The organism is Rhodococcus cerastii (assembly GCF_033042195.1).
Taxonomy (GTDB): Bacteria; Actinomycetota; Actinomycetes; order Mycobacteriales; family Mycobacteriaceae; genus Rhodococcoides.
Genome location: NZ_JAWLKF010000011.1, coordinates 1 through 115,343, shown reverse-complemented (window position 1 = coordinate 115,343; position 115,343 = coordinate 1). Strand labels below are relative to the sequence as shown.

General features: G+C 62.0%; 101 protein-coding genes and 1 pseudogene (1 of these 102 running past the window's edge). 45 read left to right on the top strand and 57 right to left on the bottom strand.

What is annotated here, in order from left to right:
• Positions 1–670 carry the 3' portion of a CaiB/BaiF CoA transferase family protein gene (locus R3P93_RS18470; RefSeq protein ID WP_317533726.1) on the top strand. It extends 521 nt beyond the left edge of the window, so the window shows 670 of its 1,191 coding nt (coding positions 522–1,191); its start codon lies beyond the left edge, outside the window; its stop codon occupies positions 668–670.
• A 312-nt stretch (positions 671–982) separates the two neighbouring features.
• Here the strand turns inward: R3P93_RS18470 and R3P93_RS18465 are convergent, their stop codons facing one another.
• Both R3P93_RS18465 and R3P93_RS18460 read right to left on the bottom strand, forming a co-directional pair.
• Complete coding sequence (locus R3P93_RS18465; RefSeq protein WP_317533725.1) at positions 983–1,909, bottom strand: ABC transporter substrate-binding protein; 927 nt, start codon at positions 1,907–1,909, stop codon at positions 983–985.
• A 74-nt stretch (positions 1,910–1,983) separates the two neighbouring features.
• Complete coding sequence (locus tag R3P93_RS18460; RefSeq protein ID WP_317533724.1) at positions 1,984–4,281, bottom strand: excinuclease ABC subunit UvrA; 2,298 nt, start codon at positions 4,279–4,281, stop codon at positions 1,984–1,986.
• Between the two features lie 173 nt (positions 4,282–4,454).
• On the opposite strand from R3P93_RS18460, the gene R3P93_RS18455 reads away from it, so the two are divergent.
• Positions 4,455–4,916, top strand: a complete 462-nt coding sequence (locus tag R3P93_RS18455) for a hypothetical protein (protein ID WP_317533723.1) — start codon at positions 4,455–4,457, stop codon at positions 4,914–4,916.
• 1 nt (position 4,917) lies between these two features.
• Here the strand turns inward: R3P93_RS18455 and R3P93_RS18450 are convergent, their stop codons facing one another.
• Positions 4,918–5,457: a DUF2231 domain-containing protein gene (locus tag R3P93_RS18450; RefSeq protein ID WP_068047068.1), complete on the bottom strand. Its 540-nt coding sequence runs from the start codon at positions 5,455–5,457 to the stop codon at positions 4,918–4,920.
• Between the two features lie 89 nt (positions 5,458–5,546).
• On the opposite strand from R3P93_RS18450, the gene R3P93_RS18445 reads away from it, so the two are divergent.
• Entirely contained in the window at positions 5,547–7,043 is a 1,497-nt protein-coding gene (locus R3P93_RS18445; protein WP_317533722.1) for an acyl-CoA synthetase, read from the top strand.
• Between the two features lie 7 nt (positions 7,044–7,050).
• On the opposite strand, the gene R3P93_RS18440 is transcribed toward R3P93_RS18445, so the two are convergent.
• From R3P93_RS18440 to R3P93_RS18430, 3 genes and pseudogenes are all read right to left on the bottom strand, one after another.
• Positions 7,051–8,889, bottom strand: a complete 1,839-nt coding sequence (locus tag R3P93_RS18440; RefSeq protein ID WP_317533721.1) for a DUF222 domain-containing protein — start codon at positions 8,887–8,889, stop codon at positions 7,051–7,053.
• 45 nt (positions 8,890–8,934) lie between these two features.
• On the bottom strand, positions 8,935–9,186 hold the full coding sequence (locus R3P93_RS18435; protein ID WP_255183390.1) for a DUF3253 domain-containing protein: 252 nt from the start codon (positions 9,184–9,186) through the stop codon (positions 8,935–8,937).
• Between the two features lie 15 nt (positions 9,187–9,201).
• Positions 9,202–9,330: pseudogene (locus R3P93_RS18430) on the bottom strand (DUF2256 domain-containing protein); the annotation flags it as partial.
• A gap of 22 nt (positions 9,331–9,352) precedes the next feature.
• Here R3P93_RS18430 and R3P93_RS18425 point away from each other — a divergent pair.
• Complete coding sequence (locus R3P93_RS18425) at positions 9,353–9,919, top strand: peptide deformylase (RefSeq protein WP_317533720.1); 567 nt, start codon at positions 9,353–9,355, stop codon at positions 9,917–9,919.
• On the opposite strand, the gene R3P93_RS18420 is transcribed toward R3P93_RS18425, so the two are convergent.
• On the bottom strand, positions 9,920–10,399 hold the full coding sequence (locus R3P93_RS18420; RefSeq protein ID WP_317533719.1) for a hypothetical protein: 480 nt from the start codon (positions 10,397–10,399) through the stop codon (positions 9,920–9,922).
• Positions 10,360–10,692 (bottom strand): hypothetical protein, encoded by a 333-nt coding sequence (locus tag R3P93_RS18415; protein WP_317533718.1) that lies wholly within the window; start codon positions 10,690–10,692, stop codon positions 10,360–10,362. The genes R3P93_RS18420 and R3P93_RS18415 overlap by 40 nt, the downstream gene beginning before the upstream one ends.
• A gap of 107 nt (positions 10,693–10,799) precedes the next feature.
• On the opposite strand from R3P93_RS18415, the gene R3P93_RS18410 reads away from it, so the two are divergent.
• Together R3P93_RS18410 and R3P93_RS18405 are read left to right on the top strand one after the other, a co-directional pair.
• A complete protein-coding gene (locus R3P93_RS18410; RefSeq protein ID WP_317533717.1) occupies positions 10,800–11,213 on the top strand; it encodes a DUF6992 family protein in 414 nt (137 codons plus the stop codon).
• Positions 11,214–11,355: 142 nt separating this feature from the next.
• Positions 11,356–12,624: a DUF4185 domain-containing protein gene (locus R3P93_RS18405; RefSeq protein WP_317533716.1), complete on the top strand. Its 1,269-nt coding sequence runs from the start codon at positions 11,356–11,358 to the stop codon at positions 12,622–12,624.
• Here the strand turns inward: R3P93_RS18405 and R3P93_RS18400 are convergent.
• Positions 12,557–13,219 carry a hypothetical protein gene (locus tag R3P93_RS18400; RefSeq protein ID WP_317533715.1) on the bottom strand — a complete coding sequence of 221 codons (663 nt, stop codon included), beginning with the start codon at positions 13,217–13,219 and terminating at the stop codon, positions 12,557–12,559. The two genes, R3P93_RS18405 and R3P93_RS18400, sit on opposite strands and share 68 nt — an antisense overlap.
• Entirely contained in the window at positions 13,216–14,172 is a 957-nt protein-coding gene (locus R3P93_RS18395) for a hypothetical protein (RefSeq protein ID WP_255183381.1), read from the bottom strand. The genes R3P93_RS18400 and R3P93_RS18395 overlap by 4 nt, the downstream gene beginning before the upstream one ends.
• A gap of 297 nt (positions 14,173–14,469) precedes the next feature.
• On the opposite strand from R3P93_RS18395, the gene R3P93_RS18390 reads away from it, so the two are divergent.
• The 6 genes from R3P93_RS18390 (at position 14,470) to R3P93_RS18365 (ending at position 22,109) form a co-directional block, all read left to right on the top strand.
• On the top strand, positions 14,470–15,450 hold the full coding sequence (locus R3P93_RS18390; protein WP_094640041.1) for an ABC transporter permease: 981 nt from the start codon (positions 14,470–14,472) through the stop codon (positions 15,448–15,450).
• 31 nt (positions 15,451–15,481) lie between these two features.
• A complete protein-coding gene (locus R3P93_RS18385; RefSeq protein ID WP_094639878.1) occupies positions 15,482–16,402 on the top strand; it encodes an ABC transporter permease in 921 nt (306 codons plus the stop codon).
• A complete protein-coding gene (locus R3P93_RS18380) occupies positions 16,359–18,296 on the top strand; it encodes an ABC transporter ATP-binding protein (protein ID WP_449619216.1) in 1,938 nt (645 codons plus the stop codon). Before R3P93_RS18385 ends, R3P93_RS18380 begins: the two co-directional genes overlap by 44 nt.
• A 37-nt stretch (positions 18,297–18,333) precedes the next feature.
• Positions 18,334–20,022, top strand: a complete 1,689-nt coding sequence (locus R3P93_RS18375) for an ABC transporter family substrate-binding protein (RefSeq protein ID WP_317533713.1) — start codon at positions 18,334–18,336, stop codon at positions 20,020–20,022.
• Positions 20,023–20,114: 92 nt separating this feature from the next.
• On the top strand, positions 20,115–20,666 hold the full coding sequence (locus R3P93_RS18370; RefSeq protein WP_317533712.1) for a hypothetical protein: 552 nt from the start codon (positions 20,115–20,117) through the stop codon (positions 20,664–20,666).
• Positions 20,667–20,747: 81 nt separating this feature from the next.
• Complete coding sequence (locus R3P93_RS18365; RefSeq protein ID WP_094639882.1) at positions 20,748–22,109, top strand: acetamidase/formamidase family protein; 1,362 nt, start codon at positions 20,748–20,750, stop codon at positions 22,107–22,109.
• Positions 22,110–22,182: 73 nt separating this feature from the next.
• Here the strand turns inward: R3P93_RS18365 and R3P93_RS18360 are convergent, their stop codons facing one another.
• Positions 22,183–22,797 (bottom strand): TetR/AcrR family transcriptional regulator, encoded by a 615-nt coding sequence (locus tag R3P93_RS18360; RefSeq protein WP_317533711.1) that lies wholly within the window; start codon positions 22,795–22,797, stop codon positions 22,183–22,185.
• Positions 22,798–22,882: 85 nt separating this feature from the next.
• Between R3P93_RS18360 and R3P93_RS18355 the strand changes: the two genes are divergently transcribed.
• A complete protein-coding gene (locus R3P93_RS18355; protein ID WP_269594920.1) occupies positions 22,883–24,235 on the top strand; it encodes a cytochrome P450 in 1,353 nt (450 codons plus the stop codon).
• A gap of 2 nt (positions 24,236–24,237) precedes the next feature.
• Here the strand turns inward: R3P93_RS18355 and R3P93_RS18350 are convergent, their stop codons facing one another.
• The 3 genes from R3P93_RS18350 to R3P93_RS18340 form a co-directional block, all read right to left on the bottom strand.
• On the bottom strand, positions 24,238–25,101 hold the full coding sequence (locus R3P93_RS18350; protein ID WP_317533710.1) for an alpha/beta hydrolase: 864 nt from the start codon (positions 25,099–25,101) through the stop codon (positions 24,238–24,240).
• A 47-nt stretch (positions 25,102–25,148) separates the two neighbouring features.
• Positions 25,149–25,445, bottom strand: a complete 297-nt coding sequence (locus R3P93_RS18345) for an antibiotic biosynthesis monooxygenase family protein (protein WP_317533709.1) — start codon at positions 25,443–25,445, stop codon at positions 25,149–25,151.
• Between the two features lie 68 nt (positions 25,446–25,513).
• Positions 25,514–26,890 carry an NAD-dependent succinate-semialdehyde dehydrogenase gene (locus tag R3P93_RS18340; RefSeq protein ID WP_317533708.1) on the bottom strand — a complete coding sequence of 459 codons (1,377 nt, stop codon included), beginning with the start codon at positions 26,888–26,890 and terminating at the stop codon, positions 25,514–25,516.
• A 240-nt stretch (positions 26,891–27,130) separates the two neighbouring features.
• Here R3P93_RS18340 and R3P93_RS18335 point away from each other — a divergent pair, with 240 nt between their 5' ends.
• Positions 27,131–29,368, top strand: coding sequence for an NADP-dependent isocitrate dehydrogenase (locus R3P93_RS18335; RefSeq protein WP_300515060.1), 2,238 nt, complete (start codon positions 27,131–27,133; stop codon positions 29,366–29,368).
• A gap of 161 nt (positions 29,369–29,529) precedes the next feature.
• Here R3P93_RS18335 and R3P93_RS18330 read toward each other — a convergent pair whose 3' ends face one another.
• Entirely contained in the window at positions 29,530–30,423 is an 894-nt protein-coding gene (locus R3P93_RS18330) for a LysR family transcriptional regulator (protein ID WP_317533707.1), read from the bottom strand.
• 82 nt (positions 30,424–30,505) lie between these two features.
• On the opposite strand from R3P93_RS18330, the gene R3P93_RS18325 reads away from it, so the two are divergent.
• The 3 genes from R3P93_RS18325 to R3P93_RS18315 are packed head-to-tail and all read left to right on the top strand — an operon-like array spanning position 30,506 to position 33,599.
• Positions 30,506–31,939: a CitMHS family transporter gene (locus R3P93_RS18325; RefSeq protein ID WP_317533706.1), complete on the top strand. Its 1,434-nt coding sequence runs from the start codon at positions 30,506–30,508 to the stop codon at positions 31,937–31,939.
• A complete protein-coding gene (locus tag R3P93_RS18320; protein ID WP_317533705.1) occupies positions 31,936–33,288 on the top strand; it encodes an acyclic terpene utilization AtuA family protein in 1,353 nt (450 codons plus the stop codon). The genes R3P93_RS18325 and R3P93_RS18320 overlap by 4 nt, the downstream gene beginning before the upstream one ends.
• Complete coding sequence (locus tag R3P93_RS18315) at positions 33,285–33,599, top strand: AtuA-related protein (protein ID WP_149407855.1); 315 nt, start codon at positions 33,285–33,287, stop codon at positions 33,597–33,599. Before R3P93_RS18320 ends, R3P93_RS18315 begins: the two co-directional genes overlap by 4 nt.
• Here the strand turns inward: R3P93_RS18315 and R3P93_RS18310 are convergent.
• Positions 33,596–34,429 (bottom strand): adenylate/guanylate cyclase domain-containing protein, encoded by an 834-nt coding sequence (locus R3P93_RS18310; protein ID WP_317533704.1) that lies wholly within the window; start codon positions 34,427–34,429, stop codon positions 33,596–33,598. The two genes, R3P93_RS18315 and R3P93_RS18310, sit on opposite strands and share 4 nt — an antisense overlap.
• Positions 34,426–35,406 carry a GlxA family transcriptional regulator gene (locus tag R3P93_RS18305; protein WP_317533703.1) on the bottom strand — a complete coding sequence of 327 codons (981 nt, stop codon included), beginning with the start codon at positions 35,404–35,406 and terminating at the stop codon, positions 34,426–34,428. Before R3P93_RS18305 ends, R3P93_RS18310 begins: the two co-directional genes overlap by 4 nt.
• Before the next feature lie 124 nt (positions 35,407–35,530).
• Here R3P93_RS18305 and R3P93_RS18300 point away from each other — a divergent pair, with 124 nt between their 5' ends.
• Entirely contained in the window at positions 35,531–36,163 is a 633-nt protein-coding gene (locus R3P93_RS18300) for an isochorismatase family protein (RefSeq protein ID WP_317533702.1), read from the top strand.
• A gap of 119 nt (positions 36,164–36,282) precedes the next feature.
• Here the strand turns inward: R3P93_RS18300 and R3P93_RS18295 are convergent, their stop codons facing one another.
• From R3P93_RS18295 to R3P93_RS18220, 16 genes are all read right to left on the bottom strand, one after another.
• Positions 36,283–37,536 carry an MFS transporter gene (locus tag R3P93_RS18295; RefSeq protein WP_317533701.1) on the bottom strand — a complete coding sequence of 418 codons (1,254 nt, stop codon included), beginning with the start codon at positions 37,534–37,536 and terminating at the stop codon, positions 36,283–36,285.
• Positions 37,537–37,577: 41 nt separating this feature from the next.
• Entirely contained in the window at positions 37,578–37,991 is a 414-nt protein-coding gene (locus tag R3P93_RS18290; protein WP_317533700.1) for a RidA family protein, read from the bottom strand.
• Positions 37,988–38,320, bottom strand: a complete 333-nt coding sequence (locus R3P93_RS18285) for a hypothetical protein (protein ID WP_317533699.1) — start codon at positions 38,318–38,320, stop codon at positions 37,988–37,990. The genes R3P93_RS18290 and R3P93_RS18285 overlap by 4 nt, the downstream gene beginning before the upstream one ends.
• Complete coding sequence (locus R3P93_RS18280; RefSeq protein ID WP_317533698.1) at positions 38,317–39,399, bottom strand: Rieske 2Fe-2S domain-containing protein; 1,083 nt, start codon at positions 39,397–39,399, stop codon at positions 38,317–38,319. Before R3P93_RS18280 ends, R3P93_RS18285 begins: the two co-directional genes overlap by 4 nt.
• A gap of 1 nt (position 39,400) precedes the next feature.
• Positions 39,401–39,634: a recombinase-like helix-turn-helix domain-containing protein gene (locus R3P93_RS18275; protein ID WP_317533697.1), complete on the bottom strand. Its 234-nt coding sequence runs from the start codon at positions 39,632–39,634 to the stop codon at positions 39,401–39,403.
• Positions 39,631–40,092: an alpha/beta fold hydrolase gene (locus tag R3P93_RS18270; RefSeq protein WP_317533696.1), complete on the bottom strand. Its 462-nt coding sequence runs from the start codon at positions 40,090–40,092 to the stop codon at positions 39,631–39,633. Before R3P93_RS18270 ends, R3P93_RS18275 begins: the two co-directional genes overlap by 4 nt.
• Positions 40,089–41,756 (bottom strand): thiamine pyrophosphate-binding protein, encoded by a 1,668-nt coding sequence (locus R3P93_RS18265; RefSeq protein WP_317533695.1) that lies wholly within the window; start codon positions 41,754–41,756, stop codon positions 40,089–40,091. The genes R3P93_RS18270 and R3P93_RS18265 overlap by 4 nt, the downstream gene beginning before the upstream one ends.
• Before the next feature lie 27 nt (positions 41,757–41,783).
• Positions 41,784–42,566 carry an SDR family oxidoreductase gene (locus R3P93_RS18260; protein WP_317533694.1) on the bottom strand — a complete coding sequence of 261 codons (783 nt, stop codon included), beginning with the start codon at positions 42,564–42,566 and terminating at the stop codon, positions 41,784–41,786.
• An 11-nt stretch (positions 42,567–42,577) separates the two neighbouring features.
• Positions 42,578–43,312, bottom strand: coding sequence for an SDR family oxidoreductase (locus R3P93_RS18255; RefSeq protein WP_317533693.1), 735 nt, complete (start codon positions 43,310–43,312; stop codon positions 42,578–42,580).
• Positions 43,309–44,118 carry an alpha/beta fold hydrolase gene (locus R3P93_RS18250; RefSeq protein WP_317533692.1) on the bottom strand — a complete coding sequence of 270 codons (810 nt, stop codon included), beginning with the start codon at positions 44,116–44,118 and terminating at the stop codon, positions 43,309–43,311. Before R3P93_RS18250 ends, R3P93_RS18255 begins: the two co-directional genes overlap by 4 nt.
• A complete protein-coding gene (locus R3P93_RS18245; RefSeq protein WP_317533691.1) occupies positions 44,115–45,119 on the bottom strand; it encodes a VOC family protein in 1,005 nt (334 codons plus the stop codon). The genes R3P93_RS18250 and R3P93_RS18245 overlap by 4 nt, the downstream gene beginning before the upstream one ends.
• Positions 45,120–45,127: 8 nt before the next feature.
• Complete coding sequence (locus R3P93_RS18240; protein WP_317533690.1) at positions 45,128–46,078, bottom strand: PDR/VanB family oxidoreductase; 951 nt, start codon at positions 46,076–46,078, stop codon at positions 45,128–45,130.
• A gap of 30 nt (positions 46,079–46,108) precedes the next feature.
• On the bottom strand, positions 46,109–46,627 hold the full coding sequence (locus R3P93_RS18235) for a cupin domain-containing protein (RefSeq protein ID WP_094741477.1): 519 nt from the start codon (positions 46,625–46,627) through the stop codon (positions 46,109–46,111).
• 32 nt (positions 46,628–46,659) lie between these two features.
• Complete coding sequence (locus R3P93_RS18230) at positions 46,660–47,022, bottom strand: RidA family protein (RefSeq protein ID WP_317533689.1); 363 nt, start codon at positions 47,020–47,022, stop codon at positions 46,660–46,662.
• Between the two features lie 16 nt (positions 47,023–47,038).
• Positions 47,039–48,553, bottom strand: a complete 1,515-nt coding sequence (locus R3P93_RS18225; protein ID WP_317533688.1) for an aldehyde dehydrogenase — start codon at positions 48,551–48,553, stop codon at positions 47,039–47,041.
• A gap of 196 nt (positions 48,554–48,749) precedes the next feature.
• Positions 48,750–49,283, bottom strand: coding sequence for a MarR family winged helix-turn-helix transcriptional regulator (locus R3P93_RS18220; protein WP_317533687.1), 534 nt, complete (start codon positions 49,281–49,283; stop codon positions 48,750–48,752).
• Between the two features lie 93 nt (positions 49,284–49,376).
• Between R3P93_RS18220 and R3P93_RS18215 the strand changes: the two genes are divergently transcribed.
• Positions 49,377–49,793, top strand: coding sequence for a hypothetical protein (locus tag R3P93_RS18215; RefSeq protein ID WP_317533686.1), 417 nt, complete (start codon positions 49,377–49,379; stop codon positions 49,791–49,793).
• A 24-nt stretch (positions 49,794–49,817) separates the two neighbouring features.
• Positions 49,818–50,474: a nitroreductase family protein gene (locus R3P93_RS18210; protein WP_317533685.1), complete on the top strand. Its 657-nt coding sequence runs from the start codon at positions 49,818–49,820 to the stop codon at positions 50,472–50,474.
• A 43-nt stretch (positions 50,475–50,517) separates the two neighbouring features.
• On the opposite strand, the gene R3P93_RS18205 is transcribed toward R3P93_RS18210, so the two are convergent.
• Positions 50,518–51,585, bottom strand: a complete 1,068-nt coding sequence (locus tag R3P93_RS18205; RefSeq protein WP_317533684.1) for a ParB/Srx family N-terminal domain-containing protein — start codon at positions 51,583–51,585, stop codon at positions 50,518–50,520.
• 107 nt (positions 51,586–51,692) lie between these two features.
• Positions 51,693–52,223 carry a GNAT family N-acetyltransferase gene (locus R3P93_RS18200; RefSeq protein WP_317533683.1) on the bottom strand — a complete coding sequence of 177 codons (531 nt, stop codon included), beginning with the start codon at positions 52,221–52,223 and terminating at the stop codon, positions 51,693–51,695.
• 115 nt (positions 52,224–52,338) lie between these two features.
• On the opposite strand from R3P93_RS18200, the gene R3P93_RS18195 reads away from it, so the two are divergent.
• The 5 genes from R3P93_RS18195 to R3P93_RS18175 all read left to right on the top strand — a co-directional run bounded on the left by R3P93_RS18195 (position 52,339) and on the right by R3P93_RS18175 (position 57,308).
• Positions 52,339–53,199, top strand: coding sequence for an ABC transporter permease (locus R3P93_RS18195; protein ID WP_149407850.1), 861 nt, complete (start codon positions 52,339–52,341; stop codon positions 53,197–53,199).
• 3 nt (positions 53,200–53,202) lie between these two features.
• Entirely contained in the window at positions 53,203–53,922 is a 720-nt protein-coding gene (locus tag R3P93_RS18190) for an ABC transporter ATP-binding protein (protein ID WP_317533682.1), read from the top strand.
• A 36-nt stretch (positions 53,923–53,958) separates the two neighbouring features.
• The gene (locus R3P93_RS18185; RefSeq protein ID WP_317533681.1) at positions 53,959–55,005 is read left to right on the top strand and encodes an ABC transporter substrate-binding protein; all 1,047 of its coding nucleotides are present in this window, start codon (positions 53,959–53,961) and stop codon (positions 55,003–55,005) included.
• 29 nt (positions 55,006–55,034) lie between these two features.
• Entirely contained in the window at positions 55,035–56,138 is a 1,104-nt protein-coding gene (locus R3P93_RS18180) for an LLM class flavin-dependent oxidoreductase (protein WP_300515014.1), read from the top strand.
• A 138-nt stretch (positions 56,139–56,276) separates the two neighbouring features.
• Complete coding sequence (locus R3P93_RS18175) at positions 56,277–57,308, top strand: zinc-binding dehydrogenase (protein WP_300515012.1); 1,032 nt, start codon at positions 56,277–56,279, stop codon at positions 57,306–57,308.
• A 67-nt stretch (positions 57,309–57,375) separates the two neighbouring features.
• Here R3P93_RS18175 and R3P93_RS18170 read toward each other — a convergent pair whose 3' ends face one another.
• The 4 genes from R3P93_RS18170 to R3P93_RS18155 are packed head-to-tail and all read right to left on the bottom strand — an operon-like array spanning position 57,376 to position 61,373.
• Entirely contained in the window at positions 57,376–58,509 is a 1,134-nt protein-coding gene (locus R3P93_RS18170; RefSeq protein WP_317533680.1) for a serine hydrolase domain-containing protein, read from the bottom strand.
• Positions 58,499–59,125, bottom strand: a complete 627-nt coding sequence (locus R3P93_RS18165) for a TetR/AcrR family transcriptional regulator (protein WP_317533679.1) — start codon at positions 59,123–59,125, stop codon at positions 58,499–58,501. The genes R3P93_RS18170 and R3P93_RS18165 overlap by 11 nt, the downstream gene beginning before the upstream one ends.
• The gene (locus R3P93_RS18160; RefSeq protein ID WP_317533678.1) at positions 59,122–60,684 is read right to left on the bottom strand and encodes a class I adenylate-forming enzyme family protein; all 1,563 of its coding nucleotides are present in this window, start codon (positions 60,682–60,684) and stop codon (positions 59,122–59,124) included. The genes R3P93_RS18165 and R3P93_RS18160 overlap by 4 nt, the downstream gene beginning before the upstream one ends.
• Before the next feature lie 26 nt (positions 60,685–60,710).
• The gene (locus R3P93_RS18155; protein WP_032383742.1) at positions 60,711–61,373 is read right to left on the bottom strand and encodes a nitroreductase family protein; all 663 of its coding nucleotides are present in this window, start codon (positions 61,371–61,373) and stop codon (positions 60,711–60,713) included.
• 183 nt (positions 61,374–61,556) lie between these two features.
• Here R3P93_RS18155 and R3P93_RS18150 point away from each other — a divergent pair, with 183 nt between their 5' ends.
• Positions 61,557–63,482 (top strand): flavin-containing monooxygenase, encoded by a 1,926-nt coding sequence (locus R3P93_RS18150; protein ID WP_317533677.1) that lies wholly within the window; start codon positions 61,557–61,559, stop codon positions 63,480–63,482.
• 124 nt (positions 63,483–63,606) lie between these two features.
• Entirely contained in the window at positions 63,607–64,002 is a 396-nt protein-coding gene (locus tag R3P93_RS18145; protein WP_317533676.1) for a RidA family protein, read from the top strand.
• 71 nt (positions 64,003–64,073) lie between these two features.
• Here R3P93_RS18145 and R3P93_RS18140 read toward each other — a convergent pair whose 3' ends face one another.
• The gene (locus R3P93_RS18140) at positions 64,074–64,721 is read right to left on the bottom strand and encodes a hypothetical protein (protein WP_317533675.1); all 648 of its coding nucleotides are present in this window, start codon (positions 64,719–64,721) and stop codon (positions 64,074–64,076) included.
• A complete protein-coding gene (locus tag R3P93_RS18135) occupies positions 64,721–65,386 on the bottom strand; it encodes a hypothetical protein (protein ID WP_317533674.1) in 666 nt (221 codons plus the stop codon). The genes R3P93_RS18140 and R3P93_RS18135 overlap by 1 nt, the downstream gene beginning before the upstream one ends.
• A gap of 261 nt (positions 65,387–65,647) precedes the next feature.
• On the opposite strand from R3P93_RS18135, the gene R3P93_RS18130 reads away from it, so the two are divergent.
• Positions 65,648–66,172, top strand: a complete 525-nt coding sequence (locus tag R3P93_RS18130; RefSeq protein ID WP_317533673.1) for a hypothetical protein — start codon at positions 65,648–65,650, stop codon at positions 66,170–66,172.
• 26 nt (positions 66,173–66,198) lie between these two features.
• Positions 66,199–66,723: a hypothetical protein gene (locus tag R3P93_RS18125; protein WP_317533672.1), complete on the top strand. Its 525-nt coding sequence runs from the start codon at positions 66,199–66,201 to the stop codon at positions 66,721–66,723.
• Positions 66,724–66,744: 21 nt separating this feature from the next.
• On the opposite strand, the gene R3P93_RS18120 is transcribed toward R3P93_RS18125, so the two are convergent.
• The 4 genes from R3P93_RS18120 to R3P93_RS18105 all read right to left on the bottom strand — a co-directional run bounded on the left by R3P93_RS18120 (position 66,745) and on the right by R3P93_RS18105 (position 70,006).
• Positions 66,745–67,218: an ArsR/SmtB family transcription factor gene (locus tag R3P93_RS18120; protein WP_317533671.1), complete on the bottom strand. Its 474-nt coding sequence runs from the start codon at positions 67,216–67,218 to the stop codon at positions 66,745–66,747.
• The gene (locus R3P93_RS18115) at positions 67,215–68,312 is read right to left on the bottom strand and encodes a serine hydrolase (RefSeq protein ID WP_317533670.1); all 1,098 of its coding nucleotides are present in this window, start codon (positions 68,310–68,312) and stop codon (positions 67,215–67,217) included. The genes R3P93_RS18120 and R3P93_RS18115 overlap by 4 nt, the downstream gene beginning before the upstream one ends.
• A gap of 391 nt (positions 68,313–68,703) precedes the next feature.
• On the bottom strand, positions 68,704–69,150 hold the full coding sequence (locus tag R3P93_RS18110) for a hypothetical protein (RefSeq protein WP_317533669.1): 447 nt from the start codon (positions 69,148–69,150) through the stop codon (positions 68,704–68,706).
• Between the two features lie 82 nt (positions 69,151–69,232).
• Entirely contained in the window at positions 69,233–70,006 is a 774-nt protein-coding gene (locus R3P93_RS18105; protein WP_317533668.1) for an 8-oxoguanine DNA glycosylase OGG fold protein, read from the bottom strand.
• 121 nt (positions 70,007–70,127) lie between these two features.
• Between R3P93_RS18105 and R3P93_RS18100 the strand changes: the two genes are divergently transcribed.
• Genes R3P93_RS18100 through R3P93_RS18085 form a run of 4 tightly spaced genes read left to right on the top strand, consistent with a single transcriptional unit; the run spans position 70,128 to position 74,462 of the window.
• Complete coding sequence (locus R3P93_RS18100) at positions 70,128–72,578, top strand: AAA family ATPase (RefSeq protein ID WP_317533667.1); 2,451 nt, start codon at positions 70,128–70,130, stop codon at positions 72,576–72,578.
• A complete protein-coding gene (locus R3P93_RS18095) occupies positions 72,575–72,931 on the top strand; it encodes a hypothetical protein (RefSeq protein WP_317533666.1) in 357 nt (118 codons plus the stop codon). Before R3P93_RS18100 ends, R3P93_RS18095 begins: the two co-directional genes overlap by 4 nt.
• Positions 72,932–72,951: 20 nt before the next feature.
• The gene (locus R3P93_RS18090) at positions 72,952–73,896 is read left to right on the top strand and encodes a hypothetical protein (RefSeq protein ID WP_317533665.1); all 945 of its coding nucleotides are present in this window, start codon (positions 72,952–72,954) and stop codon (positions 73,894–73,896) included.
• On the top strand, positions 73,893–74,462 hold the full coding sequence (locus tag R3P93_RS18085) for a hypothetical protein (protein WP_317533664.1): 570 nt from the start codon (positions 73,893–73,895) through the stop codon (positions 74,460–74,462). Before R3P93_RS18090 ends, R3P93_RS18085 begins: the two co-directional genes overlap by 4 nt.
• Before the next feature lie 79 nt (positions 74,463–74,541).
• Here R3P93_RS18085 and R3P93_RS18080 read toward each other — a convergent pair whose 3' ends face one another.
• Both R3P93_RS18080 and R3P93_RS18075 read right to left on the bottom strand, forming a co-directional pair.
• Positions 74,542–76,128 (bottom strand): hypothetical protein, encoded by a 1,587-nt coding sequence (locus tag R3P93_RS18080; RefSeq protein WP_317533663.1) that lies wholly within the window; start codon positions 76,126–76,128, stop codon positions 74,542–74,544.
• 61 nt (positions 76,129–76,189) lie between these two features.
• Positions 76,190–77,035 (bottom strand): hypothetical protein, encoded by an 846-nt coding sequence (locus R3P93_RS18075; RefSeq protein ID WP_317533662.1) that lies wholly within the window; start codon positions 77,033–77,035, stop codon positions 76,190–76,192.
• A 686-nt stretch (positions 77,036–77,721) separates the two neighbouring features.
• On the opposite strand from R3P93_RS18075, the gene R3P93_RS18070 reads away from it, so the two are divergent.
• The 7 genes from R3P93_RS18070 (at position 77,722) to R3P93_RS18040 (ending at position 93,217) form a co-directional block, all read left to right on the top strand.
• Positions 77,722–78,828, top strand: coding sequence for a sigma factor-like helix-turn-helix DNA-binding protein (locus R3P93_RS18070; protein WP_317533661.1), 1,107 nt, complete (start codon positions 77,722–77,724; stop codon positions 78,826–78,828).
• A gap of 391 nt (positions 78,829–79,219) precedes the next feature.
• Positions 79,220–83,956 carry an AAA domain-containing protein gene (locus tag R3P93_RS18065; RefSeq protein ID WP_317533660.1) on the top strand — a complete coding sequence of 1,579 codons (4,737 nt, stop codon included), beginning with the start codon at positions 79,220–79,222 and terminating at the stop codon, positions 83,954–83,956.
• Positions 83,957–84,112: 156 nt separating this feature from the next.
• A complete protein-coding gene (locus R3P93_RS18060) occupies positions 84,113–85,801 on the top strand; it encodes a DEAD/DEAH box helicase (protein ID WP_317533659.1) in 1,689 nt (562 codons plus the stop codon).
• Positions 85,802–85,953: 152 nt separating this feature from the next.
• Positions 85,954–88,179, top strand: a complete 2,226-nt coding sequence (locus R3P93_RS18055) for a hypothetical protein (protein ID WP_394855332.1) — start codon at positions 85,954–85,956, stop codon at positions 88,177–88,179.
• Positions 88,180–88,625: 446 nt separating this feature from the next.
• Positions 88,626–90,488: a DEAD/DEAH box helicase family protein gene (locus R3P93_RS18050; RefSeq protein ID WP_366236055.1), complete on the top strand. Its 1,863-nt coding sequence runs from the start codon at positions 88,626–88,628 to the stop codon at positions 90,486–90,488.
• A 189-nt stretch (positions 90,489–90,677) separates the two neighbouring features.
• Positions 90,678–92,744 carry an AAA family ATPase gene (locus R3P93_RS18045; RefSeq protein ID WP_317533657.1) on the top strand — a complete coding sequence of 689 codons (2,067 nt, stop codon included), beginning with the start codon at positions 90,678–90,680 and terminating at the stop codon, positions 92,742–92,744.
• Complete coding sequence (locus R3P93_RS18040; protein WP_317533656.1) at positions 92,741–93,217, top strand: hypothetical protein; 477 nt, start codon at positions 92,741–92,743, stop codon at positions 93,215–93,217. Before R3P93_RS18045 ends, R3P93_RS18040 begins: the two co-directional genes overlap by 4 nt.
• Positions 93,218–93,247: 30 nt before the next feature.
• On the opposite strand, the gene R3P93_RS18035 is transcribed toward R3P93_RS18040, so the two are convergent.
• From R3P93_RS18035 to dndB, 5 genes are read right to left on the bottom strand one after another with little or no spacing between them, the layout of a single operon-like run.
• Positions 93,248–94,696, bottom strand: coding sequence for a DNA phosphorothioation-associated putative methyltransferase (locus tag R3P93_RS18035; protein WP_317533655.1), 1,449 nt, complete (start codon positions 94,694–94,696; stop codon positions 93,248–93,250).
• Between the two features lie 9 nt (positions 94,697–94,705).
• Entirely contained in the window at positions 94,706–95,086 is a 381-nt protein-coding gene (gene dndE, locus R3P93_RS18030; protein ID WP_317533654.1) for a DNA sulfur modification protein DndE, read from the bottom strand.
• Positions 95,087–95,091: 5 nt separating this feature from the next.
• Entirely contained in the window at positions 95,092–97,065 is a 1,974-nt protein-coding gene (dndD, locus tag R3P93_RS18025) for a DNA sulfur modification protein DndD (RefSeq protein ID WP_317533653.1), read from the bottom strand.
• The gene (gene dndC / locus R3P93_RS18020; RefSeq protein ID WP_394855333.1) at positions 97,062–98,585 is read right to left on the bottom strand and encodes a DNA phosphorothioation system sulfurtransferase DndC; all 1,524 of its coding nucleotides are present in this window, start codon (positions 98,583–98,585) and stop codon (positions 97,062–97,064) included. Before dndC ends, dndD begins: the two co-directional genes overlap by 4 nt.
• 2 nt (positions 98,586–98,587) lie before the next feature.
• On the bottom strand, positions 98,588–99,712 hold the full coding sequence (gene dndB / locus R3P93_RS18015; protein ID WP_317533651.1) for a DNA sulfur modification protein DndB: 1,125 nt from the start codon (positions 99,710–99,712) through the stop codon (positions 98,588–98,590).
• Positions 99,713–99,812: 100 nt separating this feature from the next.
• Here dndB and dndA point away from each other — a divergent pair, with 100 nt between their 5' ends.
• From dndA to R3P93_RS18000, 4 genes are all read left to right on the top strand, one after another.
• The gene (gene dndA / locus R3P93_RS18010; RefSeq protein ID WP_317533650.1) at positions 99,813–101,003 is read left to right on the top strand and encodes a cysteine desulfurase DndA; all 1,191 of its coding nucleotides are present in this window, start codon (positions 99,813–99,815) and stop codon (positions 101,001–101,003) included.
• A gap of 193 nt (positions 101,004–101,196) precedes the next feature.
• A complete protein-coding gene (locus R3P93_RS18005; protein WP_317533649.1) occupies positions 101,197–102,900 on the top strand; it encodes a ParB N-terminal domain-containing protein in 1,704 nt (567 codons plus the stop codon).
• Between the two features lie 83 nt (positions 102,901–102,983).
• Positions 102,984–103,925 carry an HNH endonuclease gene (locus R3P93_RS24650; protein ID WP_394855331.1) on the top strand — a complete coding sequence of 314 codons (942 nt, stop codon included), beginning with the start codon at positions 102,984–102,986 and terminating at the stop codon, positions 103,923–103,925.
• 142 nt (positions 103,926–104,067) lie between these two features.
• Positions 104,068–104,538, top strand: coding sequence for a 5' nucleotidase, NT5C type (locus R3P93_RS18000; protein WP_317533752.1), 471 nt, complete (start codon positions 104,068–104,070; stop codon positions 104,536–104,538).
• A gap of 21 nt (positions 104,539–104,559) precedes the next feature.
• Here R3P93_RS18000 and R3P93_RS17995 read toward each other — a convergent pair whose 3' ends face one another.
• Positions 104,560–106,605 (bottom strand): SIR2 family protein, encoded by a 2,046-nt coding sequence (locus R3P93_RS17995; protein ID WP_317533648.1) that lies wholly within the window; start codon positions 106,603–106,605, stop codon positions 104,560–104,562.
• A 280-nt stretch (positions 106,606–106,885) separates the two neighbouring features.
• Here R3P93_RS17995 and R3P93_RS17990 point away from each other — a divergent pair, with 280 nt between their 5' ends.
• Complete coding sequence (locus R3P93_RS17990; protein WP_317533647.1) at positions 106,886–107,599, top strand: hypothetical protein; 714 nt, start codon at positions 106,886–106,888, stop codon at positions 107,597–107,599.
• 131 nt (positions 107,600–107,730) lie between these two features.
• Here the strand turns inward: R3P93_RS17990 and R3P93_RS17985 are convergent, their stop codons facing one another.
• The 4 genes from R3P93_RS17985 to R3P93_RS17970 form a co-directional block, all read right to left on the bottom strand.
• Positions 107,731–109,326 carry a GTPase domain-containing protein gene (locus R3P93_RS17985; RefSeq protein WP_317533646.1) on the bottom strand — a complete coding sequence of 532 codons (1,596 nt, stop codon included), beginning with the start codon at positions 109,324–109,326 and terminating at the stop codon, positions 107,731–107,733.
• Positions 109,319–113,101, bottom strand: a complete 3,783-nt coding sequence (locus R3P93_RS17980) for a GTPase (protein WP_317533645.1) — start codon at positions 113,099–113,101, stop codon at positions 109,319–109,321. The genes R3P93_RS17985 and R3P93_RS17980 overlap by 8 nt, the downstream gene beginning before the upstream one ends.
• Positions 113,102–113,746: 645 nt before the next feature.
• The gene (locus tag R3P93_RS17975) at positions 113,747–114,490 is read right to left on the bottom strand and encodes an HD domain-containing protein (protein WP_317533644.1); all 744 of its coding nucleotides are present in this window, start codon (positions 114,488–114,490) and stop codon (positions 113,747–113,749) included.
• 46 nt (positions 114,491–114,536) lie between these two features.
• A complete protein-coding gene (locus R3P93_RS17970) occupies positions 114,537–115,172 on the bottom strand; it encodes a hypothetical protein (protein WP_317533643.1) in 636 nt (211 codons plus the stop codon).
• Between the last annotated feature and the right edge of the window lie 171 nt (positions 115,173–115,343).

Below are 115,343 nucleotides of genomic sequence, written 5' to 3'. Positions count from 1 at the left end.
CGGTTCGTCGGCGGTGTCGATGGCTCTGCTGCACCGAACCAACAACGGCGGCATCGGCCAGCAGATCGATCTGGATCTGTTGAGCCCGATCATGGCCGCGGTCGGACCGGGCGTCATCTACGCAGACCAGCTGGGGATCGATCAGGAGCGAACCGGGAACCGGTCCAGCAACAATGCGCCCCGCAACCTGTACAAGACCGCAGACGGGCATTGGTTGGCCATCTCCACGAGCGCCAATTCGATAGCCGAACGCGTGCTCGTGCTGGTGGGTCACCCCGAAGTGCTCGACGAACCGTGGTTCGCCACCGGGCGTCAGCGCGCCGCCCACGCGGACCTGTTGGACGAGTACGTCGGCGGCTGGATCGGCGAACGGACGAAGGACGTGGTGATCGACGAGTTCGAGAAGGCAGGGGCCGCAGTCGCTCCCGTCTACAAGCCGAGCGATCTGTTGTCCGATCCACAGGTCAACGCCATCGAGATGGTGACGACCGTCGAGGACGACGACCTCGGTCCCGTCCGGATGCAGAACGTCATGTGGCGGATGGGTGGCAGCCCCGGCCGCATCAGGTACACCGGCCGCAAGCACGGGGCCGACACCGACGAGGTGCTCACCGAAATAGGCTGTAGCGCCGACGAAATCGAGACAATGCGGCGCGACAGCGTCGTGTAGAGCACGGCCAGTGCCCGGCAACGGCCCCCTTCGGCAGCACTGCCGAGGGGCACCGTTGCCGATGGACCCGCCATCGGGCCGGTCCTCGGTTCATACTGAAATCTGTTGCACGACGACGGAAGGCCGCCGTGGCCGGCTGACGCGTTACCCCATCGTCGCTGGGTGCACGCCGGAATCTGTCTCACCACATCGGAAGGCGGCTGTGGCCGGCTGGCGCGTTACCCCATCGTCGCTGGGTGCACGCCGGAATCTGTCTCACCACATCGGACGGCGGCCTTGGCCGACTAGCGCGTTACCCCATCGTTGCTGGGTTCACGCCGGAATCTGCTGCACCACTGCGGCGACGGCCTCGACCTGGTCCGCGATGCGGGGGCCCCACCGACTGGACAGATCCTCGTCCATCGGGAAGATCCTGCCGTCTCGGACGGCGGTCATCGATCCCCACCCCGGTCGAGCCGCAACCGATTCGGCTGTGACGCCGCAGCATTGGGCGTCGGCCAGGAACACGACATCGGGATCCGCGGTGATCACCGATTCGGCGGACAGCTGGGGGTAGTCGCCTGCGCCGGAGCCGTCGGCGATGCTCGTCAGGCCGAACAGACCGTAGATCTGGCCGACGAAGCTCGCGCTCGACACCGTGTACAGCGTGTCGTCGAGTTCGTGGAAATACGTCAGGGGCTCGTCGCGCGCGGGGACACTGGCCACGGCGGCATCGATTCGGTCGCGCATCTGTGTGACCACCGCGTCGCCCTCGGCGTCGTGCCCGGTCGCGTCCGCGACGAGCTCGATCTGCGAGTACGCGTCGTCCAGGCTCGTCGCCGCCGGGACGAGCAGCGTCGGGATACCGGCCTCGGCCAGAGTGGACGTGACCAGGCCGAGGTCGGTGGAGGTGATCACCAGATCGGGGTCGTACGCGACGATCGCCTCGAGGCTCGGCGTGAACGCCGACAGCCCGGTCTTCGGTGCGTCGGCGGGATAGTCCGACTGATCGTCGACGGCCGCCACCTGCTCGCCGGCCCCGACGGCGTACAGGGTCTCCGTCGCCGTCGGGCTCAGCGAGACGATCGAACGTGGCATCGCGTCGATGGTGACGGTCCCGCCGTCCGAGCCCGACGCGATCGTCCTCGGGAACTTCCCGCTCGACGCCGCGACCGAGGTGGTTGCCGGCGGGGAGTCGGTCGTCGTGCTGCCGCAGCCGGTCGCGACCAGTGCTACAACCGCGAACCCTGCTGAGATCATTCGTGCCGATCGACGCTGCACTGCCACTCCTGTGTGTCCGATGCCCCTGGAGCGCCAACACTATCGGGTGGTGGTCACCGGACCAGGCTCCGTACCAGGTAGGTGCCGGTGTGGGTGTCGGAGACCACCAACTCGTCGACGGTTCCGGTGAAGGTGATCAGACCGCCGTTGTGCCCGCCATCGGGGCCGAGGTCGATGACCCAGTCGGCGGCGGCGATGACGTCGAGGTTGTGTTCGATGACGATCACCGACCTGCCCTCGTCGACCATCCCGGAGAGCAACGCGATCAGGTTCGACACGTCCGACGGATGCAGACCGGTGGTCGGCTCGTCGAGGACCAGCACCGGCGACGACCCGACCAGTTCGGTGGCGAGCTTGAGCCGCTGCCGCTCGCCGCCGGAGAGCGACGACAGGTTCTGGCCGAGCGAGAGGTAGCCGAGTCCGACGTCCCGGCACCGGCGGAGGATGTCGCGGATCTTTTTGACCTCGAAGAAGTCCTGGGCGTCCTCGACGGACATCTCGAAGATGTCGGCGATGCTGATGCCGTCGACGGTGTGCCGGATCGCGCCCGACCGAAATCGCCTGCCCTGGCACGTCTCGCAGGTGCTCGTCACCGGGTCGGTGAACCCGAGATCGGTGAAGATGACACCGCTGCCCTGGCAGTCGGGGCACGCGCCGTCGGAGTTGGGCGAGAACAGCGACGGCGGCTGGCCGGTCTTCTTGGCGAAGTACGCACGGATCGGATCGAGCAGACCGGTGTACGTCGCGGGGGAGGAGCGCCGCGATCCGCGGATGGGTGCCTGGTCGATAATGACGGCGTCCGGTGCGGCCTCACGGAGGTGCCCGTGGATGAGACTCGACTTCCCGGAACCGGCGACGCCGGTGACGGCCGTCAGGACTCCCAGCGGAATGTCGACGCTGACGTCGCGCAGATTGTGGGTGCTGGCTCCCGTGATGCTCAGCCAGCCCGAAGGGGTTCGGGGAGTATGCAATACGACATCCTCGCGCCGCAACGCGGCACCGGTCCTGGTGTCCGCGTCGCGCAGCTCGTCGTAGGTTCCCTCGAACACGATTGTGCCGCCCGCCTTTCCCGCGCCGGGGCCGATCTCGACGATGCGGTCGGCGATGGACATGACCTCGGGGTCGTGCTCGACGACGAGGACGGTGTTGCCCTTGTCGCGCAGCGCGAGCAACATGTCGTCGAGGCGGTGGACGTCGCGGGGGTGCAGGCCTGTGGTCGGTTCGTCGAAGACGTAGAGCATGTCGTTCAGGGTCGCTCCCAGGTGGCGGACCATCTTGATGCGCTGGGATTCACCGCCCGACAGCGACGACGTTGCGCGGTCCAGGCTGAGGTAGCCGAGACCGAGATCGACGAGTCTTCGCAGCTGCGTGACGATTTCGGCGGTGACGGTACCCAGGCCGTCGATTTTCCACCCGTCGATGCGGTCGGCGAGCTCGGACACCTGCATCGCGAACGCGTCGGGCAGAGACAGGCCCTCGAGGGTCGCGCCGCGGATGGTCTCGTTGTATCGGGAGCCGCCGCAGGATTCGCAGACCCCGCGCGTGACGATGCGCTCGAACGCGAGCTTGGCCTTGCCCTTCAGGGCGTCGGCGTCTTTGGCCAGGTAGCTGCGCTTGAACCGGGACACGATCCCCTCGTAGCTCTTCATGACGGCATCGGGGTTCAGTACCTCGAACTCGCCGGGTTTCGCGTCGAAGAACATGTGGCGCTCGCGGGCGGAGTATTGCTCGATCGGGACGTCGAGATCGAACAGGCCCGAGTCGGCGAACACCCGATACGGCCATTTGCCGACCTCGAAGTCCGGATGCTTGAACGGCCCCTCGCGCAAGGACTTCGACTCGTCCACCAGTTCGCCGAGGTCCACGACCTTCGCCTCGCCGAGCCCCTCGCACTCGAGGCACATGCCGGCCGGGTCGTTGAAGGAGAACGCGTTCGCGAACCCGATCGTCGGGGTGACGCCGCGGGACCACAGCATGCGCAGCCAGTCGCCGATGTCGGTGATGGTGCCGACGGTCGAGCGCGGGCCGCCGAACAGACGCTTCTGGTCGACGATCACGACGGCCGACAGGTTCGCGATGAGATCGGCGTCGGGACGGCCGTAGGACGGAAGGAATGTCTGCGCGAACGCGGTGAACGTCGAGTTGATCTGCCGTTGAGCTTCGGCAGCGATGGTGTCGAAGACGAGTGATGACTTCCCCGACCCGGAGACGCCCGCGAACACGACGAGCGAGCGTTTGGGCAGGTCGAGGTTCACGTCGCGGAGATTGTTCTCGCGTGCCCCGCGAACGAGGATGGTGGACAGTTCGTCGATGGATGGCTGAGTTGGTGTCGTCGGCTGGGCCTGGGTCATGTGCGCTTCGGTCGCCTTTCGCCGCCCCCGACGCTGGTTCGCCCGGGGCCGACGCAGCTTACCGTACGGTGTACGGAAACGCCACCGATGGACGGGAAGTAACAGACTTACCGGTCTGACGATCTCCCATGGGTACCGGTTGCGCCAGGCCATCGGTCGGTCGAAGGGTTTTCATGACGAGCAGTAGTCGTTCCCGCGTGCACTCGGTCCTCGCGCTTGCCCTTCCTGCGCTCGTCCTCGCGGGCTGCGGATCCACGGACTCCGCCGAGCCCGAAGTCCGGACCGAAGTGCGGACCGTGACCGTGGAGGCGACCACGACTCCAGCCACGACCGCGCCGACGTCGATCGAGAGGATTGTCCTTCCGGACACCACCGCGCCCGAACCGCCCGCCGCAGAGCCGGTCCTCGTGGCAATGCCTCCGGTCGTGTGTATGAATCTGCAGACTGCCCAGAATGCGATTCAGGCTGCAGGTGTCTTCTACTCCCGGAGCGTCGATGCGTCCGGTGCGAGCCGGATGCAGGTCAACGACTCGAACTGGATCGTTGTGGCGCAGGATCCGCAAGCAGGGGTGCTCGTCGGTGAGGGTGATGCTCTGCTGTCCGCGGTGAAGATCGGGGAGCCGAACAACTGCTGATCTATCGGCGAATGCTGTGCTTGCCTGCCGGAGCCGGTTCCTGCTCGGTCGAGCTGTAGGCGAGGTGGCCTCCGATGAGGCCGCCGACGCTGGCTGTCGCCAGACCGGCCGCAGCCAGCGCCTTGGCGATGCCATCGGTCTGGTTCCGGCGACGTATGTACGAGCCGAGGAAGAGGAAGACGCCGGTCGCGTTGGAGGCCGCGTGGATCATCCCGACGCGTCGTTGGCGGGTGTTCATCGTCGACCAGTCCGCCCAGCCGGTGGCGATGGCTGCCGGCGCGGACACCAGCCCGAGGGAGATGACGAGCTTGCTCGCCCTGGACTGGTGGTTCAGCAGATCGAGGACTACGGCGCTCGTCCAGCTTCCGATGGTGACGTTGACGAGAGCCGGGTGGATGGGATGACCGATCCACCGGCCGCGTAGACCTGCGCCGACGGCGGTGTCGTCCAGTGCGGGTTTCAGGACACTGTTGATCGCGTTGCTCGCTCCGTCGAGGAACGAGGCAGATTCGAGGCTGTCGAGGGCTTGTTTCGTTGTCATGCGTTCTCGCATGCCCCAATGGCATCGATCGAACCCTGAGGGCAGCCAAACACGGCACGAGATGCTTGGACGTCCTATAACGTCGGGTGATGAGCAGCGGAACACGAGTGAACACCGTCGACGGCGTCCTGCGACGGTCGGCCGCGAAATTCCCCGACCGCCTCGCCGTGACATTCGAGGGACGCAGTCACACCTACGCAGAACTCGATACCGCGGTCACCCGCGCCGCTCGACGGCTGATCGCGTTGGGATTGAACAAGGGCGACCGCGTGGCGGCGTACGGCGTCAACTCCGACGCGTACGTCGTCGCGTTCCTCGCCTGTGCGCGAGCCGGATTGGTGCACGTCCCGATCAACTACGCGCTCGTGGGCGACGAATTGCAATACCTGTTGCAGCAATCGGGTTCTCGGGCAGTATTGGTCGACCCGGAGTTGGCGGGCACGCTCGATTCGGTTCGCGGCGAGCTCAGCATCGAGCACGTGGTCTCCCTTCCCGACGTGCTGGGCACGGACGGCGACGGCTCCGAACTCGACCCCGTCGCCGATGCGACCGACCTCGCTCAGTTGCTCTACACCTCCGGGACGACGTCGAAACCCAAGGGCGCGATGATGTCTCACGGCGCACTGGTCGCGGAGTACGTCTCGTGCGTCATCGCGCTCGGGTTCACCCAGGACGACGACCCGCTTCTGGTGATGCCGATGTACCACTCGGCGGGGATGCACGTGTTCATGCTGCCGTACCTGTCGGTGGGTGCCACGGTCCGCTTGATGCGCAGGCCCGACGTTCCGGAGATCCTGCGCCGCATCGAAGCGGAGAAGATCAAGTCTCTGTTCCTGGCGCCGACGGTGTGGGTTCCGCTCGCCAATCACCCCGATCTGGCGACGCGCGATCTCTCGTCGTTGAAGAAGGCGCAGTACGGGTCTTCGATCATGCCCGTCACCGTTCTCACTCGGCTGCGTGAGCGGTACCCGGACATCGAGTTCTACAACTGCTTCGGGCAGTCCGAGATCGGGCCATTGGCAACGGTATTGCAGCCCGAGGAGCACGAGGCGCGGCCGGCGTCGTGTGGACGTGCGGTGTTCTTCGTCGAGACCCGCGTCGTCGATGCCGACGGCAACGATGTGCCGGACGGCGAAGCCGGTGAGATTCTCTATCGTTCTCCTCAGCTGTGCGACGGCTACTGGGACAAGCCGGAGGCGACGGCAGATGCGTTCTCGGATGGGTGGTTTCATTCCGGTGACTTGGTGACACGCGACGCCGAGGGGTTCATCACTGTGGTCGACCGGATCAAGGATGTCATCAACACCGGCGGCATCCTCGTCGCGTCCCGCGAGGTGGAGGATGCGATCTACACCCATCCGGCGGTCGCCGAGGTCGCGGTGATCGGGATGCCCGACGACAAGTGGATCGAGGCGGTGACGGCCGTCGTCGTGCTCAAGGACGGAAGTGAGATGTCGTCGCAGGTGTTGATCGACCACGTGAAGGGTCGGATAGCGCCGTTCAAGGTGCCCAAGACCGTCACCTTCGTCGACGAATTGCCGCGCAATCAGAGCGGAAAATTGCTCAAGCGTGAGCTGCGCAGCTGACTAGTTGTCACGCTGCGCGCCGTTTTCGGCGGTGGTAGCTGGGGATGGGTTGTCGTGTGGGGTCGGTGGATTCGGGTGGGATGGCGTAGGGGTGTCCGTCGTCGCCCATGAGCAGTTGCCAGTCGCCGTGGTGGACGAGGCGGTGGCATTCTCCGCAGACCAGCGCGAGGTTGTTCAGGTCGGTGCGGCCGCCGTGTTCCCAGAACTTCACGTGGTGGGCCTGGCACCACTGTGCGGGGCGGCCACACATCACGCAGCACCGATCGCGGATGGTCAGGGCGATGCGTTGGTCGTCGCTGGCGAGTCGGGTGGTGCGGCCGAGGGCGAGCGGGACGCCGTGGTGGTCGACGATGACCGGGGTGAGGTCGGCGTCGCAGGTGAGAAGTTCGGCGAAAGTGCGGCTCATCGGCCCGGTCCAGTCGAAGTGGAACGGCCAGTCGGCATCACCGGGCTCGGGTGCAGACTTCTGTCCGCGATGGTCACCGGCACCAGTGCTGGGACCGACGCGATCGGCGCGGGGATCACCGGTCGGTGAACCGTCGCCGGCACCGCTCCCGACGTCGTGACCGCCATCAGCATCGTCGGGACCCGTGTCGGCATCACCGGTCCGTGAACTGTCGCCGGCACCAGCACTGCTTTCGCTGACGTGGGGACCGCCGCCAGCATCACCGGTCCGTGAACTGTCACCGATGCCAGCAAGGTTCCCGCTGACGCGACGACCGTTGCCACGATCGGGACCGCCCTCGGTATCACCGGTCCGTGAACTGGCATCGGCATCAGCGCCGCTCCCGCTGACGCGACGACCGTTGCCACGATCGGGACCGCCCTCGGTATCGCTTGTTTGTGAGTGGCCGCCGGTACCGGATGCCTTCGAACCCGTTGTTGGCCTGTTCGATTGCGTGTGTCCGCGGTCGGCGAGCAGGTCCCGCAGCGGGACGATCAGGTGCACCGATGCCCGCGACCCGCCCGCCGATCCGCGGCCACCACCGCTCAGGTGCCGGTCGAGGATCCGATCGAGGGCATCGGCCCGCCGCTTCGACGGACCACGTAGGTCGCGTTCACCGCCGGGGCCGGGCTGCGGCGCGGTCAACGCCGACAGTGCGGTGAGCAGCTTCTCGGCGAGGAGTCGGTCGACGTTGCCGCCCATCTGGAAGCGGCCACTGGCAAGCGGGTGAACATCGAAACGGTTCAACTCCGGGTTCTCCGACACTGGTATCGGCGGCGGTCCAGCTGGAACAGGTTCGGGCCGAGCAGGTTCGGGCTCGCCCGAGCCGGCTGCGTCACCCGCGTCAGCTCGGCTCGCACGGTCCCGCTCTTGCTCCCGCTCCTGTTCCCGCTCCTGTTCTTGTCGTTGCTTCTCGGCCTGCTCGTGGCGGGCTCTGGCGTCCTCGGCCGCGGAATGCGCCAGTGCCTGGGCGCGGGAGGCGACCTGCCCGGCGGTGCTGCGCATGGCGGTTTCGAGCAGTTCGGCGACGACCGCGTCGCGGCGTTGTTCGTCGAGGGTGGGGTCGGCGACCACCACGGTGGCGTAGCCGTCGGCGATCGCCGAGGCGTGCGCGGCGTGGATGTCACCACCTGCGAGGGCACCCAGCACGCTGGGCCGGTCGGTGAGCCACTGCCCCAGCTCCATCTGACGGGCCGCGGACCCGTCGGTGATGCGCACCGATCGCGCGTACCACCGGGTCACCGACGAGTAGCCGAGTTTCATGGCCAGACCGCGGCGGTCCATTTCCGCCAGCAGCGTCAATCGCGTTGCAGCGAGCTCGTTTTCGAGGGAGGACACGCCGGCGAGCTCGGAGACCAATTCCTGGTCGCCGAGCCCGAACACATCCCCCCATGTCTTCACACCACGAAAGCTATACCCACCCACCGACAACTTCTGTGTCGCAGGTCAGCGCGTCCATCGGATGCGGATGGGCCCCTTCGCGGTCGACGGATCGACGACTGATCCTTTCTGGGTGATCTCGACTTCTCCCGCGTCGACCATCCGGCGGGCGGCGCGGCGAACCGGTTCCATCAACTCCCGCCAATTGTCGTCGGACAGTGCACGTGCGACGTCGGAAGGGCAGATGGTGGAGTCGCGGGACCGGGCGTCGAGCAGGGAACGGATCTTGTCTTCGAGTTCCTTGTCGGTGGTGCTCACCTTGTGCCGCCGGCATGCGTCGCTGCAGTACTTGATGTCATCCCAGTTCTTCTCCCACTTCTTGCGCCATTCGATTCGCCGTCCGCACGACGCGCAGACCTTGTCCGCGGGGTGAGCCGTGGGGGAGCGACGGGAATGAGCCATGCTTCGACAGTAACCTTCTCGCATGGCTATTCGACCTATCCTCGTTGCCGGCGACCCTCGTTTGACGACCTGTGCCGCTCCCGTCACCGAGTTCGACGCGGAGTTGGCCGCGTTCGTGGAGGACCTGTTCGAGACCAACACAGCGGCGCACGGTGCCGGTCTTGCCGCCAACCAGGTCGGTGATCCGCGTGCGGTGTTCGTCTACGACCTGCAGGACGGCGGAGTCCGGCATCGCGGGCACGTGGTCAATCCAGTGCTCGAGACATCGGCGATCCCGGAGACGATGCCGGACCCCGAGGACGGTGAGGGGTGTCTGTCGGTCCCGGGGGAGCGGTACCCGACCGGCCGTGCGGACTGGGCCCGCGTGACCGGTGTCGATGTGGAGGGCAGTCCCGTGACGGTCGAGGGCCACGGCTACCTGGCGCGGTGTCTGCAGCACGAGTCCGACCATCTGGCCGGTCACCTGTACCTCGACCGTCTGATCGGCCGCAATCAGCGCGCAGCGAAGAAGATGATCAAGGCCCGGGGGTGGATCGGACCCGGCAACAGTTGGCTGCCCGGATCCGACTCGGACCCGTTCGGATGGTGACTAACAGACCCCGGTGACAGCGCATGCCGTCGATCGTTCGAGTTTCCAACGGCCCTCGGAGACAACGAAGCCGATGGAGGACACTCGCCCGACGGACGTTCCGCTCGCCTCGACCCGGCCGGGTGCGACGACGTCGATGCGGTCGAACGACGCCTCCGACATGATCCCACCGCTGTCGAAGACCGCAGCGTTTTCCTCGGCAGATCCCTCGAGCGCGTCGGCGCGGTCGGACCGCTCGGCGGTCCAGTCGAAGACGGTGCGGAAGATGGCGGTCGCCTCGTCCGGGGTCGGGATGGCGGAGGGTGCGACGGAGGGAGGAGGTGCCGGGAACGACGACGGCGCAACGTTCACCGCCGCGTCGATGGTCGGCTCGGGTTGCGTTGCAGCGCAACCGGTGAGGGCGATGAGAGCCAGTCCGCACAGGACGCGGCCGGCGATCATCAGAACGGGTTGTAGACGTAGAGCGTCCGGTAGTCCCATTCCGACGATCCGGCCGGGACTCGGATCTCCGTCAGGACCCGGCCGTTCTGGGAGCACGAACCGCGGGCGTGAAACGACCAGCAGTCGATCTGCCGGCTCGTGCCGAACGGGCTGACGATCAACGATGTGGCGCTCCCTGCACCGTATGCCGCAGGGTCGAAGGCGCTCACGAAGTTCGCGGTCGAGTCCTTGGGTCCGAACGGGTTGTCGTCGGGTGCTGCGGACGCTGTCGGCGCGAGAAGCACTGCGCCGCCGATCGCCAGCGCGACCCCGGCGAGGACCTTCTTCAGCATGGTGGCTCCGTTCGTTTCGAGCGCGAACGCTCAGTGGTCATGGAATCGGCTGCAACCGACCGCGCGTTACGAACCGGCATCTCCCCAGAGGCGGCACACTGGAGTGCATGACAGCACTCGAAGCGCCCATCGTTGCCCAGCAGCTCGGCCGTCGCCTCGCGGTGTGGGGCGGTGGGAGTGTGCTCGCCGGAACGATGTTGGCGTTGCGCGGGTCCTCGCCTGCCCGACGGGCGTTCGGGTTGCAGACGGCGGGGTGGGGCGCGATCGATCTGGCGATCGCGGGTGCAGGCGCGCTGAGCTCGAAGCCCCCGACGGCCGCGAGTTTGAGCCGGCTGCTGTGGATCAATGCCGGTCTCGACGTTCTCTACATCGCGACCGGTGCGCACATCGCCGTGAGGAAGCTTCGGTTCGGCGGCCGGATCACTGCTGACCAGGCCGTGGGTCACGGCACTGCCGTCGTCGTGCAGGGCGCTGCGCTGCTCGCGCTGGACACGGCTCACGCCCGCATGATTGCCGGCTAATCACACGAGTGTCATTCTCTCCGTAGGTGTTTTGTCAAGTACCGACACGACCGATTTGTTGCGCGATCAGTAGATTTGCGTAACACTCGTCCCATCAGTCACATCAGTATCGTGGGTCACACGGGAAACGGTGGGTTCGTCTATGCGTGTACGTAGTCGGCAGATCGCTGTCGGGGCTGTCCTGGCGCTGGCAGTGAGCGGACTCAGCGCTTTGACTGCGCCCACCGTGTCGGCCGAACCGTGTGGTGGGCTCGGCGGGCCGGGTTCGTCTCCGCTGTTCGGGTCGTCGGGCAGCGCGGGCATGTCGGGTAAGAACCCGCAGGGTCCGCAGGGGCCGCTTCCTCGGATCACCGGCAACACGCAGAGCATCGCTTGGGTCACCGGTCCGCAAAGTGTGAACAACACCTACAACGACCTCGCGATGTCCGGCACCGACCTCGGCATCAGCTGGGACAACGGTGCCGGCCAGATCCTGATGGCGTTCGGTGACACGTTCGGCGACTGCTCCTCCGGCAACGCGCAGTGGCGCAGCAACGCACTCTTCCGTTCGGACAAGGCGTCGACGAACTTGGCGCAGGGTATCGAGATCGGTCCAGCCGATCCCGCGGACAACACCTCCGGTGCCGTCGTGCGTGCAGACAACCCACGCTATGCGGCCGAGATCATCTCGAGCGCAAAGCTACCCAGCGTCGAGGACACGACCATCCCCACGGCGGCCATCGCGATCGGCAACACCCAGTACATCAACTACATGTCGGTGCAGAGCTGGGGCACACCCGGGCGCTGGGTCACGAATTACTCCGCGACTGCGAAATCCACTGACAACGGCCAGAATTGGTCGACGGATCCCAGGACCATCCGCGTCAACAAGGGTGTCACCATCCCCGGCTTCACCAACGTCCACGAAAGCCAGGGCAAGTTCCAGCAGAGTGCGTACGTCCTGGGCCGCGACGGCGAGTACCTGTACCAGTTCGGTACTCCGAACGGACGATTCGGCGACGCCTTCGTCTCGCGGGTCGCGCCTTCGGACATCGAGAATCTCGACGCGTACGAGTACTCGACGCAGGATCCGGATCCGACGAAGCAGTGGTCGAAGAACATCGGCGATACGGTCGCCATCGTCAAGGGCCCGGTCAGTGAGATGTCGGTTGCGTGGAACGACTACCTCGGCCGCTACGTGATGATGTACGGGGACGAGAACTCTCGCACTCTGGTCGCTCGCACTGCGGACAATCCCGAGGGTCCGTGGAGTGCGCCGAGGACCATCCTCGACGCCAATCAGACGGCCGGCGGAATCTACGCACCGTTCATTCACCCGATGTCGAGCGGTAAAGACCTGTATTTCACCGCTTCTCGGTGGTCGGACTACAACGTGCTGCTGTTGAAGACGAACCTCGACGCGCTGAAGTGATCTCCGCGGATCGTCGAATGGCTGCCTCCAGGTAGGCGTCGACGTCCAGATCGAGTTCTGCGCCGAGCAGTCCGCGGCGAATGGTCGAGAGATACCTGCTCGACGGTTCGCCGGGCTCGCGCACGGTCGAACTGGTCAGCGTGAAGGCGGACCTTCTGTCGATGTCCGGAAGCCGTAGCAGTGCATCGTATTTTCCGCGGAAGCTCTCGCCCTCGCGGTCCACTGTCAGCTGCGACCACTGTCCGATGGCGAGCGTCTCCGTCGCCCCGATATCGACGGCTGCGACGACGTTCTCGACCGCGGCCAGATGAGCGAACTGGGCTCGCTCGATCAGATATCCGCGCCCTACAGAGCGATTCGCCGGATCGACCGTCGTAGAGACGAATGCGGATGCTCCGGTCCAGCGCCGGGAGACTCCCGCGAAATACAGCGCATGATCGATCCACAGCCATCGTTCTTCGGCGGGTGGTGACGCAGTGGGTGCCGGTGGGTGCGCACCGAATTCGGAGCGCTCGTCGGACCCGGTCAGGTAGGTATGGAACCTCTCGCGCAGCAGGTTGGACCCGTACGAGACGTACCACAGCCGATCGGTCACTCGGTCTCGAACAGCTGCCGGTATGCCTCGGCGAGCAGGTCGGACGCGAGGTCGTGGTTGTGTGATGCTGCGCCCGTTGAGTTTCCGGATCGCATCAAACGGGCGTTGAGACCGTAAGCGAGGTCGTCGAACGTGTCGTCGTCGATGCCGAGGTCGACGTCCACGTCTTCTTCCAGCAGTGCGCCGAGGTCGATCGACCACGACCACACGCGTTCGTCCCGGTGCGGACCGCGTCCTGCGCTGACCGTCTCGTTGGAGACCTCGAGCTGCTCGTCGGTGCGGTCGCGCGGAACGTTGGTGTTGATGCGCAGGTCGAGTTCTATGGTGTCGTCGTCGTGCACGATCTCGTCGACGCGGAGCGTCTCGAAGCCGCCGCACGTCAGCGTCACCAAGCGTCGCGGACCGGTCTCGGCGATATCGTCGGACAGGGCAGCGATCTGCCACAGATACTTCTCGGTGTTCGCCGGGTCGGGGATCGAGGAATTGATGTAGTCGGCCACGATGCTGCGGATGGCGGGGTACGCGATGTGGTCGGACAGTTCCCAGAACTGCTTGCGTGCCTTGCCGACTGCCGTGTCGAGCAACGTCGCCCGCTTGGCTCTTTCTTTCGGCAGTGCGGATTTCGCGCTCGGTGCTTCGCCGATCGCGCCAGGATCGGAAGGGCGTTCGCGGAGGCGGGTCAGGCGCGACACGAGCTCCTGCAGGTGCTCCAGCTGATCTGCAGTTCCGGCCGCGAAATCGAGTGCCTCGATGTCGGTCCACACGTCGAGGTCCGCGGCGAACCGCGCGGCGACCGAATCTGCGTAGCCCGAGTAGGCCGAGCCGTCGGTGAAGTGCAGAACGTAGAGCCCGGCTCGGTGTTCCTTGGCCGCGAAGACCGTGGCGATGGATCCGGCGTCGGTGACGTCGAATCGTTCGAAGGCGAATCCGTCGGGGGTGGCAGCTGCGGTCATGAACGTGAATCTACCGATGCGAGTGGAGAGCACCTATTCCGCGCCTTGTCCATATTGTCGGAATTGGTCCGCCTGTACCGGTGGCTGTCTCCAAATATGTTCCGACACCGCAAATTCCGGTTTGTCCGTTCCGTAGAAGTATTTTCTCTTCCATGAACGAACGGCAAATTTCTGGTGCTATGTTGTGGAATGTCTGTTTCTACCGCTAACGAAACAAGCAGGAAACACGCGGTGTGAACAATGCCGAGAGCAGTGCCAGTGGGCACCGCCGTGGTGCTCGATGGAAGGTGGTTGCGCGTGGGCGGTTATCTTGCGCGGAGGTTGCTGAACTACGTCGTACTGCTGCTCATCGCGACGTTTCTGACCTACCTTCTGGCGTCGCTCACGTTCGATCCGCTGTCCAATCTGCTCAGCCGTAACCCGCCGCCCTCCGAGGCGGTGCTGGCCGCCAAGCGCGCGGCTCTGCACCTCGACGACAATCCGGTGCTGCGTTACCTGAAGTGGCTGTGGGCGGTGCTGCACGGTGATTTCGGGCAGACGATCGCTGCCGGTTCGGTCAACGACGAGTTGTGGCGTCGCATCCTCGTCTCGCTGCGGCTGGTAGTGCTCGGCACTGTCCTCGGTGCGGTGCTCGGCACCTTGATCGGTGCGTACGGTGCCGTCCGGCAGTACAAAATCTTCGATCACGTCGCGACTGTCGTGACGTTCGTTTTGATCAGTACGCCGATTCTGGTGCTTGCTCCGGTGCTCAAATACCTTGCAGTTCAGGTCAATCAGAGCACGGGGAGTCAGTTCTTCCAGTACACCGGCGAGACGTCGACAACGCTCGCGCCAGGCCTGATGAACGAAATCGTCGACCGTGCACAGCATCTGCTGCTACCCACCGTCGTGCTGATGCTGTTCACCATCGGTGGCTACAGCCGCTACATGCGCAGTTCCATGCTCGACGAGCTGAACATGGACTACATCCGCACCGCCCGCGGCAAGGGGCTCACCCGCGGCCGGGCGATCTTCAAGCACGGCTTTCGCACCGCGCTGATCCCGATGGCCACTCTGTTCGCGTTCGGTATGGGCGCGGTGATCACCGGAGCCACCTTCACCGAGCGCGTGTTCGGTTGGTACGGCATGGGGGACTGGCTGATCTACGGCATCACCAGCCAGGACATCAACATCACGCTCGCGGTCTCGCTCTTCACCGCGCTCTCGGTCCTCGTCTCCGGAATGCTGACCGACATCCTCACTGCCGCACTGGATCCGCGCGTTCGCTACGCGGACTGACCCACCACTTCGATCGAGGAAAGGATCGGCGATGGCAACACCTGTGGTTCCCGAGATCGCTGCGGTGGACGGCCAGGGCGGGACGACGGCCCCGATCACCCGCCGTCGACTGGTGCTGCGTCGGTTCCTGCGCAACAGGCCGGCCCTGGTAGGCATTCTGGTGTTGGTGGTGATGTTCGTCGGCGCGTTCGTGCTTCCACACTTCATCCCCTTCACCTACGAGGAACTCGACGCGTACGCGTTGAACTCTCCGCCGACCACGCGGCATTGGTTCGGCACCAACCAGATCGGGCAGGACGTCCTCGCTCAGACGCTGCGAGGATTGCAGAAGTCGCTGATCATCGGCATGCTCGTCGCGTTGATCTCCACCGTGCTCGCCGGCGTCGTCGGCGCGGTGGCGGGATACTTCGGCGGCTGGACGGACCGCGCCCTGATGTGGGTTGCCGATGTCCTGCTCGTCGTCCCGAGCTTCCTGGTCATCGCCATCTGCTCACCGCTGTTCCGCGACAAGAGCTTCTTCATTCTGGTGCTGCTACTTGCGGCCTTCGCGTGGATGATCACCTCGCGCATCATCCGAGCGATGACGAGGTCATTGCGTGAGCGCGAATTCATCCGCGCCGCAAAGTACATGGGCGCAACGCCGGCGAGTGTCATCGGCAAGCACGTGCTGCCGTCGATGGCCTCGATACTCATCGTCGACGTCACGCTCAACGTGGGTATCGCCATCATCGGTGAGGCGTCCCTGAGCTACTTCGGCTTCGGTGTCCAGCGACCCGACGTCTCGCTCGGCACGCTGATCGCCGACGGCACGTCGTCCGCGTTGACGTATCCGTGGTTGTTCGCGTTCTGCTGTGGCGCACTGGTGTTGATCGTGCTGGCCACCAACTTCGTCGGCGACGGCCTGCGCGATGCATTCGATCCGAACTCGACGAGGGGACAGGCACGTGGCTGAGATTGTGCCGGTGTTGAAGGTCAGCGGGCTCGAGGTCAGTTTCCCCAGTGAGGAGGGGCGCGTCACTGCAGTCCGGGGCTTGGACTACCAGGTCGACAAGGGTGAGGTGTTGGCCATCGTCGGCGAGTCCGGCTCAGGAAAGTCGGTGTCGTCCCTCGCCGTCATGGGACTTCTCCCGCAGACCGCCCGGGTCACCGGATCCATAGAACTGAACGGCCGTCAGCTGCTTGGCCTGTCCGACCGCGAGATGTCCCGCGAGCGCGGACGTTCGGTGGCCATGATCTCGCAGGACCCGCTGACTGCACTGACGCCCATCTACCGCATCGGTGACCAGATCTCCGAAGCGATCTCGGTACACAATCCATCGCTGAGCAAAGCGAAGGTGCACGAGCGTGCGCTCGAGTTGTTGGATCTGGTCGGTATCGCCGATCCGAAGACACGGGCCAGGTCGTACCCGCACGAGTTCTCCGGTGGCATGCGCCAACGCGTCGTCATCGCGATGGCCATCGCCAACGACCCCGACCTCATCATCGCCGACGAGCCCACCACGGCCCTCGACGTCACAATCCAGGCCCAGATTCTGGATCTGCTCCGTACCGCGCGGGACGTCACCGGGGCCGGGGTCGTGTTCATCACCCATGACCTGGGAGTCGTTGCCGGCGTGGCCGATCGGGCCATGGTGATGTACGCCGGTCGCGCAGTCGAGACCGCGCCCGTGGACGAGCTCTATGCGCATCCGTCGATGCCGTACACCGTCGGGCTGCTCGGATCGGTTCCTCGCCCCGACCGGCCGGCCCAGGAGCGGCTCGTGCCGATCGAGGGCACCCCGCCGGCTCTGGTCAACCTGCCGACGGGATGCCCCTTCGGTCCGCGGTGCCCGTTGCACACCGACGCGTGCGACGCAGGCGAACCCCAGTTGATCGAGGTCTCACCGAGCCATGATGCTGCGTGCATTCGGATCGATGCCGCCACGGCAGAATCTGTGGAGACGGAGTTCGAGGGTGCCCCACGGTCGGAGGCCCCAGCGGAGTTGGTGGTGACGGTTTCGAAGGACGCTCCGGTGCTGTCGGTGACCGATCTGCACAAGAGCTACCCGGTGTTCAAGGGCTCGGTACTGCGGCGTCGGGCCGGGGAAGTGCCTGCGGTGCAGGGCATCAGCTTCGATGTGCATGCCGGGTCGACGCTGGCGATCGTCGGTGAATCGGGCTGCGGCAAGTCCACGACCCTGCTCGAGATCATGGAATTCGTGAAGCCGCAGCAAGGTTCGATCCGGATCAACGGCGTCGAGCCGTACAGCCTGAGCCGCGTCGAGCAACGACGGCTCCGCGCGCACATCCAAATCGTGTTCCAGGACCCGATGGGCTCACTCGACCCGCGGATGCCGGTGGGGGAGATCATCGCCGAGCCGTTGAAGATCAACGGTGTCCCGATCGACGAGCGCACCCGCCGGGTTCGGGAACTGATGGACACCGTCGGGATGCGTCCGGAGCTAGCAGATCGGTATCCCACGCAATTCTCCGGCGGGCAGCGTCAACGAGTCGGTATTGCACGGGCTTTGGCGCTGAAGCCGTCGATCCTGGTGCTCGACGAGCCTGTGTCCGCACTGGACGTGTCGATTCAGGCCGGCGTGCTGAACCTGCTGCAGGATCTGCAAGCGGAGCTCGGTCTGGCATATCTTTTCGTCTCGCACGATCTGTCGGTGGTGCGTCATCTCGCCGACGAAGTGGCTGTGATGCGCAACGGGGTGTTCGTGGAGAAGGGCCCGACGGCGCAGATCTTCGACGCACCCGAGGACCCGTACACACGGGCTCTCCTGAAAGCCATCCCCATCCCCGATCCCGTGCTCCAACGAGCCCGAATCGCCGAGGCCGCAGCACTGGCCGACGCCATCTGATCCTGCAGGTTACGTGCACACTGAGAAAGGTGAATTGATGAGAGCCAAGCTATTTCGGGCACTGGTCCCGATCGCGGTGGCCGTGACCACTGTGGGACTGGTGGCGGGGTGCAGCTCGGGGGATACCGGGCCCAACGCCGACGCGCCTGCGTCCTTCGAGAGCGGAGCGCAGATCAATCCACACCCGATCAGCGATCTACAGCAGGGCGGAAACATGAACTTCCCGCTCTCGCAGGTGCCGACCAACTACAACTACTACCAAATCGACGGCACCACGGTCGACGCTGCGCGGTACTACGCCGCGTTGATGCCTACGGCGTTCAAGGCTGCTGCGGACGCAAGCCTCACGACGGCGACCGATTTCTTCACCGACATCACCGAGTCCGAGGTCGACGGTAAACAGGTGATCACCTACAACATCAATCCCAAGGCCAAGTGGAGCAGCGGGAGGCCGCTGGACTACACCGACCTCGTGGCCACATGGACTGCGAACAGCGGCAAGGACCCGGCTTACGAGGCGTCCAGCACCGCGGGCTGGGACAAGGTGGAATCCGTTGTGCGCGGTGAGAACGACCAGCAGGTGACCCTGACGTTCGCCGAGAAGTTCGCAGACTGGCGCTCCCTGTTTTCGCCGCTGATGCCTGCGGAGTCCGTGAACACTGTCGAGGCGTTCAACACCGGTTCGGTCGAGACTATGCCTGCAACCGCCGGCCCGTTCCGCATCCGCACGATCGAGCCCGGCGGCAAGCGCATCGTTGCCGAGCGCAACCCGGACTGGTGGGGTGAGAACCCAGCGGTGCTGGACACCATCACGTACCTGCCGTTGGATACGACGGCATCTATCGGTGCGTTGCAGAGTGGCGAGATCGACTACTTCGAATTGGGCAGCAGCGCCGATGCTTTCAAGGTTGCCCGCGGTATCCCGAATGTCGACCTGCGGCAGAGCCTGGGCCCGCAGTACCGGCACTTCGACTTCAACGGAGCCCCGGGACGCATCACCTCGGACAAGGCAGTGCGCGTGGCGTTGATGAAGGCGATCGATCGTGACTACCTGGCGACGTCACAGCTCGGGCAGATCACCTCGAGCCCGACTGTCCTGAACAACCACATCTACGTGGACGGGCAGAAGGGCTACCAGGCCAACAACAGCGATATCACCTTCGACCCCGAAAAGGCGAAGGCCGAACTCGACGCGGCCGGTTGGACGATGAACGGGGAGTTCCGATCCAAGGACGGCAAGCAGCTGGATCTGCAGGACATCATTCCGGCCGATACCCCCAATGCGACGCAGGAAGCGCAGATCATCCAGCAGAACCTCAAGGCCGTCGGCGCCAATCTCATCATCCAATCGGTGCCGTCGGATGACTTCTTCGAGAAGTACATTCTGGTCGGCGCATTCGATGTCACCCACTTCACCTGGGAGGGAACGCCGTACTCCTCGAGCAGTGACGGCATCTTCCGGTTGACACCCGGGAGTACGTTGCAGAACTACGGCCAGGTCGGATCCGAGGAGATCAACGGTTTGCTCGACGACGCCGCTGCAGAACTGGACGACGACGCACGAATCGCCGACTACAACAAGGCAGACGAAGCAATCTGGGCCGAGGGCCACAGCCTGCCAATGTTCCAGCGGCCATCGACCTATGCCACGAAGTCCAATCTCGCGAACTTCGGAGCTCCGGGATTCGGCGATCTCGACTACTCGAAGGTCGGGTTCCTGAAATAGCTCACGGTCTCGGGTATCCGGTCGGTGCCGCGGCAATCACTCTGGTTGTCGCGGCATCGACCGCTGTCGTCATTGCGCCACTGAGCGTGTTCGTGGCCCTGATCGTCCTCGTCTGGACGGGCTGGTCGACAGCGTGCGCAGTGCTGGCCGGGAGGTCGATGAACACCTCGACCACCGTGCGGCGAGTGCGGTTTCAACACCGTATGCGTTCTCGCGGGTACCTGGAAGTACACGAGAACGGTGGGCGGTCCTGGTACCCCGTCTACTTCCACACCGGGCTGCTGGCGATCGTCCCGGACGCCGACGCGCGCACGAGTAGGTCGATTCTCGGGCGGCGCGCCTTCGTCATCGAACCTGGAATTGTGGCGCTGCCGTCGGGGCGGCGTTGTAGTTCGTTGCCTCCCGGCACACCCCTTGATGCGCCGCGGTTGAACGAGTCCGACCTTCGTACGCGCAGTGATCGCTTCGGCTCGCTGCGGCGTCGGATCATGCTCGACGCCCCCGCCGCGGTGGCAGGTCCGATCATCGGATTGCTGTGGCTCGTCGTCGACGGAGGCGGATTCGCCGAGTTCGTGGCAGTGAGTCTGTTGGCTGCTATCACCGCCATCTGGTGGTCAGCAATCGGCGGCAGCGACCCCAGCTGAGCAATTGGGGCGACGCGTGATCGTAACTGCCGAGAAACACCTCCGGTCTACGTTCGGGTTTCGGACAATTCAGGAGGCATCATGGCGCGGTCGATGGCGGAGCAGGCAGCGGAGACGATCACCAAGGGGATCGGACGTCGCGGATTCATTCAGGCGGTGGCCGCGCTGGGCGCGGGCGTCGGAATCGCCGGAACGGCAGCCTGTTCGACGTCGTCGTCGACGAGCACCGCCGCCGCGAGTTCGTCGGCCCCGGCACCGGTCGGGATTCTTCAGCCCGGCGCAGGCGACATCTCCGGCGATCACTACCTGAGTTCCGAAGTCGACAAGGTTCTCTGGGGATACGTCCCGACGGTCGAGTCCGAATCGGTGCTGCAGATGAAGTCCGGTGAGACGGTGACCATCGATGCGCTCAGCCACGAGGGAATTCTCGAAGACCAGGGCCGCGATCCCGTCGAGTTCTTCGGCGGCAAGGGTGTATCCGAATCCGATGTGCTGCAGGACGCCATCGACATCGCCGGCGGGTACGACCGGACGGTCCGCAACTTCGACGTCGACGGACCGCACGTGGTGACGGGCCCGGTGTTCGTCGAAGGGGCGCAGCGCGGCGACGTGCTCAAGATCGAGACGCTCGAGGCGATTCCCCGCGTGCCGTACGGCGTGGTGTCGAGTCGGCACGGCAAGGGTTCCCTGGCGGTGACCGCGTCCGGTGAGGCACCCGCAGGTATCAGCCTGGACGAGGTGATGCCGCCGATCGGCAGCGATGGCAGGCCGTCGGGTGATCCGACGCAGTACGGCAACGTCTCCACGTTCACCGCCGTCGAGGACGGGCAAGGTGTGATGCGTTACGGCGATGCCGCCGTGCGCTTTCCGCTGCGCCCGTTCATGGGCATGATGGGCGTGGCGTTCGCCAGCGACCCGGGTCTGACGTCACCCAACGCGAACTCGATTCCGCCGACGCTCGGCGGCGGCAACATCGATGTCGGTTTGCTCGGTGTCGGATCGACGTTCTACCTCCCGGTGTTCGCCGAGGGTGCGTTGTTCTACGTCGGCGATCCGCACATGGCGATGGGCGACGGGGAGGTGGCGCTCACCGCGATGGAAGGTTCTCTGCGCGGCACCTTCCGGCTCACTGTGTGCAAGGCGGGCAGCGGTGATGCCCCGTCCGTCGCGTACTCGTATCCCTTTGCCGAGAACGAGGACTCGTGGATTCCGATCGGCCTGTCCGATCCGGACGGTGCCGTCGGCGGCCAGAGTTCGGACCTGAACGCCGCCATGCGTCGCGCCGTGGTCAACGCGCTCGACTTCCTCGAGACCGACCTCGGCATGGACCGGGCGACGGCCTACGCGTACCTCTCCGCGGCCGCGAACTTCACCGTCTCGCAGGTGGTCGACAAGACGGTCGGCGTGCACGGTCAGATCTCCAAGGCGCACTTCGACCGGTAGGAGTGCGCCTCCGGCGCAGTGGTGCGGGTAAGTGCCTCAGCGGGCACATAACCGCGCCACTGCCGGAGGCACCTCAGCGGTGTGCCGTCGCGACGAAGTGGCGGGTGGCGGCGTCGACGATATCTGCTGGGGTGACGGCTATCTCGTCGTTCAACCACGCGATGACCAGTTCGGCGAGTCCGCCGATGAACAGCAGGCCGTTGATCTCGGATTGTGGCTGCGGCCAGGCCTGTTCGCCGAACAGCTCGCGTGACTGCTCGGCGACCAGATGGGCAAACGCGCGCATGGACTGTCGTCGATAGTCGCGCAGTGAGTCGACGGCCAGCGACTCGATCATCGCGACGCGGCCCTTGCGTCGGTCGTCGGTGAGCACGCCGACGAACGCGGCGATGGCGTTGTGTACCTGGTCCTCGGCGGTGGGGGCGGGGGAGTGCAGCGCGTCCAGGGCAGCGGCCCGGATCTCGTCGGATACCGACTCCACCACTTTCTCGAGCACATCCTCCTTGCTGGAGAAGCTTTGGTAGAAGTAGCGCTCGGTCAGCTTCGCCTCCGCGCAGATCGCGGTCATGGTCGTGTTCTGGGCACCGGCCGTCGAGAACACTTCGAGTCCGGCTTCGAGCAACCGTGCGCGACGGTCGGCGGTGCGATCGTCTGCGCTCATGCCGTTGTAGCGGCGCTTGGAAGCCATGAGTAGATCTTGACAGAGGGAGCAGGTGTGACGCAGACTACATCCCATCTGACAGGACGCTCTGTCAGATTGACGGAGGTCGACAATGGCACGTGCTCTCGCTGCTCCACCTGCTGATTCAACGCTCCAACCGGTATACGGCGACGGCGGTATGCCCGTCGTCGGGCACACGCTCGAGTACATCCGAGACCCCCTGAAGCTGCTCGGGAGTCGGTGGGAGAAGTACGGCGAGGTGTCGTGGCTGACGATGGCCGGTCAGAAGTGGATCACCGTTCTGGGTCCGGATGCATGCCAAGAGGTGTTGCAGAACGCCGACAAGGCGTTCGCGAACGGTGACGGCTGGTCCCTGCTGATCGGCCCGTTCTTTCACGGCGGATTGATGTTGCTCGACTCCGAGGAGCATCTGAAGCACCGACGGATCATGCAGCAGGCCTTCACCAGGGACCGGCTCACCAAATCCGTGGAGGCGTTGAATCCCGTCACCGCAACCGGTTTGGACGCGTGGCAAGGCGGGCGCGACGTCCAGGTCTACCCGGCGCTCAAGGCGTTGACCCTGGAGGTGGCAACGAGCATCTTCATGGGCGGCGCAGAGGGCAGCACCGATGCCGAGATTGCCGAGCTCAACTCGAGTTTCGTGGCATGCGTTCAGGCGGCGACATCCATTGTGCGCTTTCGTGTTCCCGGAACTCGGTGGAAGCGCGGTCTCGACGGCCGCGCCATGCTCGAGGAGTTCTTCCGGCGGTACCTTCCGTCCCGGCGTGCCACCGAGACCGACGACCTGTTCTCGGTTCTTTGTCACATCGAGGGGAACGACGGCGAGCGTTTCTCCGACGACGAAGTGATCGACCACATGATCTTCCTGCTGATGGCCGCGCACGACACGTCGACGATCACGCTGTCGACGATGATGCAGTACCTCGGTCAGCATCCGCAGTGGCAGGACAAGTGCCGTGCCGAGTCCGAGGCGCTCGGTACCGATGCGCCGACGCTCGCGCAGCTGGACGAACTGCACAGCGTCGATTTGGTGATGAAGGAATGCTTGCGTTTGGTCTCGCCCACGCCGGTGGTGGCGCGCCGCGCGGTCAAGGACACCGAGGTGCAGGGCAAGTTCGTCCCCGCGGGGACGTATGCGTCGGTCGCCCCGCACTTCACGCATCACATGGCCGAGTACTGGCCGAACCCGGAGAAATTCGATCCCGGCCGGTTCGCCGACGACCGCCGGGAGGACAAGGTGCACCGCTACGCGTGGGAGCCGTTCGGCGGAGGCGTGCACAAGTGCATCGGCATGTTCTTCGCCGGAGCGGAGATCAAGACGATCATGCATCATCTGCTGCTGCGGTTCGACTGGTCGGTCGACCCCGATTACGTTGCGCCGCTGAACTTCACGTCGCTGCCCTTCCCGGAGGACGGGCAGCCCGTGCAGTTGCGAAAGCGGTAGGTCTATCCGGCGCGGTCGGTGAGCCAGCCGATGATGTTCGCGGTGACCTCGTCCCGGTTGGTCTCGTTGAGGATTTCGTGACGGGCACCGGGGTAGAGGGTGACGGTGACGTCGCTCATCCCGGCCTCGCGGTACCGGGCAGCGAGGGTTTCGATCAGCTGTCCGCCCCCGGCGAGCGGGTCGTCGGTTCCCGAGGTGATGAGCAGCGGGAGATCGGAACGGATCTGCTCGAGGTTGTGCGGGTCGGCGAGCTTGTCGGCCTCACCGAACAACGCGGGGACCGTCGACTCCGGGAGGTCGAAGCCGCACAGCGGGTCGGCGACGTAGGCGTCCACTTCGGCCTCGTCGCGACTGAGCCACTCGTATCCGGTGCGGTGCTCGAAGGCGGCGTTGAACACGCTCAGGTCACCGGCTGGGGCGTCGGCCATTCCGGCGGCGAGGATGTTCAGCGTGGTCGAGCCCGACAGCACCACCCCCTCGTACAGATCGGATCGTTCGATCAGAACATGCTGCGCGGCAAACGATCCCATGGAATGGGCGAACAGGAACAGTGGCAGGTCGGGATATTCGTTCAGCAACGACTCCCCCAACTGCTCGATGTCGGCCCACAAACCTGCGAACGCGGCAGCACCGAAATCGCCGGGGGTGTCGACGATCGACTCTCCGTGGCCGCGATGATCGGACGCGACGACGTGGAATCCGGCGTCGTTCAACGCTGCGGCGAAGCGGGCGTAGCGGCTGCCGTGCTCGGCGAGTCCGTGTGCGATCTGTACGACGCCGAGAGCCGGGTCGGCGGACGTCGCCCAGATGTAGGTACTGATCTCGGTGTCGTCCTGCTTGGATACGAACGACGAAGCATTGGCCACGGGTGACTCCTCGTAACGGCGATGGGGACGAGAATCGAACTTATCTCCTACGCCCTGAGCCTCGGAGCGAAATGCTCGACGACGGGGAAGGGTTCGTAGAAATGATGCAGCAGCGTCTTCCACTTCTGGTACTCGTCGGACTTCCTGAAGCCCTCGGTGTGGTCTTCGAGACGTTCCCATTCGACCAGCAGTAGATACGTATTCGGCTGCTCGATGCCCCGCGACAATGTCAGGTTCACGAACCCCGGCATCGAGGCGATGATCGATTTCGCGTCGGCGAACGCGGCCTCGAATTCGTCGGTTCGATCGGGGACGACGTGCAGCAGAGCATGTTCGACGATCATCGGGACAGTATGACCGCGGCATGACAAAGCTCCCCGGGCAACTGCCCGGGGAGCCTTGCCGACAGGATCTACTTCGCGGAGACGCGCACGAGCTTCTTGTTCACGAACTCGTCCATGCCCCACGGTCCCAGCTCGCGGCCGACGCCGGAGCGCTTGACGCCGCCGAACGGCAGGCCGGGCAGCGTGGTGCCGTGTTCGTTGACGAAGGCCATGCCTACTTCGAGCTGCTCGGCGACGTCACGGGCCTTGTCCAGGTCGGCGCTCCACACCGAGCCGCTCAGTCCGTAGGCCGAGGAGTTCGCCAATTCGATTGCCTGCTGCGGGCTTTCGACTTTGTAGATCACCGCTGCCGGTCCGAACAGCTCCTCGCTGTACGCACGCATGTCCGGGGTGACGTCGGTCAGCAACGTCGGCTGCACGAATGCACCCGGCCCGTCGATCTTCTTGCCGCCGGTCAGCAAGGTTGCGCCCTTGGCGACGGCGTCGTCGATCTGTTCGATCAACGTGTCGGCTGCGGTCTGCGACGACAGCGGGCCGAGGGTGGTGTTCGCGTCCAACGGATCGCCCGTCTGCACTGCCTCGAACGATGCGGTCAGCTTGGTGACGAAGTCGTCGTAGAACTCCTCGGCGACGAGGATGCGCTTGGCTGCGTTGCAGGCCTGGCCTGCGTTGGACAGTCGCGCCCGGGTTGCGGACTCGACGGTGGCGTCCATGTCGTCGGAGTCGAGCATGATGAACACGTCCGAGCCCCCGAGTTCGAGAACGACCTTCTTGAGGTTGCGTCCGGCGGTTTCGGCGACCGAGGTTCCGGCCCGCTCGCTACCGGTGAGCGAGACACCCTGCACGCGTGGGTCGGCGATCATCTCGGCGATCTGATCGTTGGTCGCGAAGATGTTGATGTACGCGTCCTGGGGGAGTCCGGCCTGTTGGAAGATCTCCTCCATCAGCAGAGCCGACTGCGGGCAGTTCGGTGCGTGCTTGAGCAGAATCGTGTTGCCCACCATCAGGTTCGGGCCTGCGAACCGGGCCACCTGGTAGTACGGGAAGTTCCATGGCATGACGCCGACGAGCGCGCCCACCGGCTTGCGCTGCAGCACAGTGTCTTCCGCGCCGGGGACGTCGAGCTTCTCGTCCTCGAGCAGCGCGGGACCGTTGTCGGCGTAGTAGCGGTAGATGTTCGACGACAGCTCCACCTCACCCTGGGATTCGGTGAGCGGCTTGCCCATTTCGAGCGAGATGGCCCGCGCCAGTTCGTCCGAACGTTCTGTGTAGAGATCGGCGACCTTGTGCAGAATTTCGGCGCGGTGCTTCGGTGAGGTCTTGCGCCACGTCTGGAAACCGGCGTGTGCGTCGGCCAGTGCGCGCTCGACGCCGGCCGCGTCGAGAGTTTCGAATTCCTTGACAGTTGTGCCGTCGGCAGGATTGACAGTTTTGTAGGTCGTCATATTCGGTTCAACGGTCGGGGAGGGGTCCGTTGTTCCGATCCGGGCAAATCGGATGCTCCGACGGTGGTCAGAGGCGGGGCAGGGGTGGGCGGCGAAAACCTTTGAGCGCCCTACCGGTCGGTAACTTGGAACCGCCGATGGAGTGATACCCCACTGGCACGCACAGCGGCGGGTTCAAAGATTAAAGTCGACGGTGGACGCATCCAAAAGACGACGTTGAAACTGAGGCAAAGGCGAAACATGACTGCGAAGAAGCCGACCATCATCTACACCCTGACCGACGAGGCGCCCATGCTGGCGACTCACGCGTTTCTGCCGGTCATACGTTCTTTCGCCAGCGCGGCCGAGATCAACGTCGAGTCGAGTGACATCTCCGTTGCCAACCGCATCCTCGCCGAGTTCCCCGACTACCTCAACGAAGACCAGCGAGTGACCGACAACCTCGCCGAGCTCGGCAAGCTGACGCAGCTGCCCGAGACCAACATCATCAAGCTGCCCAACATCAGCGCCTCGGTTCCGCAGCTGCTCGCTGCCATCAAGGAACTGCAGGACAAGGGCTACGCGATCCCCGACTTCCCCGGCAATCCCAAGACCGACGAAGAGCGCGAGATCCGCGAGCGTTACACCAAGTGCCTCGGCAGCGCGGTCAATCCCGTTCTGCGTGAAGGCAACTCGGACCGTCGTGCCCCGAAGGCCGTTAAGGAATTCGCCCGGAAGCACCCGCACAGCATGACCGAGTGGTCGATGGCGTCGCGCACCCATGTCGCGCACATGCGCGAGGGCGATTTCTACCACGGCGAGAAGTCGACGGTCGTCGACGGTGACCGTGAGATCAAGATGGAGCTGCTGCCCGCCGACGGCGAGCCGATCGTGCTCAAGGAGACGGTCTCGCTCACCGACGGTGACGTCATCGACTCGATGTTCATGAGCAAGAAGGCGCTCCTCGATTTCTACGAGCACGAGATGCAGGACGCCTACGACACCGGCGTCATGTTCTCCCTGCACGTCAAGGCGACCATGATGCGGGTCTCGCACCCCATCGTGTTCGGCCACGCTGTGCGCGTGTTCTACAAGGACGCGTTCGCCAAGCACAACGAGCTCTTCGAGGAGCTGGGCGTCAACGTCAACAACGGCCTCTCGGACCTGTACACCAAGATCGAGACCCTCCCGGCGTCCAAGCGCGACGAGATCATCGAAGACCTCCACAAGTGCCACGAGACCCGTCCGGAGCTCGCGATGGTCGACTCCGCCCGCGGCATCTCGAACTTCCATTCACCCAGCGACGTCATCGTCGACGCCTCCATGCCCGCGATGATTCGCGCCGGCGGCAAGATGTGGGGAGCGGACGGTCGTCCCAAGGACACCAAGGCCGTCAACCCCGAGTCGACGTTCTCCCGGATTTACCAGGAGATGGTGAACTTCTGCAAGACCAACGGCCAGTTCGACCCGACGACGATGGGCACCGTTCCCAACGTCGGCCTGATGGCGCAGAAGGCCGAGGAGTACGGCTCGCACGACAAGACCTTCGAGGTACCGAAGGCAGGCGTCGCGAACATCACCGACAAGGCCACCGGCGAGGTGCTGCTGACGCAGACCGTCGAAGAGGGCGACATCTGGCGTCTGTGCATCGTCAAGGATGCCCCGATCCAGGACTGGGTCAAGCTGGCCGTCACGCGTGCGCGTGAATCCGGAATGCCGGTCGTCTTCTGGCTCGACCCGTACCGCCCGCACGAGAACGAGCTCATCGGCAAGGTGCGCAAGTACCTGAAGGATCACGACACCGAGGGCCTCGACATCCAGATCATGTCCCAGGTGCGTGCCATTCGGTACACGATGGAGCGTCTGGTCCGCGGACTCGACACCATCTCCGCGACGGGCAACATCCTGCGTGACTACCTCACCGACCTGTTCCCGATCCTCGAACTCGGCACCAGCGCCAAGATGCTCTCCATCGTTCCCCTGATGGCAGGCGGCGGACTGTACGAGACGGGTGCAGGTGGCTCGGCTCCCAAGCACGTCAAGCAGCTCATCGAGGAGAACCACCTGCGCTGGGATTCGCTCGGCGAGTTCCTGGCTCTGGCCGTGAGCCTCGAAGATCTGGGCACCAAAACCGGCGACGTCAAGGCGACCATCCTCGCCAAGGCACTCGACTCCGCCACCGGCAAGCTGCTCGAGAACAGCAAGGGCCCGTCGCGCTCGACCGGTGAACTCGACAACCGTGGCAGCCAGTTCTACCTCGCTCTGTACTGGGCACAGGAACTCGCCGAGCAGACCGAGGACGCCGAACTGGCGAAGCACTTCGCCGCACTGGCGAAGACCCTTGCGGAGAACGAGGAGAAAATCGTCTCCGAGCTCAACGAGGTTCAGGGCACCGCAGTCGACATCGGCGGCTACTACTACCCGGACCCCGAAGCCACCGCTGCAGTGATGCGTCCGTCCAAGACCTTCAACGAGGCTCTGGAGTCGGCGAAGAAGTAGCTTTCTCTGCTCCACCCCATGGAATGAATGGTCCATTCACGCGCTCAGACGTGTTGAATGGACCATTCATTCGTATTGGGGTGCAACAGCATTGGGGTTTACCGCCCACCCCGTTCGGATCAATGTGACTTTCACGCGCTCAGACGTCGTGAATGGACCATTCATTCGTTCAAGGCGGGCACCAAAATATCCAGAAATGCCGTACAGCTCGCACTTTGGCGTCGCCCTGGCAACTGGACAACAGAGATGGTGCGATGGATGGTCGGCTCGATAGGCAGGTAGACCAGGTTCGCGAACGACATCATCGGCACCACCAGTTCCGGGATCACGGTGATGCCGAGTCCGGCAGCGGTCATGCCCGCCACGGCGGCCACGTTATGCGCCTGAACCGATGGTCCGACGTCGACTCCCGCGCTTTCGAGCCCCAGTTGCACGTGCGAGGCGATGCTCGATTCGGGACCGAACGCGACGAACGGCTGGTCGGCGAGGTCGGTCCACAGCAGGCTTGTCCGTTGTGCAAGCGCATGATTCGGCGGTAGCGCGCAGACGAATGCGTCGGTGCTGACCGTCGTGCGCATCAGATCGTTCGCTCGCCCCGACGCGGCGACGACTGCGAAGTCCACGGAACCGTCGCGAACCGAGGCCACCACGTCGTCGCGCAGCCCGTCTCTGATGTGCACCGAGACGTCGGGGTGACTGCTGCGGAAGTCCACGATGTACGGCGGGAGAAACGTCGCCGCGATCGAGGGCAGGCACGCGATGGTGACGGTTCCGCGGTCGCCGGAGACGAAGCGCCCGATCTGCTCCAGGCCGTCGTCGAACTCGAGCAACACCCGACGGGCATAGGCCGTGACTTCGTGTCCGTCTCCGGTGAGGTCGACGCTGCGGGTGGTGCGCACGAACAGTCGGACGCCCAGGCGTCGTTCGGCCTCGGCGACGGTACGGCTCAGATTGGGTTGGGAGACCTGAAGCCAGTTCGCGCCTGCAGTGAAGCTCGCATGATCGGCGAGTGCGACGACGGCGCGTAGATGCGCGATGCCCAGGTTTATGCCCACGGTGCATGAATCTATACCCAACTGATGTTGGACGGAGTAAGTGATCTGCACAACACTCGTCGTATTCGATGAAGGAGATCACATGCTGTCACTACTCGGCTTCGGGACGATTGCCATCATTCTGCTGCTGTTGTTCACCCAACGTGTTGCGGCGATCGTCGCGCTCGCAGGTGTCCCGCTCGCTGCGGCGTTCCTGGCCGGCAACTCGCCATCCGAGGTGGCCGGGTTCGTCAAGGACGGACTCGGCGGCGTGGTGGGCGTCGCGGCGATGTTCCTCTTCGCGATCGTGTTCTTCGGGATCATGCGCGACGCTGGACTGTTCGATCCCATCATCGCCCGCATCGTGCGCTGGGCAGGTAGTGCCCCGCCGACCGTGGCAGTCGCGACCACTGCCCTCGCCGTGGTGGCTCACCTCGACGGTGCCGGCGCAACCACGTTCCTCATCGCCGTCCCCGCCATGCTCCCGATCTACGAACGCCTCGGTATGAGCCGGCTCGTCCTGGCCACCTGCGTCGGACTCGGTGCCGGAGTGATGAACATGGTCCCCTGGGGTGGTCCGACGGCTCGCGCTGCAGCAACTCTGGGTGTCGACGCCAACGAACTGTGGGTCCCGTTGATTCCTGCTCAGATCGCCGGAGTCGTGTTCGCACTGGGCGTCGCCTACTACCTGGGTCGGCGTGAGCGGACCCGCCTGGCCAAGGTCGCCGCGGGCGATGCGTCGGCCGTCGTGGAGGAGTCGACGGCGCGAGTCGCCGAACGCATGTCCGTGGGATCCGGGGATACCGGATCCGCAGTCGGTGACGCGAACGAGGAGCCCGGCAGCCCGTCGACCGGTGGCGACGATGCGGACGGTCCGGCAACCGCGTCGAGTGACCGAGCACTGCTGCGGCCGAAGTTGTTCTGGGTCAACGCCTTCTTGGTAATCGCGACGTTGGCTGCGTTGATCGCCGCCATCGCCCCTCCGGAGACGTGCTTCATCATCGCCACTATCGTGGCGCTTCTCGTCAACTATCGCGGAATGAAGGCCCAGTCCGCCCGCATCGAGGCCCACGCTGTCGGCGCGATGCTGATGGTCGGCACGTTGTTGGCTGCAGGGGTACTTCTCGGTGTGCTCGACGGCAGCGGCATGATCGAGTCCATGGCGGTCAGCGCAGCGAATGCCATTCCGGACGCTATGGCCCCCGCCTTGCCACTTATCGTCGGCGTGTTCGCCGTCCCGATGAGCCTGATCTTCGGGCCGGACGCCTACTACTTCGGCGTGCTGCCGGTCCTCATCGAGGTAGGTGACCAATTCGGCGTCAGCGCAATCGATCTGGCGCAGGCCTCGATCATCGGTGAGGAAACGGTCGGATTCCCGATCAGCCCGATGACCGGCGCGTTCTACCTTCTGGTGGGTCTCGCGAAAGTCGACATCGGCAAGCACATTCGGCACACGTTGGGGTGGGCGTGGCTGATCAGTCTCGGCATGCTCGGCGTTGCAATGGCCACCGGCGCGATCCCGCTGTGGTCGTCATGAGCGCCCGCGGAACCGTCCGGTTGGGTGCCGGCGCAGGTTTTGCCGGCGATCGCATCGACCCGGCGCAGATCTTGGCCGAGCGGGGCGAGCTCGACTATCTGATCTTCGAGTGCCTCGGAGAGCGGACGGTGGCGACAGGGCAGGCCCGGAAATTGCTCGATCCCACGGCGGGCTACGACCCACTGTTGGCAGCGCGGATGCGCGCAGTTCTCAGGGCGACGACCGAGCAGGGCATCACCGTCGTCACCAACTCCGGGGCAGCGAATCCTGTTGCTGCGGCGGACGTCGTCGCGAAGGTGGCAGAGCAGGTGTGTTCGCGTTCGGTACGTATCGCTGCCGTCACCGGCGACGACGTACTGGACGCGGTGCGCCGGATCGACCCGGTGGTGTGGGAGACCGGTCGACCGCTGTCGGAGCATTCCGAGGAACTCGTATCGGCCAACGCCTACATCGGCGCCGATGCGGTGCTGCCTGCCCTCGACGTCGGTGCCGACGTGGTCGTCACCGGCCGTCTCGCCGATCCGGCGCTGTATCTCGCACCTCTGATGCACGAGTTCGGTTGGGCCGGGCAGGATTGGGAGACACTTGGTGCAGGAACTGCCGTCGGACATCTTCTCGAATGTGCGGGCCAACTGACCGGTGGCTACTTCGCCGATCCGGTCACCAAGCCGGTGCAGGGTCTGGCGAATCTGGGCTTTCCGTTCGGCGACGTACGTGCCGACGGCACAGCCGAATTCAGCAAGGTCGACGGTACCGGCGGGGAGTTGACGCGTCGAACGTGCGCCGAGCAATTGCTGTACGAGGTCGGCGATCCCGCCAGATATCTGACGCCGGACGTGACCGCCGATTTCACCGGAGTCTCGTTCGAGACCGTCGGACCCGACCGCGTGACGGTGTCCGGGGCGGCGGGCAGCACGCGGCCAGAGGAGCTGAAAGTGACCCTCGGATTTCGCGGCGGTTGGCTCGGTGAGGGGCAGATCAGCTACGCCGGGCCGCGCGCGCTGCAACGCGCCGAACTCGCCGGAGCGATTGTGCAGCAACGACTGTGGGAGGTGCACGGTATATCCGCCGAGAACGTGGGCATCGAGTACATCGGTGCGGGCGCTGCATTCCGAGGACTCGTCGCCCCCACCGATGTCCCTGAAGTGAGACTGCGCGTGACGGCGAAGGTGTCCGACGCCGAAACTGCGGCTCTTGTCGGCTGGGAAGTCGAGAGTCTTTACACCAACGGGCCCGCCGGCGGTGGCGGTGCGCGCAGCAGCAACACGGAGGTCTTGGCTATCAGATCCTGTCTGATTCCACGTGCACAGGTGACGACCGCCGTGCACATCACGGAGGTGACGGTATGAGGACTGTCGACGATCTCGCCGACGTGCGAACCGGGGACAAGGGCGACACTCTCATTCTTGCTGTCTTCCCGCGGACCGACGAAAGCTACGAAGTGCTGGCTCGCACAATGACTGTCGAGGCCGTCGCTGCGCATTTTGCGCCGCTGGTGACGGGAGAGGTACGCCGAACCGACATGCCCCTGGTCTCCGGGCTGGTGTTCGAGCTACCCGGCGTACTCGGTGGGGGAGTGACGGGTAGCCCGGTGCTCGACGGACACGGCAAATGCCTGAGCTACCACCTGCTGAGTATGACTGTGCCCGAGCAGATCTAGTCGAGTTGCTTGACTTCAGCATCCGGCAGCACCGGCAATGTCACCGGGTACAACTGAAATGTTCCGCTCATTCCCTTGAGTTCGACGTCTCGGGGCGTACCGAGAGCCAGATCATGCGCCGCGCCGATGGCATTGCGTACCGGTTCGCTGACCAGTATTTCGCCGCCGTCGGCTTGGTTCGCCACTCGTGCCGCCATCGCGACGTTGAGTCCGAACAGGTCGTCACCTCGACGCACCGAGCTGCCGACGTGCACGCCCATACGGACGCGAATGCGGTCCCAGCGATCGGGGTTCTTCAGCAGTGCTTCCTGCACCTTCACCCCGCAGCGCACCGCCTGGGCCGGGTCGGAGAAGGCGATCATGTAGCCGTCGCCCTGGCTTTTCACCACGTGACCGCCGTGATCGTCGACGTGTTTGCGGATCAGCTTGTTGTGCTTCTCGAGCAGCTTCACCCAGCCGCGGTCGCCGAGTTCTTCGTTGCGGGCGGTGGATCCCTCGATGTCGGAGAACATCACCACGATGTCCCCGTCGGCGGTCATGCGCGCCAGATCGGGGCGTTCGACTTTCGCCCAGCCGGCGAGGTCCTCGACGGAGTTGCGGACCGTTGCGCCGAAGCCCTTGTTGATGAGTAAGTCCGTGGTGTGGAAGGCGGTTCTGATCGCGAAGGGCACCAGGCCGCGTCGCTTACGGCGTTGCTGCGATTCGAGAGCGCGGTCCAGTGCACGACGCGTGTGCTTCAGCTTTCGACGCGAGACGATCAAGACCACACCCAGCGCGATGATGGCGGCGAGCTCTACTCCGGCAACTATCCACAGGATCACGTCGCTCATCTTTGCCTGTCGACGATGCTCGTGGTTGTTGAACCGACGGCGAACTGCCGTCGGTAGGCCGTCGGTGTCACCGCGAAGGCCGAGCGGAAGTTCTGACGCAAAGTGACGGCGCTGCCGAATCCGCACAGCGCTGCGATGTTCTCGACGCTGCGATCGGTGGTCTCGAGCAGGCTCTTGGCCTCGTTCAGTCGCTTGTCCAGTACCCAACGGGCGGGGGTGGACCCCGTCTCGAGGTGAAACTGGCGGATGAAGCTGCGTCGGCTCATGCGCGCATGTTCGGCCAGTCGCTCTATGGGCAAGGGCTCGTCCAGTCTTTCGAGTGCCCAGCTCAGCACGTCGGCAATCGCGGTACCTCCGGATGCCTCCGTGACCGGACGCTCGATGTATTGGGCCTGGCCACCGTCGCGATGGGGTGCGACCACCAGACTGCGCGCCACCCGGGTCGCCGCCGCCGAACCGAGATGTTTGCGCACGATGTGCAGGCAGGAATCGATCGACGACGCGGTGCCCGCAGACGTCATCACGTCGCCGTGATCGATGTAGAGCACCGACTCGTCGACGCCGGCGTGTGAATTTCGCTCCCGCAGTTCGGTCATCTTGGTCCAATGTGTGACGGCCGGGCGGCCGGCTAGCAATCCGGTATCTGCGACGGCGAACGAACCGAGGCACAATCCTGCGATTTCCGCTCCACGCGAATGGGCGTCGCTGAGCGCCGCCGACAGGTCTTTGCCGATGTGCGGCAACGACTCCGGCCACGACGTGACGATGACGATGTCGGCCCAGTCGACGGTATCGGGGCCGGCGATCTCGCCGACCGGGAAGCCCTCCTCGGTGCGGATCGACCCGGCTCGGTCGGACCACACCCGCGTCTCCCAGTCCGGTGCGAGTCCGAGTCGAGTCACCTCGCCGAACACCATCAACGGCGCGGCGAGGTGGAACATCGTGATGCCGTCGAACGCATAGAGCGCGATCCGCATGGCTGTCTCCGATCTCGACCGTTGGCCCGAATCAATCGAAAGTATGCATCCGTGCCACTCGTGGAAGCAAGGCCGCCACCGCAGGATGAGAAGCGACCGAGATCGCCAGTCGAAGGAGAACACCATGACCGCACCACGCAGAGCATTGATCGTCATCGACGTCCAGCAGGAGTACTTCGAGGGCGTGCTGAAGATTCAGTACCCGCCTCGTGACCAGTCGTTGGCCAACATCGTCCGGGCGATCGAAGCCGCTGTGGCGCAGGATCTTCCCGTGGCGATCGTGCAGCACGAGATGCCCGACGGTGCTCCGGCGTTCGTGAAGGGCACCTCGACGTACGAGTTGCACCCCGATATTCAGGCGCTCGTACAACCCTCGTTCGAGCGAGTCGAGAAGAAGTACAGCAGCGTGTTCGCCGGAACCGGTGTCGCGAAGTGGTTGCAGGGCAAAAATATCGATACCGTCACGATCGTCGGATACATGACGAACAACTGCGACCTCGCATCCAGCGCCGACGCCGAGGTTCTGGATCTGACCGTCGAAATTCTGTCCGACGCCACCGGCGCGATCAATCTCTCGAACGAGGCAGGCACCGTCTCGGCGGAGCAACTGCACAAGGCGTTGATGGTGCTGCTGCAGTCGAACTTCGCGGCGGTCGCGTCGACAGATCAGTGGATCGACGCAGTCAAGAACGGAAACGAGCTGACCGCAAACAACCTGGTGGTCTCGGCAGCTCAGGGCAACGACGCGGTGGCCTGACGCCAATTGCTCGAGACGCTCAGCCGGACAACAACATACAGGCTTCGCGCCATCGAGCCCGGGGCCTCTCGGTCCCCGGGCTCGATGGCGATCGGTCTTTCATGGCTTCCGATCCGGGCTCACGCCCCGACTTGCTCGTCTGCTCGGTGTGCCACACGAACTCTGCCGAGGGCCACGACAACGAGAAGCGCGCCGAGTACCGGGATGCACGCGAGCAACACGATAGTGCTCGTCGACGTGCCGAGACCGATGAGTGCACCGCCGACGATGGGTCCGACGACCGATCCCAGCCGTCCCATCGACGACGTCCATCCGACACCCGTCGCGGCGGTGCGTTGGGGGTAGATCGAGACAGCGACGGCCGCCTGGCCGATCATTCCCGCCTGAAGACCGAGGCCGACGCCACCGAACACGATCAGCAGGAGGGCTTTGTCCGGTCCGAGGAATGCCGAGATGACCAGGAAGACAATGGCCGCAGCGGTGGTGCCGGCGAGGACGGAGGTCATCCTGAACTTCGTGGCACAGACGATCAGAATTCCTGCGCCGATGATGCTACCGACGCCGAGCGCCGCCGAGCCCAATGGTGCGAGTCCGGTGCTGAAGCCGTAGCTGGTGAGCAAAGTCGGCAACCACGAGGAGAAGATGTAGAAAACCGAGAACACGAGGAACGAGAAGACCCACAGCAACAGCGTCCGTGTGCGGACCTCGGGGTCGAAGAGACGAGCGACGGATGCGCTGTGCTTGGCATCGGCGACGGGGACGTCTCCGATGACCGTGCGCTCGTCGGGAAGCTTGAACCACAGGAACGGGAACAAGATTGCCGATGCGATGGCACCGGCGATGAAGACCGAGGGCCAGCCGAAGTTACGTACGAGCTGGCTACCGGCGACACCCGCAATCAACGCACCGAGCGAGATGCCCATGGTCACGAATACTGCGATCGACTGCCGGAAACGTGCCGGGTTGAGTGCCGTCGTCTGGGCTACTGCAGCGGGCATGACTGCACCGAGTCCGAGGCCGGTGACGAATCGCAGAGCAGTGAGTTCGACGATCGACCCGGCCCACGCTGTGAGCAGTGAACCCACTGTGAAAACCGCAACCGCCACCAAGATGACGTTGCGGCAACCGAAGCGTGCGGTGAGTCGTCCCACTGCGATGTAGCCGAAAGCCACACCGAGACTGGTCAATGCCAGCGCGGGGGTGAAGTGCGACGGTGCCACGCCCCACTCTGCAGAGAGGGCAGGTACGGACAATCCCAGTGCGATGGTGTCGTAGCCGTCGAGCACGACGGCGATGAAGGCCAGCGTCAACACCGACCAGTTGGGTCGGGTTATGTCCGGGGCGTGAGTTCGTGTCATGGTCGGTCCGCTCATTATGCGTCCTCGATGTGTAGGTCGACGCTGGATACGCCGAATCAGCTGATTCGAGCGTCCGCGGTGCGGACGCCGGGGATGAAACCGTGAGCCTCGATCTCGACGCTGAGTTCTGGCTCGACAAGTGCCGACACCTCGACGAGGGTCGAACAGGGAAGGTCACCGCTGAACACGTCGCCGCGTGCCCGGCCGACGGCGGCTTTGTCGGCCATGTCGGTGAGGTAGATCCGCAGGGTCACTATGTCGTCGATGCGTGCGCCGCAGGCCCCGGCGAGGGCTCCGATGCGTCGGAACGCCTCGACGGCCTGAAGGTAGGGGTCCGGTCCTCCGACCGGACCCGACGATGTGCCGGCGTGCATGCCGGAAATGAAGAACTGATCACCCACGACGCGGGCGTTGCTGAACATCCCGGGTCGAGGTGGTTCGGCCACGTCCGGGTGGGTTACCCGTGTCATGCCGAGAAAGCCTTGCGGCGTTCGTCGGATTCACGGGTGAGGCGTTCGCGGACGGGCACGAAGTCGTAGGTCGGATAGAACTCCGTGGTGAATGTGCCCCACGCCCGGCGTTCGAGTTCGACGTTGACGCTGGAGAGTCGATGGGCCGGCAACCGTAGGGTGACGATCTGTCCGATTCCCATCGCGACTAACCACGACACGACCTCGCAGCCCTCGGGTGGAAACTCGTGCCACCAGTCGTTGCCGTCCAGTCGTCCCTGCAGCTGCTCCAAATTCTGCGTCTGGTCGTGCCGCAGCAGGACCGTCAACATCAAGTCGTTCTCGTTCATGCGTTGACGCTCGAGAGCTTTTCTGCCTGGGCGAGCGCGTCGGCGCGATACAGCCGCCTGATGCGCGCGACACCCAGATCGTGCTGATAAAGGTGCTCTTCGCTGTCGGCGTCCGACGCAAGCACTTCCAACACCGCGCGGTCCTGCTCGAGCACTTGCCAGTGCTTCTCCTCGAGAACCGTGCGGTACAGGAACCGCCAGGATTCGCGCTCCCAGTCACTGACCCGCCGGGTGCGCCAGTGGAATATCGCCGAGTTCTCGCGGTCGATCGGTGTACTCATGCCGACAATGCCGAAGACGCCGCCGGGCCCGGCACCGGGTCCGTAAGGGATCTCGAGGTCGACGAAATCCATCGACCCACGGACGAATTCGACCCAGTCGAAGTTCACTCCTCGTTGGTCGGTCTTCTCGAAGAAGAAGCCGCGATCGGTCTCGCGGATACGGAATCGCGCAGAAACGTCGCCGCCGAACATCGAATGCGAGTCTCGGTGCAGGAACGCGCCGTGCATAGGATCCAGGACGTTGTCCATGTAGAACCGCCACGGCCCGGCCCATTCGGCGTAGTTGGGGAACCACGACACCTCGGGGTCGGCCAAGCGATCGGGGAGTACGAACGGCGTCGGGACCGAGTCGTTGGTCAACGGTACGAACGCGAAGATGGTGTCGGCGGCCTCAACGACCTCGAGACTGACGGTGGCTCGTCGGCCCTCCAACGCGCAACCGGGCATGCCGGGAACGGACACGACGGTTCCGGTTCCATCCACTTGCACGCCGTGATACATGCATGCGATGCGGTCGCCGAGGTGCTGACCGACCGACAGTGGAGCGCTGCGGTGTGGGCAGCGGTCTTCGAGCATGCGGACGGTTCCCTGCGCGTCCCGGAACAGCACCCAGTCGACGTCGAGGCGGCGAACGGGCACCATCGCACCCGCTTCGACCATGTGCGACGGCAGGATCGGGTACCAGCGGTCGCGGATACCGGTGGCCGCGATGTCCTGGGCGTCCAGGTGCCGTCGGGTTCCGACGGCGTAGGTCGGGCCGGAGCGGCGACCGGTCGGACGAGCTTCGGTGGTGGTCATCTCATTTCCCCAATCTGCGCATCTCGGCGCGGAAGTTGTCGGCGGTCCACGGACCGCCGTCCGGCCCGTGCAGGCCGAGGTCGTTCAGGCCGGAGACGACGCCGTCCAGGGTGTCGACTCCGCCGGAGTAGATCTCGCTCAGCGAGCCGGCGAGCTTGCGCTCGTACGGCGTGATCGGCTGCGGGTGGGTCTGGTGTGTTTCCAGATACGGCTCGCGGGCTGTGCGAGTGATCATCGGAACGCTCCTTCGGCGAGGGGAGTGGGCGGGGTGAGTGCTGTTCCGGAACGGAGCGCCAGACCTTCGGCGATGGTGACGAAGGAGGACGTCCACTCGTGGAACGACTCTCGTTTACAGGTGTGGACGGGGTTGGCCGAATCGTCGATGACGACGAACACTGCGTTCTCGATGTCTCCGGCGAGCCGTTGTGGGATGGTCAGATCGGTAGTGGGCTCCGGCGCCGACGCGATGACGAGCGTCGGAACCGTCACCGACGCAAGCAGGTACGCATGCTGCTCGATGTCGAATGTCGGGTCGGCGAGAATCAGGCTCAGCACGGTCTCCGGGTGCGCGACGGCAAGCTCGATGGCGGCGTGAGCGTCGGTGCCCGCTGCGAACACATGTGTCGGAACGGCTGCAGCGACGGCCATCTGGGCATCGTCGTCCCACCACCTCACAGCTGCAACGGCGCTCATCGTTGGGCCTCGCTCGGCACGTGAACGGGCGGGACGAAGGGCCCTGGTGTGGGTTCTACCGAGGCGACGTCCACCTCGATGATGCTCGGCCCGGTGCGTCCTATCGCATCGGTCAACGCGTCGGCGAACGTCTCGACGCGTTGGATCAGCCGGTGCGGGATGTCCAGCGACGCCGCGAGCAGGTCGAAGCGCGGAGTGTGCAGGTCGACACCGGATCGCCGAAACCCGTTTGCCTCCTGCATGTTCCGAAGAACGCCGTAGCCACCGTCGTTGAACACGACCACGATGACGTGCGCGCTCGAACCCGCGAGTGAGGCCAGCTCACCCAGGTGCACCGCGAGTCCGCCGTCGCCGACCATGACCAACGTGGGCACATCACGTCTGCCGTGAGCTGCGCCGATGCCCATCGCCAGGCCTTGGCCGATGCCGCCGCCCAGCGGGAAGATGTTGGTCTCGCGCTCGTGTATCGGCAGCAGACGGTTACCCCACTGGCTGGACGGGATGGTGACATCGCGGGCGATCGGCGAGCGGTCGGGCAGGATTGTGCGCATCGCCGCGCAGATGTCGGCGTAACCGCCGATGTACTCGGTCAGATCACTGCGTACGGCCTCACGGACCTCGGCGACGCGCGCCGTCCAACCTGGCTGTGCGGCAACGCGGTCAGCGAGAGATGTCAGAACGGACCGGGCATCTCCAACGATTCCGACGGTGGCAGGGTAGACCCGGCCGATAGTGGACGCCTCGACATCGATCTGAATGATGTTGTCAGGCAATGACAAGCTGTACGACGCGGTCTCGTTGGACCGAAAATGGGTGCCGACGGCAATGAGAAGGTCGGAGTCGGCAAGCAGCGCGCGCCCCTGTGGTGTCGTAGCGAAGTTGCCGATGACGAGTGGGTCGGTCTCGGGCACGATGCCGCGGCCGGAGTTGCTGGTGAGGATGCCGGCTCCGACTCGATGTGCGAGCTCGGTGAGTTCCGGGCCTGCGCCTGCTGCTCCGCCTCCGAGCCAGAACAGGGGAGCCTTCGCCGCGTCGATCAGCTCGACTCCACGCGCGATCGTGTCCGCGTCGGCAACCGGCACAGGAACGTCGGTCATCTCGAACGGGCGTTGTTTCTCGGGGGTCGCCAGATACTGCAGATCGCTGGGCCACTCGATGCTGGCAGGGCCCGTCGGTGCCGATCGAATACGGCGAATCGCGGTCTCGAGCTCTACCGCAACGTCTTTGACGTCGTTGATTGTCGCACTATGCACCGACACTGCATCGAGCAGTTGCGGCTGCTTCGGGAATTCGTGGATGACTCCACGGCTCGGTGCCGGCCGATTCGGTGCCAGGAATTCGGTCTCGATCTGACCGGTGATGTGCAGAACCCGGCTCCCGGCGGTCAGCGCCTCGATCATCGACCCTGCTGCGTTGCCCGCGCCCGTTCCGGTGCTCGTCAGCGCGACGCCGATGCCGCCCGTGGCCCGGGCGTACGCGTCGGCGGCGTTGACCGCAGCTGCTTCGTGGCGCATCTCGACGAACTCGAGATCACGGTCGACGGCTTCGACGAGAGGGAGATTGTGGATGCTGATGACGCCGAACGCGGTGGTGACGCCGTGGCGTCGCATCACGTCGACGAGCACGTCACCGCCCGTGCGTCGGACGCCTGATTTTTCTGTCATGTCTCTCTCCTGAGAATGTTCGGGTCGCTAGACGTAGCGGTGGACGCCGCCGCCGACGTCGAGGGATGCGCCGGTGATGTAGCTACTGCGCGGCGACAGGAGCGTGGTGATGGGGAAAGCGAGCTCGTCCGCGGTGCCGAAGCGGCCGAGGCCTATTCCTCGATCCGCAGCGATCTCGGCGCTCCACTCGTCGAAATCGAGCGCGGAGTCGCTGTCGGTGTAACGGCGCTGCCACTGTCCGGTGTCGACAAGTCCGAGCAGGACGGAATTGACGCGGATATTGTCCGCAGCCAGATCCTGTGCGAGAGAGCGGGAGAGGTTGAGCAGACCGGCACGCGCGGCGGCGGTGATCGCCAGCCGCGATTCCGGCTGGCGGGAGAGGATCGCGTTGACGACGACGATCGCCCCCGAATCCGACGACGCCAGTGCCTTCTTCGCCGCCCGGACTACGTTGAGCGCTCCGAAGATCTTGAGATCGAACTCTTCTCGGATCTGGTCGTCGGTTGTCTGGTCGATCGCGCTCATCAGCGATCGGCCTGCGTTGCAGACCACGCCGTCGAGGCCGCCGAGGCTGTCGACAGCGTGAGAGACGAAGTTCTCGACCGACTGTCTGTCCGTCACGTCGCACGAGAAAGTGAACACGTCGGTACTGGCCGCCAGCTCCGAAGTCGTCTCGCGCAGCCGATCCTCGTCGCGGGCGCACAGGGCAAGCCGTGCTCCCTCACCCGCGAGCATCGTTGCCGTCGCGAGACCGATGCCCGAGCTGGCACCGGTGATCAGTATTCGTCGGTCTTTCAACTGCAGGTCCATGGGTGTGCTCCTCAGCGGAAGATGAAGCCGCCGTCGACGACGATGGTTTGTCCGGTGACGAACGCTGCGTCGTCGGACAGGAGGAAACGGACGACGCCGGCGACGTCCTCGGGAGTCTGTTCGCGGTTCAAGGCTCGGCCTTCGGTGTACGTGCGGTAGCGGATGTCGGGAACGCTCTCGGTCGCCTCCACCCGGATGAGTCCGGGCGCAACAGCATTCACCCGTACACCGAAGTCGCCGGCATCCCGTGCCATCGATCTGGTCATGCCGATCACCGCAGCCTTGGACGAGACGTAGTGCACCAAGCGCGGCGAACCGTACATCGCGACATCGGATGCGATGTTGACGATCGCGCCTGTCGACTTCTCGATGGCGGGCCACAGGTACTTCGACACCGCCCAGGTACCGCGAATGTTGACGGACGTGACACGCTCGAACTCGGACTCGTCGAGTTCGAAGAATGTCCTGCCGCCAACACCGTCTGCGATCGCGGCGTTGTTGACCAGGCCGGTCACGTGCTCAGCACTCACGCGCTCTGCGAGGGCGCGGACGGAGTCACTGTCACCGATGTCGGTGACCACGGCCTCGGCATCGTATCCGTTGCTGCGCAGGGCTTCTGCGCACTCGTGGGCCGTGTCGGGGTTTCGTTCGGCGATGATCACTCGGTTGCCGTCGCGGCAGAGTCGTTCGGCGATGGATCGGCCGAGTCCGCGGCCGCCACCGGTGACGACAATGGTTCCGGTCATGTCAGGTGCTCCAGGAAGTTGGTGACGAGTGCGGCGGCCGCGGCAGGCTGTTCTTGGATTGCGACATGTCCTGCATCGGGTATCGAACGGAACTGCGCTCCGGGTATCGACTCTGCGAGTAGGTGGGACTCGTTCACGCCGGTCACCACGTCATGCTTGCCGACGAGAACCAGTGTCGGACAGGTGACTTCTCCGAGCCGCGGGCCGTGGTCGGTGGATGCCATGAACTCTGCCGCCGCGGCGAACCCACTGTGGCGCAACGCGGACATCGAGGCTCGCACCGTCTCGACCATCTTGGGGTCGGCCCCGGGGGCGAGAAGTCGAGGCGCGCGTTCGGCAGCGATCACTGCGCTTCCTCGCTCTGCCAGATCGCGAGAGCGGGCTCTCATGGATTCGGCTTTTTCGGGGGTTGCACCACTGCCGCGGGTGCTGTCGGCGAGGACGAGGCCGGCGATCCGCTCGGGTCGGGCGAGCGCTGTTGCAAGGGCGACCACCCCGCCCCACGAGGTGCCCAGCAATACGAGAGGGCGGTCCGGTGAAATGGCGTCGGCAACGCGGAGGACGTCGGCGACGGCATCATGCTCTGTTCCGGGATCGGCGGACTCACCGTAACCGGCGGCGTCGAGGCACCATGCGTGAACGCCGCGGTCGGCTAATTCGGACGCCACGTGCGCAGACGATCGAGCCGACCCGCCGATACCGTGCAGAATCAGTACAACCGGGTCGAAGACTCGCTGGGGCGGCTGGTGTTGGACCACGTGTAGACCGCCCACGAACGTAGAACCGGTCATCGAGCCGATGGTCATGAGATATCCACCAGCTCGGGTATCGGGATAAAGTAGTCGGAGTGGTTCGGCTCGAACAGTGTTCGTGCACCGAGGTCCGGGATGCCCGCCATCGCGGCTCGAACGGTGGCGGTCGGAGGTCCGGCCGTGCCCCATTGATCCGACAGTTCGGGCGTGCGACGCCAGGTCCGGCAGAGCCATGCATCTTCGTCGATCTGTTCGACCTCCGAGGTGTACTCGCAGACCAGGCCGGCGGGGTCGGTGAAATAGGAGAAGGTGTTGTCGCCGGGGCCGTGGCGGCCGGGACCCCACTGCGGTGAGATGCCGTGAGAGCGCAGGCTTCCGATCCCGCGCATGAAATGGTCGATGGACGGCATCTCGTAGGCGATATGGTTCAGCGCTGTCCAGGGTGCCTGGTTGAGCGCAATGACATGGTGGTCGGTGTTGCACCGAAGAAACGTCATCTGCCGCTCGGACCAGTCGGAGATCCGCATGCCGAGGACCTGGGTGTAGAACGCTGCAGTCCGTTCGATATCGACCGTGTTGAGGACGACGTGGGCAATCTTGCGAGGGATTGCCCGGCGGCCGTTCGGATCCTGCGCGGGCACCGCGTATGTGTCGGCGGACAGTTCGACGATGCGACCCTCGGGGTCGACCAACCGGAGCCCGTAGCCACCGCCGGCGTGATCGAGCATGCCGGGTTCACGCAGGACGGGAACGCCGATCCGGTGCAGGGCGCGAGCTGCGTCGTCCACTTCCCTAGGCGAACCGACGGCAAAGCTGATGCGCCCCAATGCATTCGAATCGCCGCGCTGTAGGTCGAGTACGTGATGATCGGTTCCGGTGGCGCGCAGCCAGAAGCGGTCGCCGTCTTCCTCGACGGTGCTCAGCCCCCACACCTCGTGATAGAAATCGCGTGATGCAACGGGGTTCGGCACGGTCAGGGCAACCGATCGCAGACTGCGGAGGTTGCAGACGGGTGTGTCGGTCAGGACGGGCTGGCGGTGAGTGGGCACGTTCATGAGGCTCCTCAGAGGTCTAGGACGAGTTCGGATGAACGGCAACGTGATACGCACGGGAACATGGTCTTGTTCGCGGCGTGCTCGGCCTCGCCGAGAAGGAAGTCGCGGTGGTCGACATCGCCCTTGACCACGCCGACCTCGCAGGTACCGCAAATGCCTTCGGTGCACGAGCTCGGTAGGTCGAGCCCGGCGTCGAGCAGGGCGTCGAGCACCGACTGATCAGGGGAGACTGGTACGCGCTCGCCGGTGCGGTTCAGTACCACGTCGAATGCGGTGTCACCGCCCGCTGGGGCGACGACCTCAGGGGCAGCGAAGCGTTCCGTCCGTAGGGTTGCCTCCGGTGGTATGGCGGCGGCGACGGCATCGAGTAGGGGAGCCGGGCCGCAGCAGTAGACAACTGCTCCGGCCGAAAGTCCGCCCAGAAGCGCAGGCAAGTCGGGTAGCCCGCCCTGTTCGTCGTCGGCATGGATGGTGGCGGCGGGGAATGCGGCGATCTCGTCGGCGAATGCCATGGTCCTGCGAGAGCGTCCTGCATAGAGCATCGTCCACTCGCAGCCGGTCTGCTCGAGCCGGCGCATCATCGCAACGATCGGTGTGACACCGACGCCGCCTGCGACGAGTACGTGCCGCTGCGCGCTCTCGTCGAGTGCGAATGCGCTACGGGGGCCGTCGACCTCGATCAGCGCACCCACCGACAGCTTGTCGTGGACGTGCAGGCTCCCGCCCCGCGACTTCTCGACGCGCAGAACCGCGACGGTCCAACGGCTGGTGTCGCTCGGGTCCGAGCACAGCGAGTACTCGCGCGTCAGACCACCGGGCAGGTGCAGAGCCACGTGAGCTCCCGGTTCCCACGTCGGCAGCGCGCCGCCGTCGGGATCGACCAGCGTGACACTGGTGACGCCGTCGGCTTCGTAGCTCTTGCACTTCACGCGCAAAGTTCTCGCTGTGTGCTCGAACATCGAAAGTTCCTTCCGTACAGATTCGTTCGGTCAGCGAGTGACGCCGAACATTTCGGAGCTCGGCGGGTAGGTGGGCAGCTGCGGCTTGGGTGCGCCGATGACGACGCAGAACAGCGCGTCGGTGTCGCCGACGTTGGCGAGGCTGCGCGGTACGCCCGCGGGAACGCGGATCAGATCGCGGTAGCCGAGGCGGCGGACTGCCTTCTTGGTGCCGTCCTCGACGTCGTGGACAGCGACCTCGAGTTCACCTTCGAGGACGTAGAAGACCTCCTCGACGTCGTGGTGGGTGTGCTCGGGCCCGACTGCGCCTGCGGGAAGGCGCATGTTGGAGAACGTGAAGTGCTCGGACGGAAGCGAACGGGAGTCGCCCTCGTGGTTACCCGTTGCGCCCGAACCGATGTAGCGAATCTGCGCGCGCTTGAAGCGATCTCCGCCTTTGGCGGCTTGGAACCCGAGGGTGTCCCAGTCCTCGAAACGGGTTTCCTTGCTGGCGATGCACGAATCGATCAGGTTCTCGAGGTCGGATGTGGTCTTCTCCGGAGCGGTCATGATGTGGTCCTTTCGAGTGATGGTGGAGGGTTTCAGGGTCGGTATGCGATGGCTTCGATTTCCACGGTTGCGCCGTAGGGGAGGGCGGCGACCTCGACGAAAGAGCGTGCGGGTCGCGGCTCGGCGAACACGGTCTTGTAGTGGCTGTTCGCCGCATCGCGGGTCGTGACGTCGGTGACGAAGTAGGTCGTCTTGACGACGTCGGCGAGCGTCATGTCGATCGTGGCGAGGCGTTCGGTCATCCTGGCGACGGCTGCGTCGAGGGCCGGTTCGATGCCGTCGACCGCGGTGCCCTCGGTGTCGACGGACAGTGCGCCGGAGACGAATCCGAAGCCGGCCACTCTGTAGGCGGGACTGTAAGGATGGGCCGATGTACTGGTGAATGTGCTTGTCATGCTGATCCTTTCGTGCTTATCGGTTCCGGCCCCATGTCGAGGGGGTATCGGAGAGATCGAGGTAGATGCTCTTCTGGTTCGAGTACTGCCGTACCGCGTCGCGGCCCTTCTCGGTGCCGAGCCCGCTGTCGCGCAGCCCGGTGAACGGCGTGGAGATCGAGAATTGCTTGTACGTGTTGATCCACACGGTGCCGGCGTCGATGGACTTCGCTGTGCGGAGTGCCCGTCGGTAGTCTTCGGTCCAGATGCCGCAGGCGAGACCGTAGACACTGTCGTTCGCTTGCTCGACGAGGTCGAGGTCGTCGTCGAAGGGGAGCACCACCGCGACCGGACCGAAGATCTCCTCCTGGCAGATGGCGTCGGAGTTCCGCACGTCCGTCAACACGGTCGGCGGGTAGTAGGCACCCCCAGCGAGTGCGCCCTCGGTCGGAATCGCACCGCCGCACAACACCGTCGCACCGTTCGCTACGGCTGCGTCGACCATGTCGGCAACAGAATCTCGATGTCGCAGAGCGATCATCGGTGCGACGTCGGTACTCGGGTCCGTTCCAGGTCCAAGTCGCAATCGCTGCGCGCGCTCGACGAGTTGGGTGGTGAAGCTCTCGAAGATGTTGCGATGCAGGAAGATACGTGAACCTGCGATGCAGCTCTGTCCGCTCGAAGAGAAGATGCCGTAGAGGACACCCTGCAGTGCGCGTTCGATGTCGGCGTCGTCGTAGACGATGGTGGGCGACTTGCCACCGAGCTCCAAGGTGATGGGCATCAACTTGTCGGCTGCGAGATGCGCAAGATGACGACCGGTGCTGGTTCCGCCGGTGAATGTCACTTTTGCGACGCCGGGGTGGCGGACCAGAGTTTCGCCGACGGTGCGGCCTGGGCCGGGGAGGACGGACAGGAGGCCTGCGGGGAGTCCGGCTTCGTCGCACAGCCGGGCCAGCAACAGCGTCACCCACGGTGCCCACACCGGCGGCTTCGCGACGACGGCGTTGCCCGCGGCCAGTGCCGGAGCGATCTTCTGGGCGTCGGACGCGATGGGGGAGTTCCACGGTGTGATGGCACCGATCACGCCCATCGGCTCGTGAGTGGACATCGTCATCCATGGGCCGCGGGGTGTGGTCAGGGCGCCGTCCATGGTCTCCACCGCAGCGGCCATGTAGCGAAACGTGTTGGCGGCGCTCATGGCCAGCGCTCGGGTCTCGGTCAGCGTCTTACCGGTATCGAGGGTCTGCACTGCCGCGATGCGGCCGGCGTTGTCTTCCACCGCGTTCCCGATTCGATGCAGAACCGCGGCACGCTCGTGAAGCAGCATCGTGGACCAACCGCTGACCCGCGCCGCGGCGGAACCACTGCGGACTGCGGTGTCGACGTCTTCGGCCGTCGCGGCGTGGAGGGTGGCGAACACTTCGCCGCTCGATGGATCGATCGACTCGATCGGATCTCCTGCGCCGCGGATCCAGCTGCCGCCGACGTAGATCTCGTCGGTGAGGTCGGCGGTGAGGCTTGCTGAGACGTGTGGTGCAGCGAGTGTCATCGAAGGAGTCCGTTCGGCTGAGGCGTTGGCACGGCAATTATCTTTGCGCTAAGACAGTTCTAATGCCTTAGCGCTAAGACGTCAATGCAGGGATCATCATTCCGAACTGGCGTTACGCAGGATTTACGCGCCGGAAATGGAAGAGATGCAGGTCACAAGTGGTGTGCCCCGCATCACTAACTGCCGAAAGAATTTTCTACGGGGTGGGTTCCGCGCGTGTATCGGAAGGCGCATTCGCGAGTTCGACAGCCCGGGCCGAATGCTCCAGGCGGCCGAGCAAGGATGCGAGAGTGGCAACATCGTCTTCGTTCAAATCGCCGAGCATGGTGTTCAGCTTGTGGAAGTGCTCATCGGCAACGGCATCGACGAGAGCACTACCGGCGGGGGTGATCTCGACGTAGACGACCCGCGCGTCGACGGCGTCCCGGGTGCGGGTGACGAGACCGGCGTCCTCCAATCGCTTCACCCGTAGTGAGAGCCCGCCCGTGGTGACGAGCGTCTGCTCGGCGAGTTCGCCGGCAGTCAGGCGGTGATCCGGCAGTGACCGCCGAAGGCAGGCCAACACGTCGAAGCCAGAATCGGTGATGCCGTACTTCTCGAATGTCGCGGCAATAGTCGTCTTGTAGACCAGAAAGCTTCGGTGCAACCGGCCGAAGACCTTCAGTCCGGATACGTCGAGTTCGGGGCGCGCGACAGCCCAGTGCGACACGATGACGTCGACTCCATCCATGCGACCCAAGCTACCGGGCACATCGAGGCCGTCGTGTGTCCCACACGAAGAATGCCTCGGAATGGAGGTCTGACGCTCGGTAGGCTGGCTGCGGTGACGGCACGGGCAATCACCGATGAGACATTCGGTGCGTGGGTGATCAAGTGCAATCCGCACAAGACCGATCTCGCGCCGATGGTCGACGCCGGACGTGCGCACGAGCAGTGGTGCGTCGCCGACAACTATCGGACTCGTCTGATGGCACCCGGGCAGCCAGTTCTGTTCTGGGTCAGTAGCCATCCGCGACGCGGAATCTGGGGCGCCGGCACCTTGACGGGCACCTCAGTACCGGGTCCCCAGTGGAAAATCTCGACGGACATCACGCTGTTCGACGAGCCGATTCTTGCGTCGGACATTCAGTGCATCGCGGAACTGTCGACGCTCGAGGTGTTCCGATCGCCGCAGCAGTCCAACCCCTCGTGGGTCGACGCCTCTGCGTGGGCGATCATCAGAACAATGCTGCCGGAGTGACTGCGGGTGGTGCATGATCGAGGAGTGACTTCATTCCCGATCATCGACCTCACTCCCGACGAGCTGCTGAACACCACGCGCACCGTCCGCAAGCGTCTCGACCTGACGCGACCGGTTCCGATGGAACTGATCAAGGAATGCCTGGAGATCGCTCTGCAGGCCCCGTCCGGTTCGAACAAGCAGGGGTGGCAGTGGATCGTCGTCACCGATCCTGATCTTCGCGCTCGCATCGGTGCGATCTACGGCGAACTGTTCACCGCGTATCAGGCGTCCAAGCATTCTGCGTCGGCCCTGTTCACAGACGACCCAGAACGTGCCTCGGTCCAGAAGCGTGTCGGAGACAGTGCGAGCTGGCTCGGCGAGCACATGGGTGAGGTTCCGGTTCTGCTGATTCCGTGCATCCAGGCCGGCAAGACGCTCCCGGCCGGCAATCAAGCCGGTCTGTGGGGCTCGTTGCTACCCGCGGTGTGGAACTACGCCCTGGCCGCACGGGCGCGTGGTCTCGGAACAGCATGGACCACAATTCATCTCGCGAAGGAAGCCGAGATCTCGGAACTGCTCGGCATCCCCGACGACTTCCATCAGGGTGCGCTGATTCCCACGGCGTACTACACGGGGGAGACCTTCAAGGTCGCTCCTCGGGATCCGATCGAGACGGTGCTGCACGTCGACCGCTGGTGATTCGCGCGCAGCCCGTCCGATTCATGTTCGGGTCGAAAAAGCACTACCTGGGCAGCCCCATTTTGTACTGCAAGGCGTAGGCCAGCTTGCCTGGCTTGTCGTCCGAGTACGGGGCCGAGAGCTTTCCGAATTCACCCTTCGTGACCGCCTTGCCGTCGTTCCATGCGTCAAGTGCACCGAGTTCCGCTGCGGTGCGGCCACTGTCGATCACCGCGTCTTTCGGTGCGGCGACCTGGGCGCGCGAGACCGATTCGACAGTGCTCAGGTAGCTCGTGAGGTTGTTGCTGTCCCATCCACTGATATCGACTGCGCCGGAGTCGCGAACCCATGCACCCCAATAGAATTCCTGGAACGGGATGGTTCCGGGGGTGAAGCCGATGTCGCGGGCGAAGTACGTCAGGCTGCGGTACTTGTCGTCCTGGAACTTGGCGAGGCCTACTCCCGAGGGCAGCTGTTCCACCGGAACCTCGTTGCCGTCGACGTCGTAGTTCCACACCCACTTCTCGGCTTTCATCCGCGCCCAGAAATCGGTGGTGCTCAGATCACTGAGGTTCGCGACCACCCGCAGTCGGAGATGCAGATTCGGTCCACCGTCAGCCGTTTCGTAGAACGAGGTGAGCGTGTGGTGTCCGTCGGTCAGGTACGGGACGCCGCCCGGGCCGATGACGACGGTCTTCATGGGCGCGATGGTGTCGGGCGTTTCCTGGCCGACGGGCACAGTGCAGGTGAACGACGACGGATTGTCCAGTCGCGCATCGGGCATCGCCGACGCGGCCTCTTCCTGGCCGTTGGCCTCGCACCAGTCGTCGAACTTCTTGTTGATCTCGTCCTTGCCGAGCGTGTACCGACCGAGCTTGTAGTACACCTCGTCGTACCCGAGTGACGGTTGTGTCGCGCGCACCTCACCGATCGGCAGATCGAGAAGCTCACCCGCTTCGGCACATTGGTAACCGAGGCCTGACGACGATCCGGTGGGGAGCAGGTCAGCGACCTGGCACAGCGGCGACGCTGTCCGTGCCGGCGCGGCAGTGGCGACAGCGCCCAGCGACGTGGATGCGATAGAGATCAGTGCGAGTGTGCCCAGTAGGGCAGCGCTACGACGCAGGGCCATCCGTGAAGCTCCTATGAGTTCGAGAGAAGTTCCCAGGAGACTGCCCCACTCCGGTCACCGTTCGATGTCGCAGAACCAACGCAGAGGTGAACGTCGCATGATGGACGTCAGCGATCCTCGCGCAACATCGCGTAGACAAGGGTGTCGGTCCATTCACCCTTGCACCACCAGTTCTGGCGGAATTGCGCTTCCTGCCGCATCCCGACCCGCGCGGCCAGGCAGGCAGAGGCGTCGTTGCGTCCGTCCAGCTGCGCGCTGACACGGTGTATCTGGGGTAGCGAGAACACGTGCTCGATCAGCGCATTCACCGCCTCGGTGGCGTATCCGCGGCCGGACACGGCAGGGGAGAACGTCCACCCGAGTTCGACGAGCGCCGGGGATCCGTCGATCAACCATGCCTCGACGTTGCCCACCACCGTCCCCTCGTGTTCGGCGACCATCGCGAGTGCCTGAGTGTTCAATCCGGTTCGCTTCATCCGCTTGCCCACCGCAGCAACGGCATCGGCGTGCGACCACGCTTCGTGCAGTAGGTAGCGGCAGACTTCGGGATCGCTGTAGTACGCGAGAATCCCGTCCACGTCGGTGGGCTCGTACAGGCGCAGCGTCAGGCGCTCGGTATGGATGGGCTCGACGTTCATGAGAGCAATTCTGCCCGACCTAAATTCACGCTGATTCGAACCCTGGTCGTAGGCCCCGGTCTGACCGAAGGTGAGTAGTCGAACCTGCTCGCACTCAACCGGAAGGCCTGTACCCATGGTCGTGACGTCGTACGCCGTTCCCGCGGCACCCGTGGACACGCATGTCAGCGACGTTCCCAACGGCGGCCCCGCGCATGTTTCGACGAAACAGTCGGTGTGGCAGCGGTACCGATGGACCGTCGTTCGCGTTCTCTCACCCGTCGCGCTCCTCGTCCTGTGGCAGATTGCCAGTGCTGCCGGAGTTCTCTCCGAACGAGTACTGCCGGCACCATCGCTGATCTTCGACGCGGGCCTAGAGTTGCTACGCAACGGAGAGTTGGCCGATGCCCTCACCGTCTCCGGAACCCGTGTGGTGCAGGGACTCGTGCTCGGAGGTGTGATCGGGGTGGCGCTCGGTGCGCTCGTCGGACTGTCAAAGCTCGCCGAGGCAACCGTCGATCCGCCGCTGCAGATGCTGCGGGCACTTCCGCACCTCGGGCTGATCCCGCTCTTCATCCTGTGGTTCGGGATCGGCGAGACTCCCAAGATTCTGCTCGTGGCTCTCGGAGTCGCATTTCCGCTGTACCTCAACACGTTCTCGGCGATCCGCCAGATCGATCGCGACTTCCTCGACACGGCCGTCGTACTCGGCTTCTCGTGGCGTCAGCGGTTCACCACCATCATCCTGCCCAGCATCGCCCCACAACTACTGGTGGGATTGAGGCAATCGCTGGCCATTGCGTGGTTGTCGCTGATCGTGGCCGAGCAGATCAATGCCGAATCCGGGCTCGGCTACATCATCAACAATGCGCGGGATTTCCTGCGCGTGGACACCATCATCTTTGGGCTCGTTGTCTACGCGCTGATGGGAATCGCCACCGACGGCATCGTGCGCATCCTCGAAAAACGCGCTCTTCGTTACCGATTGGATGTCTGACTCATGACTGCGACGACAACGTCCGTTGCCGCCCTGCACGGGATCGACAAGTTCTACGGATCCAGTCACGTGCTGAAGGGGGTCGATCTGTCCATCGAACGCGGCGAGATCGTCTCGCTCGTCGGACGATCCGGGTCCGGCAAGTCGACGATCCTGCGCGTTCTGGCCGGGCTGTCGACCGACCATACGGGTGAGCGGCACGTCGCCGGGAATCCCGCGGTGGCGTTCCAGGAACCACGGCTGTTTCCGTGGCGATCGGTCCGCCAGAACGTGTCCTACGGTCTGAACACAGCAGGCGTCACCGGCAACGACGCGCTGACTGCCGCGGATGCAACGCTCGCCGAAGTCGGGCTGGCCGAGAAGCGAGACGCGTGGCCTCTCACGTTGTCCGGTGGCCAAGCTCAGCGCGCAGCCCTGGCGCGGGCGTTGGTGGGGGAGCCGGAACTGCTGCTCCTGGACGAACCGTTCGGGGCGCTCGATGCACTCACTCGACTGACCATGCAGTCACTCCTGCTCGACCTGTGGGGACGGCACGGTTTCGGCATCCTTCTGGTCACCCACGACGTCGACGAGGCAATCGCGTTGGGGGACAGGGTGGTGGTGCTCGACGGGGGTGCTGTGGCCGAGACCGTCACCGTCGATCTGCCTCGTCCCCGCGACCGGGGAACAGCGGGATTCTCTCGCATTCGTACCCATTTGCTCTCCGCCCTCGGCGTCCACTGACCGATCAATTCCTCTCATCAGAAGGATCTTTCACGCATGTCGTCACACGCTCGTTCCAGATCCCTGCGCGCCATCGGTGTGCTCGCTGCGCTGTCTCTGACGGTCGTCGGACTCACCGGCTGCGTCTCCCGTGGCAGCGACACCACTACCACCGAAGCACCCGAACTCGTCTCCGACGACCAGCTCACCACGGTCACCCTCGACGTCGGCGACCAGAAGGGCGGCACCGAGGCGCTGCTTCGTGCGTCGGGCGAGCTCGACTCGGCCCCATACGATGTTGCGTTCTCCACCTTCACTTCCGGCCCGCCTCAGGTGGAGGCCGCAACAGCCGGCCAGATCGACTTCGCGGTCACCGGCAACACACCTCCGGTGTTCGGGGTCGCAGCCAACGCGCGCATCAAGGTCGTCTCCGCCTACAGCAACGACGCCAGCGGCGATCAGATCCTCGTGCCGTCCGATTCGACGCTCACCTCGTTCTCCGATCTGCGCGGCAGGAAGATCGCGGTGGGCAAGGGAAGTTCCGCGCACGGCCACGTACTGCTGCAGTTGCAGAAGGCCGGGTTGACCGAGGACGACGTCCAGATCATCTTCCTCCAGCCGGCGGATGCGCTGACGGCATTCACCTCGGGTGAGGTCGATGCCTGGGCGATCTGGGATCCCTTCACCGCGATTGCGCAGGTGCAGAACGGCTCGAAGACACTGACCACCGCCGAGGGCGTGGCCAACGGTTACGGCTTCGGTATCGCCTCGCAGCAGGCCCTGGACGATCCGGCGAAGAACACGGCGTTGCAGGACTTCGTGGTTCGTCTGGCCAAAGCCTCGGCCTGGGCCGAGAAAAATCCGGCCGAGTGGGCGGCGGCATACTCCGCCGCCGTCGGCATCGACCCGGCTGCAGGTGAATTGGCGCAGGGACGAAGCCAACGACCCGCAATTGCTCTGGACGACACTGTGATCGAGTCCGAGCAGGCGCTCTTCGATGCATTCGTCGAGAGCGGGAGCATCCCCGGCGGCAACACGTTCGCGGACTTCGTCGACACGCGTTACAACGACGCCATCGCAGACGCATCCGCCGCCACCAACTGATCACCCACCACGTTCTAGGAGTTCCACTCGTGACCGCACGCATCTTCTGGTTTCTTCCCACCGCAGGCGACGGCCGCTCCATCGTCGGCGCGTCCCACGCATCCGGCAATCTCCGCGAACCCGCCGGCTTTCGTCGCCCGTCGCTTCGCTATCTCACCGAGGTCGCCCAGGCCGCGGACCGACTCGATTTCGAGGGCGTGCTGACTCCGACGGGAACGTGGTGCGAGGACGCGTGGCTGACCACGGCGGCGCTCCTGCAGAGCACCCGACGGCTGAAGTTCCTCGTCGCCTTCCGGCCCGGTCTCACGCCGCCCACGTTGGCGGCGCAGCAGGCGGCGACGTTGCAGCGGTTCTCTGAAGGGCGAGTGCTGTTCAACATCGTCACCGGGGGCGACGACGTCGAGCAGCGCCGTTTCGGGGACTGGGCCGACCACGATCGGCGCTACGCGCGCACGGACGAGTTTCTCGGACTCGTCCGCCGAATCTGGACCGAGACCTCGGTCGATCACGAAGGCGAGTTCTTCAAGGTCGCCGACGCGAGAGTCTCGGAGGCACCGGATCCGTTACCCGAGTTCTGGTTCGGTGGCTCCTCCGATCCCGCGCTGGCCGTCGCCGCGAAGCATGTACAGACGTACCTGACATGGGGTGAGCCGCCGGCCGACGCCCGCGCGAAGATCGAAAAAGTACAGGCGTTGGCAGATGCCGAGGGCCGCAAGCTGACTTACGGCATCCGCCTGCACACAATCAGTCGCGACACGTCCGAGGAGGCCTGGGCCGTCGCGCAGAAGCTCCTCGACGAGCTTCCCGAGGAACAGGTGTCTGCGGCGCACGCGCTGCACTCGTCGTCGCAGTCCGAGGGACAGCGCCGAATGGCCGCACTGCACGGCGGCAGCAAGGACTCGCTCGAGATCTACCCGAATCTGTGGGCCGGTGTCGGCCTGGTTCGCGGCGGTGCCGGGACGGCGTTGGTCGGTTCGCACGAGGAGGTCGCGAACCTCATCGGGGAATACCACGATGCCGGGTTTGACGAGTTCATTCTCTCGGGCTACCCGCATCTGGAGGAGGCGTATCACTTCGCTGAAGGTGTTCGACCCATCCTCGACGCGCGAGGAATCACCGTTCCCGCCAGATAGATTCGCGCGCCGTCGCCGGTTTCGACATCGCCTGCTGGATCGACAGTGCGACTTCGGAGACCGACGACCACCGCTGCCCCGATTACGGCGGTGGCCGTCCCGTACTCTGAACATGCGCACTACGAGAGACGAGATGGCATGAAAGCACTGGTATTCCGCGAGTACGGCGGCCCCGAAGTCCTCAAGATCGAGGAGCTTCCGGATCCGAATCCGGGATTCGGTGAAGTGGTGGTCGATCTGAAGGCGACCGCGCTCAACCACGTCGACATCGATGTGCGCGAGGGCGTCTCGCGCTTCGACTTCGCGATGCCTCACACCTTGGGCCTGGAGGGTGCCGGCGTTATCTCCTTGGTCGGCGACGGTGTGGATCCCGCTCGGATCGGCGAGCGCGTAGCGGTCTCGTACATCCGCACCTGCGGCCACTGCGAGTGGTGTCAACGGGGCATGGAGAACATCTGCGTCAACCGCAAACTGCTCGGCGAGCACATACCGGGCACGTACGCGCAGAAGATCCTGACACCCGCCGACCATTGCCTGACACTTCCCGATACCGTCGACTTCGGTGAGGCGGCGGCCTCGCTCAGTGCGTTCGGCACCGCCTGGCACGCGCTCATGATCCGCGCCGAGGTGAAGTTGGGAGAGACCGTGCTGATCCATTCGATCGGGGGTGGCGTCGCATCGGCTGCACTTCAGATCTGCAAGGCTGCCGGCGCGACCGTGATCGGTACGGCCAGCCGAGACGACAAGTTGTCTCAGGCGACCGCTGACGGTGCCGATCACGTCATCAATTACACGACAACCAATGTGCGCAACGCCGTCGACGAGATCACCGGGGGCCGAGGGGTCGAGCTGGTCTTCGACGGCGTAGGAGGGACAGCCTTCACCGAGTCGATGTTCATGCTGCGCCCGTACGGCCGTCTGGTGTCGATCGGTGCTCACGCGGGAGAAGTCGTCGAGTTCGACATCATCGAGTTCTTCCGCCGCCAGATCTCCTACATCTCTTCGCATACCCAGACGCGCGACGAGATGCGTACTGTGCTCGATCTCGTCGGCAAGGGGGTGTTGCGCCCGCGTATCAACTCGCGTTATGCCCTGGATCGCGCCGGGGAAGCGCACGAGGAGCTGGCTGCGCGTACCGCCTACGGGAAGATCATCCTCGACATCGATTGAGGAGAGCGTTGGTGGACGCGATGCCGTCTCACCTTCAGCAGGCACGCCCTGGACCCGCTGAGTGCAGTCAGCCGATCGCCTCGTACACCGCGCGCACGTACTGCTCCGCCCGGTCGGAACCGATGATTCCCGGCCCCATTCGGTTCATGACGTAGGAGATGGTCAGCTTCGACTCCGGGTGCATTACGGTCAGGGATCCACCCCATCCGCCCCAGAAGCAGATCTTCCCGTCAGGGATGTAGGGCACCGATTCCTGTTGTGGCAAAGCGAAACCCAGGCCGAAGCGCAACGGGATGCCCAGGGCGAGATCGACTCCGTTGGACTGCTCCTCGAAGATCGAATCGATCGCGCCGGGGCTCAGCAGGTGTACGCCGTCGACGGTGCCGCCTCGGGAAATGACCGACAGGATTCTCGCGACCGATCGTGCATTGCCGTGCCCGTTCAACGCGCCCATGTCCGCGGCACGCCATGCCGGCGTATTCGCGGAGGAGGCCTGCACCAATGGGCCGAGGAACGTCTTGCGACGCACCATCGTCGGATCGGGCGCGGCATCATCGGTCGGCGGGGGCGGTGGAACGACGTCGGCGATCCGGGACCGGTCGGACTCGGCGGCACCGATCTGGAAGTCGGCTCCGAGCGGACCGGCAACCTCGTCGGCGACGAACTGCCGCAGCGACTTTCCGGTGACACGACGGACGACTTCTCCGATCAGGTGGCCTTGGCTGGCCGCGTGATACCCCGACGTGGTGCGTGAGTCCCACCACGGAGCCTGTGCAGCCAGACGCGAGGTCGACAGCTCCCAGTCGTAGAGGTCCTCTTCGCTGAACGGTCGATCCCAGCCGGAGACGCCGGAGGTGTGCGACAACAGGTGCCGAACCGCGATGTCCTGCTTGCCGGCGGCTGCGAACTCGGGCCAGTAGGTCGCGACCGGCGAATCAGGATCGAGCACCCCACGGTCGATCAGCATCAGCGCGGCCAGGCACGTGACCATCTTCGTCGTCGACCACACGTTGGTGATCGTGTCCGACTCCCACGGCAGGCGGCGCTCGGTGTCGCGATAGCCGCCCCAGAGGTCGACGGCGGTATGGCCGTCGATGTCGACCACGATGGACGCGCCGAGTTCTGCCCCACTGTCGAGGTTGGCGGCGAGCGTGTCGCGCACCGCAGCGAACTCGGGATCGCAGTGACCGTCAATTGCCATGTGATGCACCCAGAACACGGTGGACGGCGAGTTCCACGTAGCCGTCGGCGACGTCCTCGATGCTCAGCTCGCCGCCGTCGTGGAACCAGTTGCTGATGCCGTTGAGCATGTCGGTCAGAGCGAACGACGCCAGCCGCGCATCCGGGACGGTGAATTCGCCGCTGCGCATTCCGGCGGTGATCACGTCGCGCACGCGTCGTTGATATCGGCGGCGGTAGTCCTCGATGACGGTGCGGTGCTCCGGGGTGAGCGAGGCGAGCTCGTGCAGTCCGACGATGTATTCCACCCGTCGACGGTTCAGATGCACCAGGTGCGCCCGCACCAGAGACGAGAGGCGCTCGGTTGGGGTTCCGGCCGCGTCGAGCAGTGGCAGATTCTCCTCGGCCGGTTCCTGTGTGACCGTCAGGCAGATCGCGAACAGGATGTCTTCCTTCGAAGGGAAGTGGTGGTAGAGGCTGGCACCCTTGATGCCGACCGCGTCGGCGATATCGCGCATGCCCACGTTCGAATAGCCCTCACGCGCAAAGATATTTGCGGCGTTGGCGACGATGTCGTCCCGTCGTTGCCGCGTGCGGACCTGACGGGGTAAAGCTGTGACCTCGGACGGCTGCGTCATACGGTTTCCTCGACCGCCGCCAGCAGTCGCAGTTCACGCTTGAGGATCTTCCCCTGCGGGTCGACGGGCAGTTCGGCCACGATGTGTACCGATTTCGGGGCCTTGTACGACGCCAACTCGGTGCGGCAGTACTCGATGATCGCGGCCGGGTCGGCTGTCACTCCGTCGCGGGCGATGACGAAGGCTGTCACGGCCTCGGACCAGTACGGGTCGGGAACTCCGACGACGGCGGCACGCAGCACGTCCGGGTGCGTGTGGATGGTGCGTTCCACTTCCTGCGACGACACGTTCATCCCTCCCGACTTGATCATGTCCTTCATCCGATCGTAGAAGAACAGGTTGCCGTCGGCGTCGATACGCACCATGTCGCCGGTGTGTACCCAGCCGTCCCTGAATACCTCGGCCGTGCGCTCCGGGTCCTTGAAGTAGCCGAGCATCACCGATGGAGTGCGGCAGAGCAATTCGCCGATCTCGCTCTCGTTGCCCGCGGGGTCGACCACCTTGATCTCGAGGTGGGTGACGGGCTTCCCGATCCACGACGCGTCGCCGTCGGGAATGTCGTCGAGTGTCGAGAACCAGCCGACCGAGCCGAGCTGCGAGAGTTCCGACTGCCCCCAGTACGTGCCCCAGATGGCCTCGGGTGCCGCGGCGGCCCAGGCGCTTATCGTGTGCGGTGACACCTGGCCACCGTAGGTGAGGCAGCGTCGAACCTGGCTCACGGACTCGGGGCCGAACTGCTCGTCACGAGCCAGCGCCAAATAGAACGTGGGGGTCTGCGCGATGACGGAGATCTTCTCGGCGGCGATGATGCGCAGCGATTGCGCCGGGTCGACCGTCGCGGGCAGTACGAGGGTGGCACCCATCAGCGTGAGGGTGGTCATCGAGCCGAGTCCGGCGATGGTGTGGAAGGGCATGACGAACAGCCAGGTGTCTTCCGGTCCGGTGCGCAGGCCCCAGCTCCACGCGGGCGCGGTGGAGATGAGGAAGTTGCGGTGCGGGATCATCACGCCTTTGGGGGCCGCTTCGGTACCGGAGGTGTAGATGACCATCGCGACGTCGTTCTCGTCCATCTCGACGTCCGGTTCGGTGGACGGGGTGTTCGCCGTCAGTGCGGCGTATTCGGAGCCGAACGTCACCAGGGTGGTGGTCTCCGGCTTCACCGAGGAGATGATCTCGGCGTAGGCCGGATCTGCCACCACCACAGTCGGTTCCGCGTGTTCGAGTTGGTGCTTCACCTCGGGTGCCCGATACATCACGTTGATGCCGGTGAACGCCGCCCCGGCCTTGAGCGTGCCGTAGTACGCCACCACTACATCGACGCTGTTACGAGCCATCGATGCGACGCGGTCACCCGCCGTCACCCCGAGATCGACGAGCAGGTTGGCGAACTGGTTTGCCCGAGAATCGAGTTCGCCGTAGGTGGTGACCGCGCGGGTGCCGTCCGCCGCGTAGCTGATGAACGCGACCTTGTTCGGCTGCGTCCGCGCATGGCGACGCAGTTGATCGCCGATGGTGGCGCGGCCGATCGGTGAGCGATGGTGGATGGCAGTACCGGGCACGGCGGACTCCTGAGGTCAGAACTGGGTCAGAGGGCGGGGGAGAGTGCAGCGGAGTCGAACATCGGCTGCGAAAACGTCTCTGCCGCAACGATCTGTTCCACCGGATCACGAGTGAGCTTGCGGGGGAACGACTTCTCCGGATATCCGACGGCGATGTGCGCGGCGGTGATGTAGTCGTCCGGGATGCCGAGCAGTTCCCGAATAGCCGGTTCCTCGTGGCACAGCAACGTCGTCACCGCGGTCGCGACGCCCTGATCGCGCAGGCTCAGGCACAGGTTCTGCACCGTGGGGTAGATGGATGCGCCGCCGACGACGGAGAGTCGGCCGAGTTCGTGGTCGGTGGGGTGCAGTCCGTCCAGAGCGGCACAGACCACGACGATGGCGGGCACCTCGGCGAGGTGGCGGGCGAAGTAGTCGGCGTCCTGCACGGTCTTGGGCAGGGCACCGACAGCGACAGTTCCGCCGGTGATGCCGGCGAAGTAGGCGTCCCACATCGGCAGGTAGAGATCGGCGAGGGCCTGCTTGCGGGCGGCGTCCCGCACGACGATCCACCGCACGGGCTGACGATTGCCGCCCTGCGGGCCGAAGCGGGCGACGTCGAACGCGGCCTTGAACACCTCGTCGGGAACAGGATCGCTGAGGTACCGCCTGCAGGTGCCGGTGGTGCGCATCGCCTCGGTGAGTTCCATGGGTGTGTCCCTTCGCCTGTCCGCTGTTAGGTAGTGCCCTGAAGCATTGTGTGGCGTGGACCACATTGTCAAGGGTCAAAAAGCTGTGAATATCGAGATCGCGAAACCCTTGCGTCATATTGCCTAACCGTGGTTAGTTGGGCTGTCGGAGTCGGATGGAGCAGCTCGCAACAGGAGGTACCGGTGTCCACAGACGCAGCAACGGCAGCGGAAACCGTGGGTCGGATCGATCGAGATCGGCTCTCGCGCGCTCTCACCGCAGCCAACCTGCCGACGCTGGTCGCGGTGCTCTATCAGTTGACCGGCAATCCCAAGTGGCTCGCCGATCCGTATCGCCCGACGCGCAGTCGGGGCATGGACAACAACGACACCGGCGGATTCGACGACGCCGTTGCCGACCGCATCCGTTCCGCGGCCCTCGATGCGATCTGCGCGTTCCACGACGGCGCGCCGATGGCGGTACCCTCGCCCGATTCGGAGCACCTCGTCGAGATGATCAGCGTGGCCGTCGGTGAGCAGGTTCCTCCCGAGTTCGGTGTCATGGTCGCCGAGGACATGGGTTTCACCGCCTCGGACACTCCCGTGGCCGCGCCGAACGATCTCTCGGTCATCGTGATCGGTGCCGGCGTGTCCGGCATGCTCGCTTCCATCAAGCTGCATGAGGCGGGCATCAGCCACACGGTGCTCGAGAAGAACTCCGACGTGGGCGGCGGCTGGTTCGAGAACACCTACCCCGGTGCCGGCGTCGACACCCCCAGTCACCTGTACTCCTACTCCTTCGCGCCGCGGGCCTGGAGCACGCACTTCGGCAAGCGCGACGAGGTGTGGCAGTACCTCAGCGATGTCGCCTCCGATCACGATCTGCGGCAACGCATTCGCTTCGACACCGAGGTGGCGACCGCGGAGTACGACGCGCAGAGGCAGGGCTGGACCGTCACGACGGTCGACGGCGAGACGTTGACCGCCGACGTGGTGATCACCGCGACCGGTCAGCTCAATCGGCCGAAGGTGCCCCATATTCCTGGGCTCGACGCGTTCGAGGGGCCGATCTTCCACACGGCGAACTGGCCGGCCGATCTGGATCTGACCGGCAAGCGCGTCGCCATCGTCGGAACCGGGGCCAGTGCCATGCAGGTACTGCCGGCCATCGCGTCGACGGTGGGGCATGCGACGGTCTTTCAGCGCTCGCCGCAGTGGGTGTCGTCGAGCGATGTGTACTTCACCGAGATGGGCGACGACGCCAACTACCTCATGGATGTCGTTCCGCTGTACCGGCTCTGGTATCGGACCAGGCTGGCCTGGAACTTCAACGATCGGGTGCACAGCTCGCTGCAGGTCGATCCCGAGTGGGAGCATCCGCAGCGCTCGATCAATCCGATGAACGACGCCCATCGACGGGTGTTCACCCGCTACATCGAAGCCGAGCTCGACGGCAGGCCGGATCTGATCGAGAAGTCTCTTCCCGATTACCCGCCCTTCGGTAAGCGGATGCTGCTCGACAACGGTTGGTATGCCGCGCTCAAGCGCGACAACGTCACCCTCATCGCCGACGCCGTCTCCTCGATCACTACCAACTCGGTTGTTGCGCAGAATGGTTCGGAGACCGAGGTCGATGTGGTGATCCTCGCGACGGGCTTCGAGACGCACAAGCTGCTGACGCCGATCGACGTGCGCGGACGATCGGGGGAGTCCATCCGCGATATCTGGGGCCCGGAAGATGCGCACGCGTACCTCGGCATCACCGTTCCCGACTTCCCGAACTTCTTCATCACCTGCGGTCCAGGAACAGTACTGGGCCACGGCGGCAGCTACATCACCATTGCCGAATGCCAGGTGCGCTACATCGTCGATGTGCTGATCGACATGGTGGACAAGCGAATCGGAGCCATCGAGTGCAAGGCCGACGTGGAAGCGGAGTACGTCCGCAAGCACGACAAGGCGCACGCCAAGATGATTTGGTCTCACGGCGGCATGGACAACTGGTACCGCAACGACGCCGGACGCGTGGTCTCGACGCTTCCGTGGCGCATCGTCGACTACTGGGAGATGACGCGACGGGCCGATCTGAACGACTTCGTGATGGAGGCTCGACTCGACGAGGCTCGCTGATCAGCGGGATGTCCCCTGAAAGCCGTTGGTAGCCGAGACCGTTTGGACCCATACCGCCGACGATGTCCGGATTCCATGCAAGGCTCGAGGTGCACACCCGAACAATCGAATGGAGCGCGCGTCGATGGAACGAACGGCAGTCAACCCGGTGCGATGGTCGGTGGACATGGGATTCAACCAGGGGGAGATCGTCTCGGGGCAGGCCCGGACGCTCTATCTCTCCGGCCAAACAGCGACGGGCGATGACGGCTCACCTCAGCACCCCGATGACATGGGCGCGCAGTTGTTCCTGTGTCTCGACAACATGGAAGCCGTTCTTGCCGAAGCAAATATGTCCTTGGCGAACCTCGTCCGGCTCAACGTCTACACCACCGATGTCGACGCGTTGCTGCCGCACTACGGCGACTTGGCGGCGCGGCTGGGCGCGGCGGGCGTCAAGCCGACCAGCACTCTGCTCGGGGTCACCCGACTCGCGATCCCCAGTTTGCTGGTCGAACTCGAGGGCACCGCGGTCGGGTAGATCGACTACTGGGACATGACGAGGCTGGCCGCGACCTCGTCATGGAGGCCCGCCTGGACGAGGCTCGCTGATCAGTTGGATGTCGCCTGCTGCATCGACAACACGAATCCGTGTCCGCCGCCCGCGTCGCAGATCATCGCTTCGACGCGGGAGAAGCAGGTGAATCCGTTGAACGTGATGGATGTGTTGTATTCCAACGGTTGTGCGTTCTCGACACCGAATTCGCCTTGGTTGAAGCATGTCGGCGTCACCTTCCCCGGAGTCATGTAAAAGCCCTTGCCAAGTTGGTCGATGGTGAACGACGGGGTGACGCAGTTCGCGCCGTCGGGTATCGGAGCATCTGCTGCCTGGCAACCGGACGAGAATTCAATGTCGCCGATCTTGCAATAGATGTTGCCCGACGGCGACTTCCAGCCCACCTGATTGCCGTACGCGCTGTATCGAGCCGGGTCGACGGGGGTGATAGGTGCGGTGTTGTTCGCGGGGTCGGAGGCGGTCGGGTTCGATTCGGTCGCCTGTGGTGCTTCTGCCACACCTTCCGCGTCGCCACCGGTGGAATCGGTCGGCGCAGCAACGGTCACCTGCGGAGGTGCCGGCATCTGCACGCCCACGTCGGTGGACGGGGCCGGATCAGCAGCAGGTGTTTCCTGACTGCCGCACGCCGTCAGTGCAGCTGTGGTGAGCACTGCGGTCAGCGTGAGTTTCCAGAACCCCCTCATCAGAACGCGATATTGACGTCGCGGGAGATCATGAAGCCTCGGTCGCCGTCGTAGCAGGTGATGCCTGCCTCGTCGGAGCGGCAGAATGTGCCGGTCACTCCGATGACCTGGCCGTATTCCAGGACTCGAGGGCGTTCAGGTCCGCCGACGAAGATGCCCTGATTGGTGCAGATCTGTTCGACGGTGCCGTCTTGGTTGATCTTCACCCCGTAAGTGTTGTTCTCGGTGTTGAGGCACTCGCGGCCGGTGTTGCCCGGCACCGAGTAGCGGACCTGGCAGCCCACGATGGTCCCGGGCGCATTGGAGGAGTTGAATCCGCAGAACACGTTCCCGCTGGGGGACTGGAAGAAGTATTGGCTGCTGGCCTGCTCGAAGTCACGTGCATCGACGTTGGCCTCGTCACGGTTGGGCGCGGGCGCTACGGCTGGTGGGCCCTCGGCGGTGGGTATTTGCGGTGCCGGGGTGATCACGTCGGGAGCCTGCCCGAATCCGCCTGAGCCGCTGCCACCGTCGGAGTCGGAGTACGCGTTGGCCGACGGAGCCGCCGCGCTGGTGACGGTCGCTGCTTCGGCGCTCGCCTGCTCCTCGGAGCCGCAGGCGGTGACTGCGAATGTAGTCGCTGCAATCACTGCGGAGGTGGCCACGATCGTGCGGACGTGCCTCATTCGATGGTCCTCACCGGTGGCTGCGGAGTGCATCACCTCTGATCAGTGAATCGAACGGGCCAAGTGGTCTGTTAACGTCGTTCGTGTCACGACCCCGTCACGAATCGGTATACGAGCGGTCTTTTTGTCGCTCTGGCTGCGAGGGTGGGTCGGGTAAGACTCAAGAACCACTTGATGTTTCAGGTTCAACCTGGAGTTCTTGGTTCGATGTCATGAACGATCCGGTATCCGATTGTGCGACATGATCGAAAGGCGTGCTGTATGCGAAAGTCATTGCGGCGAGGGGTCGTATCGATCGCACTGACGATTCCCCTGATTCTGGGTCTCGGCGCGGGAACGGCCGTGGCAGCGCCGCAGACCACGCTGCTCCAGATTCCGGTGGTCACCGGTTTTCAGATCGCACCGGGCGCAGTGCCCGGTGGGCTGTTCCAGACCATTCCGATGAAGGCCACGGTCGGTACCGAGCCGGGTGTTCTGCTGTTGTCCGCGGCGAATATCGCGCCGTATGCAGACCAGTATCCGTACCGAAGTCTCGGTGTGAACTGGCGAAACTGGGACATCGGCTTCCGTGGAAGCGCGGGACTGCGGCATTGGCAGGACAACCCCAACCCGGGCCCGCCCAACGACCTGCCGCCGCTACACAGTGAGCAGTACCCGCGCGAAGTAGCTCTGCCCACCGGAAGTGGCTGGGTCGAGATCACCGTGACGCACTACCGCGACTACCACTACGGCGAGCCCTACGCCGACACCCTGATCCCGGGCAAGGGTCTGATCTACGTCCCCTGATCCGAACGCGTATCGAAAGGCACACAATGCGAACATCTTTACGACGCGGAGTAGTTGCGCTGGCGCTCGCCGTGCCAGTGGTTCTGGGTGTCGGCGCTGGGACGGCAACGGCGGCACCCTTGACGTCCGAGCTTCTGGTTCCTGTCGTCACGGGGCCGGAGTTCGGTCCGGCCGGTGTCCCAGGCGGACTCGTTCAGACGATTCCGATCGAGGCGACAGTAGGTGAGAAGCCGGGTGAGGTGCGCTTCGCGGCCGCGGCGATCAGGCCGTACTACTACCAGTTCAATTACCGCTTCCTGACGGTGAACTGGCGCAATCTCGACACCGGAGCCGTCGGAGCGGTCGATCTGCGGCACTGGGAAGCCCTCGAGAACCCATCGCTACCGATCAACGCGGAGCCGAGATATCCGGTCAATCTGCCTCTCGAAGTGACCGCGCAGACCGGGGCGGGCCCGGTGGTCGTGACGGTCACTCACAATCGGGAGCAGTGGCAAGCCCCGCCGGCATCGAACGCTCTGATTCCCGGGTTGGGTGTGTTGTTCGTGCCGTGATCCGACGGTTGCGCGACGGGGTCAGGTACCCAGATCGCCAGCGATATCCGCGGCAGCGAGCATCGAGACAAGTAGTGGCACAACTCGTTTGGCGGCGATTCGATAGTCTCCTCGGCCGTGCTGCTCCACGATGTTCGCCGAACTGAGCGTCTTGAGATGGTGATAGATCTGACCGGACGAGCCCACTCCCACCGCCGCGTGCAGATCCGCCGCGTTCGCCGAGCCGCGCAGCAGTGTCCGTACGATCTGCAACCGCACCGGATGTCCCAGAGCAGCAAGCACTTCTGATGCCGACGGAACGGGTAACTCCACGATGGCGTCGGGAGAGTAGCCGATGTCCCAGCGGACCGTGCCGTGCAGATGGACGTCGCCTTGGTAGGCGATCAGGCCGCCCGTCGACGGGGCGGCATCGAGCTGTTCGGGAGCGTCGCGTCGTTCCAGCTCGGCGACGCGCGCCTCCAACTCTGCCAGTCTCGACTCGAACTCTGCGCTCACACCACGCAGGCTATCCGGTCGAGTACCTCGGGCGAGAACATCGCCTCGACGATGAGTTGCTGCTGTACGCCGAATTGGGTCATGGCCTGTTCGAATCTGTCGGCGGGGAGGCCATCGATCAGCCACACTGCGGTGGCGACCGTTCCGTCGTTGCGGCGCAGCTCGAATCCCTGGGTCAGAACGCCGGCGAGGCTGCCGCCCTTGAAGCCGACCCCGAGAACACCGTCGCCTGCGGGCTGCCATTCCAATTGGCGCACAACGGTGTCGGACGCATCGCCGAAGGTGCCGTCGGTGAAGGCGCGATACATGCCGTTGAGTTGTTCTGCCGAGGCGCCGCGAAAGGTGCTCTGCACTCGGTCGGCTTGTTCCTCGTAGGTCGAGGGTTGGATGGCTGCGCTGACCTGGGACCGGAACTGTGGGTCGAACGCCCACCTCTGCGCGGTCTCCCATCGGTCACCGTCGGCGAGGGCCGGGTCGTACAGCGACAGAATGTCGGTCACCAGACTCGGTACCTGGAAGTTCTCCCACCCTCCGGTGGCGGCGGCATCCATGATCGCTTGGTCGCCGAGTCGATACCGGAGATAGTCGGGAACCGAATTGTCGCTCTCCTGGATCATGGCCGTGACCATGTCGTCGATGCGTACCGTGGCCGCGGTATCTGTGGCTGCAATACCGTCGTTCGCTATGCCCAACCTGTCCAAGGCGGCCGGATGTGCGCCGGCGTCGGTACCGGGTACGTACCAGCGTTCCCAATCGATGAGCGGCACTTGCTCGTTCGGGTCGATGGTGCCGTCCGCGACTGCCTGGGCGTAGGCGGCGAGATGCACCACTTTGATCGCCGATGCGAGCACCTGTTCCTCGTCGGCCCGATGTTCGACGGTTCGGCCGCGACCGTCGTCGATGACAAGGCTGACGGTGTCGGGTGCTTGATCGATGAGCCCGATCCACCCGTCCTCGGTGGCGAGGTCCGTCGAGGTGACGGGAGCGCAGTTCTCCGGCGTTGGAGTGGCGGCACTCGAGTCGGCGGCGGTGGCGCATCCGCCTACCAACAGCACGGCCGCGCAGGTCGTCGAGATCCAGATCGAGCGTCGCATCGAGCTCTCCTATCTGTTATTCCGTAATTACGGATAACTGTAGAAGGTGGTCGAGTGTCCTGACAACCCCGCTTCTGATGTCCATCCAATGCCTGTCAGTTCCGACAGTGCATCGGTGGGGATGGCGCGGTAGCACCCGCAGCCACGTCTGCCGGTGTCGTGTTGTCGAAATACTCTCCGTAAGTAATGCTTTCGCGCGAGATGTCGTACCGATTGTCGATGCCAGTCGGGTGAGGAAAGTGAGGCTGCCGAGGACGCCGTGAACGATTCACGACCTGAACGACTGTGTCGCCTCGTCTGTCGTGCTGTCCGCTCGCCGAACGAGGTGGCCGGTCGCGCGAACGGCGAACAACAGCCCGATGACGGTAGCCCCCACTACGTCGCTCGTGCGTTAGTCCGCATTGTTGGCACATACGCGTACGAACTCGCTCTGTGGGATCGGTCGATCCCGCACGATGAGTTCTCCCGACGTGCCGTCGGTTTCGCGGAGGTCGTCGTCTTGGACCCTGTTGACGATCGAGCCGCACACGACTCGGTTGTTTCCTACGCTTTCAGTGGACACCGAGAAAGGAGTCAGCAGTGCCCACCCGGCGGAAAGCAGGGCGGCAGTAGCGATCAGGCCACAGGCCAGTGCCCACAGTGTGCGCAGCTTTTGCGGCCGTCGCATCCGCCACCAGCAGTAGTTGGCCGCTCCGCCGAATGCGGCGAGCAGAAGCCACCATTGCCAATCCGAGTGGAAGACCAACCAATACGTGGACACCACGAGGATCACCCAGAATGCCGTGGTGAACCATCTGGGATGCACCTGACCGAGTCGCCCGTGCAGCTGCATGCTCATCGCTACATCATGGCCGCTTGCCGGCCGGGGCGTCGTCACGAGCGGGCGGAAGTCGGTCTGGGGTGCGTGGGTACTCGACCGTTCAGAACAAGGTGGGCGCGGTGTAGCGACCGTTCCGTGCTTCGTTCAGTCGGGCGCTCCAGCGCTGCACGAGCCACATTTCGACGAGCTCGGGGCTGGTGCCGATGTCGGTGGCCCAGTGGGTGATGAGTTCGACGTAGCGGTCGTAGCGGCGACGAGTGAATCCGGTGACGGACGGATCTTCGAGCCACCCTTCGTGGATAAGTGTCGAGACTCCGTATTGGTCGATCAGCTGCGCCGGGCCGCCGTAGACCGACGCCTTCACCGCCCACAGGAACGTGGCCATCAAGGACATTCCGACGCCCGGTGCGTCGGGCCAGCCGGACCAGGTCGAGTTCGGATGTTCGGGCACTACGCGGTTGCGGACGCAGCTGTCGAGCACAGCCAGAGTCTTGGCGACGGGGTTCTCGTCGGGACGGCTGAGGTGCGGATTCATGACGTCGGGGAATCGCCGCATCGCTCTGCGATGCCGGTGACTGCCCTGCCAGGCCGCGCAGAGAAACAGCAGTCCCAGCGAATCATGTTCGCCTACAGCCAGATCGGTTCCGATCCGAAGATCGTTGCGCTGCACAGTTGCGCCACCGTACTCGACGATTTCTCCGTCGAGGTTGCGGCCGCGTAGCCGGAGGTCATGACCTGCCCGGTCGAGGTGGCCGTTCCACCAATCCAGGTCCACCTCCACACCGTCGTCGAGGACATGCAGGTCGTAGCTGCGGTGCTGACACCACTGCACACAGGCCGTGGGAGGCGGGAACCCCTCGTCGAGTCGTGACATACCGCCATCGAAGCATCGGGTACCGACACACTCCGTGGCGTTTCCGAAGTCCCTGCGAACTGTCGGTCCCATATGGAACTGTGGGGTCTGGTTAGCCATCAGAACGAACAGGGGAGTGCCGGTGACCGTTGCCGACAATGCTGTCGACAGGCCACTCGTCGACTTGGTGATCGACGCCATCGACGCGGACAATGACTTGTCCGACGAGGCAAAGTACTTCGTTCTTGCAGCCCTGGAAGGGCCGACAGCACTGCAAGAGCTACTCGACGGCATCTCGACCCCGCACGTTCCGGAGCCGTCGGGTAGCCAGCTCGTCGAAGAGCCGGTCGGTGCGTTTTTGACCTCGATCACTGTCGCGGGATTCCGCGGTATCGGGCCCAAAGCGGCGCTGGAGCTACACCCCGCGCCGGGCATCACGATCGTCAGTGGCCGCAACGGATCGGGCAAGTCGAGCTTTGCCGAGGCCCTCGAATTCGCGATCACCGGTTCGAGTTACCGCTGGGAGAACAAGGCCAAGCTGTGGGCTGATACATGGCGCAATCTGCACCAGGGAGACCCGTGTGAAGTACGGGTTGGGCTCACGATCGAAGGATCCGAACCGACGGTCGTCGGTGTCGACTGGACTTCAGATGCCGCGCTGAAGGGATGCTCCACCTGGACTCAGGTGGGAAAGCAGAAGCGCAGCAACGGTACCGACGCACTCGGCTGGAAGTCTGCCGTCGAATTACATCGCCCGATCCTGTCCTACGACGAAATCGGCGGACTGTTCGACGCGACGCCGTCCACCCTGCACGACGCCCTGGCCAAACTCCTCGGACTCGACGAGATCACCGATGCCGAGAAGCGACTGGTAGCGGTACTCAAGGAGATCAAGGGGCCCCGGCAACGAGCAGCGGAAAGCCTGCGCCAGCTCAAGACCTCGTTGTCGGATGCGTCGGACGATCGTGCGAAAACTGCTGCAGACCTTGTCAAGAAGCGGGTTGCGGATCTCGACGCGGTGCTGGCGCTCGCCACCGGAGCCAACGCATCGGCATCGCCCGCGCTTATCGGTTTGAAGCGGCTCACAGCGCTGAGCGCCCCGACGCAGCAGCGTGTCGACGAGGTGGTGGCCGAGCTCCGGGCAGCTGCGGCCGATACCGCGGATTCGGCTGATGAGGCACTGTCGGCGGTGGAGCAGCGCAACGATCTGCTCGATGCGGCCCTGCGACTGCACAGTGAGACGGGCACTATCGAGTGCCCGGTCTGCGCGACGGGGACGCTCGACGATGCGTGGGCCGAGCACTCGCGGGCGCAGCTTGCCGAGCAGAGCCAGAAACTGGCCGCCTACAAGCACAGCCGCCGCCGACTCGACCAAGCACAACGTGCCGCAGTCGAACTGGGGAACGGAATCGCCGACGCCACCGCAGTGGAGGGCGTCGACTTGCCTTCCTTGTCCGAGTATCGAAAGTCCGTCGCCGTCGTGCGAGAGCAACCGTCGAGTTCTTCCGGTGTGGCGGATCACTTGGCTACGACGATCCCCGCGGTTATCGAGTCTGCTGAGGCACTGCGCACCGAGGCCACGGAAGCGGCGGCTCAGCGTGAGGACACATGGGCACCGATTGCTGGACGTCTGGCCGCGTGGGCCACTCTCGAATCCGCGGCGCGAGAGGCGGATGAGGCCGTCAAGAACGTCGACACGGCCAAGAAGTGGATTGCCTCGCATGCCAAGCAATTGAGGGATCAGCGGCTTGCTCCGATTGCCGAGCAGGCGCGCGATATCTGGGCGGAGTTGCGCCAGGAAAGCAATGTCGACATCGGTGCGATCAACTTGGTGGGCCACAACACCAGCAGGCGAGTGGTGATGACCGGCTCGGTCGACGGCGTGGAGTCCGAGGCACTGTCGGTGATGAGTCAGGGCGAGCTGCATGCGTTGGCATTGGCGCTGTTCATACCGAGAGCGACTACGCCGAACAGTCCGTTTCGATTCATCGTGCTGGACGACCCGATCCAGGCGATGGATCCGGCGAAGATCGATGGCTTCATCAAGGTGCTGTCGACGCTCGCGAAGACCAGGCAGGTCATCGTGTTCTCGCACGACGACCGATTGGCCACTGCGATCAGGCAACTCGCGGTCGACGCTCGGCTCGTCGAGGTCATGCGCGAACCAGGTTCCAACATCAGCGTTTCCGAGACTCAGAATCAAGCGACCCGCTATTTCAACGATGTGCGGGCATTGGTGTTGGACGAGAATGTGCCCGAGGACGTCAAGCGGCGAGTTGCACCCGGCTTGTTCCGATTGGCTCTGGAATCGGCCGCGCAGCAGGTGTTCTACGCAAAGCAACACCGGGCGGGGGAGTCTCGGATGGTGACCGAGAAGCGGTGGTCGGCAGTGCACAAGACGCGCAACAAGATTGCTCTGGCCGTGCACCAGGATTCCGAACGTGACCTATCGCAGTGGCTCGGGTTCCGCACCGAACGCTTCCCAACGCTCCACATCGCGAATGCCGGCACTCACAACGGTTCGGATCGCCCGATCACCTGGGAAGTGGTCAACGACCTGAAGAAGATGGTCGACGGGATTCTCGCCGAATGACTGCTGCAACGTCGCCGGCGGTTGTGTTGAGAAATGCCGAACTGCTGCTCGACGGAAATCATGGTGCTGCAGGCGGATCCGCGCGTCTAGCCGCGTTCCTCGCCCGCCAGGCGTTGGAGGAGTTGGTAATCGAGCGTTGCGTGGCGTTGGGCGTGGACATCGAGCGACCGAGCATGCGATCGCGGCTGGTGATTTTGAGGTCGTTGGACACCACGGAACGCGCGGACGCCGCGTCGGTGGCGTGGAACAGGCTGAGCAATGCCTGCCACCACCATGCGTACGAATTGGCACCCACGGTGGCGGAAGTGCGGCACCTGTGCGAAGTGGTTGCTGTGCTCTTGAACGGTGAATGAATGCGACCAAAGGAGATGGTATGGAAATGAACAAGAGCTTTTTCGTACTGTGGAACGGAAGTGACGAAGGCCTCGATCCTTCTGTTCGCGAGGAGATGATCGAAGAAACCGCTGCGGGTCTCACTTATCCGGATTTCTGGAGCTTCGGCCAAGGCTATGGCGATCCCCTGGTAGGGGATCGTCTTTTCATGCTGCGCACAGGCGCAAATCGTGGCGTTGTAGCGGCCGGTGAGCTCATCTCGGACGGCATTTTCCCTGGCGAGCACTGGGGCGACAGCGGCCGCGAAGCAAAGTACGTCGACGTCAGCTGGGACGTGATGCTTGCCGACGAAGACCGCCTACCAGTCGAAGAAGTGCAATCTGCTCTGACCGACTTCAAGTTCCCAGTATTGAACTCAGGTCGGCTGATCAAAGAGCCGTCGGCGTCCGTACTGGCCGAGCTGTGGGCGAGGCACATCGAAGACTTGGGCCGCGCCACCGACAACCCTTGGCTCGGCGGACGCAGAAGTGCTCCCGGCCAGCCCTCATCAAGACGTATTCCGTTGGAGGAAAACCGGATCAAGGAGTATTACGTCGAGAGCTTCTCTTCTTACCGTGCGCGGCGTGCCGAGAGCGAAATGATGCATAGATTCGCGGCCACGCTGGTCAAGCGGAACTCGGACGTGAGTAGCTATCAGATGAAGGTCGATGATGGCGCGCGCTCGCTTCTTGCAGACATTTTTGACCACACGGACAATGTTCTTTACGAGGCCAAGGCATCTAGCTCACGAGAGGCTGTCCGAATGGCGTTGGGGCAGCTACTCGACTATCGAAGGCACATCGATTCGAAACCGGCGGTCTCAATGTTGCTTCCTGACAAGCCGGTCGATGATTTGCTCGCTCTGCTCACGGAGCATGGGGTCGGGTGCATGTACGAAGACTCAGGTCGATTCGTTCAGGAGTTGGCACCGGTGCATCAGCAATGATTCTCGAAGCCAACGGGCTTCGACGCCTTGTCGACGCGCATGTTGCCTACGACGCGGCGGCGTCCGAAGCCTACGACGAGGTCCTGTTCGACGTGGTGGCCCGGGTTGAGGACGCAAAGAGCCTGGGCAAAGCAGACATCGGAGCTTTGCTGTTCTGGAAGCGTTTGCGGGCCGATACCCCGTGGGTCATGGCATTGAACAGAACGCCGGACACCGTGGTTAGACGAGCAACTGGGGCAATGTACGTCGCAGCAAACAACGACGCGGACGATACCGTGGTTGCAGCGGGTGAGGCTCGCAGCGCTCTGAGTGACTTGCCCGGCTTCTCCTCCGGCGACGCGTTGGCGTCGGCTCTGATCCTCGCTGCGGCACCGGAGCGCATGGCTGTTTTCGACAGGCGGGCCGTTGCGGCGCTGAAGGGTCTTGGCGTGAGAACAACAGCGAGTCGCGGGCAGTATCGACGCTACATGCAGATCGTGGAAGACATCAGAACTCAGCTTGCAGCGCAGAACATTACGTGGCTCGCGCGTGATGTCGACAAGGCCTTGTTCATGCTGGGGGGTTGATTCTGTTTTTCGTCAGCTGACGGGTGCGAACTGACGGTTCTCGTTGACTGCGAGATGACAAGCGCGCGAAGTCTGTGGTTCAGGACTCAGTCGAATCATCACTGGGAAGCAGTTCGTCGGGGTAGCGGTACTCGCAGCCGATGGCGCTGGGCTCAATAGCTCCCTGGTTGTCTCGGAACCAGGTGACGCAGGTTTCCGCCGCCAGACGTCGATCTTTGGTGAACAGGTATCCGTCGGTGCAGTCGTCGAAATGAGGGGCGAGGTACCACCGATCGAGCTCGACGTAGTCCGTGGAGTAGTCGGCGAACATCAGGTGTCCGAGTTCCACTCGCGAGCGCCGGACCATGAACACGTCGTCGGCCATGACGATCAACTGGACGCACACCACGTCGTTCTCGTCGTCTTCGCTAGGGATGTAGTCACTCGGCCCGAGGTCGATGATCAGTGCGCACGGTTGATCCGCGAGGGACTCGGTCAGCCACTCGGTCATGTAGTTCCATGTATCGACCTCGATGCGCGCTCCGGACGCGGTGACGAACGCAATCAGTTGAGCGCCGGGCTCGACGGATGCGGCAAAGCCGTGGAGCATCTCTCCCTGGGGGTGGAGGTTGAGATCCTCGCTGTCGTTGCGATACAGAATCTTTGCCGAGATCGGTGCCATGTTCACGTCGTCGTCCTGCGTGACCTCTATCGCCCAACCGGTGAAATCGTGTTCGAGGTCAGTGATGACGACGAATCGCTCGGACGACATGAATGAACCGAAATGCCAACCAGGGGAAACTGTTTCCGATGGAGGTGCGGTAGCCGGAAACGATCCGCTTACAGGATATTCGTGGCGGTAGAATCGTGCGCGACTCACTCGGATGCGGGCAATGGAGAACCCGTTACTCAGGAGGTGCGCGGTCTTGGAGGACATCTCCGCCTCATCGACGCAGTTTCTGCTCACCCTGGGAATGTTCAGCTGAGCACTGCCGCTTCCCGTCGACGTCAGGTACGAGGTCTCCCCGGGCAACGAGTAGCGATCCAAATCCCGACCGGCCCAGGGGTTGGGCACGACCTCGAGCGTGAGGACGCAGTCGTCGGCACGGCTGTCGAGTACCTCCGCAAAGTCCGGTGCCAACCAATGGACCACTTGCTCGCCGTCGTTCCACAGGTCGGTCCGGCAGATCTGTACCGCCAGGATCGGCCAGTGCACTTCGATGTGGCGAGCGACAGCGACGCCGGCCGACCCGGCGGCGAACCACCCGGTGTGTGGGATGTCTACAACGATCTGGGCTTGCCCGGTGCTGCCTGAACGCACCCGTGCGTCAACAAGATTGGGGGCGCTCGCGCGTATTGACTGGAGCGCGGATTCGTCGAACTCGGCGACAGGCAGATCGAGGTCGACGGCCGCCGTATAGCCAGGATCGCCAGGGGGAGTGCCGTCGAGCCCGAACGCTCGCCGTTCGGTCAACGAGTCTGCTTCGTCGACCGTCACGGAATTCCAGTCTTCGTCTTCGTCTTCGTTTTCGATGTTGATCTCGTCGTCGATGATCCAAGCCGAGCGCTCGACGTCGTAGCGTTGGTACGTGTCGAAGTCGGCGTCGCTCACACGAGCGACCGTCACGGTGTGGTCGCCGTCGTACGAGGCGTAGTAGAAGTACTGCGCGCCGCTGATGTCCGTCACGCAGCTATCCTCGTTCTTGTCACACATGCACCGTATCGGAGGGCTACGACGCGAACGCCGGTCAGAAGAATCTGTCACCGATCTCGGGCGATTCACCGAAAACGAAGTGGCAGTGGTGGCACAACCAATACCCACGATTGTCCCACTGCCGATGAGGTTCGCTGTAGAACTCCCATGGTGATTCCGTTGCCGGCAGATCATCGGCATAGGGTCGCGAGACGTAGCCGACCGACCGGCGAAACGAACACCGTGGGCACGGCGGGTTCGCGGAGAACCGGAAGTCCAGATAGTTTGTGAATCCGCCGGCGCTCATCTTTACGTAGCAGTTCGTGCACAGCGCCGCTGACCAGTCCGAATAGTGATCGCCCACATGTGAATTGGCTTCACAGACGTAGGTGTGAATGCGTTCGCGTGCGTCGCTGCGTGCCAGCCCGATGTTTTCGTCGCAGTGCGTGCATTGTCCGCCGCTGTTCATCATGATGCGTGCGGCCTCGGATGTGTTGGCTGATTCGATTCCGGCTTCGTACAGCCGTCCGCCCCATCGCTGAGTCCCCAGAATCTCCAAGAGATAGCTGCCGGTGTCGTGATCGAGGGGCCCCGGATGCGTCGGCAGGGACAGCCACGCGGGTACCGCTGGCAGGGTGACGAGGTTCCATGTGTCGGCGACGGTGAACCGGTCTGTCGCAGAATCCCATCCGATGAGCTCGATGCAGCCGAACACCCGCGGCTGTGTGTCTATCACGGTGATCAGCACATCACCCGGAGACATCCCGTCGTCGTAATTCCACGGGTCGTAACCGCACCTCGGATCCATGAGGGCGATGACGGCGTCCTTCCACGGAGCGCCGAATGCAATGAACGCACGCTGCCCGTCGAAGAGCTGCATCGGATCCGGGGGGATGATCAAGGGGCCTCCTCGGACATTGAGTTAGGTAATTCCTGAGCAGAGGCCATGCCTCGGTTCTACCAGCTGCGACCTGTCGCCCGCAGGCAGTGCGCATAGTTCGACGGATGTTCGTGTCCTCGGGTACCTGCACGGGAACTACCAATCGAACTGCTGCGGGCATCGGTGTCGTGTGCAATCGTCGTTATCGGTTCACCGCGACGATTCGACGGCACGGAAGGGCAGTGGGTGAGCAATGTGGTGCTTAGGCGTCAGTGGAGATATTCGACGCGGTGCTGGCCGAGGGCGAGGAGACCGCGCGAACCTTGGAGAACTGCGCACCTCGAACAGAGCGTTGATCCAGTCGATTCTCGACGGGCAGAATACATTCCGCGCAGGCTTCTACTGCGACCATGCGAGGAGGTGCAATCGCGCAAGCAGTGGGTGCTGCAACGGCCTCGGTGCGTTTCCGGCTGCGGAATGATGTTTACGTGTGCGAGTCTGGACACAGGTTGGGAACCGAGAAAGTTGGAAGGGAGTTCGGTTTGCTTCAGGTTCTACCCAGCAGCAGCCATGAGTCGACCACAGTCTTCGGTCCGCAGATCGCAACCTCGCTTGGAAACCAGACGCGTTGGTCCTGCGTTGCGATAGGCGCTACGCGCGGTTACGGCTGTGCAGATGAGTTGCTTAATCGGCCGGTGCGCTGAGCCATGGTTGACCGCCAGCAAGCTCGCGTTGACAAGATTACCGCGCTGATCGACGCCGGGTTGATTGCAGACGCGTCAGACGTCCTCAAGCGGGATAACCCGTTGCTGACGACAGCGCAACACGATCGATTAAGGCACCGAATCGACGCGGCTAAGCTAGCAAGACAGCTGAGAATCAACGAGACTAAGCTGACAAGACAGCTGCAAGTGAGCAGTACCGACTTGTCGAGACCCGTCGAGGCATCACAATTACAGATTGAAAGTTTTAAACCCCTCACAGCGAAGTCATTCCGGTTGTTGCTTTCGAGAGCACAAGACAGTAGAAGCTTGGACGACGTACTTAGTGCGCTGAATCAGCTTGAACCCGCGGAAGTAGGGCTAATCCGCGCAAGGTTTGGCATCGGCGGTGACGCTCCGCGGACGCACGAGGAGCTGGCAAAGACGACAAAGCTGAGCCTCAATAGGATTCGCATCATCGAGGAACGTGCGCTCGGGAAAATCACGCGCCAACTGTCGACGCTCGGTGTGCTGCCTCCGATCGACGATTTGACGCAATCTTACGGCCATCTGCTCGAGCCGGACCCGGAGGCAAGGGTTGACGATCACCTTCGGTCCGTGCCGATCAATCCCGACAAGGCATCTGCAACCACGATCTCGGAGCCCGATGTTGTCTCGGAGATCGCTTGCGGCGACTCAGCGCAAAGCACCGGCGGCTCGACGTCCGAACCAGTAGAGCAACCCAGTGATGCGTCCGCGGTGAGCAGTTTCCAAAGTGAATGCGACGACCTGCAGGAACTTTTAGACTTGCTCCGTCCGGCCCCGTCTCAAACGCAAGATGCCATGACGCCAGCGGTGGTCACTGAGGACTCCGTGGCAATATACTCGGTTTACAAGGGTATCAAGACAAAGGCGCGGTTGTATCCGACTATCGGCGCGGTGGCTATTTTGGACGGTCCACTGGCAGGTCGTGACTTCGCGACTCCAAGTGGTGCCGCCAAAGCTGTTGTGGCTTACTACAGTCCAAGCATCAATCCTTTGCGAAACGGATGGGCTTTTTGGCTCGTCTACGACGGCTCTGGCAGGCAAATTGCGGTGTATAAAAAAACATAACTATAGCCACGCGACGACTGTCACCCGCCTATTCTTGCAAAGTCGATGGTAGGAGACTAGCGGTGCGCCTGCGAATTTCGTCCCACAAGGGCACCCACTGGTTTTCGTGATTTCACACGTAGGGCCGTTGAAACAATGGAATGACCAGGTGCTGTGGGAGATTGCATACTGAGTGGGGAATGAACTTCGGTCTTCCTGCCAACTCTCTGATCGCATACTGAGCCCACCAGGCGATCCGCGTCGAAATCCGAGTAGCCGTGCCCGACCCAGGTTCAGCGTCGCCGGTGTGCGTAACCTCGTGCAGCAGATCGGCACCACCCAACCGACCGCCCGTCACGTTTGTCCGATTCTGCCGCTAGATTGTCGGTACAAGGTTCGAGTGAGGAGTGCGGTGACCGTTCACAGCGATGAGGTCGGCGGAAGAGTCCGTCGATTGCTCGAGTTCTTGCGCGAGACGGTCTCGGCTCAGTCCAAACCGGTCCGAGCCTATGGGCCGACGACTCGGCTCGAGTGGCTCTATCGACGGGACCGCGACGTCCAGGTCAATGCCAACGCAACGGCAGGCGACGTGGTCGTCAGGGTTGTGCGAGTCAGTGTCGAACCGCCCCCGCAACTACCCGAACAGCTCGTCGATTCGGTGCAGGGTCCGGTCGACCGTGCCGTCGAACCGCCGACACTCGCGCGCGGAGCCGGTACAGCCGAGTCCGTGCTGTTTCGGTCGTGGCTTACCGAATGGCAGACGTGGGCGACCGACGACGTAAAGAAGCGTCCCTTGGCGGAGTTGTATCTGTCGGTCGATCGAATGCGAGAAGAGTCGCACACACAGCCTGAGACGGTCGAAGTCGTTTTGGCGTCAGGACTCCTATCGGCCACAGTATCCGGAGTGCCTATCGATTCCCACCTGGTGACTCAACAGGTCGAGGTCATTCGGGACGAGGACACCGGGGATCTGCTGGTCAAGCTGACGGCTGGAAGTAGCCCTCGGCTCGAAGACCGACAACTGCTGCTCGGGCTGAAAGGTCTACACACCGCGTCTGCAGCATCCCTTGCACAGAAACTCGGCGACATCGCGGGCTCGCCGGTCGCACGCTCTGCATCCACCATTCTGAAGGAGTGGTCGAATTCGGCCATCTCCAGCATCACGTACGTCGCCGACCATCATGTTCCACCAGCCGCGCGTCGCGGGACGCTCCGTGAGTCACCTGCGCTAGTGCTTCGTCGTCGAACCGGCTTCGCGCTCGTCTCCTACTACGACGCCATGATCACAGCGTTGAACGACGGTGCCGACGTTCCGTTGGGACTCCAACAGCTCGTTGAAAGCATCGAGTCCACAGACCGGCTGGACTGGCTGGCGCGTCCCACCTCAGAGCTGACGCCAGACGTTCTTTTTCCACTTGCCGCGAACAGCGCGCAGTCCAGCATCATGCAGAAACTTTCACTCGACACCGGTGTGGTTGTCGAAGGGCCGCCCGGAACGGGAAAGACCCACACCATCGCAAATCTGATGTCCGCGTTGCTTGCTCAAGGTCAGCGAGTTCTTGTCACGAGTGAGAAGTCGCAGGCATTGCGAGTGCTACGGGACAAGTTGCCGTCGGAACTGCAAGATTTGTGTGTGTCGATCACCGACCTTGCCAAGGGCGGATCGGAAGAACTCGACCACAGTGTGTCGGTCATCGCTGGCCGGCTTGTGGACTTCGAGATCACTCAGGCGGACCGAAAGATCGAAAGAATCGCCGGGGAGCGTTACCGAGCGATCAACAAGAAATACACCCTGGAAGAAGCGCTGACGTCTACGAGGTCCGAAGAGTCCGAGGTTCAGAATTTCGGCTCGCACTACGAGGGAACCCTGTCGGGAGTGGCCTTGCAGCTTGCTGCGTCGGCCGCAGAGCTGGCCTGGGTGCCGGGTCCGCTCTATACAGAGTCGCCGCCCATCGCCTCGGCGCAATTTGCTGAGCTCGCAAAGGTGCTCGTCGAGAGCGAGCTTCATGCAGCGGACCGCCGAGAACAGTCTTTTCCGGACCTGTCCACAGAGCTACCGAGCAAGACCGTGGTCACTCGACTGTGCGACACTGCAAGCAGTCGGGCTTCGGTATCTGCACTCGCTGATGTCCCGACGGCGGAACTGCGCCGACTGGCAGCATTGTCTCGTCAGGTTCTTGCGCGCTACACGCAGCTGGATGGGGACCTCCGTGTCGTGCTGGACGGTGTGTTGTCCGGTTCGCTCGGTTACCTGTGGACGAGGGCACGAGAGGCGTCAACCCTGCTCGACGATGCGAAATCCGCCGACGCATTGGTCGGTACAGCGAATGTGGTCGTCGACAGAGCCGATCTCGTTGCTCTGGAGACGTACGACGCCGCCGCGCGTCTCTACACAGAAGGACGGTTCGACACCCTTCGGTGGTTGCGGACGCCGAAGGAGCAGACCGCGGTCGACGAACTGGCCATAACGGCCACAGTCGATGGCGTTCCGGCGCAAGGAGGCCATGCGTACCGCCTTGTTGCAGAACATATTCGTGCGCTTCGTTCGGTAGACGAGGCCGCATCGTTATTGGCGGACATCGGTATTCGCCTTCCGGGCCGAGAGAGTCGCGCGGCGCGTATCAACGAGGTGGACGCTGCCGTGCGCAACGTGGCGCTGGTGCAGGATCTCGTCGAGCGGATTGCAAAAATCTCGGATGAGCTCGAAGACCGGGTGGCACTACGAACGCTCGACGCAGTGGAAGGGCTGCTGTCGGATATCGAGAAGGCGCTGGCAGGCGCCAATGCACGCGACGCGCTGGAGCGGCTCGTGAGGGTCGCCGATAGCTTCGAAGCTGCTACCGGTGGGGCGAACAGCACAGAAGCGCTCGCACTCTCGGATGCGCTCCGCACCGCCGACCGCGAGGCATTCGACGCCGCGGTCCGTGGATACGCACGCGCGACCGTCGAACAGCAGCAACAGTTGTCGATGGACATATTGCTGCGGGATCTCGATGCAGCAGCACCGACACTTCGTCATCTGATCACGAGCGACCGCGTTACCGACTGGGTGGCTGTTGCTGACGGCTTCGAGGACGCATGGGCGTGGAGGTGGGTGAACCAGCACGTTGAACAGCATCTCATCCGTCCCGAGGCATCGAACTTGGACGATCTCTACGACGAAGTAGATAGAGAGATTTCGCAGCTCACGGGGACACTGGCGGCCGAAAAAGCATGGCGAGAGTGTCTGCAGCGCATGACGTCACGGGAGATGCAGGCGCTCCACACCTACCAGGAGAGCATCAGCAACATCGGTGTTGGCAATACCAAAATCGCACAGCGTTACCGAGCCTCAGCACGGGCAGCCATGCAGGAAGCGCAGAGTGCTGTGCCGGCGTGGATCATGCCGATCGGGCAGGTTCTGTCTTCGATTCCCGCGCAGCAGAACGTCTTCGACGTCGTGATTGTCGACGAAGCGAGTCAGGCGGACATCAGTAGTCTGTTCCTGATGTGGCTCGCACCGCGGGTGATCGTGGTGGGCGACGATAAGCAGTGCGCACCGGATCGAATACAGCAGGTCTCCGACGACACTGTCTTCGAGCGTCTGGACTCTCACCTCGGCGATCTACCGATGCACATCCGTAACAATTTCAGCCCTCGCTCAAGCCTGTTCTCGCTTCTCCGGAGCCGGTACAACCAGCGTGTACGGCTACGTGAGCACTTCCGGTCCATGCCGGAGATCATTGAATGGTCGTCGCAGCAGTTCTATCGAGACACTCCGTTGATTCCGGTTCGACAGTTCGGAGCGGAGCGCCTGCAACCGCTCATGTCGACCTACGTCGACGGCGCAGAAACCACGGGGGCGAGCGCGACCTTGATCAACGAGGTCGAAGCGCTTCGCCTCGTTGAAAGACTGTGCGAGTGCATCTCCGATCCTGACTACGACGGGATGACTTTCGGAGTCGTCGTTTTGCAGAGCCGTGCGCAGGTCGAGTTGATTCGCTCACTGATCACAGAGGCGGTTCCTGCCGAGCAAAGGGACAGTTTGCGTCTTCGAGTGGGAACACCTCCCGATTTTCAGGGAGATGAGCGAGACGTCATGTTCGTGTCTATGGTCGTCGGCGCGGGATCGTCGAGCAATGCGTTGACCAACGAGATGTGGCAGCGGCGTTTCAATGTCGCTGCAAGCCGCGCGCGCGATCAGTTGTGGTTGTTCCATTCTGTTCGAGCAGAGGATCTCTCGCCGTCGGATCTGCGAACGTCGTTGATCTCCTACGTTCAAGCTGCCCCGACCGTCCCGGTTCCGGAGATGCCACAGGTTGTCGACGAGGAAGCCCTCCACAGTGATTTCGTATCGATGACGGCGCAAAGGGTATTCGTCGCCCTGCGCGATCGCGGATACCACGTCAATTCTGCGATCGAGATCAACGAACTCGTCCTGGATCTGGTGGTCACCGGTGTCGCATCGAAGGTCGCGATCGAGTGCGATGACGACCGCGAGCGTTCGAGAGACGTTGTTGTCGAGCGCCTTCGCCGAGAAATGGATTTGAAGCGGTGTGGGTGGACGTTCGGAAGAGTGCGTGCGTCCCAGGTCGTCGTCGACGTTGACACTGCACTCGCCCCGATCATCGAAATTCTGGACGCGGTCGGAATTCTTCCAGGTGAAGTTGAGATTGCCGACGCTGGCCGGGATGCGAATTGGAAGCCGGTTGTACTGAGCGCGAATTCCAACGAGGACGCCCCTCCTGACGAGGAGCCGATGACTCCTGCTCCGGTTGTGGATACCGTGGTCGCGCCGTTGCCTACGGTGATCGAGGAAAAATATCCCGTCCGTTCGAGTGCCGTTCAGGTCGTCGAGCTCGAGCCGGGGGAGACACGACCGCCGAAGTTCGACGGGTCGCGCGAGATTCGGGTCGACTCTCGATACTCGACCCCGCGGCGGTCCGCCCCGGTCAAGCGCGTGCCGGTAACCAAGCGTCCTTCGCCGGCAGTCATGCCGAAACGGGCACCGTCGAAAAAGCCCGTCGTTTCGACAGCACCTGCTGCCGCGGCTACAACGGGGGTCGGTATCGAAACGCTCCCTGCCGCGGTGCAGGCGGCATTGGCATCGCTGCCCGCAGCCTCGTTGTCGACGGGGCGCGTGATCGCGGTAGCTGCGGCGCGGGACTGACGCGCCACTGACGCTGCGGCGGTGCTCGTTGATCACAGGCATGACCCCGATCGCTGCTCAGCAACTGCTCGCTGACTTGGAGCTCACAAAGAAGCTCGTGCGTAGACATCGACGCAATGGCGTTGCCGAATGGGTACGACCCGAGGACGCGGCATCATGACGGAATTGAGGGCTTGGCAAAAGGAAGCATTCGAGGCCTGGCGAGGGGCTGGCAATCGCGCTATCGTCGAAGCGGTCACCGGCACTGGTAAAACGCGTGTCGGTGTCGCCGCGATCGTATCGGCGCGGAGCCTGAACCAGCAGGTCCTTGTCGTTGTGCCGACCATCGACCTCCTCGAGCAGTGGCACTCGGAGGTCAAACAGCAGCTTCCGTCGGTATCGGTCGGTAGGCGGGGGAACGGGCATCGGGATGACTTTCGGCATAGCAGCGTTCTGATCACCACCATTCAGTCGGCCATCATGAAGGGTGCCCCTCAGCCGCGTCCCGGTGCCTTGATGATCGCGGACGAAGTCCACCGCTATGGCACCGATGGGTTCGCCAGGGTGTTCACCGATAGGTTCGACCATCGCCTCGGTTTGACGGCCACGCTGGAGCGTCAGGACGAAGGTGTGGACACGCACATCCTCCCGTACTTTCGAACGACTATCGCAGGATGCGACTTTGCCCGTGGGCGGAGAGACAACGTCCTTGCTCCCGTCCGCGTGATGACGGTTGCCATCGAGTTCACGCCAGAAGAACGTACCAAGTTCGAGGAACACGATGCGATCGCACGAGATGCGCGCACGAGTCTCATCACTAAATACGATTGTGTCGCATCGCCTTTCGGCGAGTTCATGAAGACCGTGACGAAGCTGGCGGAACAACGAGATCTTCCGGAAGGGCGACTCGCCAGCCGGTACCTATCGGCATTCAGCAAGCGACGGTCGTTGCTGGCGGACTGTCAGGGCAAGATTCAGGCGCTCGGGACGTTGGCACCGGCATTGGCGAAGTCGGATCGGTCGATCGTGTTCTCCGAGACCAAGGCGTCGGCCGAGGCCGGCTCGGCCGTTCTGCGTGAGCACGGCGTGCAGTCCAGTGCCTATTCGAGCGGCCTCGATCGACTGGCCAGAACCCGCGTGCTGCAACAGTTCCGCAGCGGAGCCCTGACAAACCTAGTCGCACCCAGGGTGTTGGACGAGGGAATCGACGTGCCCGCCGTCGATGTCGGCGTCATCATCGCCAGCAGCAGCTCCCGTCGGCAGATGATTCAGCGTATGGGCCGGATACTGCGGCTCAAGCCCGGAGACCGGGCAGCGGCATTCGTGATCATGTACGTGCCGGGGACCATGGAAGATCCTTCGCTTGGCGCGCACGAGGCGTTCTTGGAGCAGCTGCTCGACATTGCCGACGAGCAAGTGGATGTTCCGATCGCACAAGCCCCGGCGCTACTGACGGAATGGTTGACGCGACCCGTCGAACCCAGCCCGGTACCGGTGCGCGTTCCCTCCAAGCAGCCGACGTCCAACGAGCCTGTTGCCGCTGCTGAAGTATCTGAATCCCGAGGCCAAGAGCATAGAGCCACGGTCTCGCCTGCCGCCCCGTCAAGTTTGACCGCTGTGCCAACGGACGCGCCAGAGCCGATCGGTACATCTGGTGAGATCGATGTGATGCTGCGGTATGCCGCGACGTTGCCTGCAGATGAGGCCCACATGATTGTCGAACTTTTCGGTTTAGCTGGCCAGCCACCTCGAACGGTGGTGCAGGTGTCGAAGCTGTGCGGTGTCACGGCTGATGCTGTAGCGCATTTGCGACAGAGAGCGATCGAGGCAACGGCGAAGTTTACATCTGCGAGGGATTCCGGGTGACGCGTCTGCACCGAGAGCTGGTCTTCCGTGGTTTCTAGTTACTGCGCAGGTGGCAGCATGTTCGGGCTGCAGAATTATGAGCGCGGTGAAACAGTCGGCAGCCTTGCGGCGATTAGACCTGTCAGTACGAAAAAACAGAGTGAAGGGCCTGGTTGATGGACAACGATGTTCTCGACGCGGAACCCGGTGCCGGGGAGTCGCAGAGCTGGGTTGATGTCTTCCCATGGCTAGGCCAGCCCCCCGGCCGTCTTGAGACGGCGTGGTCGGTTCGTCCTGTGGAAGAAGAGGGGACGGATGCGCGGGAGGAACGACTCCGTGAAATCAGTTCGCTCGCGATGAAAAAGCAATGGAGCTGGACTGTTGGGGCATTGTTCCCGGCTCTCCCTAGCGGACTTGACGTGGCTAGCATCGGTTTGACGCCGCGCGCAGCAAACGTGTTCGCCCGTAACGGCGTGGTGACTACTGATGATGTTCGCGGGCTCGAACTATCTACAATCCTGGATTGGCGAAATGTTGGTCTGACAACTGTAGCCGATATTATATTTAGATTGGCCGACACATCGTTGGCTCACGCGGTCCCGGGCCAGGTGGATGTCGTCCCCGGAAGTACTGCGCATATTCCGCCGCAAGTTGAACAACTGCCGTCTGGTTGGGCTAGCTCTATCACTAACGACCTGACCCTGCTCTCCCGCTGGTTCTACTCAGTTGGTCTCTCGGATCTGGAACCGCTACGCAATGGTGCGATGCCGAGTTGGGCCCCTGAGTGGATCATCGATGCTTACAGGCGTATTCAATCTATTCGTGTGTCCGATATAGCCTCGTCGCAGACTTCTCGCACACTTGCATCAATAATAAGCGACGAGCTTGCGCAAATGGACGACAGGTCCATTGCAGTGCTTTGCAGCCGTGTTTTTGCTGATGAAGCCGAGACGCTTGATTCGTTGGGGCGTAGGTTCGCGGTGACGAGGGAACGTATGCGACAGATCGAGGTGAAGGCCCGCTCCATTCTGGGTGACGTGCTGTCCGAAAACGAGCTCTTGAAGGATTCTGTAAATGCATGGGTAGGTTTGATCGGTCTGGTCCGCTCAATGGACGACATCGTGCAACTCTTGCCTGCACTTGGCGAGTCCGTACCCGGAATTAACGTGCCTGCTTGGCGGGTTCTTGAGCGTCTCAGCAGGGCAGTTGAGGTCAGGGATGGATGGTGCGCAGTGCCGGACGTTGCGTCGGTCCGTGAAGCAACAGGCAGCCACCTTGTGACCATCGTTGACGACTACGGGGTAGCTGGCCTCCAGGCTGCCGGAGCGGGTCTTGGCTGTGACGGGGAGTCAGGTGACGTCACGACTCGCGCCTGGCTAACGTATTGCGGGTACGTCGTTGAAGATGAATATGTGTTAACTCGGACCAGCTCGGTTAACGACTACGCGGCAGCAATTCTGTCACTGCATAGGGAAGCGCTGAGCGCGCAAGAGCTGGTGGATCGGTTCATCCACCCACGAAGCGCCTCGTCGCTTCGTAACGCCCTTGCGCTCGACAGCAGGTTTAATCGTGTTGATCGCGATCTTTGGGCTCTGCGAGAGTGGGGATTGCAGAAATACACAAATATCCGTTCGCTGATAATAGAGCAAATATCGAAGAACAACGGCCAGGTCAAGTTGGCGGACCTCATCCATGAGATTTCTGGAAAATTCAGCGTAAGCGCTTCCAGTGTCTCCGCATATGCATCCTCTGCACCGTTCGAGCAACGGGCGGGCGTAGTGAGACTTGCCGAGGGGGATCCAGAGGTCAGGAAGCGTCCGCACGAGACGCGCCGTCTGATGCGGCGCGACAACGGGTGGGCCTATCGCGTGGTCATCACTAAAGAACACCACAGAGGAAGTGGTTCGGTCGCCCCTAGGGCGATAGCGGGCATTCTCGATATCGCCCATGGCGAGACAGTTCAGCTTTCGTCCCGGCTGGGGCCCCAAGCCGCCTCCTGGATGGGTATACAACCGACATTTGGTACTATTCGCCGATTTCTGCTCGAACCTCATGTGGCCGAGGGGACTGACGCTTTCCTGGTTATCAACGATGACGCGTCATTCAATGTCGAACCTATAAAAAAACTAACTGGAGACCCACTCTCCGATGTGCTGGCGCTGATTGGTTCACCCGAGGACCGGAACGGAATAAGCGTACGAACTGCTGTGGCGTCCGCGATCGGCTTGGCTCCTGACGTTCCCGTCAGCAGTATCATCGGCGCGTATACAGACCGCGGTGATAGCGATGTAGCAGAATTACTCCTAAAGTCGCGAGATTGCTTGGAACTGGAGCCATCAACGACACGCAGGTCCGAAGGTATACCACCGTCGGTTGACGACATATTGGACTTGCTGTGAGCCACACGGCGCAAACGCGGGCCGCTGCGGCACAGGAAGAGGTACTACGTGCAATGATCAACTCTAATTCGGCATCGATAAGTGGTATAAAGTGCGGCACTGTGCCGTCAAGATTTTCCAGTGCTACAGCTTCGCGTAGCTGTAATCGTACCGGGGCTTTTTGAATGGACCGCGGCAAGAACAGTGACGGTTTCCGCTCGATTGAAATCGAATCTCGCTACAGGAGCGACAGTAAGCGGGTAGTGGCGGACTTCTACATACCCCTTCTATGCAACGCGGTTTCGTACAGCCGCGCAGTGGGTTACTTCACTTCTGCCAGTCTGCAACTACTTGCGTCAGGAATCGACTCAATAGTCGGCGGCGGGGGTCGTATACGGATAATTGCATCCCCGCATCTCAGTCCGGACGACGTCGAAGATATTACTCGCGGGTACGATCGGCGGTTGGTGATCGAGCGAAGTCTTCAGCGCGAAATGACCAATGAGCTCAGTTCGGATCTACTAGACGGTTTGAGTGTGATTGGGACGCTGATTGCCCAGAAGCGCCTTGATCTCAAACTCGCGTTCGTAGACGGCCAGTTTCCAATCGGTCTGTACCACGAAAAGATTGGCATAGTGCGTGACCGTTTTGGCGATCTTGTCGCATTCACGGGAAGCTCCAACGAGACAATTGGCGGATTGGTCAACAACTTCGAGTCGGTGGAAGTTTATCGCGGGTGGATTCCCGGAGACGGAACGCGTGCGCTTCGACTAGAAGCTGATTTCGACGGTTTGTGGAACAACGAGACCGAGAATCTGACAGTCGTGGACTTCCCGGCTGTAGCGAAAGAACGCCTGGTTGAAATTGCGAGGGAGAGGGGCGTGAGCGCACTTATTGCCGGGACTACCGCGGAGGTGACTGACCCCGATGGTTCTGCCGGAACTTTACGCCCGCCTGCCAGTCTTCAACCTCGGCAGTATCAGAAGGATGCAATGGTCGCCTGGCTTCGTCAGAGGGGGCGAGGAACGTTGAAGATGGCCACCGGCACTGGTAAGACCAAGACTGCTCTCTTCGCCGCCGCGCAGGTTGCAAATGTCGAAAATCAAAAAGAGCGTCCGCTAGTGCTGCTGATTGTGGCCCCGCTGCAGGCGCTTGTCGATCAGTGGATCGACGACGTTCAGCTGTTTGGGGTCGATGCCGTAGGGGTCTACGAAAGTAGCAATACCTGGCTGCCGGTGGTAGAACGACGGCTCGCCTCTGCTCGCCTTGGGCGTCGGCAAGTTGTCGTATTGGTCGCCACGAACGCTTCGTTCTCCGGCGCTAAATTCCAATCGATTTTGTCGAGAATCGATATTCCGCTCATGCTCGTGGCCGACGAAGCGCACAACCTTGGATCGGCTACATATCGGAAGCTATTGCCGGAGAACGCAGCCTACAGACTTGCGTTGTCTGCCACGCCTGAGCGGTGGTTCGACGACGAAGGTACCGAAGGTCTTCTCGATTACTTTGGTCCAGTCGCTTACGAGCTCGGCATTGAGAAGGCAATATATGAGCTGAAAGCTCTCTGTCCGTACGTCTACCATCCGCGGCTGGTCGAATTGAGGCCGGAAGAATACAGTTTTTATGCCGAAATTACGACGAAAATCGGAAGAATGTTGCGGGCCGGTCAGTCGACGGATTCGGTTGACACTAGTTCGCCGCTCGGCGCACTACTGCGAAAGAGGTCAGCCGTTCTAGGGCACGCTCTAGGGAAAATCGAGGCTTTGCACCAAGATGTGGACGACATGCGGAATGAGTGGTTTCAGCTGATTTACTGTGCTGAGGGTTCGTCGCCTCGAGATATGGACGACGACGAGGGCACCGGACAGCGGCAGATCAGCGAGGTTATGTCTATGGTGGGAGGCGAGATGGGTCTACATGCGCACACCTACACGTCGGAAACGCCCCGTCGGTTGCGTGCGGAACTCATCGAGCGATTCAGCGGTGGTGACGATTTGCGGGTACTGGTGGCGATGAGGTGTCTGGACGAGGGCGTCGACATTCCTGACGCCAAAATTGGATATCTGCTGGCTAGCAGTACTAACCCTCGGCAATTCATACAGAGACGGGGAAGGCTTTTAAGGCGCGCGGAAGGAAAGACGCGAGCAACAATCTACGATTACATCGCGACCCCGCCTGCGGGAACGCCGATAGATTTCACGGTCGAACGTAATTTGATGGTCCGTGAATTGGCACGTGTAAATGAGTTCGCCAAAATATCGGAGAACTATCACGAAACTCTTGAAGTTCTCCGCCCGATCAAGATGCAGTATCGGTTGATGGATCTTTGATGTCGATCTATCTCACAGGAAGGGTGATTGCAACATGTCGAATCGCACCGAGCAGGAAGTGCTGCAGGAGTTAAGTTCAGTGGAGAGAAAGCTCGCAAAGCGTGTTCTGGAAATAGAGCGATCCAAGTTGCATTTACGCGCCGCGCAGCCTACCGATGAGATACTGCTTGCAGTGAAGGAGATAATTCCATGAAGTTGCAATATATCGAACTGAAGAACTTTCGGCAGTTCAAAGGTTTGCAGAGGCTCAATCTCAGTTCGACGGTAGAGAAGCCGGTCAGCCTCTTTTTCGGCGCCAATGGCTCAGGAAAGACGACGCTTCTAAATGCGTTCACATGGGCCTTATATGGGTCGATGTCCGAGGACGTTGAGGTACAGCAGAGGCTCGCAACAGACACCGTGTGGAGAGCAGCGCCTAGTGGCTCCGCCGTGACCGTAGCGGTTGAACTCGGCTTCGACCACGGAGGACGGGCCTACCGTTTGGTGCGCCACGCCGATTTGGTTAAGGAATCAGACGATCAGCCAGGATCGTCGAACCCGGAGCTAACGCTCTCGATTATCGATGCCTCCGGAATGTCAAGCGAGGTGAGAGCCCCGCAGGAGATGGTATCGTCAATTCTTCCCGAAGGCATCAGTAGATTTTTCTTCTTTAACGGAGAACGAATCGAGAAGCTGGTGCAAAAAGGTTCGTACGCTGAGATACAGCAGGATATCAAGGCCTTGCTGAATATCAAACACGTCGAACGCGCAATCGAGCACCTGCCCAAAGTGTCACGAAAGCTCTCTGCGGCTGTAAGAGACCGTGGTGGTGAGGTCGCTAGCGAACTTCAGCAGAAGATTGACGAAGCGGAAGATCAGCTGGATCGACACGAGGCGGCGGTTATAGCGGCTGATCAAGAAGTCGAGAGCTACAGGGCAGAACGTGACAGCGTCATCGAAGTATTGAGCAAGCACGAAAGCGTAGCGCACGTGCAACGTGAACGGAATAATGCAGAGGGTGAACTCGAACGGTTCAGGTTGGAGCGTGAGGCCGCACGCGAAGCTCTTGGGCAATTGATCGCCACCCGGGGATTTCTGGCGTTCACTGGCGAAATTGTGGAAACAACCTCCCTAGTTGCTTCTTCGCTGTATCGCAAAGGAGCTCTGCCGGCTCCTTTGAAGCGCGAATTCGTAGACGAGCTTCTCAAGCACGACAAGTGCATTTGCGGCGCGCCGCTCGAGATCGGATCCCCCTCCCGCTCTAGCGTCGAGGAGTGGCGGCAACGGGCTGGCCTGCAAGCCGTCGAGACAGCTTGGCAAGAACTCAATGGCAAGTTGCCGGAAATGAAGGCTGCTCGCGACGCTTTGCGATCTGCAATGGCAGAGGCGACGATTCGGGTAGACGACGCTGAAGAAAACGTGAGTCGGCTCGAGGCGAGGGTTTCGGAGCTAGCTGGCCAGCTTGCGGACTCGGAACTGGAGGACGTCAAAGCTCTGTCGGCAAAGCGACTCGATCTCGATCGCCGAATCGAACGTTGTGTCAGCGGCAGTTCCGTCGAACGAAGCCGAATGCAGGATCTCTCCTCGGGTCTGGAATCACTCAAAAGTCAGCTGTCGCAAGCTGAGCTCAAGGATGAGCATGCGAGTAAGGCCCGCGATCGGGTAAATCTCGTTCAGGGCGTCCAGAAAGCGCTTGAAGAGATTCGAGAGATTCGATCGACGGAGATGCGCCGTCGATTGGAGCTAGAGCTTCAAGACATATTTCGCGGAATATCTGTTAAGCCATACACGCCCCGACTGAGTTCAGACTTCGAGCTGACGTTGTACCAAGATGTCGATGGCGTGGAGATGGAGGTTCCGAAGTCGACCGGTGAGAATCAGATTCTGAGCGTTTCGTTTGTCGCTGCTGTGTCGAAGCTAGCCCGTCAGATTCCCACCGAGGGTAGAGCTGAGGGAGATTCGTCTGAAGGTTCCGGGAGCTACCCGATCGTGATGGATGCCGCATTCGGTTCCCTGGATCGCAACTACCAGAAGGAGGTCGCTCGGGCTCTGGCGCGCATGGCACCTCAGCTGGTGGTGTTGGTGAGTAAGAGCCAGGGGCTCGGTGACGTGATCAAGGAGCTCCGCTCGCACGTGAGTAACCTAGGGGTGGTTGTAATGAACTCCAGTTCGACTCGTGACGTCTCGGAGGACCTCGAGATCGATGGTTCGAATCATAGCTATATCCGCTCTGGAGCTTCAGCGAATTTTTCGACTTTTGAGGAGATTGGATCATGACAACAAGTTTTGATGTACGAGTTCGTCGGCCTCGTCAGTACGAAGCGCTGATTCAAGAAATGCGTCATGAAGCGTTTTTTCCGACCATGCGTGATGTCTTGCTATTTGCCGCTAGTGTTGGGTTCAAGGCCGATCGATCCGCTCCGGTCGGCGAGGCTGCTGGGGACCCGATTCGATATGAGACCCTGACCGTACCTGCGTTTAGTGATGCCTTGGTGTCCATGCTTGCGATTCGTTCACGGATGGCAGGCGAGGGCGTCGACGATGCAGAGATCTTGGATAACTCGCGCCTACAAGAGCGTGTTGAGATATTTGAGCGGTATGTACACGGTGGACTGGAATACATTCAGGAACTGATGAACACGCGAAGTCACCCGGTCGATTTAGTGGTGAGCTCATTGGTGAACGAGGCTTTGTCGGGCGAAGAAATTGCTGGGCCGGCAAGCATAGAAGACCTTCTCGCGGGAACGTAGGTGGTGGGTGGGGCGTCGAGAGATGTGCATCTATTGACTGAACAAGCGGTGTCCTCGGACAATCTTCGACTTCAGTTCCAATGTTCGTCGCCATCCATCGAGCGTGCCGATCTGCTCGGGGCGCTCGTACAGTCCTGCCCGCACCTCGGAGGCGGTCAATTTCTGGTAGAGCGCGCGTCTCGGGTCGTCGGCACTCACAAATTCTTCCTTTCGATGAAGGAGTGGGGGATTGGTTGATCGGGTGTAGTCCCTCCAATCCACAGAGAGATCCCGCAGGTTGACAGTCACTGCACTCGCGAGTGTCGGATGTGCGTTGGCTTCAAAATCGGGATAGGTCAGGAAAGATATCTGTGGTTTGAGGACCGAAAGCTTGATCATATTGGCCCGCGGGATATTCCCAGACAGGACCCGCGCGCACCCCTCGTAGACCTGAAGCAGTGGAGGTAGCTCCGCTATGGCGTTACGATGAATATAGAGTGCTGAGGGTGTTTGTTTCCCGACCCTTGAGCTGCGAGCTGACATCAGTATCAACGTCGTGTTGCCCGAGGAGGCGAGGAGGCGATCGCCGAGGGTGGTGACTTCTCGATAGGTATTGAAATGAGTTTTTATGTCGCGCTGCAAAGTTTTTCCTAGGCTGCTGAATTTGGGTCTACGGCCGAATCGCGAGAGGGCGGCGTAGACAACGAGCTCGCTTTTGCACTGCGATCGAACCCGATCCCAGTATCCATCTTCCGTGACCTTGTATATCAAATTCATTGCGCGGCCGAGCGTCTGAAATTGCTTTTTTATGTTCTGCTCATGATCGAGTTCAAGTTCGCCATTCTTCGGGTAGCGGCCATGCCGAGACATGAATTCGAACAAGGGTTTAAGCAGCTCGCTGTTCTGCTCGTATGTGACGTGAGGGTCAATCTGCACGCGTGGACGGTACGTGTGCACTCGGTTGGATAGGAATTGTTGTTCATCTACTTCGTCCCTGAAAACGTAGAAAATACCGGGAGCCGCGGCGACGGGCTTCTCGCCCAGCGCCTGTTCAATCCAGTTCGACAATTCGTTTTGTTCGTAGAATTTTTGAAATGTTCCAGACTGTGTAATTATCCCGTCGGCAAAGCGACGGCCTATTAGATGTCGTGCCTCCCAGACGAGTCGCCCGGAGACGATCAGAACTCGCCGCGCAAGCCCCCAGGCGGACCTGACTGTGTCTAGCCGCTCAGCGGGGTTTTCGATCACGTTGACTACGAACCCTAAGTTGACCACGTCTGCATAAGATCTGACTGCCTCAGGACGATGGCCAGGGTCCCAGCCGGATGCCTGGTAACCCAAAGCAGTCAAGCCGCGAAGATCGTCCCCCCGCCCGCACCCGTAGTCGAAGAACGACATACCTGCGGTGAGGATGTGGTCCGCAAGGGCGGTTTCTACAGGCCTGGACAGGGCTGTTCGCGCCATGGCGGTCCTGTGCCTAGCAACGTTCTCCAGATGCATACCAATGACCTACTCTGTCAGCGCAAGCTTGACCAGCCCCCCGATGTCCGAAGAACGGGTGTCACCAATCAAGTATCCGATTCCCCGGTGAAGATGCAATCGGAAATAGTTGGCAACAGTGTCCTCGTCGAGCGGCAGTCCATCTTGATGGCATCTGTATCTCATTAGCGCCCACAGCGTGTCTCCATGAGAACCTGCGAACACCTTCCATGTCATTTCAACGCTGCTGTCGGTAACGAGTCGGATGGCGGGGGGCACCGCCGGCTCGGCTAGGGAGCGGCATAGAGCCCACCTGCAGAGAACGTTCCAATGCTCGATCTTGGTACGCCGTTTGAGTGTTACTAGTTGGTCGCGGGCGGTTTGGGACAAGCGAACATGTTCGAGTGGCACTTTAGTTACTCCCAGAAGTAGCCGGGCAGCACGGACGTGGAGTTCGTTGCCTGGTCAAAATCGAGTCTGTACGCGCGGCCCACGAATTTTTTGATTCGCGCATAGGTAATTTCGTCGATCTCAGTGTCCGTCGACAAGAGGATGACTTGATGGCTTGCATACGGGAAGTACCGGTCGACCAAGTGGCCCCGATGGGATCCGTCCAGCCTGCCCAGCGGCGTGTCGACGACAACAGGTAGTGGTTGTCCGGACGCCCGCGCCAAGCCCCAGAGCAGCGAGACCGCGAGTAGCTGACGTTCGCCAGCAGACATCTGGTTGGCGGGAAGTACGTTCCCGTCTCTCCCCTCAAGTTCGACTGTGTAGGTATCGGGGTCGATGTTCACGGAAGCCACGAGGGACTCTTTGCGAAGTAGTCGTTGCAGCGCTTCGAGGACTAGCTCCCCAATCCTTCCCAGGTATCGGCGCGTGGCGGCACCACGAAGAGACTCGAGGGTTTCCTTGACCTTGTCTACGTGAGTGACGATCCGAGTGTCGTCATCCGTGGATAGCTCGGCGTGTGCGAGACGGTCTAGTTCACTCTCGTACGCTGCATCAGCTTTGACTCTGTCTGCTCTGGTTGATGTGAGTGCTTCCTGGACCATTTGAAGAGTCGCTTGCTTACGCACAAGGTCAGAGGAAGCGTCGTTCAAGTCACCCTTCAGTTCCTGAAGGGACTCAGGATCAGGCATGGCGACCAGAACGCGTTCGAGCTGATCCAGCTCGGCACGTGTCGCGCGTCGACGCTCAAGAAGCGATGCCAGCCTTCTGCGGGCCGCCGGCAGCGCTGATTCTCTCAAGAACGCGATACTCGATGGGCTCTGAAGGCCGGTGACTTGAGGGACCGTTCCTTCGGCTTCTCGACGTGTGCGATCTTCTGACATGTACAGGGCGATGGTGTCCAAGGCAGAGGTGTCGACGCTGGCAGTCGAGAGCATGTCGACGATCGCCTGATCCCGCAAAACGAGAGCGTCTGCGACTATTCGCTGATTTGAAGCATTGACTTCCGCCAGGCTTTGCCGTTCCAGCCCCTTGAGTAGGTCGCTGATCTGAAGTAAAGGAGCGACATCGGCGGCTTCCTCTCGCAGTTCAGCCTCGATCTGGTCGAGAGATTCTCGGTGCAGCTCCGCGGAACTTTCGGTGGCGACACGTTTGTCGAGCAGTTCACCTCCGGTCGACCGATATCGCTCGGTGAGCTCAAAGTGAAGCTTCTCCGCGCGCTCTAACTCGACCCTGGCGGATGCCAGCGACTCGACAGTGGTCTCTTCTACCTGTCGAGAGTTCGACGCCGCGTCCTTTTTCTCTGCCACTTTGGCCTTGAGGGCTTCAGGTATCTGATTCATTCGGTGCCGGCGTCTCAAAACGGCCAGATCGGTAGCGAGTCGCTCGACCAGATCGAGTCCCAACAAAGTGGACAACGCCGATCCGAGTACTTCGCGCGATTTTTGCATGTCGGCCAGGGCCTCGATTTGCTCACCGTCGAAGAAGAACAGACCCGCGATACCGCGTGGCAGGAAGGTTTCGACGTGTTCGCCCCACGTCGAGGTCAGGGCCTTGTCCGCAACCCCGTCCACTTCCACTTCGAGGCGTTCGCGTACGGGGTCTTTCGATCCCTCCCACGAACGCATCACGCGGTATCTGTGCTCGATTCCTTGCTGGTTGGCTCGAAATTCGAGCTCTACCGCTGAAGTCGAGCCGTGAGCGGCACCGCGGTGCACCAGGCTACGGAGGTAGTTTTCGTAGCTTCCGGTTCGACGCCCTGTCGATTGGGCCAGCGTTCCGTAGAACGCAAGGTGAATTGCCTCCAAAATGGTCGTCTTGCCAGCACCATTTAATCCCCCTACCAAAATAATTGGCTTGGTCGATGACTTCGGCGTGAGTTCGATCTTGTGTCTCGCCGCGAAGGTGCCGACGTTTTGCAAGACCAGCTGATCGAGTATCACTCTGTTGCCCCTGTCGGAACTGCGCGGACGTACCCCGCTGCGATGTCGAGATCGCTGGGTGTGTCGGAGTCGCTCTCACGTTCGATTGCGTCTCGACGCTTGTTGGCACGGTTAAGGGCGTCGTCTTCGTCATCGTAGAAACCTCTGCGCATCGCCTTCGTCAGAGAGTCGAAGAGACCGGCACGGCGGGCTTGTGAACGGTGTCGCTGCTCGATGTCGAGCAGCTCGCGTACGAGCTCGAAATGTAGTCTGTCGTCGCCCACGACTTCCTGGAGGATGGCGACAGTCTCTGGACCGAGGGGGAGATGCTCGTCGAGTGGCCGTCCAGGGAAATCCTCGCCAGTCACTTCGCGATAGATGACGGGCAGGTTGTCCTCGAACTCATGCTTCTCGACTACCCACAGCCGACGGATTTCCTCAAGCTCCGGAAGTGTCACCAACTCAAGGTTTTCGACAATCTTCGGCCCGTTTGCGCGAATCCAAGTCTGAGCTTCGAGTAGCTTACGTACCCATCGTTCGCGTGACTCTTGCGTGTACGGGCCCGGGATGGTCCGGTCGTGGAAGAGCTGGACGCTCCCGTTCATACGGCGAAAATCGCGGAGATGTCTGTCATCGGCTACATCAAGTTCGTTACGAAGCTCCAAGAGTGGAAGCATCCACTCCTTCTCTTCGTCATTCTGAATCATCGCTGACATCGACTTGTCTTTATCGACCAGTGTGCATGTCCAGCAACCGAACCGGCTATCACCGCAGCTGGGGGTTGAGGAGTCGACGACCAGCGGGCACTCGCCATCGGACGAGGCACCCTGATACATGGTGAGAAGCTCTTTGTTCGAGTATCCCCATGGGTTCTTGGTTTGCATGAGGAAAGTCCATACATCGTCGTTGGACCAATTCTCAACAGGCGAGTAGACCAGGCAGTTGGGAAGAGAGTCGTTGGGACTGAGTAGATCTCGTACCCGACGTGATTCGAGTTCGGACATTCGATGAGACCGACCCGAGCTCTCAGCTTTACGCGTGCCCAGGACCAGTATTGCTTCTCCGTGGGACTTCACCATGTTGATGATAAAACTGTTGGAGGGCTTGATTTTCAGTCGCTCTGTGCACCAACGGAACTTCGGACGTGGGGCGGGGTATCCGCGACCCGCCAAGTTGACCCAGAATGTGTCCGCGACAGCAGGCGTTAAACGGTGAGGTTCGATCGGCAGACCCTGTTGAGTGGCAGCGGCTTTGATCGTCTCCAGCGAGTGCGTGACCCACGCCGCAACGATGGGGTTCTCGACCAATGTATCGGTGCTGATGACATGAATTTGCTTGGTCCGCTTCTCAGGCTCTAAGCCAGCGATGGCCATCCAAACCAGCTGCAGTACAGCGGTTGAGTCTTTACCACCTGAATAACCGATGACCCAGGGGATACCGTCTTCGAGGTAGAGAGTTTGAGTTTGCTCAACCAACTCGTCGATCGTGCCCGACAGCCCTAGGTCGTCGAACGCAGATCGCGGTCGGATCGGTAGGTTGATGGTCACTTGTCTCCTCCATTAAATGCGGTTTCGGCGCGCTGCTCGTCGGCTGGCAACGGAATTCCTAAGGTTCTTCTGATGAGCGCTGTTGTCAGCAAGACGTTGCCGGCGCTCTTCGAGACGCGACCACCGGACATTGCCCGGCCCTCCCATACGGACGAGTTCGATCGATGCCAATCGATGTCTCCGAGTTGCTTCAGGATCTTTGGCCACTTCTTCTTGTCAGGTGTGTCCCGCAGGATGGTGTTGCCGACCTTGCCGAGTGAGTGCAATACGATGCCGTGGCTGTGTATGAAGTCCCTGCGGATTTCGCCGGCGCTGACTTCGCGTTGGCGAACTTGAGTCCACTCGGGGATGTACTTCGAGACGGTGTCCCAAAAGACCTGAGCCATCTCGACTTTTTGATCGAAACTGGTGTCATCGAGACCGTCTAGAAGTGCGCGGTTTGCGCTGTACATAGCCGACAGTGTGAACAGCTTCCGCGAACGGGTTGCCAAGTTGCTCGACTCGGTCTCTGTCAGATCGTTGTAGAAGTCGGACTGGAAGACAACGACGCGCGTGATGGCGGACAGGTCATCTCGGTGGTCATACAACACACTGATCGATTTTGCGGGCCGGATGGCGTACCTGTTCAGGTCTGCAAACATCTGCTGACAACGCTTGAGCCCGAGATCCAGGAACATCACGATAGCGATGGTCTCGTCACCAAGGTCTGGGTTCTGACTCAGAGCCTCCTGGATCGCCGCTCGGCGATGCTGGCCATCGTTGATCACGAACTTCGCTGACATAGGGATGGTAAGCGTGCCGATGCGGTCGTTCGGTCCACCGCCGCCGAAGGGCTCGAACGTGACGTCGGCGTCGACCGACGCTGTCAGAGCTGAGAAGACGTAGCTGTCCGGGTTCTCGACCACGTAGCGAGCGATCTCCGGTACCCGCGCCTTGTTGAGCGTGCGCTGCGCACGCATCTCTGGGACGAGCTCCTCGTCGTCGAACAAGAACAGACGCGGTATTAGTCTCAAGGGGCACATCGTCACGAAGTAGCCCCGCCCGGCTTGAACACCCCGGATGGCAGGGAAGACGTACTCGAAGCCTGGGCTTCGAGCTACCGAGCTTGACTGCTTGACCATGTCTCTCCAAACGTTGGCCGCTGATGTACGGAACTATACATCCGAACAACACGCCTAGTTTAACGAACACCAAGCAATATTTTCGCGTACAGTCACCGGCATGACGATAGCTCCGGGTACCGACAACTCTGTTCGGTCGATCGACGCAGGCTTAGCTGCTCCGGTGTACTTGGACTGCAATGCGACGACACCCATCGATCCTGCGGTGCTCGCAGAAGTAATCCACTACCTCCAGGAAGACTTCGGCAACGCCGGCAGCCGCACGCATACCTACGGTCAACGGGCTAAGGAACGCGTCAATCGGGCGCGTGAGCAGGTCGCGGCACCAGCAGGCGCAAGCCCAGACGAGGTCATCTTCACCAGCGGTGCCACCGAGAGCAATAATCTTGCAATCCTGGGTTTAGAGGAGGCGGGACGTGCTTCGGGCCGAATGCATATCGTCACCTCGCAAATCGAGCATAAGGCGGTACTGGAACCGATTCGAGAGCTTGAACGTCGGGGGTTCGAGGTCAGTACCATCGCACCGACGCCCGGCGGGTGGGTAGACCATAACGCAGTGATAGATCAAGTGCGATCGGATACCCTTCTGGTGTCGATTATGGCTGCTAACAATGAAACGGGAGTAAAGCAGCCAATCGTCGAGATCGCGGAAGGTCTTAAGCAAATGGACGCATACTTCCATGTCGACGGTGCTCAGGCCTATGGGAAATTGCACAATATGTTTGACCACAAAAGAATTGACCTCATCAGCATTTCCGGTCATAAGATTTTCGCTCCGAAGGGGATAGGCGCGCTTATCGCGAGACGCCGGGGATACAGGCGGACTCCGCTGAAGTCTCTGATAGTGGGCGGTGGTCAGGAACGGGGATTACGTCCCGGCACCCTTCCGGTTGCTTTGATTGCAGGCCTCGGGACTGCCATTGCCGGCGCAGCAGTTGCCTTCGGCAAACGCAATGAACATGTCTTAGCGATTCGACGCGAATTGTTGTCGTCGTTAGAGCCTCTGGGTATCGAAGTAAACGGAGACGCTGAAAGAAGCATGCCTCACGTGTTGAACTTTTCGGTACCTAGGGTGGACTCCGAGGCTGCCATCGTAGCGCTTAAGGACCTAGTCGCGATTTCGAATGGATCTGCGTGCACTTCGCAAAACTACGAACCCAGCCACGTCTTGGTTGCGATGGGACTGAGTGAGGAGCGCATCGCAGGTGCCCTTAGGTTTTCGTGGTCCCATTTATCGAACTTTGATCAATGGGACCAGGTCACGGACCGGTTGGCCCGAATGCGGGTGTAGCCCCTGCCGACACCCGCTGATGAACAGGTTACGTTGGACAGGGTCTAGCGAAGATCGGACAGTGCGAGATTCAGAGCCCACTTCGCTTGCACGCCGAACGTTTGACCAGCGGGTCTATAAGTACTGCAGCCAGCGTTGGCTCGCCCGAGCCGATCGGCTCTACGCTGTCGGAACAGCCTTGTAGTATGCGTTTGTGACCACACGCACATACCGGTATCCGGCCCTTCGTATGCAGCAAACGCCCACCAGTCGACAACTACTGTTGTTTGGCGCGCGTGCACCTGAGATTGAGGAGTGGGCGGGTGTACCGCAGCGAGGGAAGCTCGAAGACAGCGAATCGGTGGGATTTCAACGGCAAGAAACCCCGGCCAGGGTGAGGGAACTGGCAGGATTCTTCACCGAGCAACGCAACGTAGTTCAAAATCCGCTGCTGTGTGCGCTTCAGGACGAAGGTTTGGTGACGTTTTATCCTGCCGATGAAGGATCAAGCTTCGGCACACTAGAGATTGTTTGCGAGGATCTACGAACGCTGTCTCTGCTTGAGCTCATATCTAGAGTGATACGAAAGTTGGAGCAACGTGTTCCGGAATTGAAGGAACATGTTATCGATGCAAGTTATGTCGAGACCCTAAGTGTGCGTGCTGCCAAAGTTCACACGGTTGAAAGCGCTGAACTTGATGGGGAGAATTCCGCAGAGGCTGAGGCAGAGGCAGAGGGTAGTGAATTAAGCCCGAATGCAGAGAGCGCGGACGATGTCGCAGAGGTGCTGCTCACCGAGGAGACGCAGTTAGTTGATTTTTATCAGGAGCTGGTTGCGCGAAAGAGTGTCTTGGAGCGCATTTCAGGCCCTGGCCCTGATCGCCTGTTTGGCTTTTCCAAAGAATCCATGATTGGTTATTTGGAACCAGTTGTGCTCGTGGATGGGCAGCACCGTCTTAGCGGCGCTGTTCGCGCTGCGGAAATTTCCATGGCGTCGGATGATGGTAAGAACGAGCTAGTTGCGTCAATTAATGAAGGTATGGACCCAGACGCCGCGCATGCCAAAATTATGTCGGCACGCTCGCGGATACTCCCTGTCTCTTTGCTGATGGACCCGTCTCCCAGTGAACATGTCTTTCAATTTGTAGTGGTCAACCAGAAAGCGACACCAATAGGGAAGGCGCTGCTTGGGACAATAGTGTCTACTTCGCTTTCACGCGCCGAGTTGCAACCTGTTGCAGATCGGCTACGCAAGGCGGGCATCGGGCTGGAAGACTCTCAGGCGGTGGCCTACCTTACGCGAGCAGACGAGAGTCCGTTCAAAGGATTAGTTCAAACAGGCGTCGAAGACTCCAACAGGTTGCTTCCGTGGACTGTTCTGAAGGGTCTCACGTCAATCTTTAGAGAGCTGAAGGGCGGCCGACTTTTTCACCAGAAAAACGACTATGCGGCGAAGTGGCGGCGGCGCCTTCTGTCGGATTCTAAATATGTTTCGGAGGGGTCTGACGCAGCGGAGCAGTTTGAGATTTGGCAAGCCACAGATGGGCCATGGCGCGAAGTATTCGTTCGATTTTTCAGTTTGATGCGTCTTCGTTTTGGAGATGATGATTTGCTAGCGAACAATGCTTGGGGGGCTACAAGTAGCAATCTCTACAATAAAATTAGTTTAACGATACTAGCAGCGGACTACTTCCAGTTCCTTGATGAGAAGGACCGCACACTGAGCAGTCTTGATGATGTTGATTCGACAGTGGAGGCCTGGCTCAGGGACGTGGATGGTCAGTACTTCGCGCGCGACTGGGGCATGGGAAGTCTGAAAAAGGACCAAAAGGCGGTCCGTGAAAAATGGGCGACAACTTGGTTCGAATACCGGAAAGATCCGGTACGTTTGCCAAGGAGTGAAAACTACAAGCCATGAGTTTCGCGTTGTTAATCCATAATCAGTTAATGCCCTGGATGGTAATGTGATAGCCGCGAAACTCGATACGATTGAGGTTCTCAATGGACCCTCTTGAGTTGACAGACTATGTGTCGATATTTCGGTCAAACTCAGCGGCTTCCTGGCAAGCTGACGAAATTAGGAAAGTTACCCAGGGGCGTTTCCCTCGGGAAAGCCTAGGCGATAAGGCTTGGTTGTTGGAATCAGATATTAATCGCACGTGGATAATGTGGTATGTAGACGGCATCGCGAACTCCGAAATCTTCATCAACAAGAGGCGGGTAAGCTATGGCCACGTATACGCTGAAGTAAGGACGCGTCTGTCAGAGCGTTATCCGTCTGGTCAGCCATCGGAAATTTCGGTCGCGGCACAGGTCGTAGCCGACGTTGCGTGGAGAAGAATTTGTATACGGAAAGAGGCTCAAGAGCGCGGTGTACTGTCGCGGGGAGAGAAAGCAGCGCTATGGTTTGCAGCTGAACCAAGTCCGCGGTGCTACCTGTGCGGTTATCTCTTTACCGGGTTTGCACGCGATAAATTTCTAAAAGAGGATTCCGGGGGTGCAAACCGTTCACTCGTGCTACCCGCGTTAGTGGACTTTACCCGCCCCCGGCGGACACAGCGTGACCACGTAATCGAGATTGACCACGTAGAGCCTGTGGCACTTGGTGGTACGAGCGGACTGAGCAATTTGCGTCTGGCGTGTGGTTGGTGTAACCGCGTCAAGAGTGCGCGGACGAGTATCTACGATGTGGGAGCTGCAACCGACCGAGTCGTAAACGTGTCAGGGATTGGCTGGGTGCGCGAGCCACAGTCATTCTGGGTGTTGCGCGTAGTAGCGACTCGGGGGATATGCGAAGCTTCGATCGGCTGCAGTCGCACCGTCGAAGATTCTGAATTAGTCGTTGCGCCCAGATATCCCGCCGGCGCAATGAATCCAACAAATATCGCTGTCTACTGCGATGAGCATGATCCATGGCGGTCGGCGCGCCTCGTTGGCATCTAAGTCTTTCCCGAGAGGTTGAGACGTTGAGTTGGTCGATGGGTGATCGTCCGACCGGAAGTATCTAGAGATGGGCCCATGGTGCGTAGCGAGACGAATAAATTGACCTGTCTTAGCTGGATCATCCCGTAAATTGAAAGAGGTAATCGTGGCCGAGAAGAAAATCCTTTACATCGATCTTGATAACACCCTTGTGGATTTCAAGACAGGAATCAGTCGTTTGCAAAAGCGGCACCTCAAAGACTTTTACGGCCGTCTCGACGAAGTGCCGCACATTTTTTCAATAATGGATCCGATGGAAGGTGCCGTGGATGCCTACATCGAACTCAGCACCTTGTTCGACACGTACATCTTGTCGACTGCGCCCTGGATGAATCCTCAGGCCTGGCAGGACAAGGTGCTGTGGGTTCAGCTTCATCTCGGTGTCGAAAAAGATTCGCCCGCATACAAGAGACTGATTTTGTCTCACCACAAAAATCTCAACCGAGGTGATTTCCTCGTCGACGACCGGCCCAACAATGGGGCAGCAGAATTCGACGGAAAGCTCATAGTATTTGGTGGCGATGATCACCCGGACTGGGAGAGCGTCCTAACGTATCTCCGCACGCAGGCCTAGTCCACACTGGGACGTTCTACATCAATTGAAGTCCCAGGGATCCGTTGGCTCGTGGCCCAACCCGCGCGTCGCCAAAATCGATACCGGGAACGTTTTGCCGTCTGCGCCTGGGTAGAGGATGCGGAGCGCGCTATCGAAAATCGCCTGATACTGCATCTTCAACTCGGCGGCCGCAGAGCTGTGTGATCGCATGTGCGATGACCGAAGCCTGGATTCGAGTGGGCCCGGCGCGCCTTCCATGTAGAACCCGAACGGGCTCGACAATGCCGACGCTTGCTCAAGGCACTGATGGGCATGTCTGAGTACGGATTCGCGATCACCCTGCGGACTGCGCCGGGGTGCTCTCGGCTCGTGGTCGGGGAGCGGACATCCGAATAGATCAGCAAGGATGTCGCGTCGCAGGTTGTGGTAGTCGCGAAGGACTGCAACATGGTTCTTGTGCTCTGCCGCGGAAAAGTAGGCGGCGACCAGATCGTGGAACGAGAGACTGAAGCGGTCACGTTGGAGGCGAGGAGGTTCGGCCTCGCCCATCGCCGTCAATGCCTTCTGAAAGGGCTCCCACCGGTGACGCCAGTTGGTAGACCTGAACGAACGTATCCGGCTCGCCACTTCTCGAAGCTCATCCGCTACACGGTTCTCGTCGACGTCGAGCAGCTCAGCGTACCGAGAATCGAGCAAGTACGGAGATTGGTCACTGGCATACATCGCAACACCGTCGAGCAAGATCTCAAGGTCTCGTGCGGCGACTTGCACTTTCAAGGAGTTCGAAGCCGTCACATAATCGAAATCGCCTTCCCAGAGGGCCGCTCTCAACGCATCGGGCTGCAGCGTTACGACCGTCCCCAGAGGGCGTTGGTGGCTGTTGGTTGCGTTCATCGCGAGTACCTCGTGAGCCAGGCGGAGGACGTTGTCGTCGGTCATGGAGGCGCCGATGACAACGAGATGCCCTGTGGCCATCAAAGACTGAACGATCGAGGCGAGAGGTCGACGTTGAGAGTCATATCGGACAAAGTCGCGCCGGCTCAGGATGATGCTGTCGGGGTCGGCGACATCGCCGTGCATCTTCAGTAGCCAGGCACGTCCGGCCACTGCGTCCTCGCGCGGAAGGACCGAGATCGAGTCCTTTCCATGCGCGGACTCGTATGCGTCCTCGTACAACGTGTCGTAGTTCGTCGTCACGGCATGGCTCACGTTCAGGGATGCCAAGAGGCAGTGCGCGAGGGTGGGTGTGTAGGTCGAACTCGCACCAGTGGCTGCCGCTGCCCTTTCCCCCAGACTCCTATCACCGGTGGTCTTCGAGAGCAACTGCGCTCTGTCCAGGACGTTCATTGCGGCGAAGTCCTTGTCATCCAACGAAGACTGCGTGTCGTGTTTGATCGTCGTCAGTAACTGATCCCACGTTGGCAAGCCGGCCGAGACACTGACGCCGGCACCGAGAAGCAGTGCGACGTCGCCGCTTCGAATTTTGGTAGCCAGCTCCTCGCTGGCGGGGTGGGCGGCTACGCGTTCTTGCTGTCGCCTGATCGATTGCAATGCGGCGTAGTCCGCAGCGTTCCCCACGACAAACACGACGTCGAAATTCGATGCGTTGACGAATTCGCTCGTGCGCGAGAGGAGGGTCTGAATTACCCCGCCTCGGACACCCTCGTAACCGCCTAACCCAACGCCAAGGATGGGCATCGCGATCAGCGGCCTCACTCGACCGTCTCCGAGTTTGGGTGGGTCGGCTTCAATCTTCTCAAGTGCCTCGCTCAGACCGGCGATGAGCCACGCAACTGACTGGCCTCCGTCGTGGGCAACGTTGAGAATCCACGTCGGTCGACCCTGTGGATGGGGAAACCGGCGTGCACGACCCGAGCCGTGGGCTGCTGGGGCGGTATCCGCGACCCCGAGCGCGGGCCACCACGTGCGTTCCGGCTGGAAGCGAGAGTCGGCCGGTACCACGAGGACGTCGGACGCTACTGCTTCGAGTCGGCCCTTGACGACAAACACATGGCCGGTGAGGTTCGCGCTGTCATCCGAGCTGGAATGGCCCGTCGATCCTCCGCCAGGCGTTGTGTTTTTCACGATGCTAATACTAGTTCTGCGAATACCGCCAGAGCCGGGAAGACGTGGGTGCCAGATCAATGGTGTCAGGAATTAAGAACAATGTTTCAATGGTCCTCGATTCGTTGCAGATCGGGTCGTGTCGCGGCACGGATCGAGCACGTTGAGCACTTGAGTCGATACCTCCACATCAGTGCCTGACCGGCCCGAAACTCGCCATCAACCAACGGTGGATGCGACACTGGCCTGGTCTTGGGGTGGTTGTCCTTCGCCGGGACCGATGCCGAGATTGGAGTCAGGCTTGAACGACATATCGTCGGAGTTGTCGCAGATCGAGCTGGCTATCCGTGAGTCGCTCGAGCCGCCCGCGCAATGGTTCGCCGATCAAGTCGAGGGATCGAAATCGGATCCTGCTCAGATGGCCTTGTGGACCTCGACGACCGTGATCGATGACAACGTGCAGGGTGCAGTCTTCGGCCCTGAGGTGTTCTCGTGGCTTCATGAAGGTGCACCCGGGTCGTACGAATTTCCGGTCGGGCACGCCGGTCTGATGCATACCTACGGCTACTTGCTGTCTACTGTCGTCACTCCTTACGGGCTGAAGAGTCAGCGATGGCTCACTACCGACTTGGCGGAGGCGTTCGAGCTTGATCCGCACTTCTTTCATCCGACCTATTCGAACGTGCCGTTGATGGAACGTGTTGCGTCCAAGGCGATGCCGATTTTGACAAACCCCGGTGGAAGCCGAACGGTCTTCACCGTGGACGAAGTGATCGACCGTCGGAGTCGGATGCGCACGGTGTATGTGTCGAACCCGATGACCCGAGCGACTGCGGTGGTCTACGGAGTGGTGACGGGTGATCGAGCCCAGCTTGTGTCGACCTTTCCAGTTGGGCCATTAGACGAGGAGTTTGTTCGGGGGTGGCTGACGAAACCGATGCGCTATCGGTACAACTACGCTCCGCCGCGTGCTGAGCCTGGCAGCGAAATACGGAGGGGGCCGGACTATCGATGAACCTGAGCCGCAGAAATCGATCACTGATGCGTTCCTGAGTGCAACCTCAGCATTTGTAGGTGAGGGCAAATGCAACGCAAGGTGGATCAGTCCGACGCCGGGCCCCGGTAGTCCGCGCCCGTCGCGTTTAGTCAGCCACCCAAGAGGCGCGTACCGGTCTCGATGTTCGAGCGGAGATTCTCGACCAGGTGGTGCAAGCTGACTCGGAGATCGACCTGATCCGCTGTAGTATTCCGAATCTGAGCGCGCGCGTCGTCTGCAATGGCGTCGAGCGATCCGAGCGCTACTGAAGCCGCTTGCTCGCCAGCGGCGGCCAATTCGGTTTTCAATAGCGCGTGCTGTTGTACCGCTGCCGCCGCCGCGCGCTGTTGGTTCACGAATTGCTCTCCAATTTTTGCTACTTCGACCACTATCTTCAGTCCTGCGGATGCTGCCGCGATCCTGTTGGTCTCCGCAGCAGCAGCGAGGGCTGCCTTCTCGGCCGGTGAAAGCTTCAGCTTTCGCGTTTTTTCGTACTCACGCATCGCATCGAGGACTGCGGCACCCACCTGGCCAACGACTGGAGAGAAGACAAGTGAATCGGCAGGGCTGCTTGGTTTCCGTCGCAGCGAAGCAACCATCTCATCGAACCGTTCCCAGTCCGGACGTGCTCGGTTCGTGACCATGCTCTCGCTGACGGTTCGCAGCAGCTTATTCACATCGCGCTCACAAGAGGCATGCCATGCGCCGACAGAGACTTTCGCCGCCTGGGCAAATCTTTTGGCAGGATCAGGACTATCCAACGCATCGCCAATGACTGCCGCCATCCTCCCACGTAGATCAGCCTCGTAAGCGCGAGTCAGACTGTCTACCTGAGCCAGCCACGATGCGCGCTGTTGCTCACTTGCATCGCTCACCGCGGTGTTTTCGAGATGGCTTTGAAGCTCTCTGCTCAGCTGTTCCAGTGCTCGTTGTGCAGCATTACCCCAAAAACGCTGCGCTGCAGACTCTCTGATACTTTGTGTCTGAGAATTTGCTAGATCTTTCACTGCAGCTACCAATGAAGAGACACCATCCCAGTCCCGTGTCTCGTTCCAGATGCTTGGATCGGGATTTCGATCTGCACCCGCCATTTGCGCAAAGTCTTGACTGATCACGTACACCGGGACCTCCTCGCCCAGACTGAGTGCTTTTCTCAATTCGACGGTCTTGTGCTCGCCGAGCGACCGGTAACCTTCCGGATCGTCGTCTGGATCCACTCCAGCTTCGTCGAATCGCGAAATCACGAACCACAGCGAGTTGCCCGCCCAATTTTGTTGAGCCAGCTCACGCAAAATCGAATGCTCAGCAGTCGCTAGCTGTGGTGGTAGCGCAACGATAGCGACGTCGGTCAACGCGATCGCTTCGGAGGCAAGCACGGTGTTCATTTCAGCGCGGGCATCCTTACCGCCAGTGACGAATCCGGGCGTGTCCCGCAGAACGCATCCGGCGGCGCTGATCTCATTGACTTCGAAAGTCTCGTGGCGTGCACTAATTGTGAGCCAAGGCGGAACCACCTCTCCTAGCTCGATAAGCAACCGGCGCAGAAGCGAGCTTTTTCCCGTGTCATAAGAACCGTAGATGGTCACCACAGGTCTGTCAGTGGCGGCGAACTGGTCCCAGCGGTGGGCTAACCCTTCGCCGACTACACCGCTAGATAAGCCGTCCAGCCATGATTTGGCTGCTTCGATATCTATTCGACTAATCATTCGTTGTGCCCCTTCGTAGTTTGTCTGCGGCAGCGATCAAAATTTGAGTAGTACTCAGTCGCTGCTGCAATCCCGAAACCTCAAATCTTACTGTGCCTTGGTGGTCGCCGTATTGAGTGCGCAAGACACCAACTTGCTCAATGCGCTCGGCTAGGTATGCCCATGGACCCTCGTCCTCGGCTATTAGCTGCTCAATTATATCTTTCTTGTTCGACTCGATCTGCAGGACCGCGGCGTCTTGCTTGTCGTCCCAACTTCGCCCTTTATGCACGTCATTTGCCCATGCAGCTGCGTCTGCTGCGGCCGCCACGACCCCGAAAACGACACCCACCCGGCCCACCGCTTTGCCGGCTTTGATCGCGCCCCAGGGTTTGAACTTATAACCGAAAAGGTGACCAATTTTCAACGCCGCATCGCGATGACCGAGAGCTTTTCCTGCTTGCGCACCGAAGCCTGCGAATTTGCCGGCGATCCAGGCGGCCTGGCCGAGAGGATCACCGCCAGTCTTCTCGGATGCGACGGCGGACATGGCGATGTCGTCGCCGAACCCTGTTGCCGCTTCTTCTCTGGCAATCGCCGATGCGTGCGCCGCGGACCAATCGTTGACTTTCTCGGTGGCTGTTTCCATAAGTTGCGTTATCTCGTACCGCGTATCCTCGTTGATCCAAGACCCGACCGCGATACCCAGAGCTTTTTCGTCGCCAACTGGGACCGTCCGCACGCGGGCGACAGCCTGAGTGACTTGCGGCTCGAGCACATCGTCCAACTCAAGCTCTAGTGAGCGACTGAGGTAGTTCGCGTCTTCCAGACAGATGTCTATTGCTGCAATCAACGAGTTATGCTTGTTCGCCTCTGCTCTGAAGTGTGCGATGGCGGCTCGGGTTTCTTCACGCAGACGCAGTAGGGCTGACACCCCGTCATCGAACGCTGCGAGGGCAGTCGCATGTACCAAGTCGTCGTCGATCCACCTGCGCAGAGTGTCGACAAGTGCAGGAATGCCGTCCCAGGTTCTATTGGCGTCATAGTGTGCTGAAGTAACGTGCGTTTCCGCGCCTACACCCCCGAAGGGATCTGCTGCGACCCCGTGAATGAGCTTAGATGACACCTCGATACCGCTGGAGTTGAGCGACGCTGCGAGTTCTTCCAGCTTGCGAGCACGCCGATGGAAATACTCCTCGGGTGAGTCCAACGGGTCGACGCCCAATTCATCACATCGGTTCACGACGAACAGTATTCGTGGCTTTTTTCCTGAGACGGTGGAGGTTCCGTCGGCGATCGTTCGCAAAGCTGTGGTGTCGCCAATGAGTAGATTCACATGCAGCACGACAATTACCAGGGCGGCGCTAAGCGAATCTGTCAGAGCTAGCTCATCGTGGCTGGCGTGTCGACTCTGAAATCCTGGAGTGTCGACGATGTCCACCGGTCCCAATGAGTACCTGTGAACTGCGTCGGTAGTTGCATCCGCCCGAATATGTAGTGAACCGGGTACGTCGCGATCGAACTCAGCCAAGACTCGTTTGATGAACGAGGACTTACCTGCGCTGTAATCGCCGGCCACGACAATCGCCGGACGGGTCGTTGCTCTGGTCGCGTCGGTTATCGCGGTGAAGGCCTCGTCGACGTCAGCGGCAGTGGCTGCCTGAGAAAGCCAAGCCGCCACGGACGCCTGATCAGGGTGGGTGAACGACGCCACCATGGCGCGGTGCAGTGCATCGATGTCCGAGTCGTGTTGCAGCTTGCTCACTGCCCTGAGTTCGATCGGGTCGCGAGAACTTTCTGGGGTTTCGTCGTGATCGAACCAGTCCTCGCCGAGCAGATAATACCCAACCCGAACCTTGTCGCCACGTCCGCAATCGTCCTGCATCCTCTTGAACGCCGCATCGAGCATGTGACGGGGAGGCGAGACTGGGATAGCTGATGATTGGGTGAGCAAGTTCGAGGCCAAGATGCCGATGTCGGTGTCCAAATTGTTCAAGATGACGAGCTCGATCAATGCAGAACGCAGCAGTGGTGCAGCTGCTGTCCAAGCAGCCTCCGCGGCCACTGAAGCGACTTGCCGTTCGATCTCGTCGAACGATGCGTTTATTGCACCTCGACTTTCACGAGCGGCCTTCGCGCGAGCCTCGGTCTCTTCGCGCTCAGCATCACGACTCTTCTTGCTCCCGGCCCAGCTGAAGACTGCGGCCGCCACGCCGACGCCTACGCCAGCAACCCAGCCGGCTGGTCCTGCGAGGAGGAAGGGGACGGCAATGCCCCCAACGCTTCCCAGGAGTCCTGCACCTCGAAGCATGTTCGCAAGCAGGCCGGCGGTATCGCCCGCATCTCCTTTGAAGTCCGCCTGCGTGTAATTCTCTCGGCTTCGCAGGCTGAAATCCAGTCCGGCCAAGGACAATTCGCGGTCCAAGAATTGCGCAGCGTCGACGGAAACCCGCTGTAGCGCTTGCTCGATTTCGTCTGTGTCGAACACCTCGGCAGCAAACGTTTCTTTGTCGATCACAGTGCCCTCGGTGAAAGCTCTATGTTCCAGCGTTTTGTACCGCAGCAATGCTTTGCTCCGGGCTTCGGCCAGGTGTGGTTTGACGAGGTTGCGAACGTGACGCACAAAAGTGCCGTCAACTGGAGCCGTGTATAGGCCACCGCGAGAACTTTCAGCAAGTGTTAGCAGGTCGCTGTGCCAAACGTCGTCATACAAGTGAAGACTGCGCTGCTCGGGCTCGAGGTAGCCGAGCACTTCCAGATTTCGCCGAATGAGTCCGTCGAGTTCGGCGGCCCGTCCCATGAGGCGGGTGCTGAATGCGGTGAGCGAGTCGGCTTCATCGGTGAGCCGTGCGCGTATGCCTTCTCGTAAAGACTCGAGCCGCAACTCCGAACCGCCTGCAGTGATGCCCGCGGATAGGACGCCTTCCAACGCCGCGAAATTTGAGGAGCGGGCGAGGTAGTCAGTCCCGTACCTGTCTCGGTCATCCAAAAAGTTCTGAGTGGCGGGCCCCTGATAGGGAGTAGAAGCTCTGGCGAACAATGCTCGTCTGCTGGAGATTGCCACCACGGGCACATTTCTCAAGCCAATGTTCGACAACTCCACGCGGACATTCTCGGCATGTTGAGCCACCGGCTCGGACATGTTTCGCCTCGCGGTCTGGCTGGAAACTCTGGCCGAATGACGCCAACGTGGGTTGCGGACGTTGAGAACGGCCACTACGGGTTTGCCGTAGTGCGTCACCCAGTCGGCGACTTTCGCGAACTCGCTGGCTTGCTGACTCTGGGTATCGAAGCACACCAGGACTACGTCGGCGGTTTCTACAGCTTTTCTGGCGACTGCCTCCAACTCGTGGCGGCTCTTGCGACCGCCCCAGCCGTTGATTCCAGGCGTGTCGTAGAGCTGGCAGCCGCGCCACGGAACGGACTTTACCTCCGTGGTCCAATCGGATTCACCGAAAGGCGACACCGCTGAACCGTCCAGTTCGCCGAATGCGGACAACAGCGTGCTCTTTCCGGATCCGGTTCGGCCGAAGAACGCGATATTGAAGGTTGACAAGACCTTGGACTGCGCCAGCAGATGCTCAGACAGTCCATCGGCGAACCGAGTACGCATACGGTCGAACTCGGCCGTCAGACCGTCGCGCTCGCCTTCCCTGGCTAATTTGGTGCCAACCGCATCGTATGAACTCATGGCACCATCGGTGGTCGATGCGAGCTCGACAAGCTCTTGCCGGCCAAGTGCCAGTGCTTTCGCAAGAGCATCATCGAGGGAGTCGCTTGACGTGACGTTGTTCATGTAGAAAAAGCACCTTCGAGGTCGTGACGATTGTGGACAGCGAAGCACAAACTGCCGACAGTGTTGCCGAACAGTTCAAAACTGGTGGATGAACTGGTTCAGGATCAGTGAACACCGCTCGCTCAACTCACGAGTACGCGCACCCGCTGTACACACGGAGGCGCTGCTTACTTCCGAGGTCTCCGGAACCGCGCGAAGCACCATAGTGGCGGTGGCGGTGGCGGTGGCTCGGGTGCTTGTGGTGGTCCTCAAATGAGGAGCGTCGCCGCGCCGACGGTGGGGCTCCGCTCGCGCTGCCGTAAGCGATCAGATTCACAGTCGGACGGTCTGACGTATAAGTGTGCGGTGATCGTTGACGTCCTCAGCCGGAGGCGCTAGGGGTGTTGCGATCCTGCTGCGCTGCGGCCTCAGCCTGTTCCCGAATGACGGAGTCGCGTCCCTCGAAGTTTCCGTTGGCCCGAATTATCGCTTCGGCTCGATCCTCGGTGAGGCCGCGCCGCATATTTCGTCGACCACTTCCGTCTCCTCGGCCAATCGACCCATTGTTGTTTGCTCCTTAGGGCTGTTCTCGTCCATTGCTGTGCATCCTCCCTGGTTTGAAGAAGTAGCTCGTTGGTTGATGTGCGCAAAGGGAAGCTCCCGAATTCAATACCCGCGCGCCGTCAGAGATGCGGACAGTGCTTTCAGTCGCGCATCGACGGCATCGTTACCGCTTTGAGTCAGGCCGAGGAGTCCTCGCTTGCCGTTGAACGCCGAGACGAAAACCTCGACCACCGGCGCGTACTTAGCTGCGAGTTTCGTTCGCTTGGCCTCGTCGTCGAGGTACTGCACGCTTCCAGCGTTGTCGACGAAGTCGGCGAACTTGACCAGAAAGACGTTGGGGTCCTTGATGACGTCGGCAACGTGCGCGGCGTAGGCCGCGTTCTTCTCGGTCTTGGATCGCACGGCATCGGTTCGCGGATTAGATACTGCAGCAACCAGTCTGGAGGTCTCTGTGTTGAAGTGCTCGGTGATGAGATCCAGCGCCGCCTGTTGATTCGGTCCGTCCGATAGCCGTGACTCATCCAGAATCGACACGATCTCCCGCGGTTGGTCCTCGACCGTGTCGTGCAGAGCTGTCGCGCTGAGAACATCGGTATCGGCGCAACCGAGCCGGATCAGGCGCAAGACGTTCCTGAGGGGATGCACGATGTAGGGGTCTACTGGGTAGGCGGTGCGTCCGATCCGCTTCTGAGACAGGTGAGCGGCCGTCGCCAACTCCATGGCATTGCAAAGCTGTGTTCGGTCGACATAGACAGCGTCGATCTCGTGCAGGATGGCGAACACCAAAGCGGCCGAGTCCATGTCCTTCAGCTTGGTTGCGCGGTAGATCGATTCAAGATCTATCATTTTTATCTCCTGTCGGTTGGGGTGAAAGTAGCTACTCGGTGATGCGTCACGAGGATCGGGGGAGCTCGTCGGCGAATCGGTAGGAACAACCGATGTTGCCTGTCGTGTTCACGCCGGCATTGACTCGGATCCACGCGATGCACGACCGCGCGACCAGACGAATGTCCTTTGTGAACAGATATCCGTCGGTGCAGTCCACGAAGTGGCCGTCGTTCTGCCACTCGTCGAGAGGCAGGTCTGCGGACGAATAGTCTGCAAGAAGTAGGTGGCCAAGTTCGGTCCGTGATCGTCGGAGCATCATCACGCCGTCGCTCAGGACCACCACCTGCGAGCACACTACCGGGGCGTCATGGGTGGAGTCGGCAACGTAGTCGCTGGGGCCCACCTCGACGATGAATCCGACCGGCTTGTCGTAAAGCGACTCGATCATCCACGCGGCCAACGAGTCCCATTGATCGACCTCCAACCGTCGGCCACCGACGATGAACGCACGGACAAGTGAACCGGGTTCGACCGGCGCTTCCCATGCAGCCTTCGCCCAGCCGTCGTCGGTGCTGTTCGCGCGTCCACTTTGATCGGCCCAGATAGCACCGAAGGTGAAGTCACTTCGCGTAACGGTCTCGTCGGCATCCACACTTTCGACACTCCACCCCTGCAGCCGGACTCGAAGGTCGGTCACCACGACATATAGGTAGCCCTCGTCGTCGATGTTGTAGTGCCAGTCCGGAATCTGCGGTATCGCTACTAGACCGCGGCTGCCGGTTGGTACCCGATGTGGGACTGTCTGAATAACGGTTGATCCGGTCCTTGGTTCGACACGCCGAGCTCAGCTTGGTGGGAAGGATCGACGATG

Coding starts and splice junctions, on each gene's coding strand:
- R3P93_RS18465 (WP_317533725.1), bottom strand. CDS start 1,909: ATGATCTCAGCAGGGTTCGCGGTTGTAGCACTGGTCGCGACCGGCTGC.
- R3P93_RS18460 (WP_317533724.1), bottom strand. CDS start 4,281: ATGACCCAGGCCCAGCCGACGACACCAACTCAGCCATCCATCGACGAA.
- R3P93_RS18455 (WP_317533723.1), top strand. CDS start 4,455: ATGACGAGCAGTAGTCGTTCCCGCGTGCACTCGGTCCTCGCGCTTGCC.
- R3P93_RS18450 (WP_068047068.1), bottom strand. CDS start 5,457: ATGACAACGAAACAAGCCCTCGACAGCCTCGAATCTGCCTCGTTCCTC.
- R3P93_RS18445 (WP_317533722.1), top strand. CDS start 5,547: ATGAGCAGCGGAACACGAGTGAACACCGTCGACGGCGTCCTGCGACGG.
- R3P93_RS18425 (WP_317533720.1), top strand. CDS start 9,353: ATGGCTATTCGACCTATCCTCGTTGCCGGCGACCCTCGTTTGACGACC.
- R3P93_RS18420 (WP_317533719.1), bottom strand. CDS start 10,399: ATGGGACTACCGGACGCTCTACGTCTACAACCCGTTCTGATGATCGCC.
- R3P93_RS18415 (WP_317533718.1), bottom strand. CDS start 10,692: ATGCTGAAGAAGGTCCTCGCCGGGGTCGCGCTGGCGATCGGCGGCGCA.
- R3P93_RS18410 (WP_317533717.1), top strand. CDS start 10,800: ATGACAGCACTCGAAGCGCCCATCGTTGCCCAGCAGCTCGGCCGTCGC.
- R3P93_RS18405 (WP_317533716.1), top strand. CDS start 11,356: ATGCGTGTACGTAGTCGGCAGATCGCTGTCGGGGCTGTCCTGGCGCTG.
- R3P93_RS18395 (WP_255183381.1), bottom strand. CDS start 14,172: ATGACCGCAGCTGCCACCCCCGACGGATTCGCCTTCGAACGATTCGAC.
- R3P93_RS18385 (WP_094639878.1), top strand. CDS start 15,482: ATGGCAACACCTGTGGTTCCCGAGATCGCTGCGGTGGACGGCCAGGGC.
- R3P93_RS18380 (WP_449619216.1), top strand. CDS start 16,359: ATGCATTCGATCCGAACTCGACGAGGGGACAGGCACGTGGCTGAGATT.
- R3P93_RS18375 (WP_317533713.1), top strand. CDS start 18,334: ATGAGAGCCAAGCTATTTCGGGCACTGGTCCCGATCGCGGTGGCCGTG.
- R3P93_RS18365 (WP_094639882.1), top strand. CDS start 20,748: ATGGCGCGGTCGATGGCGGAGCAGGCAGCGGAGACGATCACCAAGGGG.
- R3P93_RS18360 (WP_317533711.1), bottom strand. CDS start 22,797: ATGGCTTCCAAGCGCCGCTACAACGGCATGAGCGCAGACGATCGCACC.
- R3P93_RS18355 (WP_269594920.1), top strand. CDS start 22,883: ATGGCACGTGCTCTCGCTGCTCCACCTGCTGATTCAACGCTCCAACCG.
- R3P93_RS18345 (WP_317533709.1), bottom strand. CDS start 25,445: ATGATCGTCGAACATGCTCTGCTGCACGTCGTCCCCGATCGAACCGAC.
- R3P93_RS18340 (WP_317533708.1), bottom strand. CDS start 26,890: ATGACGACCTACAAAACTGTCAATCCTGCCGACGGCACAACTGTCAAG.
- R3P93_RS18335 (WP_300515060.1), top strand. CDS start 27,131: ATGACTGCGAAGAAGCCGACCATCATCTACACCCTGACCGACGAGGCG.
- R3P93_RS18325 (WP_317533706.1), top strand. CDS start 30,506: ATGCTGTCACTACTCGGCTTCGGGACGATTGCCATCATTCTGCTGCTG.
- R3P93_RS18320 (WP_317533705.1), top strand. CDS start 31,936: ATGAGCGCCCGCGGAACCGTCCGGTTGGGTGCCGGCGCAGGTTTTGCC.
- R3P93_RS18315 (WP_149407855.1), top strand. CDS start 33,285: ATGAGGACTGTCGACGATCTCGCCGACGTGCGAACCGGGGACAAGGGC.
- R3P93_RS18310 (WP_317533704.1), bottom strand. CDS start 34,429: ATGAGCGACGTGATCCTGTGGATAGTTGCCGGAGTAGAGCTCGCCGCC.
- R3P93_RS18305 (WP_317533703.1), bottom strand. CDS start 35,406: ATGCGGATCGCGCTCTATGCGTTCGACGGCATCACGATGTTCCACCTC.
- R3P93_RS18300 (WP_317533702.1), top strand. CDS start 35,531: ATGACCGCACCACGCAGAGCATTGATCGTCATCGACGTCCAGCAGGAG.
- R3P93_RS18295 (WP_317533701.1), bottom strand. CDS start 37,536: ATGAGCGGACCGACCATGACACGAACTCACGCCCCGGACATAACCCGA.
- R3P93_RS18290 (WP_317533700.1), bottom strand. CDS start 37,991: ATGACACGGGTAACCCACCCGGACGTGGCCGAACCACCTCGACCCGGG.
- R3P93_RS18285 (WP_317533699.1), bottom strand. CDS start 38,320: ATGAACGAGAACGACTTGATGTTGACGGTCCTGCTGCGGCACGACCAG.
- R3P93_RS18280 (WP_317533698.1), bottom strand. CDS start 39,399: ATGACCACCACCGAAGCTCGTCCGACCGGTCGCCGCTCCGGCCCGACC.
- R3P93_RS18275 (WP_317533697.1), bottom strand. CDS start 39,634: ATGATCACTCGCACAGCCCGCGAGCCGTATCTGGAAACACACCAGACC.
- R3P93_RS18270 (WP_317533696.1), bottom strand. CDS start 40,092: ATGAGCGCCGTTGCAGCTGTGAGGTGGTGGGACGACGATGCCCAGATG.
- R3P93_RS18265 (WP_317533695.1), bottom strand. CDS start 41,756: ATGACAGAAAAATCAGGCGTCCGACGCACGGGCGGTGACGTGCTCGTC.
- R3P93_RS18260 (WP_317533694.1), bottom strand. CDS start 42,566: ATGGACCTGCAGTTGAAAGACCGACGAATACTGATCACCGGTGCCAGC.
- R3P93_RS18255 (WP_317533693.1), bottom strand. CDS start 43,312: ATGACCGGAACCATTGTCGTCACCGGTGGCGGCCGCGGACTCGGCCGA.
- R3P93_RS18250 (WP_317533692.1), bottom strand. CDS start 44,118: ATGACCATCGGCTCGATGACCGGTTCTACGTTCGTGGGCGGTCTACAC.
- R3P93_RS18245 (WP_317533691.1), bottom strand. CDS start 45,119: ATGAACGTGCCCACTCACCGCCAGCCCGTCCTGACCGACACACCCGTC.
- R3P93_RS18240 (WP_317533690.1), bottom strand. CDS start 46,078: ATGTTCGAGCACACAGCGAGAACTTTGCGCGTGAAGTGCAAGAGCTAC.
- R3P93_RS18235 (WP_094741477.1), bottom strand. CDS start 46,627: ATGACCGCTCCGGAGAAGACCACATCCGACCTCGAGAACCTGATCGAT.
- R3P93_RS18230 (WP_317533689.1), bottom strand. CDS start 47,022: ATGACAAGCACATTCACCAGTACATCGGCCCATCCTTACAGTCCCGCC.
- R3P93_RS18225 (WP_317533688.1), bottom strand. CDS start 48,553: ATGACACTCGCTGCACCACACGTCTCAGCAAGCCTCACCGCCGACCTC.
- R3P93_RS18220 (WP_317533687.1), bottom strand. CDS start 49,283: ATGGATGGAGTCGACGTCATCGTGTCGCACTGGGCTGTCGCGCGCCCC.
- R3P93_RS18205 (WP_317533684.1), bottom strand. CDS start 51,585: ATGGCCCTGCGTCGTAGCGCTGCCCTACTGGGCACACTCGCACTGATC.
- R3P93_RS18200 (WP_317533683.1), bottom strand. CDS start 52,223: ATGAACGTCGAGCCCATCCATACCGAGCGCCTGACGCTGCGCCTGTAC.
- R3P93_RS18195 (WP_149407850.1), top strand. CDS start 52,339: ATGGTCGTGACGTCGTACGCCGTTCCCGCGGCACCCGTGGACACGCAT.
- R3P93_RS18190 (WP_317533682.1), top strand. CDS start 53,203: ATGACTGCGACGACAACGTCCGTTGCCGCCCTGCACGGGATCGACAAG.
- R3P93_RS18185 (WP_317533681.1), top strand. CDS start 53,959: ATGTCGTCACACGCTCGTTCCAGATCCCTGCGCGCCATCGGTGTGCTC.
- R3P93_RS18175 (WP_300515012.1), top strand. CDS start 56,277: ATGAAAGCACTGGTATTCCGCGAGTACGGCGGCCCCGAAGTCCTCAAG.
- R3P93_RS18170 (WP_317533680.1), bottom strand. CDS start 58,509: ATGGCAATTGACGGTCACTGCGATCCCGAGTTCGCTGCGGTGCGCGAC.
- R3P93_RS18165 (WP_317533679.1), bottom strand. CDS start 59,125: ATGACGCAGCCGTCCGAGGTCACAGCTTTACCCCGTCAGGTCCGCACG.
- R3P93_RS18155 (WP_032383742.1), bottom strand. CDS start 61,373: ATGGAACTCACCGAGGCGATGCGCACCACCGGCACCTGCAGGCGGTAC.
- R3P93_RS18145 (WP_317533676.1), top strand. CDS start 63,607: ATGGAACGAACGGCAGTCAACCCGGTGCGATGGTCGGTGGACATGGGA.
- R3P93_RS18140 (WP_317533675.1), bottom strand. CDS start 64,721: ATGAGGGGGTTCTGGAAACTCACGCTGACCGCAGTGCTCACCACAGCT.
- R3P93_RS18135 (WP_317533674.1), bottom strand. CDS start 65,386: ATGAGGCACGTCCGCACGATCGTGGCCACCTCCGCAGTGATTGCAGCG.
- R3P93_RS18130 (WP_317533673.1), top strand. CDS start 65,648: ATGCGAAAGTCATTGCGGCGAGGGGTCGTATCGATCGCACTGACGATT.
- R3P93_RS18125 (WP_317533672.1), top strand. CDS start 66,199: ATGCGAACATCTTTACGACGCGGAGTAGTTGCGCTGGCGCTCGCCGTG.
- R3P93_RS18115 (WP_317533670.1), bottom strand. CDS start 68,312: ATGCGACGCTCGATCTGGATCTCGACGACCTGCGCGGCCGTGCTGTTG.
- R3P93_RS18110 (WP_317533669.1), bottom strand. CDS start 69,150: ATGAGCATGCAGCTGCACGGGCGACTCGGTCAGGTGCATCCCAGATGG.
- R3P93_RS18105 (WP_317533668.1), bottom strand. CDS start 70,006: ATGTCACGACTCGACGAGGGGTTCCCGCCTCCCACGGCCTGTGTGCAG.
- R3P93_RS18095 (WP_317533666.1), top strand. CDS start 72,575: ATGACTGCTGCAACGTCGCCGGCGGTTGTGTTGAGAAATGCCGAACTG.
- R3P93_RS18090 (WP_317533665.1), top strand. CDS start 72,952: ATGGAAATGAACAAGAGCTTTTTCGTACTGTGGAACGGAAGTGACGAA.
- R3P93_RS18085 (WP_317533664.1), top strand. CDS start 73,893: ATGATTCTCGAAGCCAACGGGCTTCGACGCCTTGTCGACGCGCATGTT.
- R3P93_RS18070 (WP_317533661.1), top strand. CDS start 77,722: ATGGTTGACCGCCAGCAAGCTCGCGTTGACAAGATTACCGCGCTGATC.
- R3P93_RS18060 (WP_317533659.1), top strand. CDS start 84,113: ATGACGGAATTGAGGGCTTGGCAAAAGGAAGCATTCGAGGCCTGGCGA.
- R3P93_RS18045 (WP_317533657.1), top strand. CDS start 90,678: ATGAAGTTGCAATATATCGAACTGAAGAACTTTCGGCAGTTCAAAGGT.
- R3P93_RS18040 (WP_317533656.1), top strand. CDS start 92,741: ATGACAACAAGTTTTGATGTACGAGTTCGTCGGCCTCGTCAGTACGAA.
- R3P93_RS18035 (WP_317533655.1), bottom strand. CDS start 94,696: ATGCATCTGGAGAACGTTGCTAGGCACAGGACCGCCATGGCGCGAACA.
- dndB (WP_317533651.1), bottom strand. CDS start 99,712: ATGGTCAAGCAGTCAAGCTCGGTAGCTCGAAGCCCAGGCTTCGAGTAC.
- dndA (WP_317533650.1), top strand. CDS start 99,813: ATGACGATAGCTCCGGGTACCGACAACTCTGTTCGGTCGATCGACGCA.
- R3P93_RS24650 (WP_394855331.1), top strand. CDS start 102,984: ATGGACCCTCTTGAGTTGACAGACTATGTGTCGATATTTCGGTCAAAC.
- R3P93_RS17985 (WP_317533646.1), bottom strand. CDS start 109,326: ATGATTAGTCGAATAGATATCGAAGCAGCCAAATCATGGCTGGACGGC.
- R3P93_RS17980 (WP_317533645.1), bottom strand. CDS start 113,101: ATGAACAACGTCACGTCAAGCGACTCCCTCGATGATGCTCTTGCGAAA.
- R3P93_RS17975 (WP_317533644.1), bottom strand. CDS start 114,490: ATGATAGATCTTGAATCGATCTACCGCGCAACCAAGCTGAAGGACATG.